Source organism: Stenotrophomonas maltophilia group sp. msm1 (assembly GCF_032025805.1).
GTDB classification, from domain to species: Bacteria; Pseudomonadota; Gammaproteobacteria; order Xanthomonadales; family Xanthomonadaceae; genus Stenotrophomonas; species Stenotrophomonas hibiscicola.
The window spans coordinates 57,672-173,014 of sequence record NZ_JAVSKH010000006.1 but is presented as its reverse complement, the minus strand read 5'-3'; the positions used below and the strand labels follow the sequence as shown (position 1 = coordinate 173,014).

Sequence of the window (115,343 nt, the reverse complement as noted above, 5' to 3'; positions counted from 1 at the left end):
ACCGATGTAGATCCAGCAGCCGCAGGCGGTGCTGCCGTCGTCGCGCAGGTCGCCGAATGCGGCCAGCTGCTCGCCGGCCTTGCGCACCAGCCTGGTCGGGTCCTTCGGATCGAACACGTCGGCCAGCGCCTTGCCGTTGTATTCCATCGCCAGTTCTTCGGGCGTGGGTACCTCAGGGTTGGCGTAGTTCCAGGCCAGGTCGCGCACCGGCTCCCACCACGCACCGCCGTCCTTCTCGTACATCGCCTTGATGCGATGGAACAGCTCGGACATGATCTCGATGTCGCTGCGCGCTTCACCCGGCGGATTGGCGCCCTTCCAGTGCCACTGCAGCCAGCGCGAGGAGTTCACCACCGCGCCGTTCTCCTCGGCGAAGGACGTGGTGGGCAGACGGAATACTTCGGTCTGGATCGTGCTCGGGTCGACGTCGTTCAACGCACCGTGGTTCTGCCAGAAGGCGATGGTCTCGGTTTCCAGCGGGTCCATGCTGACCATGAACTTCAGCTTGGAGAACGCACTGATCAGCTTGCCCTTGTTCGGCGCCGAGGCCAGGGGGTTGAAGCCCTGGCAGATGTAGCCATGGATCTTGCCCTCGTTCATCAGCTCGTACGCCTGCAGCATGTCGTACGGCTTGTCCAGCTTGGGCAGGTAATCAAAGCACCAGTTGTTGTCGGCGGTGGCGGCGTCGCCCCACCACGACTTCATCAGGCTGACGTGGAACTTCGGGTAGTTCTGCCAGAACGACATCTGGTTGGCGCGCAGCGGCTTCTGCGTGCGCTTGGCGATGTAGGCGTCGTAGTCCTGCTCGTCCTGCTTCGGCAATGTCAGGTAGCCGGGCAGCAGGTCGGACATCAGGCCGATGTCGGTCAGGCCCTGGATGTTGGAATGCCCGCGCAGCGCGTTCATGCCACCACCGGCCACGCCGATGTTGCCCAGCAGCAGCTGCACCATGGTGCCGGCACGCACGTTCTGTGCGCCGATCGAGTGCTGCGTCCAGCCCAGCGCGTACAGGATGGTCATCGCCTTGTCCTTGACGGCGGTGGACGCGATCATGTCCCAGATCTGGCGGATGCTGTCGGCCGGCGTGCCGCAGATGCGCTCGACTATCTCCACCGTGTAGCGCGCGTAGTGCTGCTTGAGCAGGTTGTAGACGCAACGCGGGTCCTTCAGCGTCGGGTCGCTGCGCACGAAGCCATCGTCACCGTAGGCGTAGTCCCAGCTGGAGCGGTCGTAGCTGCGCTTCTCTTCGTTGTAGCCCGAATACAGGCCGTCCTTGAAGGCGAACTCGTCCTTCACCAGGAACGACATGTCGGTGTAGTTCAGCACGTACTCGTGCTGGATGCGGTCCTCGGTCAACAGGTAGTTGATCAGGCCGCCCAGGAACACGATATCGGTACCGGTGCGGATCGGTGCGTACACGTCGGCCACCGCGGCCGAGCGGTTGAAGCGCGGATCGACCACGATCAGCCGGGCCTTGTTGTGCGCCTTGGCCTCGGTCACCCATTTGAACCCGCACGGGTGCGCCTCGGCGGCATTGCCACCCATGATCAGGATCAGGTCGGCATTCTTGATGTCGACCCAGTGATTCGTCATCGCACCACGGCCTAGCGTCGGGGCAAGACCTGCCACCGTCGGGCCGTGTCAGACACGTGCCTGGTTGTCGAATGCCAGCATGCCGAGGGAGCGGACGACCTTGTGGGTCAGCACCGCGGTTTCATTGCTGGTGGCCGAGGCCGCCAGCATGCCGGTGGTCAGCCAGCGGTTGACCGTCTGCCCGGCCTCGTTCTTCTGCACGAAGTTGGCGTCGCGGTCTTCCTTCATCAGCCGCGCGATACGGTCCAGCGCATCGTCCCAGCTCAGCCGCTTCCACTCGTTCGAGCCCGGCGCGCGGTACTCGGGGTAGAGCAGCCGCGACTTGCTGTGGATGATGTCGGCCAGGCCGGCCCCCTTCGGGCACAGCGTGCCGCGGTTCACCGGATGGTCCGGGTCGCCTTCGATATGGAAGATGCTGGGCTCGGCGTTCTTGGCACCATCGCCGAGGCTGTACATCAGGATGCCGCAGGCCACCGAACAGTAGGTACAGGTGTTGCGGGTCTCGGTCGCGCGGGTCAGCTTGTACTGCCTGACCTCCGCGAGCGCGATGCCGGGCGCGAAGCCCATCAATGCCAGGCTGGAGCCGACCAGGGTTGTCCCGGTCACTTTCAGGAACTGGCGGCGGCTCATCGATGGCATGCCGTTCTCCTGGGATGGCGGGGAGGCACGGGCCTCCGGGCTGTCGTTGGGTACGGCCCGGTTATAGCACAGGCACCCGCATACCCATGTGGCACAAGGCCCGGCGCCTGCCGGGCAGGCGCGCAAACGGGCGCCTCTGGTAAAGTTGCGTGCCCGCACCCCGGGGAAGCGTCTGCCGGGCCTGGTTCCAGGATGTTCCGCGCAGCCCCCGCCGTCCTGGCGCGATCCGCCGCGCCGGGCCTGGAACACCGAGGAAAAAAGTTTGCGAAATCAAACCGTTGGATCCCCCGCATGAGCGCCCCGTCGAAGCCGTCGGACACCGTTGCGCGCGGCACGCTGTACATCGTGGCCGCCCCGTCTGGCGCCGGCAAGAGCAGCATCGTCAATGCCACCCTGGCGCGTGACCCGCAGATCGCCCTGTCGATTTCCTTCACCTCGCGCGCAATGCGCCCCGGTGAAGTGAATGGCCAGCACTACCACTTCGTCAGTGCCGAGAAGTTCGAGCAGATGATCGCCGCCGGCGACTTCTTCGAGCACGCCTGGGTGCACGGCGACTGGAAGGGCACGGCCCGGCAGTCGGTGGAGCCGCAGCTGGCCGCCGGCCAGGACGTGCTGCTGGAGATCGACTGGCAGGGCGCGCAGCAGGTGCGCCAGCTGGTGCCGGGCACGGTCACCGTGTTCATCCTGCCGCCGTCCAAGCAGGCCCTGCAGGACCGCATGCGCAAGCGCGGCCAGGACAGCGAGGCGGTCATCGCCCAGCGCCTGGGCGCGGCCCGGGACGAGATGCTGCACTTCAACGAGTTCGACTACGTCATCGTCAACGAGGTGTTCGACACTGCCGTGGACGAGCTGTGCGCCATCTTCACCGCCAGCCGCCTGCGACGGGAGGCCCAGAAGGTCCGCCACGCCAGCCTGATCCAGGCGTTGCTGACCCCCGATCCGGGTGCAACTGACTGATTCCAAAAGAATCGGGTGGGGGTTGGCTTGATTTTGTCCAGCTCCTGCCAGTACACTCCGTCCCCTTTCCCTCATTCGACTGAGCGGCCGACCGGTCGCCGGGAGCCCGTATGGCCCGCATCACCGTAGAAGATTGCCTGGAAGTCGTTAACAACCGTTTCGAACTGGTCATGATGGCATCCAAGCGTGCCCGCCAGCTCGCCAACGGCGTGCAGGCCACGCTGGACAACAGCGAGACCGAAGACAAGCCGACCGTGCTGGCGCTGCGCGAAATCGCCGCCCGCAAGATCGACAACGCGCTGATCGACGAAGTCGAGAAGGCCGAGCGTGAGCGCGCCGAGCGCGAAGCGCTGGAGTGGGCTGCCGCCGAAGTAGTCGCCGACGAAGACATGTCCAAGAACGACGATTGATCGCATCGATCAACGTCGTTGCTGGATCGCCGAACAGCCCGCCCCGTGCGGGCTGTTTCGCATTCAGGATTTGCCGTAAACGTCGCGCTGGAATAGGCTTCGGGCATGAACCCAGGCCCCACTGCCAAGGTCGCCGCAGCCCCCGCTGCCGCCGTACCCGACTACGTCCTCCAGCTTGAACGCGCCGCCCATTACCTGCCGCCGGAACAGCTGCCGCTGCTGCGCCGCGCCTGGGAAGTCGGAGCCGCCGCGCACGCCGGGCAGACGCGCAAGTCGGGCGAGCCCTATATCACCCATCCGGTGGCCGTGGCCCAGGTGCTGGCCGAGCTTGGCCTGGACGTGGAAGCGTTGATCGCGGCGATCCTGCACGACACCATCGAAGACACACCGCTGACCCGTGAGGCGCTGGCCGCCGAGTTCGGCGAAGCCGTGGCCGAGCTGGTCGACGGCGTGACCAAGCTGGACAAGCTGAAGTTCCGCGACCGCCAGGAAGCGGCCGCCGAGAGCTTCCGCAAGATGCTGCTGGCGATGTCGCGCGACCTGCGCGTGATCATGATCAAGCTGGCCGACCGCCTGCACAACATGCGCACGCTGGGCGCGCAGAGCCGCGAAGCGCGCGGCCGCATCGCCCGCGAGACGCTGGAGATCTACGCGCCCATCGCCCAGCGCCTGGGCATGAGCCTGGTCAAGAGCGAACTGCAGAATCTTGGCTTCAAGGCGCTGTACCCGTGGCGCCACGCGATCCTGGAAAAGCACATCCGCAGCCAGCCGGTGGTACGCCGTGAAGCGCTGGCACAGGTGGAAGTGCAGCTGTCGCAGCGGCTGGCGAAGGAAGGTATCGAGCACCGCCTGGTCAGCCGCATCAAGACCCCGTGGAGCATCTACAACAAGATGCGCGACGAGAACAAAACCTTCGACCAGGTGATGGACGTGTTCGGCTTCCGCCTGGTGGTGCGCAGCGTACCCAGCTGCTACCACGCGCTGGGTTCGGTGCATGCCACCTTCAAGCCGCTGGATGGCCGCTTCCGCGATTTCATCGCCATTCCCAAGGCCAATGGTTACCAGTCGCTGCACACCGTGCTGTTCGGGCCGTATGGCTCGCCGATCGAAGTGCAGATCCGTACCGAGGAAATGGACCTGATCGCCGAACGCGGCGTGGCCGCGCACTGGACCTACAAGTTCGGCGGCGATTCACCCAACAGTGCGCAGAGCCGTGCGCACGCCTGGATCGTCGAACTGATCGATTCGCAGCGTGCTGCCGGTTCCTCGCTGGAGTTCCTCGACAACGTCAAGGTCGACCTGTTCCCGGACGAGGTCTACCTGTTCACCCCGAAGGGCAAGATCCTGGCCCTGCCGCGCAATTCCACCGCGCTCGATTTCGCCTACGCCGTGCATACCGACGTGGGCAACATGGCGGTGGCCTCGCGCGTGGACAAGAAACTGGTGCCGCTGCGCACCAAGCTGGTGTCGGGGCAGTCGGTGGAGATCATCACCGCGCGCTCGGCCACGCCCAAGCCGCAGTGGCTGGAATTCGTGGTCACCAGCAAGGCGCGCACCGCCATCCGCCACCAGCTCAAGCAGCTGGAACACGAAGATGCCGTGCAGCTCGGCCACCGCATGCTCGACCGTGCGCTGGAAGCGATGGATTCGTCGCTGGAACGGCTGCCGAAGGGGCGCCTGGATGCGTTCCTGGCCGAACACCGCTTCCCGCGCCTGGAAGCCCTGCTGGCCGAGGTCGCACTGGGCAACTGGATGCCGACCCAGGCCGCGCAGGCGCTGATGGCCTACGCCGAACTGCGTGGCGGCCCGCATTCGCGCCACCACTCGCAGGAAAAGATCCTGATCAACGGCAGCGAGCGCGGCGTGGTCACCTTCGCCGGCTGCTGCCAGCCGATTCCCGGCGACGAGATCATGGGCTACCACACCGCCGGCAAGGGCATCGTGGTTCACCGCATGGACTGCCCGAACCTGGCCGAGCTGCGCAAGTCGCCCGAGCGCTGGGTGCCGATCGGCTGGGACACCACCGTTTCCGGCGACTACGACACTTCGCTGGTGGTGGAAGTAGAGAACGGCACCGGTGTGCTGGCGCAGCTGGCTGCTGCCATCGCGCAGAGCCATTCCAACATCGAGCGCGTGGACTACCTGGACCGCGACTTCAACGCCGCCGTGCTGGCGTTCAACATCCAGGTACGCGACCGCAACCACCTGGCCGAAGTGATGCGCCGCCTGCGCCGTCTGTCGGTCGTGCAGTCGGTACGCCGCCAGTAGGTCCACGCCATGCGTGGATGACGTTCCGCGCACACGACGTACGGGGTCGGATCCGTTTCCCGCCAGGAAACGGATCCGACCCCAGCCGACATCGCCCCCACCCGGTACAATCACCGCTCTGTTTTCCCCCAAGCACCGGAGCGACCCATGTCCCGCCAGATCATCAACACCGAAAAGGCCCCCGCCGCCATCGGCCCGTACTCGCAGGCCGTGCGCGCCGGCAACACCGTGTACTTCTCCGGCCAGATCCCGCTCGACCCGGCCACCGGCAACATCGTCGGCGCCGGTGACGTCGAAGCACAGGCCCGCCGCGCCTTCGACAACCTCAAGGCCGTGGCCGAAGCCGCCGGCGGCTCGCTGGACAAGGTCGTGCGCCTGGGCCTGTACCTGACCGACCTGGGCGAGTTCGCCAAGGTCAACGCGGTCATGCAGGACTACTTCCAGGCCCCGTACCCGGCCCGTTCCACGATCGAAGTCTCCGGCCTGCCGAAGGGCGCCAACTTCGAGGTCGACGCGGTGATGGTCATCGACTGACCGCCACGTGGCACGCAAGGCGGCGGTCACCCCGGTCCTGTCACCGTCCGGCGAAGCATCCCTGGCGATGCTCGCGGGCGTCGGTCCGGCCGTGGCCGCCAAACTGCAGGCGCGTGGCCTGGCCACCCTGCAGGATCTCTGGCTTCATCTGCCACTGCGCTATGAAGACCGTACCCGGCTGACCCGCATTGAGGACCTGCGCAACGGCGTACCGGCGCAGGTGGAAGGGCGGGTGGTCGCGGTCGAGCGCGGCATGCGCTACCGGCCGATGCTGAAAGTGGCGGTGGAAGACGAAGGGCGGGGCACTTTGGTGCTGCGCTTCTTCCACTTCCGCCAGCAGCAGGTCGGCCAGTTCGCGGTCGGCAACCGGCTGCGCTGCTTCGGCACGCCCAAACCGGGCCAGCTCGGCCTGGAAATCGTCCATCCCAGCTACCAGGTGCTGGGCCGCAACGACGATCCCGAACTCGGCGACCGCCTCGACCCGGTGTATCCCACCGTCGAAGGCGTGGGCCCGATGACGATGCGCAAGCTGATCGGCCAGGCGCTGGACCGCCTGCCGCAGGAAAGCACGCTGGAACTGCTGCCCAGCGGCTGGCTCGATGGCCTCGGCCTGCCGTCGCTGCGCAGCGCGCTGCTGACCGTGCACCGGCCGCCGCCCGATGCCGACCTGGCCGCGCTGGCGGCCGGCACTCATCCAGCGCAGCGTCGCTTGGCAATGGAAGAGCTGCTGGCCCACCACCTCAGCCTGCGTCGCCAGCGTATCGCGCTGCAGGCGCACCATGCACCGCCGCTGGCCGGCCCCGGCAAGCTGGCCAAGGCGCTGCTGAAGCAATTGCCGTTCGCGCTGACCGGCGCGCAGGCGCGCGTGTTCAAGCAGATCCGCGAGGACCTGGCGCGCCCCAGCCCGATGCTGCGGCTGGTGCAGGGTGATGTCGGCTCCGGCAAGACCGTGGTCGCCGCGCTGGCGGCGATGCTGGCGGTGGAGCAGGGCAAGCAGGTTGCATTGGCTGCGCCCACCGAGCTGCTGGCCGAACAGCATCTCAACAACCTGCGCGGCTGGCTGGAACCGCTCGGTGTGCGCATCGCCTGGCTGGCCGGCAAGGTCACCGGCAAGGCGCGCGCCAAGGTGATGGAGCAGGTCGCCAGCGGCGAAGCGCAGGTGGTGGTCGGCACCCACGCACTGATGCAGGAGGCCGTGGTGTTCCAGGATCTGGCACTGGCCATCGTCGACGAGCAGCATCGCTTCGGCGTGCATCAGCGACTGGCGCTGCGTGACAAGGGCGCAGGCGGCAACAGCGTGCCGCACCAGCTGGTGATGACCGCAACACCGATTCCGCGCACGCTGGCGATGTCCGAATACGCCGACCTGGATGTCTCGGCCATCGACGAACTGCCGCCGGGCCGCACCCCGGTGCAGACCGTCGCATTGAACAACGATCGTCGCCCGGAGCTGATCGAGCGCATCGCCCTGGCCTGCCAGGAAGGGCGGCAGGTGTACTGGGTGTGCACGCTCATCGAGGAAAGCGAAGAGCTGGACGCTACACCCGCGCAGGCCACCTACGAATCGCTGCAGGCGCTGCTGCCCGGCGTACGCGTGGGGCTGGTGCATGGCCGCCTGAAAGCTGCGGAAAAGCTGGCCACGATGGTGGCGTTCAAGGCCGGGCAGATCGACCTGCTGGTGGCGACCACCGTCATCGAAGTGGGCGTGGACGTACCGAACGCCTCGTTGATGGTGATCGAGAACGCCGAACGCCTCGGCCTGGCCCAGCTGCACCAGCTGCGCGGCCGTGTTGGCCGCGGTTCGGCGGTGTCGCGCTGCGTGCTGCTGTACCAGGCACCGCTCTCGCAGATGGCACGCGAGCGCCTGCAGACCATGCGCGAAACCAACGATGGTTTCGTCATTGCCGAAAAGGATCTGGAACTGCGCGGCCCCGGCGAACTGCTCGGCACCCGCCAGACCGGCCTGGCCGGTTTCCGCATCGCCGACCTGGCCCGCGATGCCGGCCTGCTGCCCGGCGTGCACGACCTGGCCGAGCGCCTGCTGGCCCAGCAACCCGCGCTGGCCGACCGCGTGGTGCAGCGCTGGATCGGCACCGCCGTGCGTTACGCCTCGGCGTGAGTGGTGGGGTCAGAGCCCTTTGCACAGCAAAGGGCTCTGACCCCATTCCCGGGATGCTCATCCGCGCATGGCGTGGATCTACCTCGCGCTGCGCGCGGGAGTCGGGCAAGGCTCGACTCTACAGACAGCGCTTTCGATCAATTCCATGTTCATCCACGCATTGCATGGATGTGTCGACCAAGGTCGACACCCACCAACAGCTGCGGAAATCTGTCGAAGGCGGGGGGGGGCCGGGGGGGGGGGGGGGGGGGCGGGGGGGCGGGCGCCCCCCCCCCCCCCCGCGGCCGGGGGGGGGGGGGGGGGGGCGCCCCCCCCCCCCCCCCGACCCCCGCGGGGGGGGGGGGGGGGGGTTGGGGGGGGGGGGGGGGGGGGGGGGGGGCCCCCCCCCCCCCCGAACCCCAACCCCCGTACTTGCAACGGTCATCAACCCGGTCCACACTTCGTTGCCGATCTGAAGACGGCAACGATGACCCACAAGATCCCGCTGTTGATCGACACCGACCCCGGTGTGGACGACGCCCTGGCCCTGCTGATGGCCTTCGCCGACGAACGGCATGACGTGGTCGCCCTGACCATCGCCGCCGGCAATGTCGGCCTCGAGTACACCGTTCGCAACGCCCTCAAGCTCTGCGACATCGTCGGCCGCGCCGACGTGCCGGTGTTTGCCGGCAGCCCGGATCCGCTGCTGCATCCCTCCGTCGACGCTGCCCACGTGCATGGCCGTGACGGCTACGGCGACGTGGACCTGCCGCCGCCCAGCCGCCAGGCCGAAGCCGAGCACGCCGCACTGGCCATCCTGCGCCTGTCGCACGAGCACGCCGGCGAACTGATGCTGGTGATGCTGGGCCCGCTGACCAACCTGGCCCTGGCACTGAAGCTGGACCCGACCCTGCCCGAGCGCATCAAGCGCATCGTGGTGATGGGCGGCGCGGTCACCTGCCACGGCAACATCACCCCGGCGGCCGAATTCAACATTGCGTTCGACCCGGAAGCGGCGCACGTGGTGTTCACCTCGTTCAAGCACCTGCTGGTGTCGGACTGGGAGGCCACCGTCGCCCATGGCCTGCCGCTGCAGGACGCCGAGAAGTGGCTGCAGGCTGATTCCGATCGCGCCCGCTTCTACGAACTGATCTCGCGCAAGACCCGTGGCCTGTCCGAAGACAGCAAGGGCGGGCGCTGGTACACCGCCGATGCGGTGGCCATGGCCTGGGCGCTGAACCCCGAAGGGCAGCTGCGGGTCGAGTCGCGCCCGCTGAACGTGGAGCTGAACGGCACGTTCAGCCGCGGCGCCACCATCGTCGACTGGAACCGCCAGACCGGCCAGCCGGACAACTGCGATCTGCTGATGGCCTACGACCAGCAGCGTTTCGAGGCCCTGGTGCGCCAAGCCTTGGGTGCGGACTGACGTCCATTACCCGGCACCGGTTGCCCCGAGCGGCAACCGGTGCTTATAATGCCGCTCTTGACCACCAGCCCATTTACGGTGTGAGCCCATGAAGGCCGATATCCATCCGAACTACCGCGACGTCGTCTTCCATGACGTCACCTCCGATTTCAAGATCCTGACCCGCTCCACCATGGCGACGAAGGAAACCATCCAGTGGGAAGACGGCAACGAATACCCGCTGGTCAAGGTTGAAATTTCCTCGGCTTCGCACCCGTTCTACACGGGCAAGCACAAGGTCATCGACACCTCGGGCCGTATCGACAAGTTCCAGAAGCGCTACGCGCGCTGATCTGTCGATCCAGCTTCGAACCAACGGCCGCGCTCTGCGCGGCCGTTTGTTTTCCCCAACGCCAACCCAACGGGCGTTTGGATGGACGGAACACTGCGTTCGTGTGACAACGCTTTTGCCGATCCGGGCCGCTCAACGGCCGGCGTCTGGCTGCCTGTCGTATACGACTTCTGTCTAGCGCCGGGCAAATGCTGCTGTGCGATAATGACCTGATCCCCGGCACAGGCCGAGGACGTCATTCACGTGCCTGACCAATGCGCTTGGGCAGGCGCCTTCCCATGAAGGAGCGCACACAGTGTCCGATCTTGATCAGGTCACGCTCAACGCCGGCGACAAGTCGGTCGTTCTGCCCGTCATCAAACCCACCCTTGGCAACGACTGCGTCGACATCGCGAAGCTGACCAAGGAAACGGGGTATTTCACCTACGATTCCGGCTTCACCGCGACGGCCAGCTGCAAGTCCGCCATCACCTACATCGACGGCGACAAGGGCGTGCTGCTGTACCGCGGCTACCCGATCGAACAGCTGTCGGAAAAGTCGAGCTACGTCGAAGTGGCCTACCTGCTGATCAACGGCGAGCGCCCGAGCGCCGAGCAGCTGAAGGCCTTCACCGATGAGCTGACCGCCGAAGCCAACGTCGATGAGTCGATCAACACCTTGATCGGCAGCTTCGCCAAGGATGCCCACCCGATGGCCATCCTGGCCGCTGCGATCGCGCAGCTGTCGGCCATCTATCACGACTCGCTGGACCTGTCCGACGCCGAACAGCGCCGCCAGGCCGCCGTGCGCCTGATCGCCAAGGTGCCGACCCTGTCGGCGCTGATCTACCGCCACGGCAAGGGCCTGCCGGCCAACAAGCCGGACACCTCGCTGGACTACGTCAGCCGCTTCCTGAAGCAGACCTTCGAGTCCGCTGACGGCCAGTACGACCTGAACCCGGACGTGGTCAAGGCACTGGACCTGCTGTTCATCCTGCATGCCGACCACGAGCAGAACGCCTCGACCTCGACCGTGCGCCTGGTCGGCTCGACCGGTGCCAACCCGTACGCGTCGGTCGCTGCGGGCGTCACCGCGCTGTGGGGTCCGGCCCACGGCGGTGCCAACGAAGCCGTGCTGAAGATGCTCGAAGAGATCGGCAGCGCCGACAATGTCGAGTCCGCCGTGGTCAAGGCCAAGGACAAGACCTCCGGCTTCCGCCTGATGGGCTTCGGCCACCGCGTCTACAAGAACTTCGACCCGCGCGCCAAGGTCATCGGCGAGATGACCAGCAAGGTGCTCAAGCAGCTGGGCGTGCAGGATCCGCTGCTGGACGTGGCCGTGAAGCTGGAGCAGGCCGCGCTGCAGGACGAGTACTTCGTCGCCCGCAAGCTGTACCCGAACGTCGATTTCTACAGCGGCATCATCTACAAGGCGCTGCAGATCCCGACCGAGATGTTCACCGTCATGTTCGCCCTGGGCCGTACCTCCGGCTGGGTGTCGCATTGGCTGGAACAGCAGGTCGACCCGGAAATGAAGATCGGCCGTCCGCGCCAGGTCTACACCGGCAGCGACGTGCGCGACTACCAGGGCTGATCGCCCCGCGTGAGTTGTGAGAAGAACGCCCCGCATCCGCGGGGCGTTTTTTTTGGAGCGGACCTGGTAGGTGCGGACCGTTGGTCCGCACGATTTCGGCGCCCGCGAAAAATCATCCACGCACGGCGTGGATCTACCACCGCAACCGCCTTCGGTAGGTGCCAACCTTGGTTGGCACGCTTTCCCATCCACGCACGGCGTGGATCTACCACCGCAACCGCCTTCGGTAGGTGCCAACCTTGGTTGGCACGCTCTCCCATCCACGCATGGCGCGGATCTACCGCCGCACCCGCCTTCGGTAGGTGCCAACCTTGGTTGGCACGCGCTTCACCGCGCCAAGACCGCGTGATTCAAGGGTCTCGCCAGCTTCACAAGCGCTCGCGCAGCCTCAGGACGCCAGCTGCATCCGCAGCACCTGAAATGGAGCGTCCATCCCGATGAGTACCCGATTCGACCCACCCGAGCGCGGACCGCTCGGCCCTGACGTCGCCGCCGTCGTCACCGCCCCGATCGTCGCCCCTCCCAGCGAAAGCGCCGTTTCCTGGGGCGCGATCTTCGCTGGCGCCACCGCTGCCGCTGCACTCTCCCTCATCCTGCTGATCCTCGGTGTTGGCCTCGGCCTGTCGTCGGTGTCGCCATGGTCGTTCGAAGGCGTCAGCAAAGAGACCTTCGGTTGGTCCAGCATCGCTTGGCTCACCTTCACCGCACTCGCCGCCTCGGGCCTGGGTGGCTACCTCGCCGGCCGCCTGCGCACCAAGTGGACGCAGATCCGTGGCGATGAAACCTACTTCCGCGATACCGCGCACGGCTTCGTGTCGTGGGCGGTGGCCACGCTGCTGACTGCGGGCCTGCTGACCTCGGCCATCGGTGGCGTGCTGGGCGCCGGTGCAAAGGTGGCGGGCGCCACCGCAGGCGCTGCCGCATCCACGGCCGGTGTTGCCGCTGCGGGCGCCGGCAGCGCTGCCGCTGCGGCTCCGGAAGGCGACCTCAACTACTGGGTCGATTCGCTGTTCCGCAGCACCACCAGCGCAGGGCCGTCTGCTCCTGCAGCGCCGCCGCCGGGTGCACCGATGGATCCGAATGCCCCCCCGCCGCCGCCGGCACCGGGCGCCGGTCCACTCGACGCGCGCATCGCCCCGCCGCCGCGACCGCTGCCGGGCAACGGTCCGATCGGCGACCGCCGCGAAGTGCGCGCCGAAGTGAACCGCATCATCGTCAACAGCCTGCACGGGGAGGGCCTGGATCCGGCCGATACCCAGTACCTGTCTCAGCTGATCGCGCGCGAGACCGGGATGAGCCCGGCTGAAGCGCAGGCCCGCGTGACCGATGTGCAGACGCGCATGCGTGCCGCGCTGGAGAAGGCAAAGACCACCGCCAAGCAGGCGGCCGACGATGCTCGCAAGGCCGCGGCGTATGCCGCGCTGTGGCTGTTCATCACTCTGCTGATCGGCGCGTTCTTCGCCAGCCTCAGCGCCACCTGGGGCGGCCGCCGCCGCGACCTGTAACCCGCATACCGTGCAAGGAGACCTGCCATGAAAATGATTCTGCTCTGGCTGTTGGGCGTGCCGATTCCGCTGCTGATCCTGTACGCGATCTTCTTCTGATCGCTCGCCAACGCGATGTCTCATCAGGCCGCCGAAAGGCGGCCTGATGCCATCCAGCAGATCCACGCCATGCGGGGATGACCCGTTGTAGAGTCGAGCCGTACTCGACTCACGCGCGCAGCGCGTGTGTTTCGCGCAGTGTCGGAAGAGCAGTCGACTAACAGTCGACTCTACAAATCCAAGGCAATGAGGTTTATTGCATTCAAGCAGTGAGGGAGTTTGCATAACCCTCAAACATTGAGCGAATTCAAGAATTCTCCTTAACGTTCAACGTTTTAGGAATCCTTGAATGGCCTGCATGGCAATGGATTTCTAACATTCTCTCCGTCGCCCGCAACCACCTCTGCGGGCGGCGCCTCCCTCCCTTTCTCCTTAGGGGAGGGGGGCTTTCATATTCCCCCTGTCCGAGAGAGACACCCATGCACGCCATTCTCAAGAAGGCCGCGCTCGCTGCAGCGCTGGCCACTGCTTCGCTGTCCGCGCACGCGCTGGAAACCAAGATCACCGTCTACGCCGACGTCGACCCGACCCTGGCGCTGCTGCGCGACGATGGCACCCCGCTGCCGGACACCGTGCAGCTGACCCACGATCCGCTGCGTGGCCTGCTGCCGTCGACGCAGCAGGTGCGCATCCATTCCAATGACGAAACCGCGGACATCGAGGTGCGCCTCGGCCACGATCCGGTGCTGCTCAATGGCGCCACCCGCGTGCCGCTGGCCGTCAGCCTGAACACCGATGCGCTGACCACTGCGGTCACCGAGTTCAAGGCGGCTGACCTGTTCAACGGCGCCAGCTCGACGCCGGGTGCCTCCATCTCGATGCCGCTGACCATCGCTCAGGCGGGTGCCGGTGGCCCGCTTACGGTCAACGGCCGCTACGAAGGCATGGTCTACATCGTCATGAACCAGAAGCCCTGATCCACGGCTTCCCGCGCCGGCCCGCATTCCGGGCCGGCCGCTACTCCAGCGGTACTCCCCAATGACCCCACACGCCCCCGCCGTTACCCGGCTGGCGGTCGCGCTCGCCTTGGCGATGTCTGCTCCCCTGGTCGCAGCCCACGGCGTCCCCGCCGGCTTCGAGGATCTGGTCGAAGGCCAGACCGAACAACTCGACATCCAGCTGTTCGGCCGCTCGGCCGGGCTGTCGCCGGTTCGCGTGACCCTGGAGCACGTGCAGCTGGAAGACCCCGCGCACGTGCTGCAGGCGTTGGACCTGCCTGCCGAAGCACAGGCGGCGTTGCTGCGGGCGTTGTCGCAACCACTGCCGCGCAACAGCCACCTGGCCTGCCGCTTCGGTGGCGCCACGGCCGGCTGCGGTTACCTCGACCCACCTGAAGACCCCACCGCGGCGCGCGCGCTGTATGACGAAGGCGAGGGCGCCGTGCGCCTGTTCGTGGCGCGGCAGTGGATTCCGGGAGAGCCGGCAGCGGAGCGTTACCACAAGGTCACGGCCAATGCCGAGAACGCCTTCCTGCACCAGCAGACACTCAACGTCAGCGGCGGCCGCGACTATCAGGCGCTGTCCGCGCGCGGCGTGGGCACGCTGGGCCTGTTTGATCGCGGCCACCTGTCCGCCGACTGGTACTACACCCAGCAGCGCTACCGCAGCCGTGGCAGCAACGACGACTTCCAGTTCGACAACGTCTATTACCGCCATGACCTGGGCCAAGCGCATTACCTGCAGGCCGGGCGCATGGACCGCCGCAACCTGTCCAGCCCGCAGGGCGGCACCTTCAGTTTCAGCATGCTGCCGCTGGACCGTTTCCAGGGCGCACGCGTGGGCACCACCCAGGCCTATGTGGACACCGACGCGGCCGTGCAGGCCACGCCGCTGACCGTGCTGCTGGCGCGCGATGCACGCGTCGACGTGTTCGACGGCGAGCGGCTGCTGCAGACCTTCTACCTGCAGGCCGGCATCAACCAGATCGACACCCGCAATTTCCCCTTCGGCAACTACCTGGTGCGCATGCGCATCTACGAAGATGGTGTACTGGTGCGCACCGAGGAGGCACCGTTCGACAAGGGCGGCGACTGGACCAACAGCCAGTGGCAGTGGTTCGTGCAGGGCGGCCGCCGCAACGAGCGCCGCAGTGATCGCTTTGATGGTGAAAGTGTGGCGATGGCCGGCGTGCGCGTGCCGCTGGGCCGCGATGCCGCACTTACCGCGGGTGCCGCCAACCTCGGCGGCCACAGCTACGGCGAGCTGCGCCTGGACCTACGCCGCGTGCTGGCCACCCAGGAAATGCGCGCCACGCTCAGCGGCATGCGCGGCAGCGATGGCAGCAATGGCCAGCAGCACCAGCTGTCGTACCGGCGCAAGGCGTCGTGGAATCTCTACCAGCAGCGCATGCGCGGCAAGGCCTGCCAGTTCGAGGCCGATGCGCGCGACCAGCTGGGCTGCACCAACTCACTCAGCGGTTCGATGTCGCTGCCGCTGGGCGGTGGCAATGTCTACGTGGGCTATACCCGTCGCCAGACCTGGCGCACCGGCTGGCATCGGCCTGAATTCGAGCAGGACCCGTTGTTCGGGCTGGATCCCTTGCTGCCGCCCGGTCCGCTGGAACCGCGCCGCGAGCCCGTGCTCAGCCGGACCTGGCAGGCCAGCTTCAGCCGCAGCCACCGCTGGCAGGACTTCAGCGTGTCCACGCGCGTGGGGCTATGGCAGCAGCGCAGCACCGACAGCGTGCGCGGCAGCAACGAGCGTGACCGTGGCATCTACTTCAACCTCAGCCTGACCCGCCTGCAGCGCAGCCATGACAGCAGTGGTCAGCGCCGCTATGCGGTGGACGTGCGCCAGCCGCAGCATCAGCGCCCGGCCATCGACTACAGCGTGGGCCAGAGCCTGCGCCAGGACCGGGACACGCACTATCGGGAGCTGAACGCCGAACTGCGCGGCAACAACACTGACCGTTACAGCGCCTCGCTGAGCGGCCAGCTGCAGAACGGCATCGGCAACACCACCGCCAGCATCGCGCACTATCAGCAGCGCGGGCGTGGCGAGACCGGCTACAGCGGCAGCCACAGCTCCGGCTTCGCACTGGGCCGGCGTGGTTTCTACTGGAGCGGTGCCAACGGCGCCGAGGCCGGCCTGGCCGTGCAGGTGGACGGTTTCGACGATGCCGACCTGCATGGCGTGGCCGCGGAACTGCAGGTGGGTGGGCTGCGCCGACAGCGTCTGCAGATCGGCGAGCGTCGGCTGCTGCCGCTGCAGGCCTATCAGTCGCAGCGCGCCGAAGTGCAGGACGCCAGCACCCTGGACAGCATCGCCGCGATCCGCGTGACCGGCGTGGGCGGTGCACGGCCGATGTTCCTCACGCCCGGCAAGCTGATGCGCATGCCGGTGCCGATTGAAGTGACCTACACCTTCATCGGCAATGCCAAGGACCTTGCGGGGTCGCCATTGGGCGGTGCCCGCATCCTCAACGCGCCGGTGCCCGGCACCAGCGCCAACGGCAGCTTCGTTGCCGATTTCCCGCGTCGCGAAACAACGCTGTACCTGCTGCAGGACGACCGCCTGCTGCATTGCCCGCTGCAGGTGCGCGAGCGCCGCCAGGTGGTGCTGCTGGTCGGCGCCGTGCACTGCGAGCCGCTGGCCGTGGCCCAGCTGCCGCCCGAGATCCGCCAGCAGGCCCGCGTGACCCGCCTGCTGCAGGAACGCGCGTTGATTGCCGCCACGCCCCAGACCGCTGCTGCAGGAGGTACGCCATGAGCCGGCGTTGGATGTGTGTGTTGATGCTGGTCTGTACGCTGGTGCTGGTGATGCCACGGGCGTGGGCGCAGTGGCCGCCGGAGACGCATCCGACGGACCAGAGCCGGGACATCGTGATGAGCTGGGATCGCTCGGCGGTGCCGGGTGATGTGGAGCTGTGGGCGCCGCGGACGGTGCTGGGGTTCAGTCACGATCAATCGCTGAGGTATGGGCAGATTCATGCTCTGTGTGAGTCAGACTCGGATGCAGCATTGGGACGATGCCGAACCGATCCTTTGCTTGGCGAGGCAGAAGGAACATCGGAGGTTCTCGTAAGAGCTGTGGAGCAGCGAACTGGACTTTGGACAGAGATCAGCGCGGTAGGGCACCTAGAGAGGGTCAATTCTGATCGCAGCTGCTTGGGTGACTTCTGGCAGCCAATATTCAGACCGCTGTTCGCAGCGAGGCTGGATTTGTGCGGAACAGGTGAATCACTAGGTACAGGAGTTCGGCTGACTATGTTGGCGGAGGAACTCAAGAAGCTCGTGGCAGGCCACTGGAAGGCCACGATGCGCCTGAACATCAAGGCCGATCCTTCTGCAGCACCGGTCGCAACAGCCACCTTCAACTTCGATTTCACCGTCACCGACTACGACGCGATCTCGATCTACTTCCCCGGCTTCGACGGCATCGCGCCGCTGGTCAACATGGACCTGCGCTACGACCCCATCCGCAAGATGGTCGGCGGCTACAAGGAAGTGGACATGTGCCTGTACGACGGCGTGGGCTCGCAGAGCGAGTTCCTCGGCGTCACCGTGCGCGACAGCGGTCCACGGCCACCACCAGGGCGTGACTATGCGGTCTGGCACGGAGATGGCGGCAGTGACGACACCCAGCGCCTCGACTACCAGGTCAGCCTGAAATACGGCGGCAACCGTCTGGCGATGAAGAACGGCGATGAACAGCTGCTGCGCGGTATCGACAGCGCGCAGTTGCGGCTGGTGATGCTGCCGGGCATCAGCCAACCCGTGTACTGCGTGCCCACGCCGCTGGTGCTGGAAACGCCGCCTACGCCCATCGCCAGCAAGCGGCCCGGTCTCTACGACGGCGAGTTGACGGTAGAGCTGCGCGTGCCGACCGCCAAACCCTGATCCCACGGAGCCTCATCATGAAGAAGCTGCTGTTCTGTCTGTTGCCGTTGAGCGCGCTGCTGGCGCCGCCAGTACATGCCAACCTCTCGATCCATCCGATGCGCGCGGCCGTCGATGGCAAGCGCGGTACGCAGATCCGCGTCTACTCGCACTCCACCCAGCCGCAGTACGTGCAGGCACGCCTGTTGCGCATCTCGAATCCCGCCCAGGCTGGCGAGGAAGAGGTGGACATGGAGGCGGCCGATGCAGCGGTCGCCATCACCCCCGGGAAGTTCGCACTCAGTGGCGGAGGCAATCGCCTGATCCGGGTGATTCCGCTACGCAGCGTGGAGAAGGAAGTGGCCTACCGCGTCTACTTCGAGGGTGTCAGGGGACCGGACGGGACCCTGCTTGAGGGTGATGAGCAGGCGGCACAGGCCAACGTCGGCGTCAGCCTGGTATGGGGCGCGCTGGTGAACGTGTTGCCCGCCAACGGCAGCGTGGATCTGCAACTGCAGGGCGACACCCTGCGCAATGTGGGGACCCTGCGGGTCGGCATCACGGGGCTGGCCGAGTGCAGCGCCAGTGGTGCCTGTACGACCCACGACTTTGCCAAAAGCCTGTACCCGGACGCGGAGCTGAAGCTGCCGTTCCAGCCTCAGCCGGGCAATACCGTGCAGCTGCATTACCGCCTGTCCAAGGACGGCTACCGCGAGCACGTAACCACCCTGGCGCCAAGCGCCTGATCGTTCCTGGCCCCGCGCTGTTCGCGGGGCCTCATTTTCGATGTCCTGTTAAGGGAGAGAGCATGAACCGCATCTATCGTCGTATCTGGAGTGCCGCCAAGCAGTGCTGGGTGGTTGGCAGTGAGTTGAGCAGTCCGCGCGGGAAGTCCGCTGGAGGCAGGGCACTATTGCTGGTGGCGGCACTGGTGGGCCTCCCTGCCGCAGCGCACGAGCACTCGGAGGAAGCGGCTGAGGGCGAGCGTGAAGGGACCGACTCCAGTCAACTCCTGATGCCCTCTCCGTGGCGCTTTTCGTCATTTTCGAACCAGGTAAATGCGGGTTACACCCAGCTGGCTCTGGTAAATGACAGCCAGTATAGGGATGCCACGATCAGCGGTGATATGCAGATGATCCTGGGTTCACGGTCGAGCATCAGTGGCTGGGGATCGGTGGTCTACGGCACCGAGTCATCGCTGTCGGGGCTGGGAAGTGTGCTTGTAGGAAATTCATCGATCGCACGCGGCGACAGGAACGTCGTCGTTGGATACGGATCTGAGGCCAAGAGTGGATACGCGACAGTCGTAGGTGCCAGCTCGATCGCATCAGGAATTGGTGCAACCGCTCTGGGGCATGACGCCAGGGCATACTCGAGCAACTCCATTGCGGTGGGCAGTGGTGCCAGGACCGTGGAAAGTTCGGCGGGTGTTTCCCGCATTGCTATTGGCGGGAACGCCTTCGCTGGAACGGCGGGGTACTCCGGTGCCATCGCGTTGGGAGGGAACGCACGTGCCGAGTACAGTGGAGTTGCGCTGGGGCATCATGCCAAGGCGAGCGCCCATGACTCGGTAGCCATCGGAGCATATTCCGAGGCAACGGAAGGCAATTCGGTGTCTGTTGGCAGCTCATCGACGAAGCGGCGAGTGACCAATGTGGACGATGGGCGATTGAACGCCAGCAGCACGGATGCCGTTACCGGAAAGCAGCTCCATGCTACCAATAGCAATGTAGCGGCCGCGCGCTCGGTCGCGGACTCTGCCAAGACCAATGCTGACAGTGCGCTGGCAAAGGCCAATGTGCTCTCAGGCCTTATGAGCCAGACGTCTGCCTCGGGGAACGTTCGTGTAGGTGCAAGCAACAGCGGCACCGTACTGGACGTCCGCAACAGCGCCAGCTCCAATCGAAAGATCACGGGCGTGGCAGACGCCACGCTGAGCACGACAAGCACAGATGCGGTGTCAGGCAAGCAGCTCAATTCCACCAATAGCAATGTCACGGCTGCGCGCTCCGTCGCCGACTCCGCCAAGACCAATGCTGACAACGCACTGACAAAGGCCAACACGCTTTCGGGCCTCCTGAGCGAGACCTCTGCTTCGGGGAGCGTCCGGCTGGGTGCATCCAACAGCGGCACCGTACTGGACGTCCGCAACAGTACCAACGCCAACCGCAGGATCACAGGAGTGGCGGATGCCACGCTGAGCACGACCAGCACGGATGCTGTGTCAGGCAAGCAGTTGAATGCCACCAACACCAAGCTGGCAGATGCACAGCGCGTCGCAGACGCGGCAGCCGCGCGCCTGAACGCATCCGCCCCGGCTATCGGGCTGGCGGCAGAGGCGGAAGGGAGCGGAAGCACCGCCAGCGTAGCGATGGGGCGCTCGGCGAAGGCCTACAACACCAACAGCATCGCAGTTGGTGCAGATGCTCGGGCCGGTGTCGACGCCAACGGCGACAAGAGCGCTGCCACCGGTGCAGTTGCTCTCGGTGCTGCAACGCGCGGTGGCAATGGCGCGGTGGCGGCAGGCCTGCGTGCTTCGGCAGTGGGTGATCGCGCCGTGGCCGTAGGCAATGATGCGACGGCCGCGGCGACCCATGCCGCCGCGCTGGGTTACAAGGCAGATGCGAGCGGCAATCAGGCCGTCGCCGTTGGCCGGGAGGCCGCCGCATCCGGTTTGTACTCGACGGCGCTTGGCAATCTTGCAAAGGCGGGTGCCGAAAGTGCCATTGCGTTGGGCGACCGCGCCCTGGCATCGCACACGGGAAGTGTCGCTCTGGGCAACGGCTCGCAGACCACCGGCATCAATCAGGTCTCGGTCGGCAACTCCAGTATCAAGCGCAAGATCGTCAACCTGGCGGATGGCGCTGTCAGCAGCAGCAGTACCGAGGCCATTACGGGCAAGCAGTTGAATGAAACAAATGGCCGGGTAACGACTGCACAGAATGCCGCCAACGGCGCGCAGACCACCGCCAATGCCGCACAGGTTGATGCCACCAAGGCCTTGGCTGAAGCCACCGTTCTGGGTGGGCTGGTCGGGCAGGTTTCGGCCACGGAGGCTGTCCGCCTGGGTGAGAAGAACAGCGGCACCGTACTGGATGTGCGCAATAGCGCGAATGCGAACCGTAAGCTGACCGGCGTGGCCGATGGCGTGGTCAGCGCCAGCAGCTACGAAGCTGTGAATGGCAGGCAGCTCAATGCCACCAATGACAAGGTGACGACGGTGGAGGGGATGGCCAAGTCTGCGGGTGCAGACGCTGCCGTGGCAAAGACGGATGCAGCCAGGGCGTTGGTCGAAACCGCAGCACTGGGCGGGCTGGTGGCGCAGGAATCTGCGTCTGGGGATGTTCGTCTCGGTGAGGAAAATAATGGCACGACCCTGGATGTGCGTAACAGTACCAACGCTAACCGAAAGATCAGTGGTGTGGCAGATGGCACGTTAAGTGGGACAAGCGATGAGGCAGTATCTGGCCGACAGCTTCACGCTACCAATGGTCGATTGTCGACTCTCGAGACGGAGTTTCGGTTTGTCAGTTTCGGTACGGATGGACTTAGTGAAGCGGCAGAATCTGGCCGCTTTGGTGTGGCGATCGGTGACTCGGCGAAGGCTAGCCCCAGCAGTGAAGGTGGGACTGCGGTTGGAGCATTCGCCAACTCTCTTGGCAGGAACTCAGTGGCTGTTGGTCGTGGATCTGTCGTAACTGGGCGCTCGGAGAATGGATTCGCACTGGGCGCCGCAGCTCGAGTGGAAGAGGTGGGCGGCGTGGCCATCGGCGCAAGTAGCAAGGTTGCAGTGGGGGCAACGAACGCCGTCTCGGTTGGCGCGGCGTCTGAGGCGACAGAAGCGAGTACCGTGTCTTTCGGGAATTCAGTTAGCAAGCGCCGGTTGGTGAACATCGCCCGTGGCACCGCCGACCACAACGCCACCACTGTCTCACAGCTCAAGGATTCCCTCGCCACCCTCGGCGGCGGCGCAGGCATGGTTGCCAATGGCACCATCATCGCTCCGACCTACGCGGTGCAGGGCGGAACGCAGAGCACCGTCGAAGACGCGCTGATGGCGCTCGATGGCGCTGTGATCACCGCAGGCCGCCGGGCGGAGAAGGTGGAAGGCCAGCTCAGCTCGATCTTCCAGGATTCACCTTCCGCCCGTGCCGACGGCATGAACCAGATCGCGCTGAATGGCGTGAATGGCATGGTGCTGACCAACCTGGCTGACGGCCGAGTGGCGCCAGGAAGCCGTGATGCCGTAACCGGCAGTCAGTTGTACGCCGCAGAGCAGAAGATCTCGCAGAATCGGAACGATCTGGAGGCGATGCGCAAGGAGCGGGAGATGGGCGGGCAGGCCATGCGTGGATTGGATGCGAGCGGCCCGATTGATTTCGGCGGTGCGCGTTTGACTGGCGTGGCCGAGGCGAAGTTGTCGGCTGATAGCTCGGATGTTGTGCGTGGCAGTCAGCTCTATGAGACCAATGAAGAGCTGCAGAAGCTGGCTTCCGCGTCGCGGTTTGTTGCTGTCGGTGACCTAGGGCCTGGACAGGTGGCGAAGGCGGGACCAGTCGGGGTTGCGATTGGTGATTCCGCTGAGGCTTCTTTGCAAAGTGAAGGGGCAGTCGCCATTGGGAGCTTCGCGAAGGCCGCCGGAAAGAACTCAGTGGCACTGGGCAGAGCAGCTTACGTTGATGCTACGGCTGAGCATGGCTTTGCTTTCGGCGTCCATTCTTCTGTCCACGAAGCAAACGGTATTGCAATCGGCGTTGGCAGCACGGTGAAGCAGGGGGCCGGTTCAAGCGTAGCTATTGGTGTTCACTCGGTTGCAGATGAAGCTCGCACTGTCGCGTTCGGTAATGGTGAGATGAAGCGCCGCCTCGTAAACATCGCCAACGGCACCGCAGACCACAACGCCGCCACCGTCGGCCAGCTGCGTGGCGCGCTCTCCGCTCTCGGCGGTGAGGTCGATGCCAACGGCAACATCGTCGGCCCCAGCTTCAACGTGCAGGGCCAGTCCCAATCCACCCTCAACGGCGCATTGGAAGCGCTCGACGGCGCTGTCGTCAGCACCACCTCGCGCGTGAACCAGGTCGAATCACAGCTCCGCTCCGTGTTCCAGGAAACTCCCTCGGTGCGTGCAGACGGCACCCACCAGCTCACCCTGGCTGGTGCCAACGGCATGGTCGTCTCCAATGTGGCCAACGGCCTGATCGCGGCCGGCAGCCGCGATGCGGTCAATGGCGGCCAGCTGCATTCGATGCAGCAGCAGATCAACGGCCGCATGGATGGGCTGGAGCAGCGTATCGACGGTCAGCCGCAGGCCCGCGCCATGTCGACGGCGTCCACGCCTTCGCCGTCCACCGAAGAGACCGCGCCGGCGCCGGAAACCAGCGGCTCGCCGCAGATCGCCTCGACCGGTGAAGGTGACAAGCCGGCCCCGCAGCCGAAGCCGAAGCAGGACGACACGCCCAAGCCGCAGGTCGACACCGCCGACCTGGAAAAGATGCTGGCCCGGGCCAACGAGTACACCGATGGTGCGATCAGCACTTTCGAGCGTCGCCTGGACAAGATGGACAAGCGCTTCAACCGCATGGCGGCGATGAGCAGCGCGCAGAGCGCGATGGCGATGAACACCGCAGGTCTGGCTACCTACAACCGCCTGGGTGCGGGCGTGGGCTACAGCGAGGGTGAGTCGGCGATGGCCGTGGGCTACCAGCGCGTGCTCAACGAGAAGGGTTCGGCCACCTTCAGCCTCAATGGTGCGTTCACCAACAGCGGTGAACGCAGCATGGGCGTCGGCGTGGGCATCGGCTGGTAAGCCATGCGGCCCCGGCGTGGTGCGCGTAATGAACCCCGCCGCGCCGGGGTCCTTGCCGAGGAGATGGCAATGTACAGATGGGTACGCGGAATTATCAGCTATCGCACGTTCTATATCTGGCGGGCGCGCTTTCGCTACTACACCCGGAACCTGGACCTGTGGACGCTGATGAGCGGGCTGTGCATCGCCGGTCTTCTGCTGGTGCTGTGGTACCTGTGGCAGATGCTGGGCGTGCCGCCGCCGCGCGTACACCCGAAAGCCGCGGCGCTGCGCATCGAAGGTGTCTCCAGCGAGGCGATCCATCGCATCGTGCTGGTACGCCACGCGGGCAGCACGCCGGGGGCCCCGTTCACTACGCCGGAAGAGGTGCGGGCGAGCACGTTGCGCACGATGCGGGTGCGGCAGGTGATGGACAGCGAAGTGGTGTGGCGGCTGAAAGCCGACATGCTGGCGGACATCGCCGACTACATCACTGCCACGGGTGGGTGCGTCCCGTACGACTGCCGACGGATTCGCGCTCGATTTGAGGATGTGCGCAGGGCGGGTGTTGAGAATGCGCAGATCAACACAGCACTGTCGACGATCCTGGAGGTGTCGCTGGACCAGATGCCGTCGTTGGAGTCGGTCGAGCATGAGCGTGTGAAGAGTGGGTGGTCGGATGGGTTCAACGACATCTATGACCAGATCTGGTTGCTGCGGGGCCTGCAGGTCATGCATGCACAGATGATGCGGGAGTATCCGCAGCGAGCCGCCGCGCCGTGGTTGCCGCGGTTGCTCAGCGACCCGCTGCGCGATACCCGTTTCGTCTGGTAGCGGGAGCAGGATAGGCGTCATCTGCCAGCCTGAAGCACAGTGCGGACCAACGGTCCGCACCTACCGAACACGGGTGCAACGCTCCTGTAGAGTCGAGCCGCGCTCGACTGCTCTTCGGTCGGCACTCGAAATGCCTGAAGCACGGTGCGGACCAACGGCCCGCACCCGCCACTGGCAGGTACCGCTGCGCTCGCCGGCCATGGGCCGGCGCTACCGTCATCCGCCGATGTACGCGGTAATCTCCGCTTCGGCCAGCAGCTGCCGCAACTGCGCCACAGACGCGCGTCGCATCGGCTTCTCATCCACCGGTGACAGTGGGGCCTGGCGCAGGGCGTCATACGGCAGTACGGCCAGGTCAAAGGTCAGTTCCTCGGCACTGAACACCCACACCGGCACGTCCAGGCTCCGTTCGCGGTCCATGCGCAGCCGACGCGTCCGCGATTCTGCGGGAATGCCGTGTTCGTCCAGGAAGCGGTGCACGGCTTCCGGGTCGTCGCTGTGCAGGTGCAGCTGCACGGGGCTGTTGGCGTCGGCGGTGCCCTCCAGCACCGGGCCGGCCAGGCGCGGGGCGAAGCCGTGCAGGAACTCCAGCGCACGCATGGCAGCCTCGCGGCGGCGCTGCAGTTCGTTGCCGTGCTGGGGGCCAGAGAACAGCCGCTGGTATTCGCGCAGGGCGTCTTCGATCTCGGTGTTGCGGGGCAGGGAGGCATCGTCGTGGATGCCGAGCCGGCTGGCGGCCTTCAACTTGGCCTGGTGGTAGTCGCGGATGCCGCCTTCGGCCATCAGGCGGGCGGCTTCGTGGGCGAGGCGGTGGCGCCGCTCGCGGGTCTGGCTGGCAGCATGCTGACGGGCGCGATGCATGCGATGACTCCCTGTTGCGACCTGGCTACAGAGTAGCGCACGGATGTGACATCCGCGTGGGTATTTCACGGAGGCGAGCAAGCGGGTGCCGTTGATCCTGTAGAGCCGAGCCCATGCTCGGCTGCTCTACCGCGGACGCCCGGAGCCGAGCATGGCTCGGCTCTACAAAGGTGACACCAACCCAAGGTTGGCATCTACCGGAGCAAAAGGGTGCCGTTGATCCTGTAGAGCCGAGCCCATGCTCGGCTGCTCTACCGCCGGCGCATGGAGCCGAGCATGGGCTTGTATGTTCCTCCCGGCTCCTACGCGGTATGTAGGAGCCAGGGTGGAGGGACCGTCAACATGATATCTGCGGATAGCAGCCGACAGACGAGCCGAGCGATCCCCATCCCGCACCTTAACGTCGATAAAGGATCTAGCGGCCTTTGAGGACCGCCGATGTAGGCAAGCCAACGTGGTGCGGTACCACCCCAGCCCCTCAACAATAGCTGGGAGTTGCGCAGATGTCAGATCATTTGGCCGTCGGCATCGATGCCGACTCAAAGAGCCTTGTGGTGGCACGCCATGGCACCAAGGGCAGCACTCGAATCCCCAATTCAGCGTCAGCCATCGGTAAGTGGCTGTCCACTCTGCCGGTCGGGTCTCGCATTGGAGTGGAAGCAACCAATCGCTACCACGAGCTTGTGGTTCAAGCTGCCCAGAAGGCCGGCCACGTCGTCTTTGTGCTCAATCCGCGCGACATCAAACATTACGCCAAGGGCGTGGCCTGCCGCGGCAAAACCGACTCAGGTGACGCGCAGGTCATTGCGCGTTACATCGCCAAGGAGGCCGACAATCTGCATGAGCATGTCGCCCGATCGCCTGCGCAGGAGCAGCTGCATGTGCTGCTCCAGCAACGTGACAGCCTGGTCCGGAGCAAGGCGAAGTTGAATCTCTCGCTAGGCGCGGGGGCGTCGGAGTCGGCCATCTTTGGGCGCATCTTCGATGGTCTGAAAGAGGCCATTGCCCTGCTCGACCAACAGATTCAGCAACTGTGCCGCAGTGGCGAACAGCGCGACCTGTATCGGCGGATCATGACCATTCCGGGGGTTGGGCCGACGGTAGCGGCCTTCGTCACCCATCACATCACACGATGGCCCTTGACCAGCTCGGACGCCTGGATCGCCTGTACCGGCCTGGATCCGCGCCCCAACGAATCCGGCGCCCGGATCGGTAGGCGGCGCCTGTCCAAGCGCGGCAACGCCAGCCTGCGCCAGATCCTCTACATGGCGGCCATGGGACTGACCCGCTCCAAAAATGGCAAAGCCCTTTACAACGCCATCCGCGAACGCGGCCACAGCAGTACTGCCAGTTTCAACATCCTGGCCAGAAAGCTGGCCAGGATCGCTTGGGGCGTCTTCAAGAGCGGCCGGGACTTTGACCCGGCCATGCTGAAAGTGGGTCAAGCCTGCTTCCAGCAGGCTTGACCACGAACATAGGATCTCGGCTCTACAAAGGGCAGTGCCAACCAACGGTTGGCACCCACCGAATCCTTCCTCAAAAGATATCGAACGCGGCGGCGTCGGCCTGCGGCGTATTGAGGTTCAGGTCGTAGTCGGTCAGGCGGTCCATGTCTTCCACCTTCACCCATTCGGTCGCGCCGTTGAGGGTGGCCTGGACCATGCCGCTGGGCGGCTCGTTCTGCGCAATCGGGGTGTCCTTCAGCGCGGTGCGCATGTAGTCGATCCAGATCGGCAGGGCGGCCTTGCCACCGTATTCGCGGTAGCCCAGCGAGCGGAAGTCGTCGCGGCCCACCCATACGGTGGTCACGTACGGGCCACCGAAGCCGGAGAACCAGGCGTCGCGGTGGTCGTTGGTGGAGCCGGTCTTGCCGCCCACGTCCTCGCGGCCGAGCACCTTGGCCTGCACGCCGGTACCGCGCTGGACGACGTCGCGCATCATCGATACCAGCTGGTAGGCGGTGCGGGCGTCGATCGCACGCGGAGCGGTGCGGGCATCGGGGTTGGCCGGCGCGGCCGGGGTTTCGGTCTTGGCTTCGGCCTTGGCCGCAGCGGCCGGGTCCACCTTCGGGGCCGGGGCGCCGAAGTTGAAGCCGTCCACCACCTGGTTCACCGGCTGGTCGCTGCTGCCGGCGCAGTCGCGGCAGGCCAGCGCCGGGTTTTCCTTGAACACCAGGTTGCCGTCGCGGTCATTGACCTGGTCGATCAGCCAGGTGTCCACGCGCGAGCCGCCGTTGGCGAACACAGCGTAGCCACGGGCCACCGACAGCGGGGTCAGCGAGGCGGTACCCAGCGACATCGACAGGTTCGGCGGCAGTTCGGATTCGGCGAAACCAAATTCGCTGATGTACTTGCGCGCGTAGTCCACGCCCATGCCATCGAGCAGACGCACCGAGACCAGGTTGCGTGACTGCACCAGCGCTTCGCGCAGGCGCATCGGGCCGCGGAAGCCGCCGCCGTCGTTCTGCGGGGCCCAGGTCTTGCCGCGGCGGTCGCGGAACACGACCGGGGCGTCGAGCACGATCGAGGCCGGGTTGTAGCCCTTGTCGAAGGCCGCGGCGTAGATGAAGGGCTTGAAGCTCGAACCCGGCTGGCGGCGGGCCTGGGTGGCACGGTTGAACTTGTTGCCGGAGAAGCTGAAACCGCCCACCAGCGCCTTCAGTGCGCCGCTGTGGGCATCCAGCGAGACCAGCGCGGACTGGCCGCGCGGGAGCTGATCCAGCAGCCACTCACCTTCCTTGGCACCGGCACGCACGCGCACGATGTCACCGCGCTGCACCAGCTTGCCCGGGGTCTTGTTGGTCCACTTGGCGGCACCGGCCGGCAGCACGATCTCGCTGCGGTTGGCCAGCACCACGGTGGCGCTGCCATCGGCACCGGTGCTGGCAACGATGGCCGGCAGCAGGCCGGCCTGGCCGTACAGGCCACGCAGGTGCTCGGCCAGGGCGGCGGCGTCTTCACCGGCACCCACCTGCACCTGCTTCTCCACGCCGTGCCAGCCGTGGCGGTGGTCGTAGAGCAGCAGGCCATCACGGACGGCCAGGTTGGCGGCGGTCTGCAGGGTGGAGTCGATGGTGGTGGTGACGTGGTAGCCCTTGTTGACCACATCGCCGCCGAAGCGGGCGATCATCTCCTGGCGCACCAGCTCGGCCACGTAGGGCGCGTCGACCTGCACCGGCGGCTCATGCGCGGTGGCGTGCATCGGCACGGCCTTGGCCGCGTCGGCCTCGGCCTGGCTGACGAACTTCAGGTCGGCCATGCGCTGCAGCACATAGTTGTCACGACGCTGGCGGGCGCGCTCCGGATTGGAGATCGGATTGCCCGAGGACGGGAACTTGGGGATGCCGGCCAGCGAGGCCATCTCGTCCAGGTCCAGCTCGTTCAGCTTCTTGCCGTAGTAGAACTCGGCGGCGGCGGCCACGCCGTAGGCGCGGTTGCCGAAGAAACTCTTGTTCAGGTACAGCTCGAAGATCTCGTCCTTGCTCAGCTCGGACTCGATCTTCCGTGCCAGCAGGATCTCGGCCAGCTTGCGGGTGTAGCTGTACTCGGAACTGAGGAAGAACTGGCGGGCCACCTGCTGGGTGATGGTGGAACCACCGGGCACGCGCTTGTCGTTGGTGGTGGCCAGCAGCCACACCGCACGGCCGATGCCCTTGTAGTCCACGCCGCCATGCTCGTAGAAGCGGGCGTCCTCGGTGGCCAGGAAGGCCTGCTTCAGCTTCTCCGGCACGTCCTTCATGGTGATCGGGGTACGCCGGGTCTCGCCGAACACCGCCATCAGCTTGCCGTCGGCGGCATAGACGTACATCGGCTCCTGCATTTCCACGTCGCGCAGGGTCTGAACGTCGGGAAGCTTGGAGGACACGGCGTAGTACAGACCGCCCACGGCGGCCGCGCCGATCAGCGCCAGGACCAGGACAATCAGGAAGATCCAGCGCAGCCAGCGGCGGAGTCGAGTCATCGGGTTCAGATTCCGATTGCGAATTTCGTGGTCGCAGAGTATAGATTACGCAAGGTGGCGGCTGGGGTCGGCACCGGGGAGCGCAAGGGGAACAGTCAGGGGCTGCATCGTGAATCCGTGAGGAACTTCACAGCAGGGCCGTTGCCATTTGCTAAGAATACGTTATTAATGCTCGGGCGCAGGTCTTGCGTCCAAGTGCCCGTCGGCAGGGGAGAAACCGTGGGGCTCATCCCAAAAAGTCAGTCGCCGCTCGTAGGCGTCGACATCAGTTCGACTGCGGTAAAGCTTTTGCAGCTGTCCCGCAGTGGCAACCGTTTTCGCGTGGAACATTACGCTGTGGAACCTCTTCCGCCGAATGCGGTGGTGGAAAAGAACATCGTGGAAGTGGAGGCCGTGGGTGAGGCCATCCGCCGCGCGATGAACCGCTCGGGGAGCAAGGCCAAGCTGGCCGCTGCCGCCGTTGCCGGTTCGGCGGTGATCACCAAGGTGATCCCGATGCCGGCCGAGCTCGACGAGAACGACATGGAAGCCCAGATCGAGCTGGAAGCGGTCAACTACATTCCGTACCCGATCGAGGAAGTGAACCTGGACTTCGAGGTGATCGGGGCGATCCCGAACAACCCGGAGATGGTCCAGGTGCTGCTGGCCGCGTCGCGTTCGGAGAACGTGGAACTGCGCCAGTCGGCCCTGGAACTGGGTGGCCTGCAGGCCAAGGTGATGGACGTGGAGGCCTTCGCGGTCGAGAACGCCTACGCCCTGGTCGCCAGCGAGCTGCCGGTGTCCATCGAGGGCGTGGTCGCGCTGGTCGATATCGGCGCCACCATGACCACCCTCAACGTTCTGCGCGGCGGCCGCAGCCTGTACAGCCGCGAACAGGTGTTCGGTGGCAAGCAGCTGACCGACGAGATCATGCGCCGTTACGGCCTGAGCTACGAGGAAGCCGGCCTGGCCAAGCGCCAGGGTGGGCTGCCGGAAAGCTACGAGATGGAAGTGCTGGAGCCGTTCAAGGAAGCCACGGTCCAGCAGATCAGCCGCCTGCTGCAGTTCTTCTATGCAGGCAGCGAGTTCAACCGCGTTGACCACATCGTGCTGGCCGGCGGCTGCGCCGTGCTCGGCGGCCTGCCGGAAATGGTCGAGGAACAGCTGGGCGTGCCGACCGTGGTCGCCAACCCGCTGGCGCAGATGACCCTGGGGCCGAAGGTGAACGCACATGCGCTGGCCCAGGATGCCCCCGCGCTGATGATCGCCACCGGTCTGGCGCTGAGGAGCTTCGACTGATGGCACGCATCAATCTATTGCCCTGGCGCGCCGAGCGGCGCAAGCAACGCCAGCGCGAGTTCTACGCAATGCTGGGCATGGCCGCGATCGGTGGCCTGCTGCTGTCGCTGGTGATCTGGTTCTATTACGACCGCCAGGTGAGCGGCCAGATGGACCGCAACGCCTATCTGGAAGCCGAGATCGAAAAGGTCAAGGAACAGAACAAGGAGATCGACCGCCTCGACGCGCAGAAGGAACGCCTGCTGGCCCGCAAGAAGGTCATTGAAGAACTGCAGGCCAAGCGCTCGCAGATGGTGCACCTGTTCGATGCGCTGGTGCGCACGATTCCCGATGGCCTGGTGCTGACCGCGCTGAAGCAGGAAGGCGACGTGCTGACCCTGGAAGGGCGCACCCAGTCCAACGCCCGTGTTTCGGCGTACATGCGCAATCTGGAAACGTCCGGCTGGATGACCAACCCGGAACTGTCGATCATCGAAGCGCGTGACCCCGAGAAGGACAAGGACGGCAAGACCGGCCCGGTTGCGGACATCAAGGCGCTGCCCTATGTGTTCGTGGTCAAGGTGAAGCTGCCGGCACAGAGTGAGGAAGTGGCCGGTACGCCAGGCCTCAACGCCGATGGTTCGGTGGCAACGCCGGCTCCGCCCGCCGTGGCACCGCTTGCCGCCGGCCCGGATGCAGCGGCGCCTGCTGCACCGGCCGCAGGCCAGCCCGCTGCTGCTCCGGCTGCCCCCGCCCCCGCCGCCGCTCCGGTCAACGCACCTGCTGCCACCCCGGCCGCGCCGAACCAGCCGGCAGCCCCGGCTGCCAAGCCTGCGCCGAAGCCCGAGGGCAGCCGCCTGGCGCAGCCGCCGCAGGCCTTCAACGCCCCGCTGCAGGGGGATCGCGCATGAGCCAGAAAATCGATCTGAAGAACCTGGATTTCAACGACATCGGCAACTGGCCGCAGAAGGCCAAGATCGTCTTCTGCTCGCTGTTGGCGCTGGTGATCATGTTCGTTGCGTGGATGCTGCTGATCAGTGGCAAGCGCGAGGAACTGGCCGGCCTGGAATCGAAGGAAGTCGACCTGCGTGCCGAGTTCACCAAGCAGCAGGAACGCGCGGTGAACCTGGCGCCGCTGAAGCAGCAGCTGGCACAGATGGAACAGGTGCTGCAGCAGATGCTGCGGCAGCTGCCCAGCAAGACCGAAATGCCTGACCTGATCATCGACATCTCGCAGACGGCGTTGTCCAGCGGCCTGACCAACGAGCTGTTCGAGCCGGAGCAGGAGCAGGTCAAGGAGTTCTACGCCGAAAAGCCGATCAAGCTGCGCATGGTGGGCAGTTACCACCAGTTCGGTGCTTTCGTCAGTGGCGTGGCGTCGCTGCCGCGCGTGGTCATCCTGACCATGCACGACATCAACCTCAAGCCCAAGGACAAGGCCACCGGCAACGCCCGCAGCGGTGCGCTGGAACTGTCCGGCACGGTCAAGACCTATCGCTATCTGGATGAGACGGAAGTGCAGGCGCAGCAGGCTGTCGCCGATGCCGAAGCGAAAAAGAAGAACGGCAAGGGGGGCAAGAAGTGATGCGCACGTACATCGCACGCAGTGCAGTGGCGTTGGCGGTCCTGTTGCTGGCCGCCTGTGGCCGCGGCGTGACCAGCACGCCGGGTGATGCGCCGAATCTTGAAAAGTGGGTGGAAGGCGAGCGTGCACGACCGGCGCAGCCGCTGGAGCCGCTGCCGGTGATGCAGCAGTTCGAAACCTTCGAATACTCCGCACAGGGTCTGCGCGACCCGTTCACCGATGCCTGGACCAATCCGCAGCAGGGGAATGGCGGATTGCGTCCGGATCCGAACCGGCGCAAGGAGCCGCTGGAAGGCTTCCCGCTGGATGCACTGGACATGGTCGGTACCATCGGCACCGGCGCCGCTACCGTGGCGCTGGTGATGGGGCCGGACAAGGTGACCTACCGGGTACGCCCGGGTGGGTACCTGGGGCAGAGCGACGGGCGGGTCACGGCGGTCTTCGAAGACCACGTGGAGCTGATCGAACTGGTGCCGGATGGCGCGGGCGGCTGGCTGGAACGGCCGGCAACGCTCTCGCTTGAAGATCAATGATCGTTTACTGGGGATAGCACGATGACCTTTCACCAAGCCAAGGGGCTGCGTCCCATCCGGCGCTCTACCTTGAACCGTGTCAGCGCGTTGGGAGTCGCGCTGATGCTGGCCTGCGCTCCGGCGCTGGCCGCCGCACCGGCCGAGAAGCCGGTGGGCGCCACCGTGGCTCCGGCGGCAGCGCCGGCCGGCCTGTCGGTGGCCAAGATCGATTTCAAGCGCGGCGATGATGGCGCCGGGCGCCTGATCGTCCAGTTCGACGGCCAGGGCGCGGTGCCGGATCTGCGTACGCAGGGCAACAGCGTGGTGGTCGATGTCGGTAACGCTCGGCTGCCGGCCAACCTGCAGAAGCCGATGAACGTCACCGACTTTGCCACACCGGTGCAGCGCATCGACGCCAAGCCGTCCGGTGCCGGTACGCAGCTGGTGCTCAGTACCGGTGGCGCGGTGGAGTCGCTGGCCTACCAGAGCGGGAACGAGTACGTGGTGGAGATCAGCCCGCGGCAGGCGCCCGCCGCGGTGGGCGCGGTCACCGCCGGCAGCGTCACCCAGGCCGCCAAGGCGGTGGGGCAGCGTGGCTTCACCGGCAAGCCGGTGACCTTCAACTTCCAGGACGTGCCGGTGCGCACCGTGCTGCAGTTGATCGCCGAGGAATCCAATCTCAACGTGGTGGCCTCCGATTCGGTACAGGGCAATGTGACCTTGCGCCTGGTCAACGTGCCGTGGGACCAGGCGCTGGACATCGTGCTGCGCGCCAAGGGCCTGGACAAGCGTCGCGATGGCAGCGTCATCTGGGTCGCTCCGCAGGCTGAGCTGGCCAAGTTCGAGCAGGAGAAGGAAGACGCGCGCATCGCCATCGAGAACCGCGAAGACCTGGTCACCGATTACGTCCAGATCAACTACCACAGCGCCACGCAGATCTTCAAAGCGCTGACCGAGGCCAAGGGCATCGGCGGCGGTGGTGGTGGCGGCAATGGCGGTGGCGGCGGTTCGTCGCAGGAAGACAGTGGTTTCCTGTCCTCGCGCGGCCGTATCGTGGCCGACGAGCGCACCAACACGCTGATGATCAGCGACATCCCGAAGAAGATCGCGCGCATGCGTGAGCTGATCGGTGTGATCGACCGTCCGGTTGACCAGGTGCTGATCGAAAGCCGTATCGTCATCGCTACCGATACCTTCGCCCGCGAGCTGGGTGCGAAGTTCGGCATCAGCGGCAGCCGCGACAACGTGTACTTCAGCGGCAGCCTGGATGCCAATGCCGAAACCCGCAAGTCGCAGGTCGATACGGCGCAGGCCAACGCCAAGGCGATTCGCGAGTGGCAGGCCGGCGGCAGCGTCGGCCCGGCGCCGATTCCCAGCGGCCCGACCATCAAGCGCGGCCTGAACTGGAACCTGCCGGTGGCCGCAGCCAACAACCCTGGCTCGCTGGCGCTGTCGATCCTCAACGCAGGCTACCTGCTGGACGTGGAGCTGTCGGCCATGCAAGAAGAGTCGCGAGGTGAGGTGATCTCCAACCCGCGCGTGGTTACCACCAACCAGCGCGAGGCGATGATCAAGCAGGGCAAGGAAATCGGCTACGTCACCATCAGCGGCACCGGTGCTGCCGGTGGCGCCGGCTCCACCCCGAACGTGCAGTTCAAGGAAGTGGTGCTGGAACTGCGGGTGACCCCGACCATCACCAACGACAACCGCGTGTTCCTCAACATGCAGGTGAAGAAGGATGAAGTCGACCGCCTGATCGAACTGCAGGGCTACGGCACGGTGCCGTCGATCAACCGCCGCGAGGTCAACACTGCGGTACTGGTCGAGGATGGGCAGACCGTGGTCATCGGTGGCGTGTACGAGTTCACCGACCGCAGCAGCATCAGCAAGGTGCCGTTCCTGGGCGACGTGCCGTTCCTGGGCAACCTGTTCAAGAAGCGCGGCCGCAACAAGGACAAGGCCGAGCTGCTGGTGTTCGTCACGCCGAAGGTGCTGCGCGTGGCCAAGCAGAACTGAGCCCGCGCCACCCGCGCAACGCAGAAGGGCCGCCACGCGCGGCCCTTCTGCGTTTCCACCCGTAGATCCACGCCATGCGTGGATGCGCCGTTCAGCCGTTCTTGATGCCAATCGCAGGGCACCCTGCGATGATGTCGGGAACCCGTGCCGTCCCGCGCCGGTCAAAGGCCCCCATGAACCTGCCACCGCCGATGCCCGAAACCGTCTCGCCGCCGCCCGCGCCGGCCGCCTCCCGCCTGCATGGCGCCTTCACCCAGCTGCGCGATGCCCTGTCGGCCGAGATCGTCGGCCAGGCGGCACTGGTCGAACGCCTGCTGATCGCGCTGCTGGCCGATGGCCACCTGTTGGTGGAAGGCGCTCCGGGCCTGGCCAAGACCACGGCGATCCGTGCGCTGGCCTCGCGCCTGGAGGCGGATTTCGCCCGCGTGCAGTTCACCCCGGACCTGTTGCCGGCCGACCTGACCGGCACCGAGATCTGGCGCCCGCAGGAGGGCCGCTTCGAATTCGTACCCGGCCCGATCTTCCACCCGATCCTGCTGGCCGATGAAATCAACCGCGCGCCGGCCAAGGTGCAGTCGGCGCTGCTGGAAGCGATGGGTGAGCGCCAGGTCACCGTTGGCCGCCACACCTACGCGCTGCCGCCGCTGTTCCTGGTGATGGCCACGCAGAACCCGATCGAGCAGGAAGGCACCTTCCCGCTGCCCGAAGCACAGCTGGACCGGTTCCTGATGCATGTACGCATCGGCTACCCGGACCAGGCCGCCGAATCGGAGATCCTTCGGCTGGCCCGCGACCGCGCCCGTGGCGCGCTGGGCGAAGCCGCACCGGCGGCGGAAAAGCTGCCGATGCAGGATGTGTTCGATGCCCGCCGCGAAGTGCTGGACCTGCACATGGCGCCGGCGCTGGAACGCTACCTGATCGAGCTGGTGCTGGCCTCGCGTGATCCGTCGCGCTATGACGCTGGCCTGGGCCGCCGCATTGCCTGGGGCGCCAGCCCGCGCGGTTCCATCGCGCTGGAACGCTGCGCACGTGCGCGCGCCTGGTTGGCCGGCCGCGACTTCGTCACGCCCGATGACGTGCGAGCGGTTGCCGCCGACGTGCTGCGCCATCGCGTACTGCCCAGCTACGAAGCCACCGCCGAAGGCTGGGACGGCGAACGCCTGGTGCAGGAACTGCTGGCACGCGTGCCGGCACCCTGAGCCTGCGCATGGCCGATCCATCCCTGCACCACGCCTCTTCCGTCAGCGACGGTGACGGGCTGCGCCCGCAGCTGGCCGAACTGGTAGCGCTGCGCCGCCTTGCACAGCGACCGCCGCCGCCACGCCGTGGCCGCGCCGGCAACGCGGGGCAGGCGCCGTCGCCGCTGCGTGGGCGTGGCATGGAGTATGCCGAGTCACGCGAGTACGTGGCCGGTGATGATGCGCGCCATATCGACTGGCGGGTGACCGCACGCACCGGTCGTGCCCACACCAAACTGTTCCAGGCCGAACGCGAGCGGGTCAGCCTGATCGTGGCCGATACCTCGCCGGCCCTGTACTTCGGCACCCGCGTGCGCTTCAAATCGGTGCAGGCCGCACGTGCCGGTGCTGTCGCCGCGTGGTCGGCACAGCGTCGTGGTGATCGCATCGGCGCCCTGCGTGGCAGCGACCGTGAACCACCGATCGCACCGGCAGGTGGCCCGCGCGGCGTGCTGCGCGTGCTGGATGCGCTCACCCGGTGGTATGCGCAGCCACCGGCCGATGACCTTGGCCTGGAGCGCGCGCTGGACCATGCCGGTCGCGTCCTGCGCCCGGGTGCACGCGTGCTGGTGCTGGCCGACCCGCAGCAGGCCATCCGTATTCCGCCTGCGCGCTGGAGTGCGCTGGCCCAGCACCATGACCTCAGCCTGGTGCTGCTGGTCGATCCATTGGAACTGCAGCCTCCATCGGCCGCGCTGCAGTTCCAGACCCTGCAGCAGCGCATCGGCCTGGACCTGCGGCGCAGCGAGGTGCAGGCGCATTGGCAGGCACACTTCGTCGAACCGCTGCAGGAACTGCGGCGTCAGCTCGGCGCACGCCGTGTCGATGTGCAGGTGCTGACCACCGATGCGCCCAGCGATGCCTGGTTGGCACCATCGCCCACCGAGGTGCCGGCATGAGTGCCAACCTGCCGCTGCGCGACGTCCAAGTGCCACCGCCTCCGTCGTGGTGGCCACCGGCACCGGGCTATCTGATGATCGGCGGTGGGGTGCTGCTGTTGCTGGCGGCGATGGCCTTCGTGTGGTGGCAGCGCCGCCGACGCTGCCAACGCTGGTTGCAGCTGTTCGATCAGGAGCTGGCAACCACCGGCGATGCTGCTGCAGAACTGGCGGCGATTGCAGGACTGCTGCGTCGCGCCGCGCGCCAGGCACAGCCCGGCAGTGAATCCCTGCGCGATGATGCCTGGTGGCAGCGCGTGGATCCGGAAGGCACGCTGCCCGCGGCGCGTCGCAGCCTGCTGGCCGAAGGGGCCTATCGCCCACGCGTGGACGCCAACGATGTGGCGGCGCTGCGCAGCTGGGCGCGCGAGCGCTATCTGGCCATGCTGCTGGAGCGGCGCCGATGAACCTGCTGGCAAGTTACTGGCCGTGGCCGGAGCTGCAGCTGGCGTGGCCGCTGGCCCTGCTGGCGCTGCCGTTGCCGTTGCTGATGCGCTGGTGGAAGCGTCGTGCCGATCCCGGCGCTGCGCTGCGCGTGCCCTATGCAGCGACGGAACTGGAAGCGCTGGCCGGTGGCGGCCGCGTTGATGTGTCGTGGCTGCGCACGCTGCTGTTGTGGCTGGGCTGGTGCGCGCTGTGCGTCGCACTGGCACGCCCGCAACAGCTGGGCGAAGCAATCACCCCGCCGCAGCAGGGCCGGCAGATGATGCTGGCGATGGACGTGTCCGGCAGCATGGGCGAGGGCGACATGGTGCTGGGTGGACAGGCGGTGGATCGCCTGACCGCAGCCAAGGCCGTGTTGGCCGATTTCCTGGATCGTCGTGCCGGTGATCGCATCGGCCTGCTGATCTTCGGCGACCGCGCCTACACGCTTACGCCGCTGACGGCCGATCTGGCCAGCGTGCGCGACCAGCTGCGCGACAGCGTGGTTGGCCTGGCGGGTCGCGAGACGGCGATCGGTGATGCCATCGGCCTGGCGGTGAAGCGCCTGCGCAGCCAACCCGAAGGCCAGCGCGTATTGATCCTGCTGACCGACGGCGTCAGCAACGCCGGCGTGCTGGAACCGCTGCGCGCGGCGGAGGTGGCCCGCGCCGAGGGCGTGCGCATCCACACCGTCGCATTTGGTGGCGATGGCAGCATGCGCCTGTTCGGCATTCCCATTTCCGCCGATCAGGACCCGGTCGACGAGGCCACGTTGAAGAAGATTGCCAGCATGACCGGTGGCCAGTTCTTCCGCGCGCGTGACACCGCGCAGCTGGCCGGGATCTACGCTGAACTGGACCGGCTGGAGCCGATCGCCGCGAAGGGGCCGAGCCTGCGCCCGCGCGAAGAACGTTATGCCTGGCCATTGGGGGTGGCGTTGCTGCTGGGCGTGCTGGCGTGGCTGTGGCCGGAGCGTCGCCGATGATCGCGCTTGCTTCGAATCTTCCCGATTGGAATGCGCTGCACTTCCTGCGCCCGGAATGGCTGTGGGCCTTGCTGGCTTTGCCGGTCATTCTTGCACTGGCGCTGTACCGGCAGCGGCGCAGCGATGTGTGGCGAACAGCGGTGGATGCCCACCTGTTGCCGCATCTGCTGGCCGCGGGCACGCGCCGCCGCGTACGCCTGCCCTGGGCCGTCCTGCTGGGCTGGACGCTGGCCTCGCTGGCCATGGCCGGGCCAAGCTGGCGCCAGCAGGCACAGCCGATGTTCCAGGCCAGCGCGCCGCTGCTGGTGGTGCTGGATCTATCCAGCCGGATCAATGCCACCGACCTGCCGCCGTCGCGCCTGCTGCAGGCGCGGGCGAAAGTGGGTGAGCTGCTGCGTGCCCGCCAGGGCGGACAGGTGGGCCTGGTGGTCTACGCCGAGGACGCCTACACCGTGGCGCCGCTGACCGACGACGGCAGCAATGTGGCGCTGTATCTGGACGCGTTGTCGCCGGATGTGATGCCACGTGACGGCCAGCGTGCCGACCGCGGCATCGACTGGGCAACGCGGTTGATGCGCCAGATCGGGGCGCTGCGGGGGCAGATCCTGCTGGTCAGCGATCACGCCGATGATGAAGCGGCACTGGCCGCAGCGCAGGCGCGCAGCTTGGGCCTGCAGGTGTCGGTACTGGGCCTGGGCACCCCCGCCGGGGCGGCGTACCGGGATGGCAGTGGGCAGATCCGCCAGGCTGCGCTGGATGAAGGCAGCCTGCGTGCCGTGGCCACCGCGGGCGGTGGCCGCTATGCCCGCATCGCCGCCGATGCCAGTGATCTGCGCGCACTGGGCGTACTGGATGCACGCGAAGGCGCTGCAGCGCAGCGGCCGGGCGAGGGCAAGCAATGGCGTGATGAAGGGTTCTGGCTGCTGCCACCGGTGATGCTGCTGGCGTTGCTGGCCTTCCGCCGCCGCGCGCTGCTGGCGGCAGTGCTGGCGGTGGGCCTGCTGCCATGGATGAGCGACGTGCAGGCGCAGGCGCCTGCCGCGCCCGCCGCACCGCCAGCGCAGGGCACGCTGTGGAAGCGCGCCGACCAGGTGCAGCACCAGCGCTTGGCCGAAGGTGCGCAGGCGTACCGCAATGGCGATTTCGCCGGTGCCCGCAAGCAGTTCGAGGGCATCGACAGCGATGCGGGCTGGTACAACCTGGCCAATGCACTGGCCCGCCAGGGCCACTACGACGAAGCCATTGCCGCCTACGACCGCGCGCTGGCACTGCATCCCGGCATGGCCGATGCGGTCGCCAACCGTGCCGTGGTCGATGCCGCGCGCAAGCGCAAGCAGTCCGGTGGCAAAGGCCAGGATCAGCAGAAACCACCGCAGAACGGGCAGCAGAAGCCACCGCAGAACGGCCAGGGGCAGCAGAATCCGCAGGGCCAGAAGCCGCAGCAGGGCCAGCAGGATCCTGGCCAAGGCCAGCCGCAGTCGGGCCAGCAGGGGCAGCCCAAGCCCGGTGACGACAAGAACCCGTCGAGCCCGCAGCCCGGCGAGCGCGGGCGCGATGGACAGCAGGCGCCACCACAGGTGGAGGATGCCAAGGCACAGGCCCGGGCCGATGAGCAGCAGCGCCAGCGCATGCAGCAGGCAATGCAGCAGGCACGTGAGGGCAAGGGCGAGCAGGATGGCAAGCCCGTGCCAGGCAGCGACGGCACCACCCCGCGCCAACGCGAGGAGCAACAGGCGGTGGAGGCGTGGATGCGGCGCGTACCGGATGATCCGGGCGCATTGCTGCGGGCCAAGTTCCAGCTGGAAAACCAACGCAGGAAGAGGGAAGGGCGATGACGCGGGCGATCAACATGCACAGGCACTGGCCCCGACAGGTACTGGCGGCGTTGCTGCTGTGGCTGCCGCTGCTGGCCTGGGCGCAGCCGCGCGCGTGGCTGGACCGCGACCGCATCGCGTTGGGTGACACGGTCATGCTCAATGTCGAGAGCGACCAGGGCGCGCCGGACTTCACGCCGTTGCGTACCGACTTCGATCTCAGCGGGCAGACCAGCAGCCGTCAGGTGGAGTGGCGCAATGGCAGCATGCAGCAGCGCACTCTGTATGGCGTGGCACTCACGCCGCGGCGTAGCGGCGCGCTGGTGGTGCCGGGCCTGCAGGTGGGCAGCGTACGTACCGCGCCGCTGACCCTTCAAGTGGATGCCGCTGCCGTGGCCGGCCCCGACAGCAACGCGGTGGCCTTCATCGAAACCGTTGTCGATGACGAGACGCCGTACGTGCAGCAGAGCGTGGGCGTGGTGGTGCGGCTGTATTTCGCCTCGCAGCTGGCGTCCGGCGAACTGGTGCTGGATACCCCGGCAGGCGCGTCGTTGCAGCGGGTGGGCGATGACCGCACCGATGTGCGGCAGGTCAATGGCCGTCGCTACAACGTGGTCGAGCGGCGCTTCCTGCTTGTTCCCGAGCGCAGCGGTGCACTCCGGCTGGCCGGTGCGCGCTTCAGTGGGCGCAGTGCCGGTGGCTTCTTCGACGATTTCTTCGGCGGCGGCGACGGGCGCATGAATGCCACCGGCGCCGACCGCACGTTGCAGGTACAGGCACAGCCGGCGCAGGCGCCGCAGCCATGGTTGCCGCTGCAGGGCCTGCAGCTGCGCTACACCAGTGCACCGGCCCGCGCCCATGCCGGTGAGGCGGCCAACGTGGTGGTCGAGGCGATTGCCGAAGGTGCCACCCGCGCGCAGTTCACCGACCTGCCGGTGCCCGATGTCGGCAACGCCGCACAGGTGTTCGCCGAACCCGCACAGTACGAAGAGAGCTTCAACGGCAGCACGCCGCGCCTGAAGATCACCCGCCGCTATTCGATCGTGCCGCGCCAGCCGGGTTCGCTGGTGGTGCCGGGGCCGCGCCTGCCGTGGTGGGATGTTCGTGCGGGCAAGCCACAGGAAGCGAAGCTGCCGGACCTGACACTCGCCGTCGCAGCCGGTAATGGCGGTGGCAGTGCTTCACCTGCGCCGCTGCCGCCGATCGACACCGATGCTGCGCTGCCGGGGGGCGATGGCCAGGACAGCCGTATCGCGGCCACCGATCCGCGCGCCAGCGGCCTGGCCGAGCGTCCGTGGCCATGGATGGGCGCCGCTATCGGCCTGGCGCTGCTGTGGCTGCTGACGCTGTTGTGGGGCTGGCAGCGTGGCCGTCGCCCGCGCGTGGCGGCGCCTGTGGCGAGCAAGGGCGCCGTGCCGGCTGTGGCGGCGGGGCGTGCCGGCGTGGCCGAACTGCGCCGCGCCTTGGATGGCGAAGGGTTCGACCAGGTGGAAGCACACCTGTGTGCGATGGCCGGCGTTGACCGCATCGAGCAGGTCATCGCGCGGCTCGATGACCCGGCCCAGCGGCAGGTGCTGCAGGATCTGCAGCAGGCCCGTTGGGGCGGGCAGGGTGATCTGGCGCCCTTGCGTACGCGCCTGCGCGAGGTCTTCCGTGACGGACCGCACTGGTCGAGCGTTGTCGACACCGCCAACACTGGGCTGCCGCCGCTGTACCCGCCGCGGCGAACCTGAACCGGCGCCGCTTGCGCGCTTTGTTAGAGTGCATTCATTTTTCGAGGAAACCCGCGCATGACAGCAGCTGCTGCCGACAAGAAGAAGTTGCCCCTGCATTGGAAGATGGGCATCGGCTTTGCGATCGGCCTGGTCCTGGGATTGATCGTGCACGCCCTGGGCGGCAGCGTCGAAGGTCTGCAGGCCGGTGCCAAGTGGGTAATGGACTACGTCACCACCCCGGCGTCGGGCCTGTTCCTCAACCTGATCTTCATGCTGATCGTGCCGCTGATCTTCTCGGCGCTGATCATGGGCGTGTCGGAGATGGGCGACATCCGCGCCCTTGGCCGCATCGGCTGGAAGACCCTGGCCTATACCGTGCTGTTGTCCGGCATTGCCGTGGGCATCGGCCTGGTGCTGGTCAACCTGCTCAAGCCAGGCGCCGGCGTCGATCCGCAGGTCGCCGCCATGATGCTTTCGGAGAACGCCGAGCGCAGCAAGGAAATCGTTGCGGGCATCCATGGCACGCCGAAGGGCATGGACATGCTGTTGTCGATCGTGCCGAGCAACGTGCTGCAGGCCGCGTCCGACAACGGCGCGATCCTGTCGCTGATGTTCTTCGCGCTGATGTTCGGCATCGGCATGGTGTTGACCGACAACGAGAAGGTCGCACCGCTGCGCCGCGCCATCGAAGGCGTGTTCGAAATCTCGATGACCCTGATCAACCTGGTCATCCGCCTGGCCCCGTATGCGGTGGCTTGCTTCATGTTCAACCTGGCCGCGCTGTTCGGCTTCGAACTGATCATCCGCCTGGGCGCCTACGTGGGCGTGGTGGTGCTGGCGCTGGGCCTGCACATGATCGTGACCTACGGCACCGCCGTGTGGCTGTCCGGCCGCTCGCCGCTGTCGTTCTTCCGCGATACCCAGGAAGCGACGGTGATGGCGTTCTCCACCGCCTCCAGCAACGCCACCCTGCCGACCGCGCTGCGCGTGGCCGACCAGATGGGCCTGCCGCAGCGCGTGTCGCGCTTCGTGCTGACCGTGGGCGCCACCGCCAACCAGAACGGCACTGCGCTGTTCGAGGGCGTGACGGTGATCTTCCTGGCCCAGTTCTTTGGCGTGGACCTGAGCATCGGCCAGCAGATCATGGTGATGGCGGTCTGTATCCTCGGTGGCATCGGCACGGCCGGCGTGCCCTCGGGCTCGCTGCCGGTGGTGGCGATGATCTGCGCGATGGTGGGCGTGAACCCGCTGGGCATCGGCCTGATCCTGGGCGTGAACCACTTCCTGGACATGTGCCGTACCGCCCTGAACGTGACCGGCGACCTGGCCCTGACCACCCTGGTGGCCAAGGGCGAGTCCCACGACGGCCCGGCGCTGACGCCCCACCAGGACTGAGTCCAAGGCCACTGCTGGCGACCTGATCGGGGTCGGATTCCTTTCCGCAGGGAAAGGTATCCGACCCCTCTTCACATGCGGAATCCAGCGGAGATCACGACGCTGCCGGCCAGCGGCCGGCACGACCGGACAAGGTGAACCGACCCCCCGCCCGGCGACTATGGGACAATAGGCCGCCCGCACGTCCGCGGCCGCCTCCCGATTCCGACAGAACCATGACGCAGCCTACCCGTCGCCAGTTGGCCAACGCCATCCGCTTCCTTGCCGCCGATGCGGTTGAAACCGCAAAGTCCGGCCACCCCGGCATGCCCATGGGCATGGCCGACATCGCCGAAGTCCTCTGGAACGACTACCTCCGCCATAACCCGAGCAACCCGCACTGGTTCAACCGCGACCGTTTCGTGCTGTCCAACGGCCATGGTTCGATGCTGCAGTACGCGCTGCTGCACCTGAGCGGTTACGACCTGCCGATCGAGCAGCTCAAGCTGTTCCGCCAGCTGGGCAGCCACACCGCCGGCCACCCTGAGCGCCATGAGACCCCGGGCGTGGAAACCACCACCGGCCCGCTGGGCCAGGGTTTCGCCAACGCCGTGGGCTTCGCCCTGGCCGAGAAGCTGCTGGCACAGCGCTTCAACCGCCCGGAGCTGGAAGTGGTCGACCACCGCACCTGGGTGTTCATGGGCGATGGCTGCCTGATGGAAGGCGTATCGCATGAAGCGGCGTCGCTGGCCGGTACCTGGGGCCTGCACAAGCTGGTGTGCTTCTGGGACAACAACCACATCTCCATCGACGGCAACGTCGAGGGCTGGTTCACCGACAACACCCCGGAGCGTTTCGAAGCCTATGGCTGGAACGTGGTCCGTGACGTCGATGGCCACGACCCGGAAAGCATCAAGGCCGGCATCGAGGCCGCGCTGTCGCAGAGCGACAAGCCGACCCTGATCTGCTGCCGCACCACCATTGGTTTTGGTTCGCCGAACAAGGCGGGCAAGGAATCCAGCCACGGCGCACCGCTGGGCAAGGACGAACTGGAAGCCACCCGCAAGCAGCTGGGCTGGGAGTACGGTCCGTTCGAGATCCCGCAGGCGATCTACGACGGCTGGCGCGCCAATGGCGCCGGTACCCTGCGCCAGGCCGAGTGGGAACAGCTGTTCGACAAGTACGCCAGCCAGTACCCGGGCGAGGCCGCCGAACTGACCCGTCGTTCGCACGGCGAACTGCCGGCCGACTTCGTTGCCAAGGCCGATGCCTACATCGCCCAGGTGGCGGCTGAAGGCCCGACGATCGCCTCGCGCAAGGCCTCGCAGCTGGCCATTGAAGCCTATGCCCCGCTGCTGCCGGAAATCGTCGGCGGCTCGGCCGACCTGGCGCACTCCAACCTGACCCTGTGGAAGGGCAGCAAGTCCGTTGCCAGCGACGACGCCAACGCCAACTACGTGTACTACGGCGTGCGCGAGTTCGGCATGACCGCCATTGCCAACGGCCTGGCCCTGCACGGTGGCTTCATTCCGTTCGACGCCACCTTCCTGGTGTTCAGCGACTACGCCCGCAACGGCGTGCGCATGAGCGCGCTGATCCCGGCCCACGCCATCCACGTCTATACCCACGATTCGATCGGCCTGGGCGAAGACGGCCCGACCCACCAGCCGGTGGAGCACCTGGCTTCGCTGCGCTACATCCCGAACAACGACGTGTGGCGTCCGTGCGATGCGGTCGAGTCGGCGGTGAGCTGGAAGGCCGCGATCACCCGCCAGGACGGCCCGAGCTGCCTGGTGTTCAGCCGCCAGAACCTGCCGCACCAGCCGCGCAGCGCCGAGCAGATTGCCCAGATCGAGCGCGGCGGTTATGTGCTGGCCGATGCTGCCGGTACCCCGGACGTGATCCTGATCGCCACGGGCTCGGAAGTCTCGCTGGCCACCGAAGCCAAGGCCCAGCTGGACGCGGCCGGTATCAAGACCCGCGTGGTCTCGATGCCGTCCACCGACGTGTTCCTGCGCCAGGATGCGGCCTACCGTGAATCGGTGCTGCCAAATGCCGTGCGCAAGCGCGTGGCCGTGGAAGCCGGCGTCACCGGTTTCTGGCGCCAGTTCGTCGGCCTGGACGGTGCTGTGGTCGGTATCGACACCTTCGGTGCCTCGGCGCCGGCCGATCAGCTGTACAAGCACTTCGGCATCACCACCGCCCACGTGGTGGAAGCGGCCAAGTCGCTGTAAGCAGCATCGCAGCGTGATGCAGGAAAGGCCGGCGCACGCCGGCCTTTTCTTTGCCGCAGGAAAAAGGGGACGGAGGGGATTAAGTCGCTTGTGCACAAACGACTTAATCCCCTCCGTCCCCTTTTCCTCTGCTCGGCCCGTTCCGCCCTGCGGTGCTGCTGTCGCGTTGGCCTCTTCATCTGATCTGCGTTCTCTGCGAAAAGGAGGGCCGGCCGGCCGAGGCACCCTCAGAAGTAGTCATGGACAAGACGCACGGCGCAGAAACCACGGTGGATTTGCGGGGTGTAAGGTGATGCCTTGCACTGGCGTCGCATGATTGTCAGCTTCAGGCATAAAGGCCTGAAGGCGCTCTATGAGCGGGCGACATTTCCGGAGTCCGTGCCGATCATGTGGCTCGATTGCGGCGTTTGCTTCTGCAGCTGGATCAGGCCCGTCTGCCTGGGGACATGGGGCTGCCCGGAAATCGCCTGCACCCCCTGCGCGGGAGCTATAGCGGCTACTGGGCGGTAAGTGTCTCGGCGAGTTGGCGATTGGTGTTCCGCTTTCGTGGGCTCGACGTCGAACTGGTCGATTACCTTGATTACCACTAGGAGTCTGCTCGATGCCGTTGCATGATCCGCCGCATCCCGGGGAATCGCTGCGCGAAGATATCCTGCCGGCGATCAGTATGTCGATCAGTGCGCTGGCACAGCATCTCGGCTATTCGCGCGGCCAGCTGTCGACGATCATCAACGGGCACGCCGGCATTTCCGCAGAACTCGCATTCCGCCTTGAGCTTGCAGGTCTGGGCAATGCTCGCATGTGGCTCGCGATGCAGGCGGCATACGATCTGTGGCAGGTCGAGCATCGAGCGCATCCACCGATTGCCCGCCTGTATCTTGAGGATGCAGTGAGGATAGAGCGGTAGATCCACGCCATGCGTGGATGAGAAAAAGGGGACGGAGGGGATTAAGTCGCGTGTGCACATACGACTTGATCCCCTCCGTCCCCTTTTTTCAGGCAGTGCGCGCCAGTGCCAGGCGCAGCAGTCGCGCATCCAGACGCTCTGCGAAATCCTTCGGCGCCTGAAGGCCCATGCGCTGCAGGTACACCGTATCGCCGTCGCCTGCCGGTTGCCGCAGCGCTGCCCAGACGGTACGCAGCTTGTCGGCGCGGGTCTGCGTATTGGCCTTCAGCCAGGCCAGCGCCTTCACCAGCACCTGCTCGATCTCGTTGAAATCGCTGCCCAGCGGATAGTCGGGCAGGCTGCCATCGGCGCGGAACGGGGCCAACGCCGCTGCCAGCGCCTGCGGCGTATTGCGCTGCTGGCGCGCCGGGTCCGGTTGCGCGGCCGCCAGCAGCTTGCGCGAGGCCTGCGCCTGCTGCAGCAGCTCATTCTGGAACGGCGCCTCGGTGATCGCGGTCATTGCGTGCACGCAGTCCTCGTCGGTCAGCCCGCGCAGGTCGGCGATGCCGTATTCGTTGAGGTAGATGTCGCGCAGGTGGCGGGGGATGGTGGTGTGCCCGTAGTTCCAGCGCACGTTGGATGCGCGCTGGCCCTTGTCATCGCGCGCGGCGCGGAACATCAGCACGCTGCGCGCTTCCGGCAGCGCATGTGCCATCGCCACGAAATTGTATTGGCCGCCCACACCGGATACCACGCGTCCATCGTCCAGCGCGTCCGACACCGCCGCGCCCAGCGCGGTGGCCATCATGCAGGAGTTGAAGAAGCGCGCATGGCGGCGCTGCAGGCGTTCCAGCGTTTCGTTGCCGCCGTACAGCTGGTTGATCTCGCTGATGCGGCGCATGCCGATCGCGCGGCATTCGTCTTCCGGCAACGTGCGCAGCCATTCGTAGAATTCCGGCGAGCCCAGGTAGAACGCGCCGTGCAGGTACTCACCCTCGGCGGCCAGGGTGGCGTGGTCGATCGACAACGTGCTGCCGTTCTCGATGCGCTGCATCAGCGCCAGGTCGTCGTGCACCTTGCGCTTGATCACCCCGGTCTGCACCAGCCGCCGGAAGCCTTCGTTGAGCATCTCGCTGCAGCCGTACAGGCCCACCTCGAACGGATCCAGTCCGCCGATTTCCTGCACCAGCGGGTGGCTGGCCAGCTGCGGGTCCAGCGCGTGCAGTACGCGGCGGTAGCGGGCGTTGTCGGTGTGGCGCAGCACCAGCGCATGGCTGAGCGCGTCGGCCAGCGTGCCGATGCCGATCTGCAGGGTACCGCCGTCGCGCACCAGCGTGCTGGCATACAGGCCGATGGCATAGTCGGCGTCGCCGACCGGCTGCCTCGGCAACCCGAACAGCGCGGGGTACGGCGGCGGCGGGGTGATCACCAGATCGAAGAACGACACATCGACCGTGGCCGAGCCGCCCAGGTAGGGTAGCTGGGGATCGATCTCGGCGATCAGCAGTGGACGCGGCAGGCCACGGGCGGTCATCGCATCCAGCGTGTCCTGGGTGATGTCGTTGTTGCACGACAGCGAAAGCCGGCGATCATCCGGCCGCATTGCCACCTTCTGCACGATCACCTGCGGCGCGCGCTGCGCCACCGCATCGGCGGCGTGGGTGTAGTTCAGGCTGGTATAGCTGGACTGCGCCTGCCGTGAACCGAGCAGGGCGCCGGACTGCATGTAGAACTCTTCCACCTGCACATGTGCCGGCAACGCGTCGCGCGCGATCGCATCGGCATAGGCCAGTCGCGGGAAATCGTCGCCGAAATGGCGCTGCGCGAACGGCGCCAGGAAGCGCGCTTCCAGACCGTTGCCGCGCGCCTTCGGCGGGTTCAGCGACAGCGCGGTATACAGCTGCAGCGGCCGCGAAGGGTCGTGCTCGACGCGTGCGTAGAGGGCATTGAGCAGCCGGTGTGGCTTGCCCAGTGCCAGCGGTGCCCCGATCCGCAGCGGCCCGTCCACGCGCGCAAACAACCAGTCGACAGCGGCGTCCAGGTCGGTGAGGTGTTCGGTCATGCGGGGCGGTCCTGCGTGTGGGGGAGTGCGGGCATTACAGCATGTCGGGCTTGAACCGCCGTCGACGCGACACTTCGGTGCCGGCCACCATGAACTGCCCGTCGCCGCGGTAGTGCACCGTGCGCGGCAGTTTCGGCCGGGGCGCAACATGGGCGCGCACGATTTCCCAGACAAACAGATTGCTCGACGCCACCTGGCTGTCGTCGTACAACCGGCATTCGAAGCACGAATGGCATTGGCCGACCAGCGGCGCGCCGACCTCGCGTGCGGGCAGCGCGTCGAGCCCGAACCGGGCGAACTTGTCGACCTCGCGGCCGCTGCAGTTGCCGATGTCGACCACGGTATCGAGCAGCTCCACGCCGGGTACGTTGATCACGCACTCGCCACTACTGACGGCCAGTGCATGGCTGTGGTTTTCATTCCAGAGGTAGGTGGCGACCAGCGACGGCGAAAAGCCCATCACCATGTGCCAGCCCATCGTCATCAGGTTGCGCTGGCCCTGCCACGCGGTACTGACCAGCACGATCGGGCCGGGTTCGAGGAAGCGGCGCGCCTGCTCGACCGGGAAATCCTTCTTGGGCAGCGCTTTCATCCGGGGCCTGGGGCGGGCGGAATCGATGCTGGCGCAGCCGGGATGAAACCGGAGTCGAGGGGCTTGACAGGCAGGACGATTACGCGCGTAATCGAAGAATCGATTACGGATGTAAACCATGATCCCTATCAGCGAAGCCGAAGCCGTTGTGATGGAGGTGCTGTGGCAGAAGGCACCGCGTAGCGCCGACGAAGTGGTCGCCGCGCTGGCCCACCGCGACTGGGCCGAACCGACCATCAAGACCCTGCTCAACCGCCTGCTGACCAAGGGCGCGATCGCCGCCGAGCGCGATGGCCGGCGCTACCTGTATCGGCCCCTGCTGCAACGCCAGGCATGGGTGGAAGCGCAGAGCCAGGACTTCATCGGGCGTGTCTTTGAAGGGCGCGTGGCACCGCTGGTCGCGCACTTCAGCGAACGCGGCCAGTTGAGCGCGCAGGACATCGCCGAACTGAAGAAGCTGATCCAGGAGCTGGACCATGAATGAGCTGCTCGACGGGTTGTTGCAGTCCAGCCTGTGGCTGGCGGTGGGCGTGCTGTTGCTGGCGGCGCTGCGACCGTTGCTGGTGCGGATGGGCGGCGCAGGGCTGGCCTACCGTAGCTGGTGGCTGCTGCCGATGCTGCTGGTGGCACTGATGCTGCCGTTGCCGCAGGTTGCGTTGTTGCAGCAGGTACCCACGCTGCCGCTGAAAGTGATGCCCGGTGCGCTTGATAGCGTGGCCGGGCATTCGCTTTCATGGGCCGGGCTGTTGTTCGCGCTGTGGGCGCTGGGCGCGGGCATCTGCCTGCTGCGCGACCTGCGCGCACAACGCCGTTTCGAACGGCGGATGGGTCCACTGACGCCGCGCACCGATGGCAGCTGGCAGGCCAGCGGCGATCCCGGCCTGCCCGCGCTGGTGGGCCTGTGGCGGCCGCGCATCGTGGTCGGCCCGGCATTCGACCAGCAGTTCAGTGCACAGGAGCAGGGCCTGATCCTGCAACATGAGCGCAACCACCGTCGCAACGGCGATCACTGGGCCAACGGCGCTCTGCTGCTGGCGCGCGTGGTGTTCTGGTTCCACCCGCTGCTGCCATGGGCCGCACGCCGCTTCCTGCGCGATCAGGAACTGGCCTGCGATGCCCGCACCATCGGTCCGCAGCCTGCGCTGCGAGGCCTCTATGCCAGCACGCTGCTGAAGGCGCAGCTGGTCCACCCGGTTGCGCCTGCGGTCTGCCATTGGCGCGGCCAACCCGTGTTGAAGGAGCGTATCGCCATGTTGAAGCAGTCCAAGCGGAAGGCATTGCCGTGGGTGTCCGGGCAGGTGCTGGTGGTCGGGTTGTGTGTGGGCATGGGCGCGGTGGCATGGGCCAGCCAGGGCGGTGCGGCCGGTGGCACCCGGATCGGTGTCGAGCCGTTCGAACATGCGCAGGACGATGCGGCCAAGGCGGGGTTGGACCGGCCGATCCAGGTGGACAAGATGCCGCCGCCGTCCTATCCGAAGTCCGCCGTCGAGCAACGCCAGGTAGGCGTGGTCAATCTGCGCATCGAAGTGGATGCACAGGGCCATCCGACCGATGTGCGGGTACTCAGTGCGACCAATCCGGGGGTGTTCGACGCCGTCTCCGTCGCTGCCGCGCGCAGCTGGACCTATCGTCCCGCGGTGAAGAACGGCAAGCCGGTGGCCGGTGCCGTACGCATTCCGATCACCTACGCCATGGATGACACCGAGGACGCGAAGTGAAGTCCGCGCCGCTGTTGATGATGGCGGCGCTGCTGGTGGGGTGTGCAACCCAGGATCGCCTGACCACCGTCGATACCCGCAGCGAGAATGTCGGTCACCAGCGCCTGCAGCCGCAGGCGGGCGGCGGCAGTGGGCAGCTGCAGGTGTATTCGCTGGGTGCGACCGAGGGCTACCGGATGCCGCAACTGTACGCGGCACCGGACCCGGAGGTAGGCGATCGCGACCCGCGCGCGGAACTGGCGCCGACCACCATCTGCCTGCAGGTGGTGGTTGATGCCAACGGCGACGTCGAGCGCAGCCTGCCATTGACCGATCGCCCGGAGTGCGCGGCAGGTGCTGCGGGCGAGAATGCGCCCCTGCTGCAGGCAGCGCAGGAAGCCGTGGCGATGTGGAAGTACTCGTCCGCAGCGGTCTGCCACTTCGCGGCCGGCAAGGTGCCTGCCAATCGCGGTGACTGCCGCGGCGCCGAGCGTGTCGAACCGGTGGCCGTCACCCTGCAATACGCCTTTACCTTCGAGATCGTGAAGGGCCAGCACGTGGTGCGCACGCAGGGAAAATGATCGCTCGCGATGACCGGGGTAGCGCCGGGCCATGCCCGGCGGGCGCAGCGGCGTGGATCAGGCCCCGCCCTGGATGTTGGCCTTCACTGCGGGCTGCATCAGCTTCGGTTCTTCCAGCGTCGCATCGCGGGCCTGGCGCACGCTGACGAACTCCGCCTCGGCCACGCCGTCGTGCACGTGGATATTGTGCGCGCGCTGTTCGCCGATGGTGGTTTCGTTGGCGAACCCGCGGCCACCCGGGCCGTAGTCGTGGCAGACGAATACGCGCGTCGCATCGGGCAGGGCCAGCAGACGCTGGATCGAGCGGTACAACTGCGCGGCATCGCCGCCCGGGAAATCGCAGCGGGCGGTGCCGCCATCGGGCATGAACAGCGAGTCGCCGGTGAACAGCGCATCGCCGATCAGATAGGCGATGCTGTCGCTGGTGTGGCCGGGCACGGCGATGACCTGACAGCGCAGTTCGCCCAGAGCGAAGGTCTCGCCATCGCTGAACAGGCGATCGAAGATCTCATCGGCGGCCGGAAGCTGCAGGCCGTAGCGCGGCGCAAAAGTGGCCTGCACCGCACGGATGCCTTCGCCGATGCCCAGCGTGGCCTGCGGAAAGCGGTGCTTGAGCCGGCGCCCTGCCGACACATGATCGGCGTGGGCATGCGTCTCCAGCAGCCAGCGCAGCTGCAGGCCTTGTTGTTCGATGGCATTCAGCACGTCGCGCAGCGGTGCTTCGCTGCTGGCGTCGGTATCCGGGTCGTAGTCCAGTACCGGGTCGATCAGCGCTGCCTCGCCACTTGCCGGGTCGCTGACCAGATAGCTGAAGGTGTTGCTGTCACGGTGGAAGAACGACTGAACCTGGACCGACATTGGAACGCTCCTCAGCGCGTGCCGAGCACGCGGTTCAGCAACTGCGCCAGGTTCTCACCGGCCAGTCGCAGCTGCGCTTCGGCCAGCGGCCGGTAGCGCTCGGTGTATTCGTCACCGATTTTACGCGTGGCCGGATAAACGCCGGCTTGCATGGAAATGCGGCAGCTGGCCTCGGCCCACGTCTGCGGGTCGCGCTGCGGGTTGGACTGGCGCGCCAGCTTCGGCGCGCGCTGGCTCTGCAGCACCGGCAGATAGCCGGCATCGTCCAGCTTGCGGGTGTTCAGCATGCCGCTGTCCCACAGCGAATGCAGGTTGGTACCACGGTTGCCGAACTGCAGCTGGAAATCGTTGCCGCCCTTGTCGTGGGCGTAGCCGGCGTGCATCGGCTGGTGGATGTCGCCGACCAGATGCACGACGAACTTCAGCGCCTGCAGGCGCTCGCCGTCGGTCAGGCTGCGATCGCCGAGGATGGCGCTCTGTGCCTTCAGGGCCTCGACGATGCAGTTGCCGTTTTTGCAGTGCTTCGGTGCTTCGTAGTGGCAGTTGTCTTCGGCGATGTTGACGTAGTGCCAGCCGGCCGAGCGGCGGCCCAGGCCCGGGTCCTTGGCGCGCAGCTGGTCAGCCCACGGCGCGATGCTGGCCAGCGTGGCGTCCGGTTCGGTGGCCAGCAGGCGGTCCACTTCGGCGCGGGCGGCGGGGTTGAGGCGGGCGTCGGCGACTTCGGCAACCAGGCGGTGGCCTTGCGCGCCCCAGGCATGGGCCGGGGCGGAAGCGGACAGCAGGGCCGGTGCCAGGGCGGCGGCGAGGAACAGGGAGTGCAGGGCTTTCATGCGCACATTCTAGCGGGGTAGGTGGATTGAAGAGCGGCGCGTTCCTTTCTGCTGGGGGCTGGCTGCAGGGGCAGCCCCCATCCAACATGGCCGCGGAGGCGGATACGAACGTCAAAGGCAACATCAAAAACAAATGCAGGATCAAAATCCGCCTTCTGCAATTGCAGGCAACCATTACGCCTCGGATGTGCAGGCTCTGCCCTTGCCTTTGCTTGAGCTGGCACGCACGCGGTGATGGGAAGGGGCGAGGCGGGGAACGGGGCCGGGACCGTTGGCGCCATGGATGGCGCCATCGAGCCCCCAAGGATGGGTTTACGGCGTGTCCCGGCCCCGTTCCCCGCCTCGCCCCAGCTCCGGAACTGCTTCAGTCCCAGGAACAAAAAAAGCCCCGGCAATCACCGGGGCAACATGCTGCGAGGGTTTCGCGTGCAGCGGGGGAGCGGGGGCGAAGCCCCCGCGCCCAACACACCGCTTTAGAACTTGAAGACGTACGACGCGCCGTAGACCAGCGGATCGATGTTGACTGTGCCGATCTTCTCGCCGTTCAACTTCACCTTGCTGTCGATGTCGATCCAGCGCATGTCCACGCGCAACGCGCCCTTCTCGCCGATCGCGAAGTCCACGCCCGCATGCGCGGCCAGGCCCCACGAATCCTGCAGCTTCAGCTTGCTGCCGGCCAATGCGCCGGTGGTGTCTTCGCTGAAGAAGGTCGTGTAGTTCACGCCGGCGCCGACGAACGGCGAGACCTTGCCCTTGCTGTTGAAGTGGTACTGCAGGGTCACCACCGGCGGCAGCTGCTTGGTGCTGCCCACGCGGCCCAGGCCGTTGATGTTGATGTCGTGCTTGAACGGCAGCGCCGCCAGCACTTCGATGCCCAGATTGTCGGCGATGAAGTATTCACCGGTGATGGTCGGCTTCACGTCGTTGTCGACGTCGACCTTCAGGGTGCCGCCGGCGAGCCAGCCGTTGTTCGACTTCGGCGCCACCTGGTGCACGCCGGCCGAGATCGTCCAGTCGCCCTTGGACTGGGCCATGGCCGGAGCGGCGGCGAGGGACAGGGCGGCGGCCAGGCCGGCCAGGATCAGGGGGGAGGTCTTGCGCATGGGGGGATCTCGTTGCTGGGTGGATGGCGACAGTCTCGGCCTCACGCCGTGCTAACGCTTTGATCCGGATCAAATCCTGTCCGTGGGCCCGCCGGCGGCCCCCGACTGGCCCACGGTGGCCAGCGGCGGTTTGCTAGACTTGTGGGCCCTATCCATCCCGCCGCACCTGTCGCGGCCGCAGGAGCTTGAGAAATGGCAATCAAGGTTGGTATCAACGGTTTCGGTCGCATCGGGCGTAACGTCCTGCGCTCGGCGGTGCTGAACTTCGGCGACGACATCGAAATCGTGGCCATCAACGATCTGCTGGAGCCGGACTACCTGGCGTACATGCTCAAGTACGACTCCGTGCACGGCCGCTTCCAGGCCGACGTGGCGGTGCAGGGCAACGACCTGCTGGTCAACGGCAAGAAGATCCGCCTGACCCAGGAACGCGACCCGGCCAATCTGAAGTGGAACGAGGTGGACGTGGACGTGGTGATCGAGTCCACCGGCCTGTTCCTGACCAAGGAAACCGCGCAGAAGCACATCGATGCGGGCGCGAAGAAGGTCATCATGTCGGCCCCGTCGAAGGACGACACGCCGATGTTCGTCTACGGCGTGAACGACAAGACCTACGCCGGCCAGGCGATCATCTCCAACGCGTCGTGCACCACCAACTGCCTGGCTCCGCTGGCCAAGGTCATCAATGACAAGTGGGGCATCAAGCGCGGCCTGATGACCACCGTGCACGCGGCCACCGCCACCCAGAAGACCGTCGATGGCCCGTCCAACAAGGACTGGCGCGGCGGCCGGGGCATCCTGGAGAACATCATTCCGTCGTCCACCGGTGCGGCCAAGGCCGTCGGCGTGGTCATCCCGGAACTGAACAAGAAGCTGACCGGCATGAGCTTCCGCGTCCCGACCTCCGACGTGTCGGTGGTCGACCTGACCGTCGAGCTGGAAAAGGAAGCCACCTACGCCGAGATCTGCGCTGAAGTGAAGGCACAGAGCGAAGGCGCGCTGAAGGGCATCCTGGGCTACACGGAAGACAAGGTCGTGGCCACCGATTTCCGCGGCGAGACCTGCACCTCGGTGTTCGACGCCGAGGCCGGCATCGCCCTGGACGGCACCTTCGTCAAGCTGGTCACCTGGTACGACAACGAGTGGGGCTACTCGAACAAGTGCCTGGAAATGGCCAAGGTCGTCGCCGCCAAGTAAGGCCGGCGAAGATCGCACGCGGACCCCGGCCTGGCCGGGGTTCGTCGTTTATGGGCCCAGCCCTGTCGTAGCATGGGCCGGTCGACCGCTGCCGCTGGGGCGCGGGATTGCAATGGAAGCATGCAATGGAAGCACTCATAGCCCTGGTGGTACTGGTTCTGCTGGCCATCCCGCTGCTGCTGGTGGTGGCGCTGGTGATGATTGCCGGCCTGCGCCGCCGTGTGGCCGCGCTGGAGGCCGCCATGGCTGCCGCGCCGGCCGCCCGGCCGGTTGCAGCCGAGCCTGCGCCGGAACGGTCTGCGCCCCTGCCTGTGGCCGGCGCCGATCCGCCGTTCCTGCGGCCGGTGGCGGCTGCCGCACCTCCTCCGCCCCAGCCAACGCCACCGCCGGTGCGCGAAGCGGTGTCTGCGGCAGTGGAGGCGCCGCGCCCGGTCGCACCACCGCCGGTGCCACCCGCGCCGGTGCAGCCGCCGTTGCCCCCCGAACCGGCACTGCCCAACTTCATCGAGCGCGGCATTGGCGCGGTCAAGCGTTGGTTCACCGAGGGCAACGTGCCGGTCAAGATCGGCATGCTGGTACTGCTGGCCGGTGTTGCCGCGCTGTTGAAGTACGTCAGCGACCAAGGCTGGCTGGTGTTGCCGATCGAGCTGCGCCTGGCCGGCGTCACGGTGGGTGCGCTGGGCCTGTTGGCGTTCGGCTGGCATCAGCGCGAGCGCCGGCGCCTGTTCGCACTGGCACTGCAGGGCGGTGCCATCGGCGTGTTGCTGCTGACCATCTTCGCCGCCTTCAAACGGTTCGAGCTGCTCAACCCCGGGTTTGCCTTCGCCAGTTCGATCGCGCTGGTGGCCGGCCTGTGCGTGCTGGCGGTGGTGCAGAATTCGCGCACGTTGGCGGTGCTGGGCATCCTCGCCGGCTTCATGGCACCGCTGTGGCTGTCCACCGGCAGTGGCAACCACGTGGGGCTGTTCAGCTACTACGCGGTGCTCAACGCTGGCATCTTCGCCATCGCCTGGTTCCGTCCGTGGCGTGCGCTGAACCTGCTTGGCTTCGCTTTTACCTTCGGCATCGGTACGTTCTGGGGCGTGTTGCAGTACGCGCCGGACAAGTTCAGCAGCACCGAGCCGTTCCTGCTGCTGTTCTTCGCCTTCTACCTGTTGATCCCGCTGCTGTACGCGCGCCGGCAGCCCGCCGGGCGACGTGACCTGGTCGACGGCAGCCTGGTGTTCGGCACACCCCTGGTTGCCTTCTCGATGCAGGCGGGCATGCTGCACGAGCAGCCGATGACGCTGGCGCTGTGCGCGCTGGGCCTGGCGGCGATCTACGCGGTACTGGCGCGGGCACTGATCGCGCGCGCGTCTTACACCGTGCTGGCGCAGTCGCATGCGGTGCTGGCGGTGGGCTTCGCCACGCTGGCGGTGCCGCTGGCATTGTCTGCGCGTGCCACCGGCGCGGTGTTCGCGCTGGAAGGTGCGGGCCTGGCCTGGCTGGGCCTGCGCCAGAAGCGCTGGTTGCCGCAGGTGTCCGGTGCGCTGCTGCAGATCGGCGCCGCGTTCGCCTTTGTGGCAGGCGCCGACCACTGGCTCGACGACGCCCGCTTCCTGCTCAACCCGACCGCCATCGGTGCGTTGCTGCTGGCCCTGGCCGGGTTCGCCTCGGCGTGGAGCTACCAGCGCAGGGTGCGCCACGAGATCGCACTGGTTTACTACCTGTGGGGCCTGCTGTGGTGGCTGGGCGGCCTGGTGCACGAGATCTTCCGCTTCTTCCCGCACCGCACGCAGGCCGATGGGTTGCTGGTGCTGGTCGCGGCCACGGCCTGGCTGGCGGCTGAAGTGCAGCGCCGCCAGCCGGCACGCGCGCTGGGCGTCACCGCGCTGGCGATGCTGGCCCTGGGCTTCCCGCTGGCGCTGATGCAGAGCGATGCGCACCAGCAGCCGTTCGCCGGCTATGGCGCGCTGGCCTGGGCGGTGTTCGCGGCGCTGGGCGTCCGTACGTTGCTGTGCCTGCGCCAGGGCGGCAACACCGTGGCACGCATCGCGCAGTTCCTGTGGTGGCTGCTGTGGCCGTCGCTGCTTTCGTTGCTGGCCCTGTGGGGCGGTGGCGAGGCCGGGCTGGCACAGGGCTGGACGCTGCTGTTGTTCACGCTGCCGTGGCTGCTGATGGCGGCGCTGTCGTTGTGGCGCTGGGACGCACTGCGGTGGCCCCTGGGGGCTGCCTTCGACAGCGTGCGCCTACCGTTGCAGTGCGTGCTGTTCGGCCTGCTGTCCGCAGGCTGGCTGTTCGGCCAGTTGCTGCCGGGTGACGCAGCGCCGCTGCCGTGGCTGCCGGTGTTGAACCCGGCCGAGCTGGGGCAGTGGTTGAGCCTGGCGCTGCTGGCGCGGTGGCTGTACAGCGGACAGGCGCCGCAGGCACTGGTAAAGATCCGGCTGCCGCTGTTGGCATTGGCCATCTTCGTCGCGCTGACCAGCCTGGTGCTGCATGGCGTGCATCAGTGGGGCGGCCTGTCATGGAGTTCGTCGATGTTGCGTTCCAGCCTGGCGCAGACCAGCCTGACCGTGCTGTGGAGCGTGCTCGGCGTGATCGCCTGGGTCTGGGGTTCGCGCCGTGGCCAGCGCGTGTTGTGGATGGTGGGAGCGGTGCTGATGGGCGTGGTGTTGGCCAAGCTGGTGCTTGTCGATCGCCAGCACCTGGGCAACCTGCTGGGCATCGCATCGTTCATCGCCTACGGCCTGCTGTGCACGGTCGTGGGTTATCTGGCACCGGCACCGCCCAGCGCGGCGCCGACCGTGGAGGAAAAACAATGAAGACGTGGAGCAGGGCGCTGCTGCCGGCGATGTTCGGCATGCTGGCCGCCGTCACCGCACAGGCTGCCGATTACCGTACCCAGTACGCCGAACAGTGGCCGCTGACGTTGTCCAGCGCACAATCGGGTGCCTACCGTGTCGTGCTGGAACCGGCGATCTACCGTCGCTCCGGTAGCGCAGACCTGGGTGACGTGCAGGTGTTCAATGCCGCCGGCCAATCGTTGCCGTCGGCATTGCTCGCGCCGGACCAGCCGCTGGCACAACCGCCGGTGCAGCGGGAACTGCCGTGGTTCGCGTTGCCGCCGCTGGCCGAAGCACAGCGTAACGACCTGCAGTTGCTGACCGAGCGCGATACCGATGGCCGTGTCCGTCGCGTGGAAGCACGTGTGACTGGCGGTGCAAGGGCCAACGGGCAGGGCGGCTGGCTGATCGACGCCAGTGTGCTGGGCCAGCAGCCGCTGGCGGCGCTGGTACTGGATTGGGCCGACAGCGGCCAGCCGTTGCAGGCTCAGGTGCAGCTGGACGTCAGCGACGACCTGCAGCATTGGCGTGCACTTGGCCGCGACATCCCGCTGGTGGACCTGCAGCGCGCCGGCAAGCGCCTGCTGCAGCGCCGCCTGCAGGTGGATGGGGAAGCGCGCTATCTGCGCGTGCTGGCGCAGGGCGATGCCCGTCTGCCAACGTTGCGCAGCGTACTGGCCGAGCTGCCGCCGGCACCGGCCACACTGCCATGGGAGTGGTTGTCGCTGGCACCGACCTCGAAGGGCAAGGGCGAGTACACCTTCGAGATGGATGGCCGCTTCCCGGCGGCGCGTGCCGACGTGGCCAGCACTGACAACAGCCTGGTGCAGTGGACATTGTTCAGTCGCGATGACGAGAGTGCAGAGTGGCAGCGGCGCAGTGCGCCGTGGATTGCCTATCAGCTGCAGCAGGGCGCGCAGGGCCAGCGCCAGCAATCAGCGGCCCAGCCGCTGGGCGGCGTGCACCGCGATCGTTACTGGAAGCTGGTGGCGAACCCCGCCGAAACGGCAACCGCACCCACCCTGCGCCTGGGTTATCAACCCGAAGTGCTGGTGTTCCTGAGCCAGGGAGCAGCGCCATATGCACTGGCAGTGGGCAGCGCGACCGCGCGCCGAATGGAAGCGCCGATCGGCGTGCTGATTGAAGAGCTGCGCCAGCGTAATGATCCGTCGTGGCAGCCGACGCTGGCGCGCCTGGAAGGCAGTCCGGAACCGCTGGCCGGCGATGCGGCGCTGAAGCCGCAGCACGATTGGAAGGCGTGGTTGCTGTGGGCGCTGCTGGGGCTGGGTGTGTTGGTTGTTGGCGGCCTGGCGGTCAGCCTGCTTCGGCAGAAGCCGGCGCCTTCGGCGTAGGTTCCGGCGAACGGCGCAGCCCCTCGTGGGTGGGCGGTTGGTCGCGTAAAGCAAAAGCCGTGCTTGGCCGGGCGGGGTGGGTTCGCGGGAGACGCCGCAAGTACGTCCTTGTAGGCTTGGCAGCGGCTTGCTCGTGTGCGCTGTCCTGCGCACCCGGCAAGACCGGGGTTGGGCGTCCTGCCCAACCCGCCCGAGGCATGCCTCGGGCCCATGCGGCTGACACTCCCGCGAACCCACCCCGCCCGGCCTCTGACAATTTCCGTGTGCGTCCACCCACGGAAAGAAAAAAAGAAGAGCAAAAGCTGCTTGGCAGGGCGCTCTTTGTAGAGCCGAGCCCACGCTCGGCTGCTGTTCGCGATAGACCCAGCCGAGCACGGGCTCGGCTCTACATTTTTCTCCGACATCAGAAACCGCTCTTGCCTTTGCCATCCGCTCCGTCACATGAACCTGTCGAGGCCGGGGCGGTGTGGGTTGGCAGGGGTGTCAGCCGCATGGATGCGGCTGCCAAGCCTCCATGGACGGATTCACGGCGCCCCCTGCCAGCCCACACCGCCCCGGCCCACCCCCAGCATCATGAAGCGTCAGCGCTCTGGCAGTTGCTGTTGCTGTTGCCGTTGCCGTTGCCGTGCGCCTCTGCCTGCCGCAGGCATCGACCCTCCCACCACCCGCACCCGATACAATGGCCGTCTGCCGTATCCCGGCATCCCGTCCCTGAGCCAAAGAGTTGCCCATGTCCATCGTCCGCATGACCGACCTCGACCTCTCCGGCAAGCGCGTGCTGATCCGCCAGGATCTGAACGTGCCGATCGAGAATGGCCGCATCACTTCCGAACAGCGCATCACCGCTTCGCTGCCGACGCTCAAGCGTGCGCTGGAGCAGGGCGCGGCGGTGATGGTCACCTCGCACCTGGGGCGCCCGAAGGAAGGCGTGTGGAGCGAAGCCGATTCTCTGGCGCCGGTGGCCCAGCGCCTGTCCGAACTGCTCGGCCGCGAGGTTCCGCTGGTGCGTGACTGGGTCGACGGCGTCGAGGTGCAGCCGGGCCAGCTGGTGCTGCTGGAAAATTGCCGCATGAATGTCGGCGAGGGCAAGGACGATGAAGCCCTGTCGAAGAAGTACGCGGCGCTATGCGATGTGTTCGTGATGGATGCCTTCGGCACCGCGCACCGTGCGCAGGCCTCCACCCATGGTGTCATCCGCTTCGCACCGGTCGCGGCCGGTGGCCCGCTGCTGATGGCCGAGCTGGACGCGCTGGCGCAGGCGCTGGATGCACCGGCCAAGCCGTTGCTTGCCATCGTCGCCGGCAGCAAGGTCAGCACCAAGCTGGAACTGCTGGCCAACCTGGTCGGCAAGGTCGATCAGCTGATCGTGGGTGGCGGCATCGCCAATACTTTCATTGCTGCCGCTGGCCATAACGTCGGCAAGTCGCTGTATGAACCGGACCTGCTGGACACGGCGAAGAAGATCGTGGCCGATGCGAAGGCGCGTGGCGCCGACATTCCGGTGCCGGTGGACGTGGTCACCGCCAAGCAGTTCCTGCCCGACGCTGCCGCGGAAGTGAAGGCGGTCGATGCCGTTGCCGAAGACGACCTGATCCTGGACATCGGCCCGCAGACCGCCGCGCAGTACGCGCAGCTGATCGAGAAGGCCGGCACCGTGGTCTGGAACGGCCCGGTCGGCGTGTTCGAGTTCGAAGCCTTCAGCAAGGGCACCGAAGCGCTGGCCCGCGCCATCGCCAGCTCGAGGGCATTCTCCATCGCCGGTGGCGGCGACACCCTGGCCGCGGTCGACAAGTTCGACATCGCCCAGCAGGTCAGCTACATCTCCACCGGCGGCGGTGCGTTCCTGGAGTTCCTGGAAGGCAAGACCCTGCCGGCGGTGGCCGCACTCGACGCGCGCGGCGCATGAGTGGCGAGCGCGGCAAGGATGTGCTGTTCTTCGACCTGGACGGCACGCTGATCGATTCGCAGGTGGGCATCACCGCCTGCATCGCCTATGCGCTGCAGAAGATGGAGTACCCGGTGCCGCCGCAGGACACCCTGCGGGGCTGGATCGGTCCGTCGCTGCGTACCACCTTCATGCCGCTGTTCGGTGAACCGGCGCGGGTGGAACAGGCAGTGGGCTACTACCGGGAGCGCTTCGATGTCGAAGGCTGGCGCGAGCACACGGTGTACCCGCAGGTGGAGGACACCCTGCGCACGTTGCATGGTCGCGGCCACCGCCTGGCGGTGGTCACGGCCAAGAACGAGCCGCATGCGCGCCGCATCCTTGCCCACCTGCCGTTCGGCGGGCTGTTCGAGGAGATCGTCGGTTCGACCCTGGACGGCTCGCGCAGCCACAAGCCGGAACTGGTCGGCGAGGCGTTGCGTCGGCTGCAGGTGCAGCCTGCGCAGTGCTGGATGATCGGCGACCGCCGCATGGACATCGAAGGCGCGCGCCACCACGGCCTGCGCAGTGTGGGCGTGCTGTGGGGCTTTGGCGGTGAGGCCGAACTGACCGAAGCCGGCGCGGGCCAGCTGGCCCGTGAGCCGGCGCAGCTGACGACGCTGTTGGCCTAGGCTCCTGTAGAGCCAAGCCCATGCTCGGCTGCTTCGGCCTATGCCCAGCCGAGCATGGGCTCGGCTCTACAGAACTGCCTGCGCCGGCGTATGTCCGGGTGATGTCCGTTCCATGACCCGCGAAGACAAGCGGCACAAGGCTGTAACCGTATACATGCGACGTGAAGGATGTGCTAATTTCCGTCCTTTACCGGGAGAGGCCCATTCACCATGTTCGAGCGTCAGCGTCGCACCAAGATCCTTGCCACCCTCGGTCCGGCCACTGATCCGCCGGGCGTGCTGGAGGATCTGTTCCGCGCCGGCGTCAACGTGGTACGCCTGAACTTCAGCCATGGCGACCCCTCCGGCCAGGCCAAGCGTGCCGCCGAAGTGCGTGCCGCCGCTGCCCGCGTGGGCGTGGAAGTGGGCATCCTGGCCGACCTGCCGGGCCCGAAGATCCGCATCGAGCGCTTCGCCGAAGGCAAGGTGCAGCTCAAGGCGGGTGACCGCTTCGACCTGATCGCCAGCACCAACGCCGGCCCCGGCGATGCGGCCCAGGTAGGCGTCAGCTACCTCGGCCTGCCGCAGGACGTCGGCCCGGGCGATGTCCTGCTGCTCGATGATGGCCTGATGCAGCTGCAGGTGGTGGAGGTGCAGGGCGAGCGCATCATCAGCACCGTGCTCAACGACGGCGCGCTGTCTGATCGCAAGGGACTGAACAAGCAGGGCGGTGGCCTCTCGCTGGGCGCACTGACCGAGCGCGACAAGGAACTGATCGGCATCGTCGCCAAGATCGGTGTCGACTTCATCGCCGTGTCGTTCTGCCGCAACGCGCAGGACATGAACGACGCGCGCGAGATCGCCCGCTCGCACGGCTGCGATGCCGCGCTGGTGTCGAAGATCGAGCGCACCGAGGCGATCGAGAACCTGGAAGAGATCGTCGAGGCCAGTGACGTTGTGATGGTCGCCCGTGGCGACCTCGGCGTGGAAATCGGCGATGCCGAGCTGCCCGGCCTGCAGAAGAAGATCATCAAGGCCTCGCTTGCGCAGAACAAGGTGGTGATCACCGCCACGCAGATGCTGCAGTCGATGGTTGAAAGCCCGATCCCGACCCGCGCCGAAGTGCTGGACGTGGCCAACTCGGTCATCGATGGCACCGACGCGGTGATGCTGTCTGCCGAGACCGCTGCCGGTGCCTGGCCGGTCAAGGCGGTGGAAGCGATGGCGCGTATCTGCCTGGGTGCCGAGCGCCAGTTCCAGACCGAGACCGACTTCAACGCCTCGCCGCGTAATCTGGAACGTGCCGACCAGGCGATTGCCATGGCCACCATGTTCCTGTCGCAGCACGTGGGCGTGCGTGCGATCGTGGCGATGACCGAATCCGGTGGCACCGCCCGCTACCTGTCGCGGTTCCGCGCCAAGGCGCCGGTGTTCGCAGTCACCCGCCACGACGGCGCGCGCCGCCAGATGGCCCTGATGCGCGATGTGTTCCCGATCAACTTCGACAGCCGCGGGCTGACCCCGCGCGAAGCCGCGCGCGGCAGCATCCGCCTGCTGGTGGAAGCCGAACTGCTGCAGGCCGGTGACCGCGTCGTGTTCACCAGTGGCGAGCACATGGAAACCCACGGTGCCACCAATACCCTGCGCCTGCTGGAAGTGGGAGAGGACGGCCGCGCCATCGGCCTGGGCGACCTCTGAGGCCCGCCGGGGTCGGATCCCCGCAAGGGCTCTGACCCCGTGCCGCAGGACATCGCTTGTCCTGCGCCGACATTGGAATCGTTTCCATTCTGGCCTGCACGCCGGCGCGACGGGCGGCGGGGCTATACTTGTGTTTTTCCCGCACCCGCCACAGGAAGTACATGAGCATCGAACAGCTGGCTGAAACCGCCCAGGCCATGGTTGCCCCGGGCAAGGGCATCATCGCGATCGACGAATCCACCGCTACCATCGCCAAGCGTTTCGCTGGCGTCGGTATCGAGAACACCGAGGAGAACCGTCGTGCCTACCGCGAACTGCTGCTGACCACGCCGAAGCTCAACGAGCACATCTCCGGCGCCATCCTGTTTGACGAAACCATCCGCCAGTCGACCAAGGACGGCGTGCCGTTCGCCAAGTACATGGCCGACCACGGCATGATTCCGGGCATCAAGGTGGACAAGGGCGCGCACCCGCTGGCCGGCTGCCCGGGCGAGCTGGTGACCGAAGGCCTGGATGGCCTGCGCGAGCGCCTGCAGGAGTACTACAAGCTGGGCGCGCGGTTTGCCAAGTGGCGTGCTGTGATCAACATCGGCGAGAGCATCCCGTCGGGCACCTGCATCGAGTCCAACGCCCATGCGCTGGCCCGCTACGCAGCGCTGTGCCAGGAATGCGGCCTGGTGCCGATGGTCGAGCCGGAAGTGATCATGGACGGCGACCACGACATCGAGACCTGCTACGAAGTCACCGAAGCGACCCTGCGTTCGCTGTTCGACGCCCTGTACCAGCAGAACGTGCTGCTGGAAGGCACCATCCTGAAGGCTTCGATGGTCATCTCGGGCAAGGACTGTGAAGAGCAGGCCGATGTCGAGGAAGTGGCCGAGTCGACCGTGATGTGCCTGAAGAGCACCGTGCCGGCCATCCTGCCGGGCGTGGTGTTCCTGTCCGGTGGCCAGAGCGACGAGCAGTCCACCGAGCACCTGAACGCGATGAACCAGCTGGGCAACCTGCCGTGGCCGCTGAGCTTCTCCTACGGCCGTGCCATGCAGCAGTCCGCGCTGAAGCTGTGGGCCAAGGACATGAAGGGCAACTACGCTGCTGCCCAGAAGACCGTGTACGAGCGCGCCAGGGACAATGGCCTGGCCGCGCTGGGCAAGTGGAACGGTTGATCCGTCCCATCGCCGGATGAACAAGGCAGCGCCGGCATCACGCCGGCGTTTGCTTTTGCGGGTATCTTTTCCGCCCCCATGCGCCCGGCCGGTGCGTGGGAACCACATGGAAGGCCAAGGAGAAACAACATGCGTTTGGCAGCAATCACACTGGCCGTAGCCACGGTCCTGGTCGCCGGCGGGTGCAACCGCATCGGTGGCGGCGGTGCCGAGGCAGGCAAGGCCGCGTCGCTCGATTTCGACAAGCCGGTCTCCGGCGAGATCACCTCGCGCAGCGGCATCAACTTCAATGACGGCAGCCATCACCAGCTCTACCAGATCAGGCTGGAAGACAGGGATCTGGTCGGCCTGAAGCTCACTGGTGCCCTCAGCGGCTCGATTGCGGTGTTCAACAACGGCAGCCTGGTATCCACCAGCAACACAGGCTATGAGCGCGAGGGGGACGTCTCGCTGGCTTTCCGTGCCAACGGCAGTGGTACCTACCAGGTGGCAGTCAACGCCGATGGCCCGACCGCGTTCGGCCCTTATCGCCTTCGCGCCGAGAAGCTGAAGCCGTACGACGGCAAGCCGCTGGCGGGCAGTGGCGAGATCGTCGATATGCTGGCCAGCAACTCGCAGGACTACACGTTGCAGGTGGACAAGGCGGGCCTGTACGAGATCCGGCTGGTCTCGGACGCCTTCGACCCGGTGCTGAAGCTGTCCGGGCAGGGCGTGGATGCCGAGAATGACGACGGCGGGGACAGCACCAACTCGCGCCTGACCCTGTCGCTGAAGCCGGGCAAGTACACGCTGACCGCGCGTGGCCTCGGCGACGGCGTCAGTGGCATGTTCACCTTGTCGGCCAATCGGATCGAGCTGCCGGGCAACCTGGTCGATCGCGATGGCACCGCACTGCCGAAGTCCGGCAGCGTGTACACGATGCTCGATAACGATGGCGTCCGCCGCTTCCTGCTGACGCTGGACCGTCCGACCAATGTGCGGCTGGATGCAATCTCCGGCCAGGTCGATACCGTGCTGCGCGTGGTTGGCGGCGATGTCGAACTGACCGACGATGACGGTGGCAACGATACCAACGCACGCCTGGAAGAAGCGTTGCCTGCCGGTCATTACACCGTCGAGGTGTCCAGCCTCAGCAACGGCGCGGGCATGGTGGAAGTGCGTGTGCAGGTGGACGGCGCCAGCGCCGATGGGGCTGCTGCTTCGGCGGCAAGTGCCGCTGCCGACGCGGCCGCTGCTGCGGCCGATGATGCCGCCGCGGTGGAAGCTGCCAGCCGTTGAGCGTGTTCCACACTCCGTGGGAGTGTGGACAACGGCGCAACAGGAAAGGCCGGGCAATGCCCGGCCTTTTCCTTGACGCTGACCGCCGGATTCAGTGCGCGGCGGCGAAGCCCGCATCACCCAGCGGCGACAGCATCGAGCCGCGCGGTTCGCCGTCTGCGCCTTGCCCGGCGGCGCTCAACGCTTGCTGGTACGCCTTGGCCGTCGCGGTATTGAACGCCACCAGCACGATGCGCATCGGCTGCGCATGGCTGCGCTGCCAGGCCAGTGTCTCGGTCACGGCGATCTGCGCCGCCTGGTACAGCGGATAGCCATACACACCGCAGCTGATCGCCGGGAAGGCGATCGACTGCACCTCCAGCGACTCGGCCAGCTGCAGCGATTTCCAGTAGCAGTTGGCGAGCAATGCCGGCTCGTCGCGCTGGCCGTCGTGCCAGACCGGGCCCACCGTGTGCAGTACATGCCGTGCCGGCAAGGCGTAAGCGCCGGTGGCACGCACTTCGCCGGTCGGGCAACGCACGCCGGGGCGCAGCTCGGGCAACCGCTCGCACTCGGCCCGCAATGCGGGGCCGGCCGCACGATGGATCGCGCCGTCCACACCACCGCCGCCGAGCAATGTTTCGTTGGCCGCGTTGACGATCGCATCCACCGCCAGGGTCGTGATGTCACCCTGCCAAACTTCGATCTTCATGCGTCCGTCTCCTGCCTGTGAGGTGTTCCGCGCAGCCTCTGCGCCGGCTGTACCCCACGGTAGGGGACAGGGCATCGATACTGCGTCATGACCGTCTCACGCGCTGCGATCCGACGGCCTTCACGCACGATGGCGGTCGCTGCCTTCACGCAGGCTGAAGCGGTCACGGATTCGCGGCAGGCGGTGGCGCCAGGCAATGCCCGGCGGCTTGCGTCATGGCAGGCCAGCCAGCCAGTCGTCGTCGGAACCCTCGTTCACATCGGCGAACAGCGGCGTGGAGAAATAGCGTTCACCGGTGTCCGGCAGCATCGCCAGGATCACCGAGCCCGGCTCAGCGCGGGCTGCCACGTCCAGCGCGCTGGCCACGGTGGCGCCGGCGGAGATGCCGACGAAGATCCCTTCCTCCGCCGCCAGTCGGCGCGCGGTGGCGATGGCGCGGTCATCCTCCACCGACACCAGTTCATCCACCACATCGCGGTTGAGCACGTCCGGCACGAAATCCGGGGTCCAGCCTTGGATCTTGTGCGGTTTCCAATCATCGCCCTTGAGCAGGGCGGCGCCGGCGGGTTCGGTAGCAATGACGCGGGTCTGCGGGCGCGCGACCTTCAACACTTCGCCCACGCCGGTGAGCGTGCCGCCGGTGCCCCAGCCACTGACGAAGTAATCCAGCCGCTTGCCGGCGAAGTCGCGCAGGATCTCGGCGGCCGTGGTGTTGCGGTGATAAGCCGGATTGGCCGGGTTGGCGAACTGGCTGGCCAGGAACCAGCCATGCTGCTCGGCCAGTTCGCGCGCCTTGCGCACCATGCCGCTGCCACGCTCGGCGGCCGGGGTCAGGATTACCTTCGCGCCATAGGCGCGCATCAGTTTGCGACGCTCCACCGAAAAGGTCTCGACCATCGTGGCCACGAATTTGTAGCCGCGCGCGGCAGCGACCATCGCCAGCGCCACGCCGGTGTTGCCCGAGGTGGCCTCCACGATCGTGTCGCCTGGCTTGAGCAGGCCACGCGCTTCGGCGTCGAGGATGATTGCCAGCGCCAGGCGGTCCTTGACCGAGCCGCCCGGATTGAATGACTCGACCTTGGCGTAGACGCTGACCTGTGGCGGTGCCAGGCGCTGCAGCCTGACGATGGGGGTGTTGCCGACGGTATCGAGGATGGACTCGTACAGGGCCATGGAAGCGCTCCGGAAACGGGGCCGCGCCGGGCTTCGGCGGGCAAAGGGGGAGGGCTGGCTGTTCAGGCCAGCGGCTGCCGGCTGACCGTAGCGCCGGCATATGACGCCCGGAAATGACCAGATACCTTTCTTAAACAACCTTTGGTTATAAGCTGGTGACGGCAATTGACCCTAGAGTGGACCTCCGCCCCACGCCGCCTGCCTCCCATGACGCTGACCCAGCTGCGCTACCTGGTTGCCATTGCCGATGCCGAGCTGAACATCACGCTCGCTGCCTCGCGCGTGCACGCCACCCAGCCCGGCCTGTCCAAGCAGCTCAAGCAGCTGGAAGACGAGCTCGGCTTTCTGTTGTTCGTGCGCAAGGGCCGCAGCCTGGAGTCGGTCACCCCGGCCGGCACCGAGGTCATCGCCCGCGCCCGCGCGGTGCTGGCTGAGGCCAACAACATCCGCACCTACGCGGCAAACCAGCGTCGCGAGAGCCAGGGTCAGCTGATCCTGACCACCACGCACACCCAGGCGCGCTTCGTGCTGCCGCCGGCGGTGGCGGCGATCAAGCAGGCCTACCCGCAGGTCAGCGTGCACCTGCAGCAGGCCGGTGAAGCCGACGCGCTGGACCGCTTGAACCAGGGTGATGCCGATATTGCGATCATCAGCACCGCAGGCGGTGAGCCCACCGATGGCATCGCAGTGCCGCTGTTCCGGTGGCGGCGCCTGGTGGTGGTACCCAAGGGGCACCCGCTGGACCGCGCCGGCCGCGCACCGGACCTGGCCGCGCTGGCCCGCCAGCCGTTGATCAGCTACGAATCCTCGACCCGACCGAACTCATCCCTGCAACGCGCCTTCGCCGCCAATGGGCTGGTGCCCGATCTGGCACTGACCGCGCTGGATGCGGACCTGATCAAGACCTACGTACGCACCGGGCTGGGCGTGGGCCTGCTGGCCGAGATGGCGGTCAGTTCCAGCGACGAAGACCTGCGCTCGTGGCCGGCGCCGGACCCGATCGCCGAGTGCATTGCCTGGGCGGTGTTGCCGCGCGACCGGGTGCTGCGCGATTACGCGCTGGAGCTGGTGCACGTGCTGGCACCGCAGATTGATCCGCGTGACCTGCGGCGGGTGCTGGATGGCAACCAGGCGGCGGCGTGGCCGGTGCCACCGACGTGGGAGTCACTGACCCAGACCATCACGGTGTGAGGGGTTGGTCGAGCAGGGCTTGCAGCCCTGCACCCGCCGAATCAATGGCAACAGCCGAAGCAACAGCAACAGCTGGCTTCCGTGGGGGGCGGGGCGGTGTGGGCAGGCAGGACACGCCGTAAACCCATCCCTGGGGGCTCGATGGCGCCATCCATGGCGCCAACGGTCCTGCCTGCCCACACCGCCCCACCTCTGACAGATTTAGATGGCTGTTGGTAGGTGTCGACCTTGGTCGACACGGTAGATCCACGCCATGCGTGGATGAATCTCCATCGAAATCGAATATTTCGAATTGAAATCGAAAAGCATCCACGCATGGCGTGGATCTACTGCAGATCGCGGAGATCTGTCGAAGGCGGGATGGGTCCGGTTGCGGGAGTGTCCGCGGCATGGATGCCGCGGCCAAGCCCCCATGGTGAAGTGACCCCCGAGACTTGGACAGGGGTCAGGCGGCCGATTGGGCCTGTTGGGCCTGCTCCCGGTACTGTACCGGGCTCAGGCCCTTCAATTTCAATTTGATTCGCTCTTGGTTGTAGTACTGGATGTATTCCACCAGCCCCGCCTCCAGACTCTCGATGCTGTCAAAGCTGTTCAGGTAAAAGAACTCCGACTTCAGCGTCCCAAAGAAGCTCTCCATCGCTGCATTGTCCAGGCAGTTGCCACGCCGGGACATGCTTTGTTTCAAAGAGTGCTTCTCCAGTATGTGCCGGTAGTTTTCATGCTGGTACTGCCAGCCCTGGTCGGAGTGGATCATCGGTCGCTCATCCGGCGAAAGCTTCTTGATGGCCTCCTCCAGCATCTGACCTACCAGATCGAACACGGGCTGGCGCTTGATCTGATAAGCCACGATTTCGCCGTTGTAGAGGTCCATGATCGGCGACAGATACAGCTTCATGCCTGGGTGAACTTGAACTCGGTCACGTCGGTCACCCACTTCTGGTTGGGGCGCTCGGCGTGGAATTGGCGATTGAGGTCATTGCCAACCACAACATTGGCGGCCCCCTTGAAGGACCGGTAGCGCTTCCCCCGTACCCGTGATTTCAGGCCCATTTCCCCCATCAGGCGCTGTACCCGCTTGTGATTGGTCCGATGACCCTGATTGGCCAATTCCAGCGTCACCGTGCGATAGCCATAGCGCCCTTGGCTTTGATCGTAGATTGCACGGATGCGCTCGCACAGGGCTGCCTCGTCCTGATCCGGATGGGCCAGGACATGGTTCTGGTAATAGAACGTACTGCGTGACAGCTCCGCCGCTTCGAGCAGAAGCGACAGCGTATGAACCTGCCTCAATCCTTGGATGGCTTGCGCTTTGCGTCTTGCGCCGCCTGCTCTTCCCGGATCAAGGCATCGAGTTTTTTTAGGTAGTCGGTCTCCGCACGCAGATAGGCGACTTCCTTGAGCAGCTCATCGCGGCTCATTTCCTCAGGTGGCTTGGACGAACGGGTCTTTTTCATCGGCTTTCGGGGCAGCGGCGGAGGCGGTGCCAACGCTTGGGCACCGCCTTGAGCATACAGGCGCCGCCATCGCCCCACCGCGCCGGCATCACCGATCTGGAAGTAGGTGGTGGCCTCCCGCCCGGACATGCCGTCCTGGCTCATTTTTTCCAGGACAGCCAACTTGAACGGGAGGTCATAGAACCGGGCCTGGCGATGAAATCCGCGCCAACCATGCAGCCGATAGGTCGCCACCCAGCGCCTGACCGTGGAGGCCTCCAGGCTGTGGCGACGAGCAACGGCTTTGACTGATGTGGAGGTCTTGCAGGCCTCTTTGGCAACCTGCAGTTTGAAACGAGCGTCATATCTGTTCATGTATCCCTCGGGGTTGGATCTGGCGTCCAACTCCCGGGGGTCACTTCATGGATGGGTTTACGGCGTCTCCCGCAACCGGACCCACCCCGCCTACCCTCAGGAAACCGCTTTTGCTGTTGCTTCGGCTCTTGCCGTGGTCCGCAGCAGCTGCAGGGCTGCAAGCCCTGCCGATAAACTCCCTCCTGCGACGGTTCGTCGCACAGGGCAACCTTGGACCCGCCTCTACACTAGCGCGGTGACCCGCCTGTCCCGCCCGCAGCGCCTTCTGCTCCAGCTCGCCGTCCTGGCGACGCTGCTGATGGTGCTTGCGCCGCTGGTCAGCCGCGCGCTGCAGGCGCCGCCGATGGACCACACCGCAATGGCGGGCATGGACCACGCCGCCATGGGCCATGGCATGCACGACATGACCATGGCCGGGCACGACCCGCATGGCGCTTCGCAGGCAGCACCCAACCGCCCAGCCGACCCCCACGCCATGCATGGCGAAGCCTGCGAATACTGCGTGCTGGCCATGCGCCTGCTGCCGTGGCTGGCGGTGCTGGTGCTGCAGTTGCCGCTGCTGTGGCGGCCGCGCCTGGTGTTCCCGTGGTCGCAACAGGTGCTGCCGGCACTGCGCTGGCCGGCGCATGCCGCACGTGGACCACCACGCTCCTCCATCGTCCGCTGATGTCCCTATCGAATCTGCCGCACGACGCCTGACCGGGCGCCGTGCGCGCGTGCGTACCTTGGAGCTGTTCCGATGAAAATGACTTCCCGCCCCGCGGGCGCCTGCGCGCGCCTGCCGGTTGCCCTTGGCCTGGCCGTGGCCGCGTCACTGGCCCACGCTGCGCCTGCCGAAGAAGCGCGCACCCTCGACACGATGGTGGTCACTGCCGCCGCGCCTTCGTCGCCACTGCACTGGGTGACCGATCCGCGCCTGCCGCGGCAGCCGGTCCCCGCCAGTGATGGCGCCGATTACCTGAAGACCGTGCCTGGCTTCTCCGCCATCCGCAACGGCGGCACCAACGGTGACCCGGTGCTGCGCGGCATGTTCGGTTCGCGCCTGAACATCCTCAGCAACGATGGCAACCTGATCGGTGCCTGCCCGTCGCGCATGGACAATCCGCTTTCCTATATCGCGCCGGAGAGCTTCGACCGGCTGACCATCATCAAGGGCCCGCAGAGCGTGCGCTGGGGCGCAGGTGCCTCGGCCGGCACCATCCGTTTCGAGCGCGATACGCCGCGCTTCGAGGAACCCGGTCTGCGTGCCGATGCCAGTGGACTGGTCGGCTCGCGCAACCGCAACGACCAGGTGCTGGACCTGACGCTGGGCAATCCGGCCGGTTACGTGCGTGCCAGCGGCAATCGCTCGGAAGCGGACGACTACAAGGATGGTCATGGTGACGTGGTGCCGTCGAAGTGGCGCAAGTGGAACGGCGACGTGGCCATCGGCTGGACGCCGGACGCCGATACGCTGCTGGAAATCTCCGCCGGTGCCGGCGATGCCATCGCGCGTTACGCCGGGCGTGGCATGGACGGCGCCGCGTTCGAGCGCACCAGCTACGCGGCACGCTTCGAGAAGCGCAACCTGCCGGGCGCGTGGGAAACGTTGCAGGCCAACGTGTACTACAACGAAGCCGACCATGTGATGGACAACTACACGCTGCGCACGCCGAATCCCAACAGCATGATGCCCATGCCGATGGCTTCGAATGTGGACCGCCGAACCCAGGGCGGCCGGGCCAGTTCCGAGTGGCGCTGGCAGGAGGTGCAGCTGGTGGCCGGTGTGGACGGTGAGGACAGCCGCCACCGTGGCCGCAACGGCATGGGCCGCGGTACTTACCGCCAGGCCGCGTGGCAGACCGATGCGAACTTCCACCGCTATGGCGTGTTCACCGAGTTGACCCTGGGTGCCGGCACGGACCAGCGCTGGATCAGTGGCCTGCGCATCGACCGTGCCAGCGCCCGCGATGAGCGGCAATCGATCGGCGGCATGATGGGCAACCGGCCCAATCCCAGCGCCGGGCAGACGCGCAAGGAATGGCTCGGCAGCGGGTTCCTGCGCTACGAGCAGGACCTTGCCGACGGCCTGACCTGGTACGCCGGCCTCGGCCACAGTGAACGCATGCCCGACTACTGGGAACTGTTCTCGCCCGATCATGGCCCGTCGGGCGCAGTGAACGCGTTCACCGGCGTGCAGCCCGAGCGCACCACCCAGCTCGACGTGGGCCTGCAGTTCAAGGGACCGCGCGTACAGGCGTGGGTTTCGGCGTACGCCGGGCAGATCCAGGACTACATCCTGTTCACCTACCATGGCAGCGGCATGATGGGCATGAGCCAGGCCAACAACGTCGATGCGCGCATCGCCGGTGCCGAAGCCGGGCTGGAAGTGAGCCTGGCTGCGCAGTGGAAGCTGGGTGGCACGCTGGCCTATGCCTGGGGCGAGAACCGCGACCAGCAGCGTCCGCTGCCGCAGATGCCGCCGTTGGAAGCGCGCCTGAGCGCGAACTGGGAAGGCCAGCGCTGGAGTGCCGGTGCGCTGCTGCGCGCGGTGACCCATCAGCATCGTGTCGCAGATGGACAGGGCAACGTGGTCGCGCAGGACCTGGGGCCGAGTGCCGGCTTCGCTACCTTCGCGCTCAATGCCGCTTACCGCTTCAGTTCGCAGCTGCAGCTCAGTGCGGGCGTCGACAATCTGTTCGACCGTGCCTACGGCGAGCACCTGAACCTGGCCGGCAGCGCCGACTTCGGCTTCCCGGCCGACCCGGTGCGCATCAACGAGCCCGGGCGCAGCCTGTGGATGAAGGTGAACTACCGGTACTGATCGGCCGGGTAAAAAAAACGGGGCCGGATCCCCGCCAGGATCCGTCCCCGCCCGACGCCCTCTGTCGGGCAGCTTCGACTCTACGATGACAACGCCTGCGGCGCACGGCGGGATACACCTCGACACATGCCGACACCGCTGCTGCGAGCCTTGCACGGAACAGGTTCACGGCGCTATCGCGCCGCCGGTGCCACGCCAGTAAACGCTTGGCACATATCGCTTCCACGGGTGCTTGCCTACACTCGGCGGCCGTGGATCTATCAGGACCGTTCATGTTGGCTCGCATTGCTTCGACCCTGGCCCTTGGCCTCAGCCTGGCCCTTCTGGCCGGGTGCGGGGGCAAACAGGAGGCCGCCGCCCGTCGGCAGGGCGAAGCGGTGCCGGTGACCGCGCAGGTCGTGCAGTCCTCGCAGTGGAATGACACGCTGCAGGCGCTGGGCACGGCCAAGGCGCGCGAGTCCATCAGCGTGACGGCCAAGGTCAGCGAAATCGTCGAGAAGGTGCACTTTGAAAGTGGCCAGCAGGTGGCCGCCGGTGCGCCGATCGTGACCCTGCGCGGGCAGGCCCAGGAGGCCGCGCTGGTGCAGGCGCAGGCCACCTTCCACGAAGCCGACCAGCTGTACAGGCGCCAGCGCGAGCTGGCCTCCCAGCGGCTGGTGTCCAGCGCCACCCTGGATACGCAGAAGTCGATCCGCGATGCGGCCGAGGCGCGCGTGATGCAGATGCAGGCCGACATCGGTGACCGCCGCGTGCGCGCGCCGTTCGCTGGCGTGCTCGGCATCCGCCAGGTCAGCCCCGGCTCGCTGGTGACCCCGACCACGGTCATCGCCACGCTCGATGACATCGAGCACATGCACGTCGATTTCCAGGTGCCGGAAGTAGAACTGGCTGCGCTGGGCGTCGGTGACAAGGTCAGCGCCACCAGCGTGGCGTGGCCGGGCCGCACCTTCGAGGGTGAGGTCAGCACCATCGATGCGCGCATCGATCCGGTCACCCGTGCGGTGACCGTGCGCGCCGACTTCGCCAACGGCGATCATGCGCTGCGCCCGGGCATGCTGCTGGACGTGCGGCTGTTCCGCCCCGAGCGCCCGGCGCTGGTGGTCCCGGAAATCGCCGTGGTGCAGGTCGGCCGCGATACCTTCGTGTACCGCGTCAAGGCCGACGACAGCGTCGAGCGCGTGGACGTGGTCACCGGTGCGCGCCGCGCCGGCGTGGTCGAGATCAAGCAGGGGCTGGAAGCGGGCCAGCGCATCGTGGTTGATGGCACCGGCAAGCTGCGCCCGGGCCTGAAGGTCGCGGCCAGGGATGCGGCACCGGCCAGCGGCGCGAAACCGGATGCCGCGCCGGCACCGGCCGCGGCCGAGGGGCACGGCGGATGAAACTGTCCGACATCTCCATCCAGCGGCCGGTGTTCGCCGTGGTGATGAGCCTGCTGCTGCTGGTGCTGGGCGTGATGTCCTTCACCCGCCTGACCCTGCGCGAGCTGCCTGCCATCGACCCGCCCATTGTTTCGGTGTCGGTGGATTACACCGGTGCCTCGGCGGCGGTCATCGAAAGCCGCATCACCCAGGTGCTGGAAGATGCGCTGGCCGGCATCGAAGGCATCGATACGATCAACGCGCGCAGCACCAACGGCCGCTCGCAGGTCAGCATCGAGTTCACCTCCAACCGCGATATCGAAGCGGCGGCCAACGACGTGCGCGATGCGGTCAGCCGCGTCGCCGACCGCATGCCGGAAGAAGCGCGGCCGCCGGAAATCGCCAAGGTCGAAAGCGATGCCGACCCGATCATCTGGTTCAACATGGTCTCTTCGACCATGGACACGCTGGAACTGAGCGATTACGCCGACCGCTATGTGGTCGACCGCTTCTCCAGCCTCGACGGCGTGGCCCAGGTCCGCATCGGCGGCCGCCAGCGCTATGCGATGCGCATCTGGCTGGACCGCGACCAGCTGGCCGCACGTGGGCTGACCACCGGCGACGTGGAAACCGCACTGCGCAACGAGAACGTGGAACTGCCGGCCGGCCGCATCGAGTCGACCGACCGTGATTTCACCCTGCGCGTGGAGCGCAACTACATCAAGCCCGAGGATTTCGCGACCATCCCGCTGGGCAAGGGCCGCGACGGCTACGTGGTGCGCATGGGCGACGTGGCGAAGATCGAACTGGCCTCGGCCGAGCGCCGCGCCTACTACCGCAGTAACGGCGAGCCGGGCATCGGCCTGGGTATCGTCAAGACCTCCACCGCCAACTCGCTGGACGTGGCGCGCACCGCGCGCGCTGAAGCCGAGCGGGTTGCACTGACCCTGCCCAAGGGCACGCAGATCTTTGTTGCGTTCGACAACACCACCTTCATCGAAGCCGCCGTTGACCGCGTCTACGCCACGCTGGTGGAGGCAATGATCCTGGTGCTGGCGGTGATCTGGCTGTTCCTCGGCAGCTTCCGTGCCGCACTGATTCCGGCGGTGACCGTGCCGGTCTGCCTGGTGGCCGCGTTCATCGCACTGTACGCGTTCGACTTCTCGATCAACCTGCTGACCCTGTTGGCACTGGTGCTGTGCATCGGCCTGGTGGTGGACGATGCGATCGTGGTGGTGGAAAACGTGCAGCGCCGCATCGACCTGGGCGAGCCCCCACTGGTGGCCTCCAAGCGCGGTACCACGCAGGTTGCCTTCGCGGTGATCGCCACCACCGCCGTGCTGGTGGCGGTGTTCCTGCCGGTCGGTTTCCTGGAAGGCAATACCGGGCGCCTGTTCCGCGAGCTGGCGGTGGCGCTGGCGGCAGCGGTGGCGCTGTCCGCATTCGTAGCGCTGACGCTGACGCCGATGATGGCGTCCAAGCTGCTCAAGCCGCACACAGGGCAGGCACCACGTGGCCTGCATGGCTTCATCAACCGCAATCTGGAGCGCCTGGCCTCGGGCTATGGCCGCGTGCTCGACCACCATGTCGACCGCACCTGGATCTACCTGCTGGTGATGGTGGCCGCACTGGCTGCCAGCTGGGGCCTGCTCAAGCTGCTGCCGTCGGAACTGGCGCCGGCCGAAGACCGCGGTTCGTTCCAGATCATGATCGACGGCCCGGAAGGCGCCGGCTACGACTACACCGTGCAGCAGGTGCAGCAGGTAGAAGCGCTGCTGGCGCCGCATGTCGGCCCGGACAAGCCGATCGTGCGCGCCAACCCGCGCGTGCCGGGCGGCTGGGGTGCCAGCGAGGAGATGCACACCGGCCGCGTCAGCATCTTCCTGCAGCCGTGGCGCCAGCGCAGCGAGGGGACGCCTGAAGTGGCCGACGCGCTGCAGAAAGAACTGGACACCATCCGCGGCGTGCGCGTGCGCACGCAGGTGGGCGGTGGCCTGGTGCGCAGTGGCGGGCAGCCGTTCCAGATCGTGCTGGGCGGCCCCGAATATGCCGAGATCGCGCAGTGGCGCGACCGCATCCTGCTGCGCATGGCCGACAATCCCGGCCTGGTCGGCCCCGACTCGGACTACAAGGAAACCCGGCCGCAGATGCGGGTGAACATCGACCGCCAGCGCGCGGCCGACCTCGGCGTGCCGGTCACCGCGATCGGATCGGCGCTGGAAACCATGATGGGTTCGCGCCGCGTCACCACCTTCGTCGACAACGGCGAGGAGTACGACGTGCTGGTGCAGGCCGGGCGCGATGGCCGTGCCAGCCCGGCCGACCTGGCCGCGATCCGCGTGCGTGCCACCTCCGGCGAGCTGGTGCCGCTGTCCAACCTGGTCACGCTGAGCGAAGTGGCCGAGGCCGGAACCCTGAACCGCTTCAACCGACTGCGCTCGATCACCATCAGTGCCGGCCTGGCGCCAGGCTATCCGTTGGGCGAGGCCATTGCCTGGGCACAGAACGTGGCCCGGGAAGAGCTGCCGCAGTACGCACAGGTGAACTGGAAGGGTGAGTCGCGTGAGTACCAGAGTGCCGGCGGTGCGGTGCTGCTGACCTTCGCGATGGCCCTGCTGGTGGTGTACCTGGTGCTGGCCGCGCAGTTCGAAAGCTTCATCCACCCGCTCACCATCATGCTGACCGTGCCGCTGGGTGTGCTCGGTGCGCTGGTCGGCCTGTGGGTGAGTGGCGGCACGGTGAACCTGTTCAGCCAGATCGGCATCGTGATGCTGGTTGGCCTGGCCGCGAAGAACGGCATCCTCATCGTCGAATTCGCCAACCAGCTGCGCGATGACGGGCGCACGGTGCGCGAGGCGATCATCGAATCGGCGATGGTGCGCCTGCGCCCGATCCTGATGACCTCGATCGCCACCGTGGTCGGCGCGATCCCGCTGGTGGTCGCCGGTGGCCCCGGCTCGGCCAGCCGTGGCACGATCGGCATCGTGATCATCTTCGGCGTAACCCTTTCGACCTTCCTGTCGCTGTTCGTGGTGCCGGCGTTCTACGCACGGCTGGCCCCGTACACCCGCTCGCCGGAAGCGGTGAAGCGCGAGCTGGAGAAGCAGGAAGCGGAATCACCGTCGGTGGGTGGCCATGCCTGACCCGACCACCGTGCTGCGAGGTGAAGGCTTCCAATTGCGCCCCTGGCGCCCGGATGATCTGGAATCGCTGCTGCACCACGCCAACGACGCCGAGGTGTCGCGGGGCCTGCGTGATCGCTTTCCGTACCCGTACACGCGCGGGGATGGCGAGGCCTTCCTCGCCGGCCGCGTGCTGGCTCCCGGCACCCTGAACCTGGCCATCGAGATAGACGGCCAGGCCTGCGGCAGCGTCGGTGCCCAGCAGGGCGTGGCCGAGCGTGGGCATACCGCCGAACTGGGTTACTGGCTGGGCCGGGCCTACTGGGGCCAGGGCCTGATGACCCGGGTGGTCGGTGTGTTTGCGCCTTGGGTGATGGACGAGCTGCGCCTGTTCAGGCTGCAGGCCACGGTGGTCGACTTCAATCTCGGCTCGGCCCGGGTGCTGGAGAAGAACGGCTTCCAGGAAGAGGGCGTGGAGCGCTGCGCGGTCTACAAGCGCGGCGCGCTGCACGACCTGCGCCGCTTCGCCCGGGTACGCACGCAGCTGCCCTGAACGCGCGGGCTGGCCGCTGTAGCGCCGAGCCCATGCTCGGCTGATTCCGGGGCCCAAGCCGGGCATGGACTCGGCGCTACACGACAGCGCTACCGCAGCGGCCTTCGATCAGGGAGAATCGACCGGTCCCCTCCAGCCGACGGGACGTCCTTACAACCCGCCGACTGGAGAGAGCGCGCGTGGAAGCAACCGTACACTTCATCAACAGCATCATCTGGAGCAAGGCACTGATCTTCGTGTGCCTGGGCGCCGGCCTGTTCTTCAGCCTGCGCACGCGCTTCATGCATATCCGTGGCTTCTTCGAAATGTGCCGCCTCACCGTCAGGGGTGAGAAATCCGACGCCGGCGTGTCCTCGTTCCAGGCCCTGGCCATGTCGATGGCCGGCCGCATGGGCATCGGCAATATCGCCGGCGTGGCCACCGCCATCGCCTTCGGCGGCCCCGGGGCGATCTTCTGGATGTGGGTGATGGGCTTCCTCGGCGCGTCCACCTCGTACGTGGAATGCACCCTGGCGCAGATCTACAAGACCAAGGACGCAGAAGGCCGCTACCGCGGTGGCCCGGCGTACTACATCGAGAAGGCGATGGGCCTGAAGTGGTATGCGCTGGCCTTCGCCATCGCCACGATCATCGCCGCAGGTTTCCTGATGCCGGGCGTGCAGGCCAATGCCATCGCCGACAGCATCATCAACGCCTGCCGTGGCACCGCGCTGTGCGGGCCGCTCGACGGCCAGGCCTTCGGCATGGAATCGGTGCAGGCGCTGAAGCTGGGCATCGGCATCGTGGTCGCGCTGCTGCTGGGCGTGGTGATCTTCGGTGGCGTCAAACGCATCGCCAACTTCGCCGAAGTGGTAGTGCCGTTCATGGCTGCCGGTTTCATCCTGATGGCCATCATCATCATGGTCATCAACTACGACCGCGTGCCGGAAATGTTCGGCATCATCTTCCAGAGTGCCTTCGGCACGCATGCCGCATTCGGCGCCATGATGGGCCTGGCCGTGGAGTGGGGCATCAAGCGCGGCATCTACGCCAACGAAGCCGGCCAGGGTTCGGGCCCGCATGCAGCGGCCGCCTCGGAAGTCTCGCACCCGGCCAAGCAGGGCTACGTGCAGGCCTTCGCCATCTACTTCGACACCATGATGGTGTGCACCGCCACCGCGTTCCTGATCCTGGCCAGCGGCACCTACAACGTGTACTCGCCGGCAGGTGCCAGCGCACCGCCGATCTTCCAGGGCCTGGCCGGTATTCCCGAAGGCGCCGGTTACGCCCAGGCCGGCGTGGAAGCGGTGCTGCCGGGCTGGGGTTCGGCATTCGTGTCCATCGCCATCTTCTTCTTCGCCTTCACTACCATCATGGCGTACTACTACATGGCCGAGACCAACCTCAGCTATGTAAACCACAACAGGAAGCGCCCGCTGACGGTGCTGGTGCTGCGCCTGGGCATCATCGGCATGGTGGTGTTCGGCGCGTTCCACAATGCCACCCTGGCCTGGGCGCTTGGCGACATCGGCGTGGGCCTGATGGCCTGGCTGAACATCATTGCCATCCTCATCATCCAGAAGCCGGCGATGCTGGCCCTGCGTGACTACGAACGACAGAAGAAGCTGGGCCTGGATCCGGTGTTCGACCCTGATGCCCTGGGCATTAAGAACGCCGATTTCTGGCGCCAGCGCAAGCAGGAGAGTGTGTAAGTGAACAACCCTTGGAACAACCGCCGCCCGTCCGCCCGTCCGCCGCGCGCAACGCCGTTGCCGCGCCCGGAGGTGCCGGCCACGGGCGGTGGTGGGCGCGGTGGCAGCGATGAGCTGCGTCTGTACGGCCTGAATGCCGTGCTGGCCGCGTTCGAAGCGCGGCCACAGGCGCTGCGCAAGCTGTACCTGCTGGAGGCGCGCATTCCGCGCCTGCAGCCGCTGCTGAAGTGGTGCGTGGCCAACCGCGTGGGGTATCGCGTGGTTGAAGACGGCGATCTGAACAAGCTTGCCGGCACCACCCACCACGAAGGCGTGGTGGCCGATGTGCTGCGCGCACCGGCGCTGCCGCTGGCGCACTGGCTGGAGCAGGTCGGCGACGGCCCGGCGCTGGCGCTGTGGCTTGATGGCGTGGGCAACCCGCACAACCTCGGTGCGATCCTGCGCTCGGCCGCACACTTCGGCGCCAAGGCGCTGCTGCTGCCGGCCAGCAGCACGCTGGCGCTGTCCGGTGCCGCCGCGCGCGTGGCCGAGGGCGGTGCAGAAGCGGTGCCGCTGGTGCAACTGCCGGAGACCGCTCAGGCAATGGCACAACTGCGCGCAGCCGCTTTTGGCCTGGCCGCAACCCTGGTCGAGGGCGGTGATGACGTGTTCCGCGCGTCCCTGCCAGACCGGCTGGTGTACGTGATGGGCGCCGAAGGCGAGGGCATGGACCGTGGCCTGGCGAGCCAGTGCGATCTGCAGGTCTCGATCCCCGGCAGCGGCGCGGTGGAAAGCCTGAATGTTGCTTCCGCCACGGCCGTGCTGCTGGCGCAGTGGGCGAGCAGCCGCGGCTGAGTGACGCCCGGTGGGTGCGAACCCTGGTTCGCACCGCTCTTCCCGCCGCAAGCGCCGGGCATGGCCCGGCGCTACCGCATCATTCGTTCGGCGGCGTGGTCGCCTTGGCCTCGCTGCCGAAGCTGCCGTCGGCTTCCGCCGCCAGGAACGCGAACACCGTATATGCGGCCACGTTCTGTGCCAGTGCCTTCGGGTCGATCTTGTCCAGCGTGTCGTCGGCGGTGTGGTGCAGGTGGAAGTAGTCCGAGCCATCCTGCGCCAGCCACGCCCACGCACCGCCCTTGGCGGCCAGCGGGCCGACGTCCGGGCCCGGGCCACCCTTGTCGGCCTGGTACTCGATGCCCAGCGGCTTCATTACTTCGGCAATCTGCTTCGTCGCTTCACGTGAGCCGTCCGGATTCGGCGAACCGGTATTGAAGGCGTAGATGCGGCCTGCGCCGAAGTCGCTCTCGGCGGCCAGCTGGTGCAGGGCTACGTCCTTCGCGTGCGCTTCGGCATAGGCCTTGCCGCCATACAGGCCCTGTTCCTCGTTGGCGAAGGCGATCACGCGGATGGTGCGCTTCGGCGCCTGCTTCAGCTGGCCGATCAGGTGGCCTGCGGCCATGGTGATGCCCACGCCCGCGCCGTCATCCACCGCGCCGGTGCCCAGGTCCCACGAATCCAGGTGACCACCGATCACCACCACTTCCTTCGGCAGGCTGCGGCCGGTGATCTCGCCGATCACGTTGTAGGAGGTGGCGGTGCCGTCCCAACCGCAATCCAGTGCCAACTTTACGGTGGTGCTGCCACGCGCCAGCAGGCGGGCCAGCTGGTCGGCATCGGGCACCGACAGCGCGGCCGACGGCACTGGGGTCAGGCCCTCATCGAAACGGGTGATGCCGGTGTGGGGCACGCGGTGCGAGTCGGTACCGGCCGAGCGCATCAGGAAACCGACCGCGCCCTTGCGGATGGCTTCGGACGGGCCCTTGCTGCGGATCGCACCGCCGCGGCCGTAATCGCGGCCATCGCGGAACGGCAGCATCTGGTAATCGACGAAGGCGATCTTGCCCTTCAGCGAACCGGCCGGTGCGGCCTGCAGCGCGGCCAGGTCGGCAAAGCGCACCACTTCGGCTTCAACGGTGCCGCCCGGGCTGCCGCCCAGCGCAGTGATCTGCAGCGGCTGCGGATTTTTGCCGGTCACCGCGGCGTGTTCACTGCGGCGCTCCCACTTCGGGAAGGTCACCGGTTCCTTCCACACCTTGTCGAAGCCCAGTGCCTTGAACTTGGCTTCGGCCCAGGCCACGGCGCGGGCGTCAGCCTCGCTGCCGGCAATGCGCGGGCCGATCTCGGTGGTGAGCGATTCGACCACCTTCCAGCCGGTGTCATCGGCCAAGGCCTGGTCGCGCAGCTGTGCGGCGGTGGCCAGCGACGCCGGGGGCAGGGTAGTGGTGTGCGGCGCCGCGAAGGCCGGGGCGGCCAGCAGGGCGAGGGAGGATGCGATGGCAAGGACGCGGCGACGCATGGACAACTCCGGGAAGGGACCTAAGCCTTGGAGCTTAACAGTCGTTCAGCCCGGCGCATGGGTGGGAGGTCATGGCAGGCGCGGATGCTGTTTTCCGCCAGATGCAGCAAAGCGAAAGCCCCGCCGGGGCGGGGCTTTCGTGCAGTCGCGGTCGTGCCGGCCGCTGGCCGGCTCCCGCATGTCCCGATGTTGCCGGCCAGCGGCCGGCACTACCGTTCTGCGGCCTTATTTCTTCAGGCTGTCGCGGATCTCGCGCAGCAGCACCACTTCCTCGGCCGGTGCGGCCGGTGCAGCTTCCTTCTTGCGAGACAGGCGGTTGATCGCCTTGACCACGATGAAGATCGCGAAGGCCACGATCACGAACTGGATCAGGGTGTTGATGAAATCACCGTAGCCGATCACCACTGCCGGAATCTCCTTGCCGTCCGGGCCGATCCGGGCCGGCGACAGCGTCCACGCCAGCTGCGAGAAGTCCACCTTGCCGATCAGCAGGCCAAGCGGCGGCATGATGATCTTCTCGACCAGCGCCGTTACGATCTTGCCGAAGGCCGCGCCGATCACCACGCCGACGGCGAGGTCGATGACGTTGCCGCGCATGGCGAATTCCTTGAACTCGGTGAGCATTCCCATTGTTGTTTTTCTCCGGTGGGGGAAGTGGACAGCGCGCAGGGTAGCGCAGGTGATGTCAGCCGGCGATCACACCGTGGCGCTCGGCCACGTTTTCCAGGCGGGCACTGAAGCGGTCGCCGGGCTTCAGTGCGGCCACACCGGACGGGGTGCCCATGAACACCAGGTCGCCGGCACGCAGCTGCCACAGCTTGGACAGCTCGTGCAGGATCTCCGGCACGTTCCAGATCATCTGGTCCAGCAGCGCCTGCTGGCGCACCTCGCCGTTGACCTCCAGCGACAGGTTCAGCGCAGCCAGGTCGCCGACTTCTTCGGCGTGGACGATTTCGCTGATCGGCGCGGAGGCATCGAACCCCTTCGCGGCATCCCAAGGATGGCCCTTGTCCTTGGCGGCGGCCTGCAGGTCGCGGCGGGTCAGGTCCAGGCCCACGGCGTAGCCGTAGACCAGTGCATCGGCATCGGCCACGGCCAGCTCACCGGCAGGCGCATCGCGGCCGATCGCCACCACCAGTTCCACTTCGTGGTGCAGGTTGGCAGTCGCCGGCGGGTAGGGGATGGCATCGTCGTGGCCGACCACGATCGCATCGGCCGGCTTGCTGAAGAACATCGGGCGGCCGCGGTCATCGGCCGCCGACACCGCTGCGCCCATTTCGCGGGCGTGGTCGGCGAAGTTGCGGCCGACGCAGTAGATGCGGTGCACGGGGAAACTGCCGCCACCGGCTACCGGCACACGCGGCAGGGCTACGGCAGGGATCACATCGGAGACATCGGACATGCGGACATCCAGGAAGGGCGTGCCCGCAGTCTAGAACGCATGGCGCCCGCCGTCAGCGGGCGCGGAAGGCCTGGATCAGCGCGAGGCCGGCAACACCGGCTTGCGCACCACGCGGTACTCACCCTCGACCACCGTCGGGTCCACCGGACGCGCGGCGCCCGGCTTGCGCGAGGCCAGCAGCTTCCATGCCAGGCCAACCAGGATCATCGCGGCACCGACGAACACACCGATGAACACCATCGCGGCCAGGATCGCCAGGCCGAGCAGGCCCACGGCAACGCGCACCAACGGATGGCGCGGCTTGCGCGGCGCGAACAGGGTGCGGAACTGGTTGAAGGCGGATGCGCGATTGAACATGGCGGCTCGATAGGCTGGGATCAGCGAAACCAGAGTATCGGGAGGCGCCACTGTCATTGAGTGAAAAACTCGTTAAGTATAGCCTGTGCTTATTACGGATCAATGACTTGTGTTCATGTCGCAGCCAGTCACCTGAGCAGGCATGCGACAATTCCGGTTTACCGTCCGAGCTTTCGCCATGACTATCGCTGCTGCCCTGATCGCCCTTGATGCCATTGCCGATGGCGCGTTTGCCGAGGTCGAAGCGGTGATCGATGGCGATGCCGAATCGCTGGTGCTGTACCGCGACGGCGCGCAGGTGCGCGCATTCCTGAACATCTGCCCGCACGCCGGCCGTCGCTTGGACTGGGCCCCGGGCCAGTTCCTGAAGAGCCGCGAGGGCCACCTGGTGTGCGCCGCGCATGGCGCCTCGTTCACGCTGGACAGCGGCGACTGCATTGCCGGCCCGTGCAAGGGCGACCGCCTGCGTGCGGTGCCGGTGGACGTGCGCGACGGGCAGGTTTACCTGGCTTGAGGCAACCGGTGTGCGAACCAAGGTTCGCACCCACAGGCTCAATGGGTATCCACATCAATGGGTATCCAGAGATTCATCCACGCATGGCGTGGATCTACGGTGTCGACCAAGTCGACAGCTACCAGAGCGAGATCGGTGCCGACCAACGGTCGGCACCCACCACCAGCCGCGTGAAACTGTCGAAGGCGGGGTGGGTCCGGTTGCGGGGGTGTCCGCGGCATGGATGCCGCGGCCAAGCCCCCACGGACGGGTTTACGGCGTCCCCCGCAACCGGACCCACCCCGCCATCCCACGGAATGCCAGCCTTTGACGTTGACGTTGACGTTGACGTTGATTCTGCGGGTGCAGGGCGCAGCCCTGCCAACAAACCCAACCCTCAGAACATCAGGTTGATCATCAACACCACCACGCAGGTGTAGATCAGCGACAACGGTCCGCCGACCCGCCACATCTCGCGCGGGGTGTAATTGGCCGGGCCGGTGATCATCGAAATCACCGGGTTGGAGGCCGTCATCAGGTTGTTGGACGCCGACAGCGCCACGATCAGCGCGAACGCGGTCGGGTTGCCGCCCGCCGCCAGTGCCAGGTTCACCGCGATCGGTACCATCACGATGGTCGCGCCCACATGGCTGATCACCAGCGAGAACGCCGTGGTCAGCAGTGCCAGCGCCACCTCCAGCACCCACACCGGGATGCCGGTGGGCAGCTTGTCGATGGTGTGGCCGGCCACCCATGCCGCCGCACCACTGGAGTCCATCGCCCATCCGAGCGGGATCAGCCCGGCCATCATGAACACCGTTTTCCAGTTGATCGAGGCATACGCCTCGTCCATGCGCAGCACGCCGGTCAGCAGCATGCCGGCCACGCCGGTCATCAGCGTCAGCGCGACCGGCAGCTTGCTGGTCAGCGCGATCAGGATGGTCAACGCGAAGATCGCCATCGCAATCTTGAACTTGTGCGGGCGCTGCTCGCCGGTCGGATAGTCGGTCACCACCACGAAGTCGCGGCTCTTGGCCGCCTGTGCCAGGTCGGTCCAGATGCTGTGGAAGACCAGCATGTCGCCTGCACGCAACTGCACGTCGCGCACGTCCTCGCGGATCACCTGCTTGTCGCGGTTGATCGCCAGCAGGCTGATGCCACGCTCCTTGCGCAGGCGCAGGTCGGCCGCGCTCTTGCCGATCACGTTCGAGGTCGGCGGTACCACCGCCTCGGAAATACCGGCGCGGCTCGGGTTGAACAGGTCACCCAGGTGCTTCAGGCGCGAAGACATGCGCAGGAACTGGTTCTGCGCGAAATCGTTGATCTGCTGGCGCGGGCCCATCGCACCGAGCACGCTGCCTACCCAGATGCGCATCTCCGCCGGCGGCGCCAGGCGGGTGTCATTACCGGTTTTCAGGGCCAGCAGCAGCGGGGCGTCGTGCAGGTTCTCGGCCTCGCCCAGGGTCATGCCCACCAGCGGACTTTCCGCGCTGACCACCAGCTCGAACACATCGCCTTCGATGCCATAGGTCTTGGCGAAGTAGCTCTCGGTGCGTGCTGGGGTGACCCCGTCGTTGACCAGGGTTTCTTCCTCGATCAGCTTGCGGTCGCCATAGTAGCGGAAGTACAGCAGCGAGGCGATCAGCAGTGCCACGCCAATCGGCAGCGGCGCGAACATGCGCAGCGGCTCGATGGTGGCCAGGCCGGAAGGCAGGTTGTTGTTGGCCGAGGCCAGCAGATCGTTCAGCAGGATCAGCGGCGAATTGCCGACCATGGTCAGCGCACCGCCCATCACGATCGCCGCCGAGATCGGCAGCAGCAGGCGCTGCATCGTCAGCCCGGTGCGCGCTGCCAGTCGCGAGGCGACCGGCAGATACAAGGCCATCACCGACGGGTTCTGCATGAAGGACGAGTTCAGGCCGGCGATGGCGGTGGTCATCATCAGCAGCCGCTGTTCGACGCCGTGGCCGCGCCGCAGCAGCCATGCGGCCAGCCGGTTCAGCGCCCCGGTGCGGTCCAGGCCCGCACCGAGGATGGTGGTGGCGATGATGCTCATCACCGCGTTACCGGAGAAACCGCCGAAGATCTCCTCCGGCGCGATCAGGCCGGTGACACCGAGTACCACCAGCACCACCAGCGCGACCACGTCGGCGCGGATGCGCTCGAACAGGAACATCGCCATCGTGAAGCCGACCAGCCCGAGCACGAGCTTCATGTCGTTGGTCAGCGTCAGCGCGGTATCCATGTGGGGCGCGGCGTCCTCAGGCGATCATCAGGTGCGGTCGTACAGCAGGTCCCAGACGCCGTGGCCGAGTTTCCGGCCGCGGGTCTCGAAGTGGGTCTGCGGGCGCCAGTCCGGACGCGGCACGCTGCCACGCGGGCCGGCGCGGTTGACCAGGCCGGCAGTCGCGTCAAGCACGTCCCACATCTGCTCGGCGTAGTCTTCCCAGTCGGTGGCGCAGTGCAGGCGGCCACCCGGGCGCAGCTTGCGCACCAGCAGCTCGGCAAATGCCGGCTGCAGCAGGCGGCGCTTGTTGTGGCGCTTCTTGTGCCACGGGTCCGGGAAGTAGATGCGCACTTCATCGAGCGCGCCATCGGCGATCTCGTTCTGCAGCACTTCCACCGCGTCATGGTGGTACAGGCGCACGTGGTCGGCATTGTCCTCAGCCAGCGCGTTCAGCAACCGGCCCACGCCGGGGGCGTGCACTTCGATGCCGATGTAGTCGCGCGACGGATCGTGCTGGGCGGCGAAGCGCAGCGCGGCACCGTTGCCGAAGCCGATTTCCAGCACCTTGTGTGCCGGGCGGCCGAAGGTGGCATCCAGGTCACGCGGCTGGCCGGTGTAGTCGAGGCCGAAGCGCGGCCAGCGTTCGTCGAACGCGCGCTGCTGGGCGGGGGTGAAACGTCCCTGGCGCAACACGAAGCTGCGCACCTCGCGGCGGCCCTCGCTTACGGTGAAGGGCTTGGGTGGGGCCTTGGAGCCGGCGCTGTCAAAAGGATTGGTCATCAGCCGATCAGCCCGTCCACCGGAGAGGATGCGCTGGCGTAGCGCTTGCGCGGGATGCGCCCGGCCAGGAAAGCCTCGCGGCCGGCCTCGACTGCCTTGCGCATGGCAGTGGCCATCAGCACCGGGTTGCGCGCACCGGCAATGGCGGTGTTCATCAACACGCCGTCGCAGCCCAGTTCCATCGCGATCGCCGCATCCGACGCGGTGCCCACGCCGGCATCAACAATGATCGGCACCTTGGCGTCTTCGATGATCTGCAGCAGGTTGTACTTGTTCTGGATGCCCAGGCCCGAACCGATCGGCGCGGCCAGCGGCATCACTGCGGCGCAGCCGATCTCTTCCAGGCGCTTGGCCAGGATCGGGTCGTCGGAGGTGTAGACCATCACCTCGAAGCCGTCCTTGACCAGCTGCTCGGCGGCCTTGAGGGTCTGCACCACGTCCGGGTACAGGGTCTTCTGGTCGCCCAGCACTTCCAGCTTGGTCAGGTTGAGGCCGTCCAGCAGCTCACGGGCCAGGCGGCAGGTACGCACCGCGTCTTCGGCGGTGTAGCAGCCAGCGGTGTTGGGCAGGATGGTGAAGCGCTCCGGTGGCAGCACGTCCAGCAGGTTCGGCTCGCCCGGGTTCTGCCCGATGTTGGTGCGGCGGATGGCCACGGTGACGATCTGGGCGCCAGCAGCCTCGGTGGCCAGGCGGGTTTCTTCCAGGTCCTTGAACTTGCCGGTGCCGGTGAGCAGCCGCGAGCCATAGGTCTTGCCGGCGATCACCAGCGAATCGGGGGAGACATGAACGTTCATGGCGCGATTATCGCCTATCCGCCTGAAGATGGGATCACGCAATGGCGTGCCGGCCGTAGATCGGCATGGGTAGTGCCGGCCGCTGGCCGGCAAACCCGGACAGGCCTCAGCCCCCACCCAGCGCGTGCACGATCTCGACAATGTCGCCTTCAGCCAGGACATGCTCGCGATGGCGGCTGCGGCTGACGATCTCGCCGTTGACCTCCACTGCCACCCGGCGCTGCAGCAGCTGCTCGGCCTCGAGCAGGTCGTGAAGGGTCGCCGAGGCGGGCAGGGTGCGGGATTCGCCGTTGAGCTGGATGTTCATGCCTGCATTGTCGCTTATAGCCCTTCGTGATCGGAACGTTTGCAATTTGATCGGGGCGCCAGCTCCAGCACAGCAGGCTTCGGCGTGCTCAGGCGACAATCCATGCGGCGGCGCAGCGTGAGCAAACGGCGGCCCGGTGAAACCATTGACCGTGCGCCGGCGTACGTGTGCCGGATTCCAACCTATTTACCCCACAGGAGTTCCTAGATGCAGCTCAGCAAACACCCGATCCGCTCCCTGATGGCGGCTGCGATCGCACTCGCCGCGCTGCCGGCCATGGCAGGCGAAAGTCCGTATTCCAAGGCCGTGTTCTTCGGCGACAGCCTCACCGACGCCGGCTATTTCCGGCCGCTGCTCGATCCGGGCGTGCAGCCGGTCACCGGCCAGTTCACCACCAACCCGGGTTGGGTGTGGGCACAGCAGGTCGCCAACTACTACGGCCTCAACGGGGGTGCCAATGGCAACGGCCAGAGTGGCGACAACTACGCCGTGGGCGGTGCCCGGGTATCGGTGGACGAGGCCGGTGGCCTGGGCGTGATTCCGTCGCTGAAGTCGCAAGCAACCCGCTACCTTGCCGCGAACGGTGGCAAGGCTGACGGCAACGCCCTGTACACCGTATGGGGAGGCGCCAATGATCTGTTTGCGGCCACCCGTGCGGCGGCAGGTGGCGCGTCGCAGGCCCAGGTGCAGGGCATCATCGGCGCAGCGGTCACCGACCAGATCGCGCTGGTAGGTGCGCTGAAACAGGCTGGTGCCCAGTACGTGCTCGTACCGAACCTGCCGGATGTGGGCATCACCCCGCAGTTCCGCGGCCCCAATGCCGCCGCCGCCACCGCACTGTCGGCCGGCTACAACAAGGCGCTGTACGGTGGCCTGAAGCAGGCAGGCATCGAGTTCATTCCGCTCGATACCTTCAGCATCCTGCGCGAAGTGACTGCCAATCCGGGCATGTACGGCTTCACCAACGTCACCAGCACTGCCTGCAGGATCGATCCGAACAACTCCACCGCCAGCATCATCGGCTGCAACCCGACCAGTTACGTCAGCCCGGATGCAGCCAACACCTACCTGTTCGCCGACGGCGTGCATCCGACCACCGCCGGCCATCAGCTGCTGGGCCAGTATGCTGTCTCGGTGCTGGAAGGCCCGCGTCTGCAGCAGGTGCTGAGCCACTCGGCCCAGACCATCGGCCGTTCGCGTGCCGACCAGGTCAGCATGCACCTGGGTGGTCGCCCGGCCGATGGCCTGTCCTGGTGGGGCGGCGTGCGCGGTGACCTGCAGCGTTATGACCATGCCGACCTGTACGACGGCCTGGCGCCCGCCGGCCTGTTCGGTATCGACTGGGCACGCGACGGCATGGTGTTCGGCGGCTTCGCCGGCTTCGGCCGCCTCAACGCAGACTTCGGCAACAGCCGTGGCGACTTCACCCAGAAGGACACCACTGCCGGTCTGTTCGCCGGCTGGTATGGTGACCGCATCTGGATCAATGGCCAGGTCAGCTACACCTGGCTGTCCTATGACGTGAACCGCAAGGTCCAGCTGGGCCCGGCCACTCGTGAGCACGGCGGTTCGCCGGACGGCAGCAACCTGACCGCCGCGCTGAACGCCGGCTACGAGTTCGGCACCGAAGGCGGTTTCCGCCACGGCCCGATTGCTTCGGTGATCTGGCAGAAGGTGAAGATCGATGGCTACACCGAAAGCGCTGCGGCCGGCACCCTGGCCACCGCACTGGGCTACGACCGCCAGAACGTCGATTCGACCGTCGGCCGCATCGGCTGGCAGGCCCGCTTCGATGGCGGCACTGTCAAGCCGTACGCGCAGGTGACCTACGACCACGAGTTCGAAGACACCAAGCAGGCCAGCGCATGGCTGCAGACCCTGCCGGAACTGGGCAGCTATCGCGTGCCGGGCCTGAACTTCGACAAGAACTACGCCACCGTGGTGCTGGGTGCCCGTACCGAGCTGTTCGGCCTGCAGAGCAACTTCGGCCTGAGCGCTTCGGCCGGGCAGAAGCGTGCCCAGGACGCGACGCTGTTCGCCAACTTCAGCGGCAGCTTCTAAGCAGAAACCAGGCGGGGCCGGATCCCTTTCGGGAACGAAGGGGATCCGGCCCCGCTCTGATGCGGGGGCACCATTGCGCAACACCGGCCCCAGCGCATAGACTTTCCACCGCAACGCGGGCGTAGCTCAATGGTAGAGCTGTAGCTTCCCAAGCTACTGACGTGGGTTCGATTCCCATCGCCCGCTCCAATCAACACCGAGATCCGCGCTAAGTGTCTGGAGGCGCGAGGGTTTTTGGATTGGATAACGGCCTCTCAAACGACCTTCCTGGGTATCGTTTGAGGTATCGCCAAACATGCCAAAGCCATTGCTTTTGGCCAGACCAAGCGGGGTCTATGCCCGTTTTCTCGTCCCGAAAGACTTGCGAGCATTGGTTGGCTCGCGCTTCCTCGTTCGTCCGTTGCACGCTCCCTTCGGAGACGTGGCCAGGCTGGTCGCTGCCCGCATGGGCATGGCACTCTCTCAGGCATTCCAAGCATTGAGACAGGGGCAGGCGGTGGACATCGACGAGGTGTTACGCAGGGTGCGGCGGAATGGTGTTCAGCAGCTGATCTTGAAAGGGATCACGTTCCCCAACGGCGCGGGCGTGACTGAGGTGGAGATCAAAACGCCGGAAGACATGGCGTTCTGGCGCGAGACCCTCGAAAAGATGGCCAGCGCCGATCCAGTAGAAAGCATCGGCCTGCTTCCTGAGCATTTTCTGCTCAAGCAGCAGGAGGCGCATGCGAAGAGGGAGGCGACAGGTCGTTCGGTTGGACTGTCACTGTCTAAGGCCATCGAAAACCACCTGACGGATTTGACCAACGCGAAGTTGCAGCCAAAGACGGTTCTGGAGAGCCGTCACACGTTGCGATTGTTTGCTGGCGTGGTAGGGGAAGATCTGCCTGTGTCCGAGCTTTCGCAAGGTCACGTGCGCGAGTTCTTCAGCGCAATTCGATGGTGGCCTTCGAATGCATCCAAGCGGCCTGCTTACCGAGGAATGCCGGTGCTGGAGGTGATGGCCCTGGCAAAGGCCAACGATGAGCCCGAGCCGGCCGCCTGGACCATCAAAAAGCACCGCCAGCGTCTGTCGGTGTTCTTTATCTCCTTGGTCGAGGCCAAGCGAGTGGAGGTCAATCCATTGGCAGGCGTTCGAGCGGTGGCGACCCCGGACGAAGAAGACAGGGGATCTCCCTTCACCGACAGCGAGTTGGGCGCCATTTTTGGAAGCGCGTTTGTTCCCTGAGCGTCGAAGTATCCGCATCGGTGGTTTGGTCCGATGCTCGGGCTCTACAGCGGTGCACGGGTCAACGAAGTAGCTCAGTTGCAAGTGGATGACATCGCAACGGTCGATGGCGTTCCCGGATTCTACGTCCGGGTGGTGGCCAGGGGCCAACGGATCAAGGGCAAGCACTCGCGCCGTTTTATTCCCTTGGCGCAACCCGTGCTGGAGGCCGGGTTCCTGGACTACGTGGAGGAGGCTAAGGCCGCAGGCCATGTGCAGTTGTTCCCCAATCTACCGAACAGCACCGGCCTGGGATTTGGCAGGCAGCTGTCACGCCAGTTTTCCACCTACATCAAGCGGCAAGGCGTCGAGGAAAAGGGGCAGGGCTTTCACGGTTTTCGCCACACCTTGGCCGATCGCCTCGACGCCGCGGGTGCGTCGCCAGCGGCCATCGGCGCGGTCACCGGCCATGCTGCGGGGCAAACGGTTTTGGAGAAGCACTACATTCACCGCTCCACCCTGCCGGACCGCGTGGCGACGTTGGGCAGGTTCTCGCCTCCGGTTGTGTTGCCCCGCTATCAACCGGGGCAGTTTGACTTGGCGTTGCGCTCGGCCGAGCAGAAGCTGCGGGAAGTTGGTCGGCGTGGAGGAAAGAAAAAGGCCCCCAGGTGAGCGGGGGCCTTCCTGAAGCTGCACTGGAACTTCTACTCACTTACTGGCGTTGGCGGTGAGCAGAGCGGTTACCGCTCTACAAGCCAATGCTTACTCCAGCGGGCGAGGAGAGCGTTCCACGCCGCCTGAGAACGTCTCTAGCAGCCCTGCCGCTCGCTTGTCTGCTGACAACAGTTCAGCGGTGCCAAGTTTTGGACGATCCAGCAGTTCCGAGGCCCTTGAGTCACCCAGCAGGTAGGCAACCTTGAGATACGCGGCGCTGTCCACCAAGGAGCCATGGCTGGGGTCGTCGTAGTAGATCTTGGAAAGTCCGTAGTAGGCGAACAGGTTGCCTGATTTGGCTTGCTCATAGAGAAGCACGGAGCCTTCCGTGAACTTCCCGGCCTCCAGGGCAATTCTCTCCGCGTAGACAACGGCGGCCGGTCTGTTGCCAGACGCTGCCATCTCTTGGAGGGATTGCAGGCTGGCGGCATGCAACTTGGCGTTTTCCTGTTCGGAGGGATAGCCATGCTGAATCAACCACTGGGCCTCGGCCGGAGAGCGAGCGCTCAGCGGGCCGGCGCTCGCACAGGACGGATCCACCGCAGGGCACAGCCTCTGCTGAACTTCAGCAGAGCGCTCGGCTGCGTTTGCGCCGGCGTTGGAGGATTGCGTGGGGCGTGGGGTCTCGCTTTTGGGTGTATGTTCGTCCCGCTGGGCTTTCTGTTCGGTCGTTTGAACGTCCGCTGCGGGGGGGGACTTATCCGCGCAAGCGGAAAGTGCGCAGGCAAGCATGGCCACGATTGCGAAGTTTTTCATGCGCTCACCTGTCAAGGAATTGAACATTGCTGTTGGTCCAGTTGCGTCCACCATGTTGAGCACTGGGCATCTTCAGAAACAAATTTCCATTTCTCTTTCAGGGATTTCTCCAGCTCAACCGCACCTGCCCCTTGCGGGGTGATGTATTCCTCCACGGGCACGCCGTAGCGACGTGCCCATTCTACGAAGGTCTCGACGAGGCCTGGTGCCCCCACCTCATCGTCTATCGCCTTAAGGATGCCGAGACAGTATGACTCAGGAATGGTGATGTTTATGCCCGCCCTGGTCGCGCTTGATGCTTGAAGCTGCTGTTCGCATGCATGCATAACCGCGTAGCGAAACTCCCCGGTGGCGCTGTTGAAGTCCTTTGTCAGGTTGGCGTAATTCTGGGTTTGGCGTTCCAGGGCGTCCTTCATGGAAGCCTGAGCGTTCGGATCAGGCGGCACGGTTCGACCAAACCCGTGCGTTCGGCCTTCGCTGAAGGAAATCGCCATCAGGACAGTAGACTTTGCCCCCCAAGAAGCGCCAGGCAAGCGATCTTTCGCGTAGCTGGCCCCCGACGGGAACGGGATGCGTGCAGGGCAGGAGGCGGGCTTCCTGGCAATGTGTTCTGCGCAAACCCGCTGTTTCCAAGTGTCTGCCGAGGGGGGGGAGGAACTGCCCCCCCCACCACCTCCCTCGCCTGGATCGTAGCCCCCAATTCCGGGAACCGAAGGAGGATCCATGGGGGGGGTGTAGGGGGGGACGTAGGGAGGCGGTATCGCATCAACGGGGGGAAGGTTGGTCGTTCCTCGATCGTTGGTGGTGTCGGCCATGCCTGATTGGGCTGCGAGCAAGGACCCGCCCACGATCAGTGAGATGCGAAGGATGTCGCGGATCTGGCGTTTGAGGTTCTGCGATCTAGAGATGTCTTCGGGAGTTAATGTCGGTTTGTTCTTCATGAATCACCATCAGTCCTTGGGGGCTTCAAAGCGGGCGATGCGAGCTTCTTGCACGTTCCAATGCATGTTTGAATGGCTTCTTCGAGGTCTCTTTTGGAGGGGAGGGGGGATGCGGCGTAGGTCGAGGCAATTCGCCGGGCCAGCGGTGGGGAACAGTTCTCGCTGACGGCGCGCACGGCGTCTTCGGTCACGGCTCCTGTGAACAGCAGGGCGTCAGTTGCCCTGACGTCCAATTCTTTTCGTGCTTCTTGCCACGCGGAGACTAGGGCGCGCGCCGCTGCCAACCACCGCTCCATCCTTGCGGGCTCGGGCGTGTGCTGCCCGGTGAGGGAGGCATCGTTCCACGAAGCAACGGTTGCCAACTTGTCAAACATCAGCAGCCAGCAAATGTAGAGCGGGAACAAACAGCGTTTGCGAGCGGCGAGCTTGATCAGCAAGGAACGTGTGATCCGTCCGTTTCCATCGGCCAAAGGGTGGATCGTCAGCAGCTGATGCGCCAGCGCCTCGTCGAGGTGCTCGCTGCAGTTGGATTGGTGCTGGGAGAGGGTGGCCAGGAGATTGGCGAGTAGCGGATTGACGACCGCGACCGGTGGCAGCACGAGCACCGCCTCCTTGGGGCCTCGTCCTGCCACCCAGGCACGATCTGATCGAAGCGAAGGTGCCTGTAGACCTGCTGCGGACACCAGTGAGGCGATCAAGGCGTCGGTTGTGCGCAGATCCGCTGGGCTCAGGGGCGCGATTGCCTTGTGGGCTTTTTCGCCGGCGCTGACGGGCAGCAGGAAGTCCCCGTTGTAAGCTTGGGAGTGAACCCGATTCAGTCGTGACGAAAGCAGCAGGAGCGGGTGAAGGTCCGGCTCCAGGAGCTTGGGCTCGTAAGCCTGCCGCAGCTCAAATGCTTCGGAGCGCAGTGGTTGGGGTTGCGAAACCACGACGCCGTGGGTGCCCCAGATCTGTGCTTCGCCCGCTGATCGGATCAGGGGAGAAGGAATGTAGTGCAGTGTCACGGCGCGTTCCAGGCGAGTGAAGTCCAGCGCCTGAGCGTGCACTGCCGTTCGTTACAGTTGTCACCGTCTTGGATGGTTGTGAGTGGTGTGCTTCCCCACGAAAGCGATCGCAGCGCACGCTCAGCCGAGCTGCATGGTTCAAGGGGCGGGCGGGTGAAAGCGGAACTTGGGAAAAAAATTTCGCCCGATCTGCTTTTCGAAAACGGGAAAAGCGTGCACAAGCTTTTCCTTAAACCCCAATAGCTTTGCCAAAGCCCCCCCCTGCTTTGCCCTTCGGCTGTCGGGTCCCCTCCGTGTCCCCTCCAGCCGAAGGGCAAAGTCTCCCCATACCCCGCTGACTAAAGCGGTGGGGTGACTTGGCCCGTGCGTCGGTCCCGTGGCGGCGACCCCCAGCACTTCAGGGCGCGGTGATTCCCTAATCTGCACCGCTTCGACAGGTTCACGCGATCAGTCGCGCCGGGTCCGGGTCCTGTCACCCCCATGCGAGGGCGTCTCTCCGGTGTTGCTTTACTTTTCCCGTGCCCAGGCGCGTTTTTCCTGGGGCTTCTCCTAGCAACGAACCATTGGTAACGGGACCGCGAATGGGAGACGCTGCTGGGGCCAGATTGAGTACTCCCCAGTTACCATCGACATCTGCGTTACCTGGCTGGCGCGAGTTGCCAGGCCATACCGCGCCCTGTGTCCCCTCGCTTTAAAACCGGTGCACGCTGGTGATGGTCAGTCCAAGCCCGCACTGGGCTCCCAGGATTGCGTTGTGCACCGCCGGTCACTCCACCGGCACCGTGATACGGCTACCAACGGCCTTTGGGCTGACAGACGGGGAGGAGAGGAAGAGAGGGAGGCTTGCGGTCCATCCGAGGCTTGCTAGAGTGGCCTTGAGGGGCCAGTGCCTGGGCATGTCGTAGCTGTCACTACCTTGCTCGCCTCCGAGTCGGTCAAACTCGAGGGCCGTGAACTCAAAGTAAAACGCCCTCGGCTTTTGTCAAGCCGGGGGCGTTTTTTTAGCTGGCGGTTCCGTTCTTCCCCATCAAGATACCTGCAAGCATCAGTAGCGATGCAGTGATTGCGTCCATTGGAAGCATCACTCCCTGCCAAATTTCCAAACATGCGGGTGCTAGGAACACCATGCCCTTAACCTGTAGGGCAATCGACAACGCCTTCCTTCTGTTGCTCTCCACTCTTAACCTCCGTTTGCGCGGATGCGCACTCATAGGCTAAAGGCCTCCAGATGCAGGGAAGTGCTGTAACCGAGGCTATTTTTAGTGGGGTTAGGCCGCATTTTGGATTTGTTGCCTCCTATGACCCTTTAGGAATGGAAGTTGGGCGGATGGGTAAGTTTGTGTCGTTGCTCCACAGGAGGCTGTCGAACAAGAGGGCGTCCCGAAGCGCAAGAATGGGGCGAGGTTGGTCGGCTTCAAACGCGCGGATCTGATCTATGACAGCGTCATATGCGTCCAAGGAAAGCCATTCTTTATGCCCTCCGCTTCCATAGGCTACGTAGTTCGGAGGTGGAACTTTATACGCGGAAAATTCCGAAAGCACTGCTTGTTCAGCTGCAAGGGCTATCGCCCTTTCCCCGCTGAAACTTATTCCTACGCTGCGACCGAGGTCCAGTTCCTCCAGTTTTCCCCTGGAAAAAGCATAGGCACGCTGAGTCCAGTATCCAGATTGTCCAACCTTGAGCTTGGCCTCGGCTGGCACGACAAGGACATAAACTCTGTGGAAAGGGATGTTGATTCGTGCGTATATGTACGTCGGCACGCGAATTTGGAATCGCTTCAGCAGCGTTGAAACAAATATTGGCTTGAACTTGCTCTTTTCGGCGCTTTTCCTGACCTTGGCCTCTCCAACTTGGGCGACTAAGTATTGAAGCCGCTTTGCGTCCATATCACCATCCACATGGACTCCATAGTTGTCTTCGGGAAGATCAGGGAAGACGGGGGGCGCGGGTGCAATAGACATGCCTTGCCTCAGTGGCCGGGGTTTGGCCGGATTCTAGCGTTGAGCGGTGAGTTAGCGGACGGAGGTAGAGTGGATGAGGCTATAGGCGATGCCGCCCAACATGGGCAGCACCACGTGCGCAGGCACCAGTGCGAGCCCGGCCAGTGCCATCCACCCGCGCACCTGCTCGGGATTGGGCAGCAGTTCGGCGAAGCCGCTGATCAGGAACACTAGCATGTGGACAGCGATGACCCCGGCCCAGGTCCAGAGGAAGCCCCGCCAGAAGCCCCCACGGGGGAGGCCCTGTTCTGCGTAGTGGGGGAACGGCTGGCGGTTGATCCACGCCCGTCGACGGTTGGCCCGCTGGGTGATCCAGAAGAGGAAGGCCAGCACCAGCCAGGTGCCAATGCCTCCCAAGACCGCCAGCCACCCAAATGAGCTTCCGTTCTGGAGCATCTCCAAGCCGCCACCGACGAAGACGAGACCGGCCCCTCCGAGAAGAACAGACGCGCAGCCCACGTTCGCGTAAGAGCTCATAGTCAGGGCCTGTGGGCGGTCCAAGTGCCATGGGACTTGCTGAAACGAACGGGCTCCACGATCGGGCGCACCAGTTCGGCGCCTGACACATTGAGGACCACCTCTCCTCCAAGGTCACAAACGACCCCCTCAGAGGGGGCGGCGTTTCGGCAGTTTGAAAGCGTGAAGTCCCGATAGCCGATCACGGTCATGGATCCACTGGAAACCTGAGTGAAGGTGGCCCCGATGGCAGTTTGGGCTTCTTCGACGGACGGCTGGTTGCTGCTGCATCCAGAAAGGCTCAACGCGGCAACAAGCGATGCGAGCACGGTGCGAACGGGCTTCATGATCAATTCCTTAGCAGTCCACCGGATGGCGGCATCTGCCATTTTGGCAGATGCGTGCCTTATCATGCCAGTCCGTGCAGACTAAGGAGCTGATCCATTGCCCGTCCCCCATGCCCGCTCCGTTGCCCGCAATCTCTGTCTTCGGCCTTCGCCTCCGTGCAGCGCGTCAGGCTGCCGGGTTGTCGCAGGTCGAACTGGGGGCGTTGATCGGCATGAATGAGAAATCGGCTTCTTCACGCCTGTCCCGCTACGAACGTGGGGAGCGAGAGCCCGACGGCGGAACCTTGGAGGCCCTAAGCAAGGCGCTTGGCGTGCCGCCGGCCTACTTCCACGCGAGCTCGGATGTGTTGGCGGAAGTCATTTTGTTGGTGGCCAGACTGCCCGTTGAGCAGCAAAAAGAGGTGTTGGGCCTCATCAAGGGATACACCGGCGACAGCATCGCACCCTGACAGGACGCGCATTTGCGTTCTTAGCGCGGTCCCGGCCGTCGAAGGTGCGGGGGCTTCCACCGCGGAGGCAGAATGCCGGTGTCCGCCCCAGGCTGCTTGCTTGGTGACTGCTCTGTTGCGGGCGACGGCGCCACAGGCGGCCACTGGTCCGGGAACCGGAAGTCCTCCGTGGGATGTGCTTTCTGGAAGGCTTGGAGGAGGCGCTGGCGCTGGTGCTCTGCTTCTTGGGTTGCCTTTTCCTGAGCGGTGATCGCCAAGTGCTCGGCTTGCTTGGCGTAGACCGCCTGCTCTTCGGTCAGTTTCACCGCGTCTTGCAGGTCCCGCAGGGTCCTGGGCGTCCAGCCCAAGCGCTGGGCGAGCCTGTCTTTGCCCTTCAATCCCGCTTCGCCTTGATCGCGGTAGTAGCGGGCGTCGTGTCTGGCCCGTCGGGCCTGTTTGAGGTCGGCCGCCGCTTGGGTTCGTACGACGAGGGTCAACTGGGCTTCTCCCTCGGCAGAGAGGTAGTCCCGGGCCAGCGAGCGGGGCAGGGGATCGGCATGGTTCTGAGCCCAAGCCAGGGCACGCCGGATCAGATCGGCCACGTCTTTTTCCACCTGAGCCAGCCACAGGTTGGCCAGGTGGGCCGCTTGTTCGCTTTCCCTCGTTCCGTTACCGGTGACCCGGGTGTGGACCTGCGGAGGCAGTTTGGCCGCTGCCTCTTTCCCCCGGTGACCGATCACCCGAGTGGTCCTTTTGGGCACTGAGGATCCGGGTTGGAGGGAAGCGCGACGGACCTCACGTGCCGGAACGCCCGTCTTGGCTTTGGGTGGGGTGGGAACGAGAAGGGCGTCGGTCGCAGCCTGCAACCGCTGAGCCCCTGCCTTGCGGCGTTCTACCAGTGCGCGGGCATGCAGGGCTTGTTCGTCCACGGTTGCCAATCGGCCTTCGGCAGCGGCCTTGGCTTTGATTTCCTCGAAGCGACGGGAGTGCTGGTTGAATCGCCGCTCCCCCGCCGTCTTCAAGCGATCGTTGCGTTTTGCTCGAGGGAGGCGCTCGCCCCTTCGGCGGGCTTGGGTGACCGCCTTGCCTTCGTGCCTGGAGGGCTGGCGGTCCAGCTTGGCGGCGGCGCAGAAATCGCCCGCTTCGATGGCGCTGCCTTGCTGGTCGCGCAGGCTGCGGTGGTCCACGCGTGCCGATTGGCTGGCAGCGCTCAGGGCATCGTTGATGCGCTCACCGATCAAGGCCCGTAGTGCTTTCAGCTCCTGAGCACCTGCCTTGAACTCATCCAGGACCTTGGCCGCGCTGTCGCCAAACCCGGTTGAGCCCACTTGGCGAGGGGTCATGAGAATGTGCGCGTGGTAGTTCCGCTCATCGCCTCCCTTGTCCGGGGCGTGGAGACCGATCTGCACAGCCACGCTGTAACGTTCCACCAACAGTTGGCCGACGTCCCGAGCCAGCGCCCGGCGTTGTTCGGGCGTAAGTTCGTGGGGCAGGGCCATCAGCACCTCGCGCGCGACACGCGCGTTCTTCCGCGTCTCGTGTTCTTCAACCTTGGACCAGAGTTGGTGCGGATCCAGTGCCCACGCCGGCGCCTTAGTGGGGGCCAGCATGTCCACGGAAAGCACGCCGGTTTTGCGGCTGTAGCTGTGGCGTGCACCGCTGGGATCGTCCAGGTCGAGACCAGCCCGGTAAGCGGCGGCAGCGGTCGCGCTGTCGCCCTTCCCTCGGCTGAGACTTTTCACTTGAACGCTGTAGATCGCCACTGCCCAAAGCTCCGATGCACCGCAGCCCCCTATGGGGGCGAGGATTGGGGAGAAGGCGACGCGCAAGGCGTGGCGTTCGGGTGTCGGGGCGAAGCCCTGACCGCACGGTTTTGCGAAGCAAAACCATAAGTGCGCTATTGCTGGGTTGTTGGGGGCGAAATCGCCCCCTGCCAACTGCATAGAACCGGGCCGCTCGCTGCCGCTCGCCGGGCCCCCTTCTCAGGGTTACATGCACGTCAGAACTGTCAACTCTTTTAGCCAAGAGCAAAAGCGATGCTCGCTAACCGCTCGCATCCACGATGGGGCAGGCCCCCCTTGCGCTTCGCGCCATTTCTGGTTGCATGGATCAACGTAGCAAGAGCAAACGAGCTGTGGGGAACGTTGAGAAGCAAAAACTGAAGTTGGAGCGGATGATCGGAGCGCTGGCCAAGGAGCAAGCCAAGCTGCTGCTCGTCGAACGCGAAGAGCAACGCAAGCGCCGACGTGCAGAACTGAAGCAACGCGAAGCGGATCGCCGTGCTGATGCTCACCGGAAGATCGAACTGGGTGGTCTGGTTATCGCTGCCGGGGTGGACAGTTGGGATCCGGCAGAAGTTGTCGGAGGATTGTTGGTTGTAAGCGAGCAGCTGTTGCTACAACCGACCCGACGCAACGCTCTGCGCGAAAAAGGCATCGCCCATTTGGAGGCGAGGGCTGCCACTCGAAGGGCAGGGCAATCATGACTTGAACGCCATTGCACGAGGCCGTGGTCATGGGCGATGTTGCCGCGCTCAACGCTGCACTGGCCGCGACCATCTTTCCTGATCCGCGCGATCGCCACGGTCAGACACCGCTCCACTTCGCCGCCCATCTGGGAAACGTTGAGGCAGTGTCCGCGCTGTTGCTGGCCGGTGCTTCCCCGAATGCACGTGATCGCCATGCCCAGACCCCGCTTCACTTGGCAGCACGCTCAGATCATGTTGGGTCTTCCGGACCCGCCGCGGCGGCTCTGGCGGCGCTGGCCGATGGGCGCCCCTGGACGTCCGTTCACGCCACTAGGTTCCTGGAGGCGTGGGAACGGCGTGACCCTGCCGCCACGTGTGCGGCGCTCCTTGCCGCAGGCGCTGAGCCAAACGCCCCGAATTGCCGACACGAGACGCCGTTCGGTCTGGCTTACCCGCGAGCTTTGAAGGCTTTCCTCTCGGCGTGAATTGAGACGCGTTTGCGACATCCGCGGCTGCGGAGTGAATTGGCGTGTTTCTTTGTGAATTAACTATATCTGGTGTTGATTTTGGAATTTTTACCCAAGATCATGGGTCTGGGCGGTCGTCGCCCAAAACCATTGTCGAGGTCGAAATGGGCAAGAATCAGCACGTGGTGAAGCGGCCGGATGGCTGGGCGGTGCGTGGCGAAGGCAACTCGCGCGATACCTCTCACCACCGGACCCAGGAAGAGGCAAGGCAGCATGCGCGTGAGATCGCCATCAACCAGCGCAGCGAAGTGGTGATCCACGACCGTCAGGGCTTATCCGGGACAAGGACAGTTACGGGAACGACCCAAATCCTCCCAAGGGTTGATCAACAAGGCCGCCGTTTGGCGGCCTTGTCTTTTGCTGGAGCTTGGTTTGCCGACGGGGCAATGCGCACCCGAGCCATCCCCAGCAGTGGGAGCAAGTGGGACGCATTGCCCCGCTGCTTGCTGGCCCTTCTGCAAGCCTGTTAGGCTTCCAGGTATCGTTTGAGGTATCGTTTTTTTAGTCGAATGTTCCGGGGATTTTCTTATGGGACAGTCGGTTAGGTGGGTTTGGGTTCGATTCCCATCGCCCGCTCCATGTCTCCAGGGTATTCACCCCCGGCAGACGCGGCGTACTCGATGCACCACACCCAGCTCGAGCGTGTGGCAGCAGCGCCGCAATCTCTTCCTCAGTGTTGGGCTGTGGTCCCTTCGAACCATAGCTCGAGTGGCTTATGCGCCCGCTTGCGGCCGGGCGAAGTCCACCAGGTCGGAAGGATAGTGCGGGCAGGTGCGCAGCGCGGCATCGTCGCCGCCATACAGCACCACCAGCGCTGCTACCTCCAGCGCCCAGTAACCCCATGCATGCGGTCCGGTCAGCCGTCGGGTCCGCTTCTGAGCCTGGGGCGACAGTAGAAAGAAGTCACGGTAGTGCACCTGCAGGTAGCCGGTCAGCAGGGATGGAACGAACGCTTCACCGTCGCGCAACGGCGCGAACAGCTCGGCGAACGGGCGCGGATGGAATATCGCATCGCTGGCTTCGGCAAGGCCCAGTGCCGGTGCGCTGAGGTAGTCCAGCACGCGGTCGGTGTCGAAGCAGAGCACCTTCTCCACCAACGCTGGAAGACGGTCCTGCGCACCCAGCAGCACGCCCAGTGACAACAGCTGCAGGGCGTACTCGTAGTGCTGCGTTGTGCGCGGTTGCAACGGCGCGGCCAGCGCGATGTCGTGGCCCTGCTGTTGCAGGCTGTTCCGGGCAATGGCCAGCAAACGTGCATGCTCGAGCCAGAGTTCTGCAACGTCGGCATGCATCTGCTGCAATGCCGTGGGGGCGAATCCACGGTCGATGCCTTTCAGCAGCAGGTTGCTGCCGGTCTGGGCAACCGCTTCCAAGCCGTACGCATGTTCCAGCGCCGCATGCCCCTGCAGCGGTTCCTCCGCAGGGTCACCGCCATTGCGCGCATGACGCGCAAGCAGGGCCATGCCCGCGTTCCAGTCTGCCTGCCAGTCCGGCAGGCGAAGCATGCGGCGCGGTACTCCCGGATCCTTGGCCAGTGCTCTCCATCGCGGTAGTACGTCCAGCAGCAGATTCCGGCGGTTCACGGCAGTCATCGGTTCCATCATCAGGGAAAGTCTAGCGGCAATGCCGGTTCGACCCCCATTGCCTGGCACCGCGTTGAAGGTTTGAATGGTGCGCAATCGCAGTCACCATGCCCGCATGACCGTTGATCGAATCGCCCTCCGCCGTTTCACCCAGTGGCTGCCGTTCCTGGTCCTGGTCGCCATCTGCGTGGCCTGGTGGTCGCCGCTGGGCGTGGTTGTCGCCCTGGCCGCGTGCCTTGCAGTGGGTGGTGTGCTGCAGCGCCTTGATCTGGTCGGCGATACCGTAGGCGGCGCACTGCTGCGCTCGCGGGCGACGCTGCCCTTTGCTACCCGGCCGCCCACGCATGATGTCCTGTTGGATTGGGGCGAACTGGGCATGGGGGGGCCGGCCTACAGCACCCAGATGCTGCGCGATGGCGCCATTGTCGAGGGCGTATCCACTGGAGGCAGCCACGACGCCAGTGGCGAGTGGCAGACGCTGGCGGGAAGCGGGCTGCGTGTGGCCAGTGGCTATGTTGATCGCAGCGAAGCGGTGATCGTCTACGACGAAGCGGACAAGCGGGTGATGCACCTGCAGGCGATTGTTCCCAGCCTGTTCTGGCAGGAACTGCACGAGCGCCGGCAGCTTGGCGGGGATGCCGAAGCCGCAATGTGGTTGCGGGATATCCCCTGTCGATCGACCACGCTGCGGCCCTGCCGGGGTCTATGGCTGGAACCGGAGCATCCCGCGCTGGCCGCCGGGTTGCCGCAGGCATTGCGGCATGTCCTGCCGGATGCCCGGGTGCTGCAGGCCATACCGCTGCTGCCCGACGATCTGCGCCTGACCGCGCATCCGACGCTGTTCGCGCGCATCTGCCCGTACGCGCTCTGTCTTGATGGCGAGCCCAGTGACCGTCACGCCTGCGATCTGGAAACGGTGATCACCAGCCCGTCCGGACGGTGCGTGGCGGTGGCGGGCAGCGTGCTTGATGGGGATCTGCGTCCCATCGAGGGCGTATGGCTCGTCCACTGGCAGGGGTGTTGGCAGGCCATTGGCCGCCGTGCGACGGGCGGCAGCGGCAAGGCCCGCAGTGGTGCCTGGATCGATGTGATCGAGGCCGGCGATGACGGTTCGCTTCGCTGCGAAGCCTATGAGGAACACTGGACGTTCGACGCGATCACACGCATCCCCACGCCACACACGGCGCTCGCCCTGCCTGTGGAATGGCGGGAAACCGCGCTGGCCGTGCGTGTCCGCGATGGGCACTTCTCGCTGCGCCTGCCCCCGCGCTGATCAGCGGCGGCAGGCATCCCTTGGATGAGCCATGAGGATGTCCCCGGCGACGGTGCGGTCATCGCCGGAGACGGTGCGGCGACTATCGGCTGTCAGTCTGAGTAGAAGCCGTTGCCAAGGGTGCCGGGCAGGCTGGGTTCCGGCCACGGCATCAGTGATGTGCAGGCGTCATACAGCGTGCAGAAGTCCTGCCGCAGTTGCGCAGGCACCCAGCTGCCGTAGGACACGTCGGTCGAGTCGCCCTGGCAGGCGTAGGAAACATCGATCCAGCGGGTGTTGGCGTGTGAGGCAACGCCTTGGTGCTGTGTCTTGCCCGTGCAGTAGCGCAGGCCCTGGCCGATCAGGGTGTTGTTGGCATCGAAGTAGAGCCGGGAGACTGCGTGGGTCGGCGCAGCCCCTACGTCTGCGGCGCCTCCCACCAGGCCAAACAGCAACAACAGCGGAATTCCCATTCGCATCTGTGGTTCTCCTTGGATTGTGCAAGCCGGCCGTTTATGTCCATCAGCCGGCAACGGCATATTCGCACAGCCCCGGCAGGCATGCAGATGCGGTGGCCTGCGGGGCATCATCCACCCGCCACACGCCCGCGCTATGCTGCGCGCCTGCCGCCCGATCCTGCCGCGATGAAGCTCGCCATCCTGTCCCGCAACAGTTCCCTGTATTCCACCCGCCGGCTGGTCGAGGCGGCACGCACGCGTGGCCATACCGTTCGCATCCTCGACCCGCTGCGCTGCTACATGCGCATCGCCGCCGATGGTTTTTCGATGCACTACAAGGGCCGGCCGATGACCGGCGTGGACATGGTCATCCCGCGCATCGGTGCCTCGATCACCCGCTATGGCACCGCCGTGCTGCGGCAGTTCGAGCTGATGGGCGCACGCACCCCAAACCCCTCCGACGCGATCCTGCGTTCGCGCGACAAACTGCGTGCGCACCAGCTGCTGGCCGCCAAGGGCATCGACATGCCTGTCACCGTGTTCGGTGACAACCCGGATGACACCGTCGACCTGTTGTCCATGCTCGGCCCGCCGCCCCACGTGGTGAAGCTCAACGAGGGCACCCAGGGGCGGGGCGTGATCCTCACCGAAAAGGCCAGCGCATCGCGCGGTATCGTCGAGGCCCTGCGCGGGCTGTATGCCAATTTCCTGATGCAGGAGTTCATCGGTGAGGCCAAGGGCGCCGACCTGCGCTGCTTCGTGGTGGGCGACCAGGTGGTGGCCTCGATGCAACGCCAGGCGCCGGAAGGCGACTTCCGCTCCAACCTGCATGCCGGTGGCACTGCGCTGGCGGCCAAGGCCAGCCGCGCCGAACAGCAGGTGGCGGTGCGTTCGGCCAAGGCGCTGGGCCTGTCGGTGTGCGGGGTGGACCTGATCCGCTCCGCGCGCGGCCCGCTGGTGCTGGAGGTCAACTCCACGCCGGGGCTGGAGGGGATCGAAGCCGCCTGCGGGGTAGATGTGGCCACGCGCATCATCGAGCACGTCGAGAAGCTGAAAAAGCCATGACAAATCAATATTTTGAGATTCTCATGGGCAAATGAGGCCGGCTTTAACATGCCTTTAATCGGCGCCGGCGTAGCCTTCAGCGAACCGCAGCTCTGCCTCTCAGCAGGATCGGTATCGGGATACGACTTCAGACCCAGGCGGGCCACCGCCTGGGTCTTTTTTATACCTGCCGGAAGTCCCTTGTGGAGGCCGCGTGACGGCCGTAGAGTGGCCATCGTTCCTGGATGGATCCGGAGGCTGGCGATGTACCGCATCACGATGATCGCGTTGTTGCTGGGGTTGTCTGGCACTGTCTCCGCCAAGCCGGAGAAGACCGCCATACAGATGGACGGGCAGGCACCGGTGGCCGAGCAGGTCCGGCGGGTTGAAAGGGCCCTTGATGACGGCGAGTACAGCGAGATTTCCGCTGACGACCGCGCCCAGGTGCAGCAGGCCCTGGCGCGCATCACCCAGCGCATGGGGGACCACAGCACGCTTCAGGAGCTCCCGCCGCAGGTCCAGGCAGAGGTCTTCAACGACCAGGAGCGGATCAACACCGTTCTTGTCCGCGCCCACGAAGACAGCCGCCAGATCTGCCAGCACACCCGCACCACGGGCAGCAACATGCCCAAGAGCCGCTGCTTGACGGTGGCCGAGCGCCGCCGGATCGAGGAAAAGGGCAAGGCCCTGCTCAACGACCAGCGCACCTTCAACAATCTCACGCCTCCCAGTAACCGCTAGCCGGGCCGATTGCCGCCCGAGCGACCGGCACTTGCTCGCGTGAAGGCGGTGCGAATACAGTCAACCCTCAACTCAAACAAGGATTCGTTTGTCATGAAGTCCCTCCTGATGTCGGCGGTCCTGGTCTCGGGCCTGACCCTGGCCACCGCCGCCTCCGCATCCAACCAGGCCGGTGAGGTCTTTATTCCGGGCAAGCCGCTGCAGCAGCAGATCGAGCGCATCGAAATCGAACTCAACGATGGCGAGACCTACAGCGAGCTGAAACAGGCCGACCGCAGCCGCGTGCGCGAGGCGCTGGTGCGCATGCGTACGGCCGTCGAGCAGCATCCCGACCGCGATTCCATGCCTGAACAGGTACGAACCGATGTCTTCAACGATCAGCAGATCGTGAACACGGTTTTGACACAGGCCCGTGAAGATAGTCGTCTAATATGCCAACGTGAAAAGGCCACGGGTTCGAACCGGTCCACGACGCAGTGCACGACCGTAGCCGAGCGCGCGCGACGGAAGGACAAGGCACAGCGTGATATGGGCCAGGCCCAGCGCGTCGGCAAATTCGTCAATTAGAGGTGACAGTGAGAATCCTGGTAATCGAAGACAACAGCGACATTGCGGCCAACCTGGGCGACTACCTGGAGGACCGGGGCCACACCGTGGACTTCGCGGCTGACGGGGTTACCGGTCTGCATCTGGCCGTGGTGCACGAGTTCGACGCGATCGTGCTGGATCTCAACCTGCCAGGCATGGACGGCATCGAGGTCTGCCGCAAGCTGCGCAACGAAGCGCGCAAGCAGACCCCGGTACTGATGCTCACCGCCCGCGACTCGCTGGACAACAAGCTGGCCGGCTTCGATTCCGGCGCGGACGACTACCTGATCAAGCCGTTCGCGCTGCAGGAAGTGGAAGTGCGTCTGAACGCCCTGTCGCGACGCGGCAAGGGCGTGCAGACCCGCGTGCTGGAAACCGGCGATCTGGAATACAACCTGGATACGCTGGAAGTGCGCCGCCAGGGCAAGCTGCTGCAGCTCAACCCGACTGCACTGAAGATCCTGCAGGCGCTGATGGAAGCGGCCCCGGCCGTGGTGACCCGCCAGGAACTGGAAACCCGCGTGTGGGGCGAAGAACTGCCCGATTCGGATTCCCTGCGCGTGCACATCCACGGCCTGCGTGCGGTGGTCGACAAGCCGTTTGAAGTGCCGCTGATCCAGACCCGCCATGGCATCGGATACCGCATCGCCACCCCGGAAGCCTGATTCGGTGGCAAGCAAGGGGGAGCGCCGGCGCACGCCGTATCGGCGGCGCCTGCGCAGCCGCATCATCGTTTCGTTCGTGTTGTTGGGCTTCTGCCTGACAACGCTGTTCGCGTTCGCCACCAACTGGGCCCGCCTGCGCGTGGAAAACCAGCTGGTGGAAGAGCTGATGAACCGAAACATCGACGAGTATGCGCGCCGCTATTACGAGCACCCCGGGCATAACCCGGATGCACCGGTGCTGCAGATCAGGGCTTATGCCTATTCGAAGGACAAGTTCGACCGGGTGCGCGAAGAACGCGCGCAGTGGGCGGGCTTCTCCGATGGCATCCACAGCGTCAGCGGTGATGAGCACGGCGAGCCGTACTCCTACAAGCTGGCCGTGCGCAAGACGCCGGACGCCTGGTTCTTCCTCGCCTATGACATGACCGACAGCGTGCGCGGCGGCAAGCAGCTCAACCGCGCGCTGGTGCTTTCGGTGCTGGTGTTCAGCCTGCTGTCACTGGTGCTGGGCTGGTGGTCGGCCTCGAAGGTGATGAAGCCGGTATCGGACCTGGCCGCACGGTTGCGCGCCTACCGTGGTGGTACCAGTGACCCTGAGCCGCTGGCGCCGCGTTTCCCCGATGACGAAGTGGGGCAGCTGGCACAGGCACTGGACGACTATTCCTCGCGGCTGACCGAAGTTGTGCAGCGCGACCGTGAGTTCAATGCCGACGTCAGCCATGAGCTGCGCACGCCGCTGGCGGTGATCCGGGGTGCCACCGAGCTGCTGCTGACCCGGCCCGGCCTGGACGAAAAGGTGCTGCAGCGCCTGCAGCGCATCCAGCGTGCCGAACAGCAGTGCAGCGATCTGATCGGCGCGTTGTTGCTGCTGTCGCGCAATGAGCGTGGGCAGGGCACCAGCAACGTCGCCCGCGTGGCCGAGCAGCTGCTGGACGCGCATCGTGCGCAGCTGGGTGGCAAGCCGCTGGAACTGCTGCTGGAAGGTGAGCGCAACCTGGTGATCGATGCGCCCGAGGCGGCGCTGTCGGTGGCACTGGGCAACCTGATCGGCAATGCGGTGAAGTACTCGCAGGACGGCGAGGTGCGCGTGTTCGTCGGCGCCAATTCGGTCTCGGTGACCGACAGTGGCCCGGGCCTGAGCGAGGAAGATGCCGCCAAGCTGTTCCAGCGTGGCTACCGCGGCACGCATGCTGGCCATTCGCAGGGCGGCGGCATCGGCTTGTCGATCGTCAGCCGCCTGTGCGATCTGTACGGCTGGCAGGTGAGCGTGCGCCCCGGTGGCGAGCGTGGCGTGATCGCCACCCTGACGTTCTCGCCGAAGCCGTTGTAAGGGCCCCTGCTTTGGTGGGTGCCGACCTTGGTCGGCACGGACCCTGCCGACCTTGCATCGCGCTCTGTGTCGCTTGTGCCACTGAATTACCCTCGCGCGATGATCAGGCCTCAGGCCCAACGCGACACCACCGTGATCGCTGCCGCGCCGCGCGCGTGTTCCAGTGCACGCATTGGCAAGCCCGCGCCGCACTTGAGAATTTCCTTACAGATCGCCGCGTGCGGCGATGGCCTGATGACCTGGCCGGGGCAGGTGCCTTGGCCGGGATTGGCGTCCTGAAATCAACTGTTGGATGGAAAGCTTCCGATGCCTCGCGCGGCATCGCGGACAATGCACTGTGCCCGCTTCATGGCGGGCGGTGCGTGGGGATTCCCGGGAATCCGCCGGAGTTTCCATCCATCTGGGAGTTGTCCGGTACGCCAACCCGCACCGTCCGCCACCTTGCATCTGCAGGTGGCCTGCCGACTGCGAGGAGCTCCACCATGTCCACCCGCCCGCTGTTCCCCCAGCTGCACGCCCTGATCGGCGATGCGGCCCACCTGCTGCCTGCCGACGTCGCCGAGCGTGTCGAAGTGCTGCTGGATGACCCCAAGGACCTGCTGCCCGCCCTGCTGGCGCGCATGGATGGCCGCGACGCCGCCGACGGCCAGCGGCTGGACGTGCAGGGGGCCAGCCCGGCGCAGGCCGCCACGATGGCCGGCCTCAGCCGCACGCTTGCCGGTCTGAACACCCTGATCCAGCTACTGCACGCCGCCGAAATCGCGCGGGAGCAGGGCGGTGCCCGCCAGCAGCTCAATCCCGATGTCGTCGACGGCCTGCTGCTCGGCGCCCGCGAACTGGCCCGCTACGCCCGCCTGCAGCTGGAGTAGATCCACGCCACGCGTGGATGCAGAGCGTTTTGTAGAGCCGAGCCGATGCTCGGCTTGATGGTCGCAGCCGAGCATCGGCTCGGCTCTACAGCAGATCCCCAGATCCATGCCATGCGTGGATGCACTTCGGTAGCGCGGGCCGCTGGCCGGCAACCCGGCCTCACCCCCCGGCCAACTTCAGATACCGCGCGTGCAGCTGTTCCACCTGCACCTGCAGGTCCTCCGGCTGCCCATCATTGACCACCACGTCATCGGCCAGCGCCAACCGCTGCGCGCGGCTGGCCTGGGCAGCAATCATCCGGTCGGCCAGCGCCGCGTCGATACCATCGCGCTGCATCAGCCGGGCATGCTGCACGGCCTCCGGCGCGTCCACCAGCAGCACCCGGTCCAGCCATGGGTAGGCCTTCCGCCCACCCACCTCGGTCAGCAGCGGAATGGCGGCAACCGCATAGGGGCTCTCAGCCTGCTCGCACTGCTGCTGCATCAGCAGGCGGATAGCCGGGTGGGTGATCGCTTCCAGCGCCGTCCGCTCGGCCGGATCGGCGAACACGTGAGCGCGCAGGCGGGCCCGGTCCAGGCTGCCATCGGCCAGCAGCATGTCGGCGCCGAAGCGCTCGGCGATGCGGGCCAGCGCCGGGCTGCCGGCGGCCACTACGGCCCGTGCGGCCAGATCGGCATCGGCCACCACAATGCCCAGCGCCTCGAAGCGCCGGGTCACTTCGGTCTTGCCGGAGGCGATGCCCCCGGTCAGGCCAACCACATAGCGGCTCATGGGGACTCCCCTCAGCGCAGCCCGCTCATCATCAGGTACTGATCCACCAGCGGTGCGCCCCACATGAAGTACAGCCAGCCGGCGATGGCCAGATACGGCCCGAAGGGAATGGGCGTGGCGCGGTCACGGCCCCGGCTGTACAGCCAGATCGAGCCGATGATGGCGCCCAGCACCGACGACAGCAGGATGATCGGCAGAATGCCCTTCAGCCCGCACCAGGCGCCGAGCGCGGCCAGCAGCTTGAAATCACCGTGGCCCATGCCTTCCTTGCCGGTCAGCTGCTTGAACAGCCACCAGACCATCCACAGCGACAGGTAGCCCACCGCCGCGCCGACCAATGCAGGCTTTGCCGGCATGTACAGGTTGTCGATGTTGCCTATCAGGCCCAGCCACATCAGTGGCAGGGTCAACTGATCGGGCAGCAGCTGGGTGCGCAGGTCGATGCCGGACAGGGCGATCAGGAAGCAGGTCAGCACGATGGCGCCGAAGCCCTGCCAGCCGAAGCCGAACTGCCAGACGCAAGCCAGCACCAGCACCGAGGTCAGCGCCTCCACCAGCGGGTACTGCAGCGAGATCGGTGCCTTGCAGTGGCGGCACTTGCCGCCCTGGATGATCCAGCTGAACAGCGGGATGTTCTCGTACCAGCTCAGCTTGTGCTTGCAGTGCGGGCAGTGCGACGGCTCCACCACGATCCCCGGTGGGGGTGGCTCATAGAAGTCCGGTTCCTCCAGGACTTCGCGCGCATCGCGCTTCCACTGCCACTCCAGCCGCTTGGGCAGGCGCAGGATGACCACGTTCAGGAAACTGCCCAGCAGCAGTCCCAGGGCGGCCGCGGCGGGGTAGCCGAGGCCGGGGTGCTGGTCGAGAAATGCCATTGATACCTTTAGCCGACGACGGCGCCGAGTTTGAAGATGGGCAGGTACATTGCGATGACCAAGCCACCGACAATGGTACCAATGAACACCATGATCATCGGTTCCAGCAGGCTGCTCAAGGCATCCACGGCATTGTTGACCTCCTGCTCGTAGTATTCAGCCACCTTGAACAGCATGGCGTCCAGCGCGCCCGCCTCTTCGCCGATGCCGGTCATCTGGATGACCATGTGCGGGAACAGGTTCAGCTGCTTCATGGCCATGTTGACCGGATAGCCCACCGAGACGTCGTCGCGCATCCGCAGGACGGCTTCGCCATAGACCTTGTTGCCGGTGGCGCCAGCCACGATGCCCAGTGCCTCCACCAGCGGCACGCCGGCCTTGAAGGTCACCGCCGTGGTCCGTGCAAATCGGGCGATCGAGCTGTTATGCATGATCTGGCCGATCACCGGCACCTTCAGCACCAGCCGGTCGACCGTATGCTGCATCTTCTCCGAGCGCCGGTAGGTCATGGCGATGGCAACCACTGATCCGATCATGACGATGGCTATCAGCCACCACCACGACACCATGAATCGGGACAGGTTGACCACCATCTGGGTGAAGGCCGGCAGGTCGGCACCGAAGCTCTTGAAGACTTCCTCGAACTGCGGCACCACCCAGACCAGCAGAATGGTGCTGACCAGGAAGGCCACCACCAGCACCATGGCCGGGTAGAACAGGGCCTTCTTGATCTTGCCCTTCAGTGCTTCGATGTTCTCCTTGTAGGAGGCGATCGTGTCCAGCACCGTTTCCAGCACACCGGCGCTTTCACCGGCGCGCACCAGGTTGCGGTAGAGTTCGTCGAACTGCACCGGATGCCGACTGATCGCTTCATGTAGCGAAGAGCCGCCCTCGATGTCGGCGCGGATCCCGTCCACCATCTTCTTCATGCGCGGATTCTTGTGCCCGCTGCCGATGATTTCCAGCGCCGACACGATCGGCACGCCGGATTTCATCATCGTGGCCATCTGTCGGCTGAAGAACGCAATGTCCTTAGCGCCCACGGGCTTACCGGCCGCGCCGAACAGTGGCTTCGGCTTCGGCTTGACTTGGCCGGGATTGATCCCCTGCTTGCGTAGTTCGGCGCGCAGCAGATTGGCGTTCTTCGCCAACTGCTCACCCTTCATTTTGATACCCCGCTTGTCGGTCCCCTCCCAGACAAACGGCTGCAGCTCCATGGTGCTACGCGCCATGGGCTCTTTCTTGATCGCACTGCGACTGACAGACATGTTGGCTCCCCAAGGCCCGCCATCCCCAGGCGGGCATCCTGACCGGCGATGGTAGCCGGTTCAGGGCCATCCGGGGAGCCTGCGGACGTGACGCCGCGCAGGGTTTTCGACCTGGCGAGACGAAAGGTGACGTACCGCGTCACATTGCCGCGTCCATCGCAGATTCGCTTCTGGGGGGTTCCCATCCGCGAAATTGCTGCCATCATTGGCGCGGGGAAATCGGGGAGACGCTGCCATGGGAGATTGGCACGTAACCTGCGTTGATCCACCCGCGGGGACGGGCAGCCTGCTCATCCGGTCATCTGGCCGGCCGGCAGCCACCCCCGACATCAACCACCACTTATCTTGGGGATGTACCACCATGAAGAACCAGAAGGGCTTCACCCTGATCGAACTGATGATCGTCGTCGCGATCATCGCCATCCTGGCTGCCATTGCGCTGCCGGCATACTCGAACTACACCAAGAAGGCCAAGGTCTCGGAAGTGATCCTGGCTGCTTCTTCGCTGCGTACCGACGTGTCGGAATACGTGGCCAGCAACAACAAGTTGCCGGGCACCGACTGGAAGCCGGAAACTCAAGCTACTCAGTATGTCGCTTCTGTGAAGTGGGATGGCGCGAAGATCATTGCCGAAGCTAAGGGCATCGATACTGCAAAGATCGACGGCAAGTTCATCTACCTGATTCCGGATGGTTCCAAGGTTGCCGATGGCGTGGTTCCTGCTTGGAACTGCACTGGTACGATCGACGCGCAGTATCGTCCGGGTAGCTGCCAGGGAACCGCTCCGGCTACTAGCTCCTCCAGCGGCAGCTAATCGCGGCTGAACGATACTGTTGTGCCAACGGGGGCCATTGGCCCCCGTTTCTGTTTAGCGGAGGCAATGGTGATTAGTCGTCCTCATTCCGCTGTCTCACAGAAGGTGGGCTTCTGTGGGGCAGTAGGGGCGGTTTTGAGCTTTGCAGGGGCATATGCCGCTGGCGGCGACACTCTCGTGCAGTGGCTGTCGCTCATGTTAGGTGCTGCTCTACCAATGTGGTGGCTTGAGTTTCGTGGCGTCGCTGCTTCGGTTGCAACGCTGGATCGAAAACAAGTCCTGCTCGGAGTAGCTACGATTGCAGCATTGCAGTCGGTGATTCTGACATTGCAAATGGAATTGGGTGGTAGGACAGGAGGTGCTGTCGCGCAAGTCCTGCCGGTGTTACTGTGCGGAGGCAGTGTTCTGCTTATGCTGGCTATACTTCGACCTGAACTACTAGGCGAAACAGTGCCAGCAACTGGAAGGGCTGCATTTTCATTGTTGCGTGGACGTAGTATGGCAAACGATGAGCGTTTGGCAGTCCTCGGTTGGGGGGTGAAGTGCTTCTTTCTGCCTCTAATGCTCGCTTGGTCATGGAACTGGATCGCAGGGCTCGAGTATCAGTCGCCTAGTATTGGCCTAATTTACTTTTATTCGATTGGTATCAGCCTCC

General features: G+C 65.8%; 93 protein-coding genes, 1 tRNA gene and 3 pseudogenes (2 of these 97 cut by a window edge). 66 read left to right on the top strand and 31 right to left on the bottom strand.

Going from position 1 to position 115,343, the window contains the following annotated elements; genetic code table 11:
• Positions 1 to 2,232, bottom strand: partial view of a formate dehydrogenase-N subunit alpha gene (gene fdnG / locus ROV95_RS21035; RefSeq protein WP_312546271.1) — the 5' portion only. 837 nt of this gene lie to the left of the window's left edge; 2,232 of the gene's 3,069 nt are visible here — the first part of the coding sequence; it begins with the start codon at positions 2,230 to 2,232; the stop codon falls past the left edge of the window.
• A 291-nt stretch (positions 2,233 to 2,523) separates the two neighbouring features.
• Here fdnG and gmk point away from each other — a divergent pair, with 291 nt between their 5' ends.
• From gmk to ROV95_RS20960, 15 genes are all read left to right on the top strand, one after another.
• Complete coding sequence (gene gmk, locus ROV95_RS21030) at positions 2,524 to 3,189, top strand: guanylate kinase (protein WP_019661981.1); 666 nt, start codon at positions 2,524 to 2,526, stop codon at positions 3,187 to 3,189.
• Between the two features lie 110 nt (positions 3,190 to 3,299).
• Positions 3,300 to 3,599, top strand: coding sequence for a DNA-directed RNA polymerase subunit omega (gene rpoZ, locus ROV95_RS21025; protein WP_005410877.1), 300 nt, complete (start codon positions 3,300 to 3,302; stop codon positions 3,597 to 3,599).
• Positions 3,600 to 3,704: 105 nt separating this feature from the next.
• Complete coding sequence (locus ROV95_RS21020; RefSeq protein WP_019661980.1) at positions 3,705 to 5,867, top strand: bifunctional (p)ppGpp synthetase/guanosine-3',5'-bis(diphosphate) 3'-pyrophosphohydrolase; 2,163 nt, start codon at positions 3,705 to 3,707, stop codon at positions 5,865 to 5,867.
• 147 nt (positions 5,868 to 6,014) lie between these two features.
• Positions 6,015 to 6,401 carry a RidA family protein gene (locus ROV95_RS21015; protein WP_312546269.1) on the top strand — a complete coding sequence of 129 codons (387 nt, stop codon included), beginning with the start codon at positions 6,015 to 6,017 and terminating at the stop codon, positions 6,399 to 6,401.
• Between the two features lie 7 nt (positions 6,402 to 6,408).
• Positions 6,409 to 8,520, top strand: coding sequence for an ATP-dependent DNA helicase RecG (recG, locus tag ROV95_RS21010; RefSeq protein WP_312546268.1), 2,112 nt, complete (start codon positions 6,409 to 6,411; stop codon positions 8,518 to 8,520).
• Between the two features lie 466 nt (positions 8,521 to 8,986).
• Positions 8,987 to 9,925, top strand: coding sequence for a nucleoside hydrolase (locus ROV95_RS21005; RefSeq protein WP_021203710.1), 939 nt, complete (start codon positions 8,987 to 8,989; stop codon positions 9,923 to 9,925).
• An 88-nt stretch (positions 9,926 to 10,013) separates the two neighbouring features.
• Entirely contained in the window at positions 10,014 to 10,256 is a 243-nt protein-coding gene (locus tag ROV95_RS21000) for a type B 50S ribosomal protein L31 (protein ID WP_005410871.1), read from the top strand.
• Positions 10,257 to 10,551: 295 nt separating this feature from the next.
• Positions 10,552 to 11,829 carry a citrate synthase gene (locus ROV95_RS20995; protein ID WP_059035290.1) on the top strand — a complete coding sequence of 426 codons (1,278 nt, stop codon included), beginning with the start codon at positions 10,552 to 10,554 and terminating at the stop codon, positions 11,827 to 11,829.
• Between the two features lie 437 nt (positions 11,830 to 12,266).
• Positions 12,267 to 13,334: a hypothetical protein gene (locus ROV95_RS20990; RefSeq protein WP_312546264.1), complete on the top strand. Its 1,068-nt coding sequence runs from the start codon at positions 12,267 to 12,269 to the stop codon at positions 13,332 to 13,334.
• Positions 13,335 to 13,852: 518 nt separating this feature from the next.
• Positions 13,853 to 14,350: a CS1 type fimbrial major subunit gene (locus ROV95_RS20985; protein ID WP_312546262.1), complete on the top strand. Its 498-nt coding sequence runs from the start codon at positions 13,853 to 13,855 to the stop codon at positions 14,348 to 14,350.
• Between the two features lie 61 nt (positions 14,351 to 14,411).
• On the top strand, positions 14,412 to 17,141 hold the full coding sequence (locus ROV95_RS20980) for a TcfC E-set like domain-containing protein (protein WP_312546260.1): 2,730 nt from the start codon (positions 14,412 to 14,414) through the stop codon (positions 17,139 to 17,141).
• Entirely contained in the window at positions 17,138 to 18,271 is a 1,134-nt protein-coding gene (locus tag ROV95_RS20975) for a CfaE/CblD family pilus tip adhesin (protein ID WP_312546258.1), read from the top strand. Before ROV95_RS20980 ends, ROV95_RS20975 begins: the two co-directional genes overlap by 4 nt.
• A 17-nt stretch (positions 18,272 to 18,288) precedes the next feature.
• On the top strand, positions 18,289 to 18,996 hold the full coding sequence (locus tag ROV95_RS20970; protein ID WP_134966942.1) for a pilus assembly protein: 708 nt from the start codon (positions 18,289 to 18,291) through the stop codon (positions 18,994 to 18,996).
• Positions 18,997 to 19,058: 62 nt separating this feature from the next.
• On the top strand, positions 19,059 to 24,056 hold the full coding sequence (locus ROV95_RS20965; RefSeq protein ID WP_312546254.1) for an ESPR-type extended signal peptide-containing protein: 4,998 nt from the start codon (positions 19,059 to 19,061) through the stop codon (positions 24,054 to 24,056).
• A 69-nt stretch (positions 24,057 to 24,125) separates the two neighbouring features.
• Positions 24,126 to 24,869, top strand: coding sequence for a hypothetical protein (locus ROV95_RS20960; RefSeq protein WP_312546328.1), 744 nt, complete (start codon positions 24,126 to 24,128; stop codon positions 24,867 to 24,869).
• 216 nt (positions 24,870 to 25,085) lie between these two features.
• On the opposite strand, the gene ROV95_RS20955 is transcribed toward ROV95_RS20960, so the two are convergent.
• Positions 25,086 to 25,730, bottom strand: a complete 645-nt coding sequence (locus ROV95_RS20955) for a hypothetical protein (protein WP_043034094.1) — start codon at positions 25,728 to 25,730, stop codon at positions 25,086 to 25,088.
• A 503-nt stretch (positions 25,731 to 26,233) separates the two neighbouring features.
• Between ROV95_RS20955 and ROV95_RS20950 the strand changes: the two genes are divergently transcribed.
• The gene (locus ROV95_RS20950) at positions 26,234 to 27,196 is read left to right on the top strand and encodes an IS110 family transposase (protein ID WP_049459279.1); all 963 of its coding nucleotides are present in this window, start codon (positions 26,234 to 26,236) and stop codon (positions 27,194 to 27,196) included.
• 70 nt (positions 27,197 to 27,266) lie between these two features.
• On the opposite strand, the gene ROV95_RS20945 is transcribed toward ROV95_RS20950, so the two are convergent.
• Positions 27,267 to 29,690: a penicillin-binding protein 1A gene (locus ROV95_RS20945; RefSeq protein WP_312546253.1), complete on the bottom strand. Its 2,424-nt coding sequence runs from the start codon at positions 29,688 to 29,690 to the stop codon at positions 27,267 to 27,269.
• 219 nt (positions 29,691 to 29,909) lie between these two features.
• Between ROV95_RS20945 and ROV95_RS20940 the strand changes: the two genes are divergently transcribed.
• The 15 genes from ROV95_RS20940 (at position 29,910) to ROV95_RS20870 (ending at position 46,688) form a co-directional block, all read left to right on the top strand.
• Entirely contained in the window at positions 29,910 to 30,968 is a 1,059-nt protein-coding gene (locus tag ROV95_RS20940) for a pilus assembly protein PilM (protein WP_010484061.1), read from the top strand.
• Positions 30,968 to 31,858, top strand: a complete 891-nt coding sequence (locus tag ROV95_RS20935) for a PilN domain-containing protein (RefSeq protein ID WP_180877605.1) — start codon at positions 30,968 to 30,970, stop codon at positions 31,856 to 31,858. Before ROV95_RS20940 ends, ROV95_RS20935 begins: the two co-directional genes overlap by 1 nt.
• Positions 31,855 to 32,532 (top strand): type 4a pilus biogenesis protein PilO, encoded by a 678-nt coding sequence (pilO, locus tag ROV95_RS20930; RefSeq protein ID WP_312546252.1) that lies wholly within the window; start codon positions 31,855 to 31,857, stop codon positions 32,530 to 32,532. Before ROV95_RS20935 ends, pilO begins: the two co-directional genes overlap by 4 nt.
• Positions 32,532 to 33,065: a pilus assembly protein PilP gene (locus tag ROV95_RS20925; protein ID WP_019659994.1), complete on the top strand. Its 534-nt coding sequence runs from the start codon at positions 32,532 to 32,534 to the stop codon at positions 33,063 to 33,065. The genes pilO and ROV95_RS20925 overlap by 1 nt, the downstream gene beginning before the upstream one ends.
• 21 nt (positions 33,066 to 33,086) lie before the next feature.
• On the top strand, positions 33,087 to 35,060 hold the full coding sequence (locus ROV95_RS20920) for a type IV pilus secretin PilQ family protein (RefSeq protein WP_111098865.1): 1,974 nt from the start codon (positions 33,087 to 33,089) through the stop codon (positions 35,058 to 35,060).
• 173 nt (positions 35,061 to 35,233) lie between these two features.
• The gene (locus ROV95_RS20915) at positions 35,234 to 36,259 is read left to right on the top strand and encodes a MoxR family ATPase (protein ID WP_021203694.1); all 1,026 of its coding nucleotides are present in this window, start codon (positions 35,234 to 35,236) and stop codon (positions 36,257 to 36,259) included.
• Positions 36,260 to 36,267: 8 nt separating this feature from the next.
• On the top strand, positions 36,268 to 37,197 hold the full coding sequence (locus tag ROV95_RS20910) for a DUF58 domain-containing protein (protein WP_312546250.1): 930 nt from the start codon (positions 36,268 to 36,270) through the stop codon (positions 37,195 to 37,197).
• On the top strand, positions 37,194 to 37,643 hold the full coding sequence (locus ROV95_RS20905) for a DUF4381 family protein (RefSeq protein ID WP_233653793.1): 450 nt from the start codon (positions 37,194 to 37,196) through the stop codon (positions 37,641 to 37,643). Before ROV95_RS20910 ends, ROV95_RS20905 begins: the two co-directional genes overlap by 4 nt.
• Positions 37,640 to 38,644: a VWA domain-containing protein gene (locus ROV95_RS20900; RefSeq protein ID WP_111103976.1), complete on the top strand. Its 1,005-nt coding sequence runs from the start codon at positions 37,640 to 37,642 to the stop codon at positions 38,642 to 38,644. The genes ROV95_RS20905 and ROV95_RS20900 overlap by 4 nt, the downstream gene beginning before the upstream one ends.
• Positions 38,641 to 40,479 carry a VWA domain-containing protein gene (locus ROV95_RS20895; protein WP_312546249.1) on the top strand — a complete coding sequence of 613 codons (1,839 nt, stop codon included), beginning with the start codon at positions 38,641 to 38,643 and terminating at the stop codon, positions 40,477 to 40,479. Before ROV95_RS20900 ends, ROV95_RS20895 begins: the two co-directional genes overlap by 4 nt.
• Entirely contained in the window at positions 40,476 to 42,191 is a 1,716-nt protein-coding gene (locus ROV95_RS20890) for a BatD family protein (RefSeq protein WP_312546247.1), read from the top strand. The genes ROV95_RS20895 and ROV95_RS20890 overlap by 4 nt, the downstream gene beginning before the upstream one ends.
• A 57-nt stretch (positions 42,192 to 42,248) precedes the next feature.
• Complete coding sequence (locus ROV95_RS20885) at positions 42,249 to 43,568, top strand: dicarboxylate/amino acid:cation symporter (RefSeq protein ID WP_312546246.1); 1,320 nt, start codon at positions 42,249 to 42,251, stop codon at positions 43,566 to 43,568.
• Between the two features lie 215 nt (positions 43,569 to 43,783).
• On the top strand, positions 43,784 to 45,781 hold the full coding sequence (tkt, locus tag ROV95_RS20880) for a transketolase (RefSeq protein ID WP_058980496.1): 1,998 nt from the start codon (positions 43,784 to 43,786) through the stop codon (positions 45,779 to 45,781).
• A gap of 389 nt (positions 45,782 to 46,170) precedes the next feature.
• Positions 46,171 to 46,371, top strand: a complete 201-nt coding sequence (locus ROV95_RS20875) for a type II toxin-antitoxin system RelE/ParE family toxin (RefSeq protein ID WP_312546244.1) — start codon at positions 46,171 to 46,173, stop codon at positions 46,369 to 46,371.
• A gap of 11 nt (positions 46,372 to 46,382) precedes the next feature.
• The gene (locus tag ROV95_RS20870; RefSeq protein ID WP_014038309.1) at positions 46,383 to 46,688 is read left to right on the top strand and encodes a HigA family addiction module antitoxin; all 306 of its coding nucleotides are present in this window, start codon (positions 46,383 to 46,385) and stop codon (positions 46,686 to 46,688) included.
• 88 nt (positions 46,689 to 46,776) lie between these two features.
• Here ROV95_RS20870 and ROV95_RS20865 read toward each other — a convergent pair whose 3' ends face one another.
• Together ROV95_RS20865 and ROV95_RS20860 are read right to left on the bottom strand one after the other, a co-directional pair.
• On the bottom strand, positions 46,777 to 48,729 hold the full coding sequence (locus ROV95_RS20865) for an acetyl-CoA hydrolase/transferase C-terminal domain-containing protein (RefSeq protein WP_312546243.1): 1,953 nt from the start codon (positions 48,727 to 48,729) through the stop codon (positions 46,777 to 46,779).
• Positions 48,730 to 48,763: 34 nt separating this feature from the next.
• Complete coding sequence (locus tag ROV95_RS20860; RefSeq protein WP_312546241.1) at positions 48,764 to 49,321, bottom strand: flavin reductase family protein; 558 nt, start codon at positions 49,319 to 49,321, stop codon at positions 48,764 to 48,766.
• A 118-nt stretch (positions 49,322 to 49,439) separates the two neighbouring features.
• On the opposite strand from ROV95_RS20860, the gene ROV95_RS20855 reads away from it, so the two are divergent.
• The 3 genes from ROV95_RS20855 to ROV95_RS20845 are packed head-to-tail and all read left to right on the top strand — an operon-like array spanning position 49,440 to position 51,599.
• On the top strand, positions 49,440 to 49,805 hold the full coding sequence (locus ROV95_RS20855) for a BlaI/MecI/CopY family transcriptional regulator (RefSeq protein WP_251102994.1): 366 nt from the start codon (positions 49,440 to 49,442) through the stop codon (positions 49,803 to 49,805).
• On the top strand, positions 49,798 to 51,039 hold the full coding sequence (locus ROV95_RS20850; RefSeq protein WP_312546239.1) for a TonB family protein: 1,242 nt from the start codon (positions 49,798 to 49,800) through the stop codon (positions 51,037 to 51,039). Before ROV95_RS20855 ends, ROV95_RS20850 begins: the two co-directional genes overlap by 8 nt.
• Positions 51,036 to 51,599, top strand: a complete 564-nt coding sequence (locus tag ROV95_RS20845; RefSeq protein WP_010484079.1) for a hypothetical protein — start codon at positions 51,036 to 51,038, stop codon at positions 51,597 to 51,599. The genes ROV95_RS20850 and ROV95_RS20845 overlap by 4 nt, the downstream gene beginning before the upstream one ends.
• A 57-nt stretch (positions 51,600 to 51,656) precedes the next feature.
• Here the strand turns inward: ROV95_RS20845 and ROV95_RS20840 are convergent, their stop codons facing one another.
• From ROV95_RS20840 to ROV95_RS20830, 3 genes are all read right to left on the bottom strand, one after another.
• Positions 51,657 to 52,457: an MBL fold metallo-hydrolase gene (locus tag ROV95_RS20840; RefSeq protein ID WP_019660009.1), complete on the bottom strand. Its 801-nt coding sequence runs from the start codon at positions 52,455 to 52,457 to the stop codon at positions 51,657 to 51,659.
• Positions 52,458 to 52,468: 11 nt separating this feature from the next.
• Positions 52,469 to 53,287, bottom strand: a complete 819-nt coding sequence (locus ROV95_RS20835) for a S1/P1 nuclease (protein WP_312546236.1) — start codon at positions 53,285 to 53,287, stop codon at positions 52,469 to 52,471.
• A gap of 473 nt (positions 53,288 to 53,760) precedes the next feature.
• The gene (locus ROV95_RS20830) at positions 53,761 to 54,390 is read right to left on the bottom strand and encodes an OmpW family outer membrane protein (protein WP_312546234.1); all 630 of its coding nucleotides are present in this window, start codon (positions 54,388 to 54,390) and stop codon (positions 53,761 to 53,763) included.
• A gap of 192 nt (positions 54,391 to 54,582) precedes the next feature.
• Here ROV95_RS20830 and gap point away from each other — a divergent pair, with 192 nt between their 5' ends.
• The 8 genes from gap (at position 54,583) to ROV95_RS20790 (ending at position 66,438) form a co-directional block, all read left to right on the top strand.
• Entirely contained in the window at positions 54,583 to 55,587 is a 1,005-nt protein-coding gene (gene gap / locus ROV95_RS20825) for a type I glyceraldehyde-3-phosphate dehydrogenase (protein ID WP_312546232.1), read from the top strand.
• A 125-nt stretch (positions 55,588 to 55,712) separates the two neighbouring features.
• The gene (locus tag ROV95_RS20820) at positions 55,713 to 58,388 is read left to right on the top strand and encodes a DUF2339 domain-containing protein (RefSeq protein WP_312546230.1); all 2,676 of its coding nucleotides are present in this window, start codon (positions 55,713 to 55,715) and stop codon (positions 58,386 to 58,388) included.
• Entirely contained in the window at positions 58,385 to 59,761 is a 1,377-nt protein-coding gene (locus ROV95_RS20815; RefSeq protein WP_155030036.1) for a DUF3999 domain-containing protein, read from the top strand. Before ROV95_RS20820 ends, ROV95_RS20815 begins: the two co-directional genes overlap by 4 nt.
• Positions 59,762 to 60,491: 730 nt before the next feature.
• Positions 60,492 to 61,667, top strand: coding sequence for a phosphoglycerate kinase (locus ROV95_RS20810; RefSeq protein WP_312546227.1), 1,176 nt, complete (start codon positions 60,492 to 60,494; stop codon positions 61,665 to 61,667).
• Positions 61,664 to 62,317: an HAD hydrolase-like protein gene (locus ROV95_RS20805; RefSeq protein ID WP_019660016.1), complete on the top strand. Its 654-nt coding sequence runs from the start codon at positions 61,664 to 61,666 to the stop codon at positions 62,315 to 62,317. The genes ROV95_RS20810 and ROV95_RS20805 overlap by 4 nt, the downstream gene beginning before the upstream one ends.
• A 210-nt stretch (positions 62,318 to 62,527) precedes the next feature.
• A complete protein-coding gene (gene pyk, locus ROV95_RS20800) occupies positions 62,528 to 63,994 on the top strand; it encodes a pyruvate kinase (protein ID WP_312546225.1) in 1,467 nt (488 codons plus the stop codon).
• A 161-nt stretch (positions 63,995 to 64,155) separates the two neighbouring features.
• Complete coding sequence (locus ROV95_RS20795) at positions 64,156 to 65,160, top strand: class I fructose-bisphosphate aldolase (RefSeq protein WP_312546223.1); 1,005 nt, start codon at positions 64,156 to 64,158, stop codon at positions 65,158 to 65,160.
• Positions 65,161 to 65,289: 129 nt separating this feature from the next.
• Complete coding sequence (locus ROV95_RS20790; protein WP_312546221.1) at positions 65,290 to 66,438, top strand: ABC transporter substrate-binding protein; 1,149 nt, start codon at positions 65,290 to 65,292, stop codon at positions 66,436 to 66,438.
• A 91-nt stretch (positions 66,439 to 66,529) separates the two neighbouring features.
• Here ROV95_RS20790 and ROV95_RS20785 read toward each other — a convergent pair whose 3' ends face one another.
• Positions 66,530 to 67,129, bottom strand: a complete 600-nt coding sequence (locus ROV95_RS20785; RefSeq protein WP_312546219.1) for an O-acetyl-ADP-ribose deacetylase — start codon at positions 67,127 to 67,129, stop codon at positions 66,530 to 66,532.
• Between the two features lie 213 nt (positions 67,130 to 67,342).
• Positions 67,343 to 68,302, bottom strand: a complete 960-nt coding sequence (cysK, locus tag ROV95_RS20780; protein WP_019660021.1) for a cysteine synthase A — start codon at positions 68,300 to 68,302, stop codon at positions 67,343 to 67,345.
• Positions 68,303 to 68,509: 207 nt separating this feature from the next.
• Between cysK and ROV95_RS20775 the strand changes: the two genes are divergently transcribed.
• Positions 68,510 to 69,493 carry a LysR family transcriptional regulator gene (locus ROV95_RS20775; RefSeq protein WP_312546217.1) on the top strand — a complete coding sequence of 328 codons (984 nt, stop codon included), beginning with the start codon at positions 68,510 to 68,512 and terminating at the stop codon, positions 69,491 to 69,493.
• A 445-nt stretch (positions 69,494 to 69,938) separates the two neighbouring features.
• On the opposite strand, the pseudogene ROV95_RS20770 reads toward ROV95_RS20775, so the two are convergent.
• A pseudogene (locus tag ROV95_RS20770) lies at positions 69,939 to 71,301 on the bottom strand (IS3 family transposase).
• Positions 71,302 to 71,536: 235 nt separating this feature from the next.
• Between ROV95_RS20770 and ROV95_RS20765 the strand changes: the two are divergent.
• The 7 genes from ROV95_RS20765 (at position 71,537) to ROV95_RS20735 (ending at position 81,662) form a co-directional block, all read left to right on the top strand.
• Positions 71,537 to 71,968, top strand: coding sequence for a DUF2946 domain-containing protein (locus tag ROV95_RS20765; protein ID WP_312546216.1), 432 nt, complete (start codon positions 71,537 to 71,539; stop codon positions 71,966 to 71,968).
• Positions 71,969 to 72,040: 72 nt separating this feature from the next.
• Positions 72,041 to 74,104, top strand: coding sequence for a TonB-dependent copper receptor (locus ROV95_RS20760; protein ID WP_312546214.1), 2,064 nt, complete (start codon positions 72,041 to 72,043; stop codon positions 74,102 to 74,104).
• Positions 74,105 to 74,376: 272 nt separating this feature from the next.
• Complete coding sequence (locus tag ROV95_RS20755; protein ID WP_312546212.1) at positions 74,377 to 75,483, top strand: efflux RND transporter periplasmic adaptor subunit; 1,107 nt, start codon at positions 74,377 to 74,379, stop codon at positions 75,481 to 75,483.
• Positions 75,480 to 78,605 (top strand): efflux RND transporter permease subunit, encoded by a 3,126-nt coding sequence (locus ROV95_RS20750; RefSeq protein WP_111098279.1) that lies wholly within the window; start codon positions 75,480 to 75,482, stop codon positions 78,603 to 78,605. The genes ROV95_RS20755 and ROV95_RS20750 overlap by 4 nt, the downstream gene beginning before the upstream one ends.
• On the top strand, positions 78,598 to 79,137 hold the full coding sequence (locus ROV95_RS20745) for a GNAT family protein (protein ID WP_134731277.1): 540 nt from the start codon (positions 78,598 to 78,600) through the stop codon (positions 79,135 to 79,137). The genes ROV95_RS20750 and ROV95_RS20745 overlap by 8 nt, the downstream gene beginning before the upstream one ends.
• A gap of 179 nt (positions 79,138 to 79,316) precedes the next feature.
• Positions 79,317 to 80,828, top strand: a complete 1,512-nt coding sequence (locus ROV95_RS20740) for an alanine/glycine:cation symporter family protein (RefSeq protein WP_312546210.1) — start codon at positions 79,317 to 79,319, stop codon at positions 80,826 to 80,828.
• Positions 80,829 to 81,662, top strand: coding sequence for a TrmH family RNA methyltransferase (locus tag ROV95_RS20735; protein WP_312546208.1), 834 nt, complete (start codon positions 80,829 to 80,831; stop codon positions 81,660 to 81,662). It begins immediately after the preceding gene.
• A 79-nt stretch (positions 81,663 to 81,741) separates the two neighbouring features.
• On the opposite strand, the gene ROV95_RS20730 is transcribed toward ROV95_RS20735, so the two are convergent.
• The 4 genes from ROV95_RS20730 to ROV95_RS20715 form a co-directional block, all read right to left on the bottom strand.
• Positions 81,742 to 83,163: a M28 family peptidase gene (locus ROV95_RS20730; RefSeq protein WP_312546206.1), complete on the bottom strand. Its 1,422-nt coding sequence runs from the start codon at positions 83,161 to 83,163 to the stop codon at positions 81,742 to 81,744.
• A gap of 225 nt (positions 83,164 to 83,388) precedes the next feature.
• Positions 83,389 to 83,793: a large-conductance mechanosensitive channel protein MscL gene (gene mscL, locus ROV95_RS20725; protein WP_019660191.1), complete on the bottom strand. Its 405-nt coding sequence runs from the start codon at positions 83,791 to 83,793 to the stop codon at positions 83,389 to 83,391.
• A 55-nt stretch (positions 83,794 to 83,848) separates the two neighbouring features.
• Complete coding sequence (locus tag ROV95_RS20720; RefSeq protein ID WP_312546205.1) at positions 83,849 to 84,565, bottom strand: fumarylacetoacetate hydrolase family protein; 717 nt, start codon at positions 84,563 to 84,565, stop codon at positions 83,849 to 83,851.
• 75 nt (positions 84,566 to 84,640) lie between these two features.
• Positions 84,641 to 84,922 (bottom strand): hypothetical protein, encoded by a 282-nt coding sequence (locus ROV95_RS20715; protein WP_019660189.1) that lies wholly within the window; start codon positions 84,920 to 84,922, stop codon positions 84,641 to 84,643.
• A gap of 178 nt (positions 84,923 to 85,100) precedes the next feature.
• On the opposite strand from ROV95_RS20715, the gene ROV95_RS20710 reads away from it, so the two are divergent.
• Entirely contained in the window at positions 85,101 to 85,436 is a 336-nt protein-coding gene (locus tag ROV95_RS20710) for a Rieske (2Fe-2S) protein (RefSeq protein WP_019660188.1), read from the top strand.
• 376 nt (positions 85,437 to 85,812) lie between these two features.
• Here ROV95_RS20710 and ROV95_RS20705 read toward each other — a convergent pair whose 3' ends face one another.
• From ROV95_RS20705 to thiS, 4 genes are all read right to left on the bottom strand, one after another.
• On the bottom strand, positions 85,813 to 87,660 hold the full coding sequence (locus ROV95_RS20705) for an SLC13 family permease (protein ID WP_019660187.1): 1,848 nt from the start codon (positions 87,658 to 87,660) through the stop codon (positions 85,813 to 85,815).
• A 27-nt stretch (positions 87,661 to 87,687) separates the two neighbouring features.
• Complete coding sequence (trmB, locus tag ROV95_RS20700; RefSeq protein WP_312546202.1) at positions 87,688 to 88,422, bottom strand: tRNA (guanosine(46)-N7)-methyltransferase TrmB; 735 nt, start codon at positions 88,420 to 88,422, stop codon at positions 87,688 to 87,690.
• The gene (locus ROV95_RS20695) at positions 88,422 to 89,216 is read right to left on the bottom strand and encodes a thiazole synthase (RefSeq protein WP_312546201.1); all 795 of its coding nucleotides are present in this window, start codon (positions 89,214 to 89,216) and stop codon (positions 88,422 to 88,424) included. Before ROV95_RS20695 ends, trmB begins: the two co-directional genes overlap by 1 nt.
• 106 nt (positions 89,217 to 89,322) lie before the next feature.
• Positions 89,323 to 89,523 (bottom strand): sulfur carrier protein ThiS, encoded by a 201-nt coding sequence (gene thiS / locus ROV95_RS20690; protein ID WP_312546199.1) that lies wholly within the window; start codon positions 89,521 to 89,523, stop codon positions 89,323 to 89,325.
• A gap of 240 nt (positions 89,524 to 89,763) precedes the next feature.
• On the opposite strand from thiS, the gene ROV95_RS20685 reads away from it, so the two are divergent.
• The 3 genes and pseudogenes from ROV95_RS20685 to ROV95_RS20675 all read left to right on the top strand — a co-directional run bounded on the left by ROV95_RS20685 (position 89,764) and on the right by ROV95_RS20675 (position 93,460).
• Complete coding sequence (locus ROV95_RS20685) at positions 89,764 to 91,584, top strand: autotransporter domain-containing esterase (protein ID WP_026347045.1); 1,821 nt, start codon at positions 89,764 to 89,766, stop codon at positions 91,582 to 91,584.
• 115 nt (positions 91,585 to 91,699) lie between these two features.
• Positions 91,700 to 91,773 (top strand) — tRNA-Gly (locus ROV95_RS20680).
• Between the two features lie 106 nt (positions 91,774 to 91,879).
• A pseudogene (locus ROV95_RS20675) lies at positions 91,880 to 93,460 on the top strand (site-specific integrase).
• Positions 93,461 to 93,550: 90 nt separating this feature from the next.
• On the opposite strand, the gene ROV95_RS20670 reads toward ROV95_RS20675, so the two are convergent.
• From ROV95_RS20670 to ROV95_RS20645, 6 genes are all read right to left on the bottom strand, one after another.
• Positions 93,551 to 94,285: a hypothetical protein gene (locus tag ROV95_RS20670; RefSeq protein WP_312546197.1), complete on the bottom strand. Its 735-nt coding sequence runs from the start codon at positions 94,283 to 94,285 to the stop codon at positions 93,551 to 93,553.
• Positions 94,270 to 94,674, bottom strand: a complete 405-nt coding sequence (locus ROV95_RS20665) for a hypothetical protein (RefSeq protein ID WP_099476069.1) — start codon at positions 94,672 to 94,674, stop codon at positions 94,270 to 94,272. Before ROV95_RS20665 ends, ROV95_RS20670 begins: the two co-directional genes overlap by 16 nt.
• Before the next feature lie 521 nt (positions 94,675 to 95,195).
• Complete coding sequence (locus tag ROV95_RS20660; RefSeq protein WP_312546193.1) at positions 95,196 to 96,203, bottom strand: Fic family protein; 1,008 nt, start codon at positions 96,201 to 96,203, stop codon at positions 95,196 to 95,198.
• A gap of 1,296 nt (positions 96,204 to 97,499) precedes the next feature.
• Entirely contained in the window at positions 97,500 to 98,165 is a 666-nt protein-coding gene (locus tag ROV95_RS20655; RefSeq protein ID WP_312546191.1) for a hypothetical protein, read from the bottom strand.
• Positions 98,166 to 98,216: 51 nt separating this feature from the next.
• Positions 98,217 to 98,681, bottom strand: a complete 465-nt coding sequence (locus ROV95_RS20650) for a hypothetical protein (protein WP_312546189.1) — start codon at positions 98,679 to 98,681, stop codon at positions 98,217 to 98,219.
• Positions 98,682 to 98,683: 2 nt separating this feature from the next.
• Positions 98,684 to 99,007 carry a hypothetical protein gene (locus tag ROV95_RS20645; protein WP_224328466.1) on the bottom strand — a complete coding sequence of 108 codons (324 nt, stop codon included), beginning with the start codon at positions 99,005 to 99,007 and terminating at the stop codon, positions 98,684 to 98,686.
• Positions 99,008 to 99,117: 110 nt separating this feature from the next.
• On the opposite strand from ROV95_RS20645, the gene ROV95_RS20640 reads away from it, so the two are divergent.
• Positions 99,118 to 99,456 carry a helix-turn-helix transcriptional regulator gene (locus tag ROV95_RS20640; protein WP_312546188.1) on the top strand — a complete coding sequence of 113 codons (339 nt, stop codon included), beginning with the start codon at positions 99,118 to 99,120 and terminating at the stop codon, positions 99,454 to 99,456.
• A 20-nt stretch (positions 99,457 to 99,476) separates the two neighbouring features.
• On the opposite strand, the gene ROV95_RS20635 is transcribed toward ROV95_RS20640, so the two are convergent.
• Positions 99,477 to 101,198, bottom strand: coding sequence for a MobA/MobL family protein (locus tag ROV95_RS20635; protein ID WP_312546187.1), 1,722 nt, complete (start codon positions 101,196 to 101,198; stop codon positions 99,477 to 99,479).
• Between the two features lie 341 nt (positions 101,199 to 101,539).
• Here ROV95_RS20635 and ROV95_RS20630 point away from each other — a divergent pair, with 341 nt between their 5' ends.
• Both ROV95_RS20630 and ROV95_RS20625 read left to right on the top strand, forming a co-directional pair.
• A complete protein-coding gene (locus tag ROV95_RS20630) occupies positions 101,540 to 101,920 on the top strand; it encodes a conjugal transfer protein TraD (RefSeq protein WP_262214300.1) in 381 nt (126 codons plus the stop codon).
• Positions 101,921 to 102,533: 613 nt separating this feature from the next.
• A pseudogene (locus ROV95_RS20625) lies at positions 102,534 to 102,754 on the top strand (DUF2188 domain-containing protein).
• 388 nt (positions 102,755 to 103,142) lie between these two features.
• Here ROV95_RS20625 and ROV95_RS20620 read toward each other — a convergent pair.
• Positions 103,143 to 104,021, bottom strand: a complete 879-nt coding sequence (locus ROV95_RS20620) for a PoNe immunity protein domain-containing protein (protein WP_312546183.1) — start codon at positions 104,019 to 104,021, stop codon at positions 103,143 to 103,145.
• Positions 104,022 to 104,127: 106 nt separating this feature from the next.
• Here ROV95_RS20620 and ROV95_RS20615 point away from each other — a divergent pair, with 106 nt between their 5' ends.
• Entirely contained in the window at positions 104,128 to 105,285 is a 1,158-nt protein-coding gene (locus ROV95_RS20615) for a hypothetical protein (protein WP_229301565.1), read from the top strand.
• Between the two features lie 92 nt (positions 105,286 to 105,377).
• Here ROV95_RS20615 and ROV95_RS20610 read toward each other — a convergent pair whose 3' ends face one another.
• Entirely contained in the window at positions 105,378 to 105,743 is a 366-nt protein-coding gene (locus ROV95_RS20610) for a hypothetical protein (RefSeq protein ID WP_233653814.1), read from the bottom strand.
• A 165-nt stretch (positions 105,744 to 105,908) separates the two neighbouring features.
• On the opposite strand from ROV95_RS20610, the gene rimK reads away from it, so the two are divergent.
• The 6 genes from rimK (at position 105,909) to ROV95_RS20580 (ending at position 110,959) form a co-directional block, all read left to right on the top strand.
• Positions 105,909 to 106,787, top strand: coding sequence for a 30S ribosomal protein S6--L-glutamate ligase (gene rimK / locus ROV95_RS20605; RefSeq protein ID WP_312546179.1), 879 nt, complete (start codon positions 105,909 to 105,911; stop codon positions 106,785 to 106,787).
• Positions 106,788 to 107,030: 243 nt separating this feature from the next.
• Entirely contained in the window at positions 107,031 to 107,507 is a 477-nt protein-coding gene (locus ROV95_RS20600) for a hypothetical protein (RefSeq protein ID WP_019660178.1), read from the top strand.
• A 93-nt stretch (positions 107,508 to 107,600) separates the two neighbouring features.
• Complete coding sequence (locus tag ROV95_RS20595; protein WP_019660177.1) at positions 107,601 to 108,074, top strand: hypothetical protein; 474 nt, start codon at positions 107,601 to 107,603, stop codon at positions 108,072 to 108,074.
• Between the two features lie 8 nt (positions 108,075 to 108,082).
• Complete coding sequence (locus ROV95_RS20590) at positions 108,083 to 108,760, top strand: response regulator transcription factor (protein WP_005410804.1); 678 nt, start codon at positions 108,083 to 108,085, stop codon at positions 108,758 to 108,760.
• On the top strand, positions 108,723 to 110,090 hold the full coding sequence (locus tag ROV95_RS20585) for a HAMP domain-containing sensor histidine kinase (protein ID WP_312546176.1): 1,368 nt from the start codon (positions 108,723 to 108,725) through the stop codon (positions 110,088 to 110,090). The genes ROV95_RS20590 and ROV95_RS20585 overlap by 38 nt, the downstream gene beginning before the upstream one ends.
• Before the next feature lie 482 nt (positions 110,091 to 110,572).
• Positions 110,573 to 110,959 (top strand): hypothetical protein, encoded by a 387-nt coding sequence (locus tag ROV95_RS20580; protein ID WP_019660175.1) that lies wholly within the window; start codon positions 110,573 to 110,575, stop codon positions 110,957 to 110,959.
• A 160-nt stretch (positions 110,960 to 111,119) separates the two neighbouring features.
• Here the strand turns inward: ROV95_RS20580 and coaE are convergent, their stop codons facing one another.
• Genes coaE through ROV95_RS20565 form a run of 3 tightly spaced genes read right to left on the bottom strand, consistent with a single transcriptional unit; the run spans position 111,120 to position 113,874 of the window.
• Positions 111,120 to 111,731, bottom strand: coding sequence for a dephospho-CoA kinase (gene coaE, locus ROV95_RS20575; RefSeq protein ID WP_111098286.1), 612 nt, complete (start codon positions 111,729 to 111,731; stop codon positions 111,120 to 111,122).
• Positions 111,732 to 111,742: 11 nt separating this feature from the next.
• Positions 111,743 to 112,606 carry an A24 family peptidase gene (locus ROV95_RS20570; protein ID WP_021204211.1) on the bottom strand — a complete coding sequence of 288 codons (864 nt, stop codon included), beginning with the start codon at positions 112,604 to 112,606 and terminating at the stop codon, positions 111,743 to 111,745.
• Between the two features lie 8 nt (positions 112,607 to 112,614).
• Positions 112,615 to 113,874: a type II secretion system F family protein gene (locus ROV95_RS20565; RefSeq protein WP_227845095.1), complete on the bottom strand. Its 1,260-nt coding sequence runs from the start codon at positions 113,872 to 113,874 to the stop codon at positions 112,615 to 112,617.
• Between the two features lie 361 nt (positions 113,875 to 114,235).
• Here ROV95_RS20565 and ROV95_RS20560 point away from each other — a divergent pair, with 361 nt between their 5' ends.
• The gene (locus ROV95_RS20560) at positions 114,236 to 114,688 is read left to right on the top strand and encodes a pilin (RefSeq protein WP_053443426.1); all 453 of its coding nucleotides are present in this window, start codon (positions 114,236 to 114,238) and stop codon (positions 114,686 to 114,688) included.
• A gap of 177 nt (positions 114,689 to 114,865) precedes the next feature.
• Positions 114,866 to 115,343, top strand: partial view of an isoprenylcysteine carboxylmethyltransferase family protein gene (locus ROV95_RS20555; RefSeq protein WP_312546171.1) — the beginning only. 584 nt of this gene lie beyond the right edge of the window; the window shows 478 of its 1,062 coding nt (coding positions 1-478); it begins with the start codon at positions 114,866 to 114,868; its stop codon lies beyond the right edge, outside the window.

Excerpts from the sequence above, each read along its gene's own strand:
- ROV95_RS20745 (WP_134731277.1), top strand. The coding sequence starts at position 78,598 with ATGCCTGACCCGACCACCGTGCTGCGAGGTGAAGGCTTCCAATTGCGC.
- ROV95_RS20665 (WP_099476069.1), bottom strand. The coding sequence starts at position 94,674 with ATGAAGGACGCCCTGGAACGCCAAACCCAGAATTACGCCAACCTGACA.
- ROV95_RS20895 (WP_312546249.1), top strand. The coding sequence starts at position 38,641 with ATGATCGCGCTTGCTTCGAATCTTCCCGATTGGAATGCGCTGCACTTC.
- ROV95_RS20710 (WP_019660188.1), top strand. The coding sequence starts at position 85,101 with ATGACTATCGCTGCTGCCCTGATCGCCCTTGATGCCATTGCCGATGGC.
- ROV95_RS20560 (WP_053443426.1), top strand. The coding sequence starts at position 114,236 with ATGAAGAACCAGAAGGGCTTCACCCTGATCGAACTGATGATCGTCGTC.
- ROV95_RS20730 (WP_312546206.1), bottom strand. The coding sequence starts at position 83,163 with ATGCGTCGCCGCGTCCTTGCCATCGCATCCTCCCTCGCCCTGCTGGCC.
- ROV95_RS20950 (WP_049459279.1), top strand. The coding sequence starts at position 26,234 with ATGTCAGATCATTTGGCCGTCGGCATCGATGCCGACTCAAAGAGCCTT.
- ROV95_RS20655 (WP_312546191.1), bottom strand. The coding sequence starts at position 98,165 with ATGTCTATTGCACCCGCGCCCCCCGTCTTCCCTGATCTTCCCGAAGAC.
- mscL (WP_019660191.1), bottom strand. The coding sequence starts at position 83,793 with ATGGGAATGCTCACCGAGTTCAAGGAATTCGCCATGCGCGGCAACGTC.
- ROV95_RS20910 (WP_312546250.1), top strand. The coding sequence starts at position 36,268 with ATGGCCGATCCATCCCTGCACCACGCCTCTTCCGTCAGCGACGGTGAC.
- ROV95_RS20935 (WP_180877605.1), top strand. The coding sequence starts at position 30,968 with ATGGCACGCATCAATCTATTGCCCTGGCGCGCCGAGCGGCGCAAGCAA.
- thiS (WP_312546199.1), bottom strand. The coding sequence starts at position 89,523 with ATGAACATCCAGCTCAACGGCGAATCCCGCACCCTGCCCGCCTCGGCG.
- ROV95_RS20965 (WP_312546254.1), top strand. The coding sequence starts at position 19,059 with ATGAACCGCATCTATCGTCGTATCTGGAGTGCCGCCAAGCAGTGCTGG.
- rimK (WP_312546179.1), top strand. The coding sequence starts at position 105,909 with ATGAAGCTCGCCATCCTGTCCCGCAACAGTTCCCTGTATTCCACCCGC.
- gmk (WP_019661981.1), top strand. The coding sequence starts at position 2,524 with ATGAGCGCCCCGTCGAAGCCGTCGGACACCGTTGCGCGCGGCACGCTG.
- ROV95_RS20970 (WP_134966942.1), top strand. The coding sequence starts at position 18,289 with ATGAAGAAGCTGCTGTTCTGTCTGTTGCCGTTGAGCGCGCTGCTGGCG.
- ROV95_RS20960 (WP_312546328.1), top strand. The coding sequence starts at position 24,126 with ATGTACAGATGGGTACGCGGAATTATCAGCTATCGCACGTTCTATATC.
- ROV95_RS20640 (WP_312546188.1), top strand. The coding sequence starts at position 99,118 with ATGCCCGCTCCGTTGCCCGCAATCTCTGTCTTCGGCCTTCGCCTCCGT.
- ROV95_RS21005 (WP_021203710.1), top strand. The coding sequence starts at position 8,987 with ATGACCCACAAGATCCCGCTGTTGATCGACACCGACCCCGGTGTGGAC.
- coaE (WP_111098286.1), bottom strand. The coding sequence starts at position 111,731 with ATGAGCCGCTATGTGGTTGGCCTGACCGGGGGCATCGCCTCCGGCAAG.
- ROV95_RS20890 (WP_312546247.1), top strand. The coding sequence starts at position 40,476 with ATGACGCGGGCGATCAACATGCACAGGCACTGGCCCCGACAGGTACTG.
- ROV95_RS20905 (WP_233653793.1), top strand. The coding sequence starts at position 37,194 with ATGAGTGCCAACCTGCCGCTGCGCGACGTCCAAGTGCCACCGCCTCCG.
- ROV95_RS20775 (WP_312546217.1), top strand. The coding sequence starts at position 68,510 with ATGACGCTGACCCAGCTGCGCTACCTGGTTGCCATTGCCGATGCCGAG.
- ROV95_RS20900 (WP_111103976.1), top strand. The coding sequence starts at position 37,640 with ATGAACCTGCTGGCAAGTTACTGGCCGTGGCCGGAGCTGCAGCTGGCG.
- ROV95_RS20920 (WP_111098865.1), top strand. The coding sequence starts at position 33,087 with ATGACCTTTCACCAAGCCAAGGGGCTGCGTCCCATCCGGCGCTCTACC.
- ROV95_RS20595 (WP_019660177.1), top strand. The coding sequence starts at position 107,601 with ATGAAGTCCCTCCTGATGTCGGCGGTCCTGGTCTCGGGCCTGACCCTG.
- ROV95_RS20645 (WP_224328466.1), bottom strand. The coding sequence starts at position 99,007 with ATGAAGCCCGTTCGCACCGTGCTCGCATCGCTTGTTGCCGCGTTGAGC.
- ROV95_RS20985 (WP_312546262.1), top strand. The coding sequence starts at position 13,853 with ATGCACGCCATTCTCAAGAAGGCCGCGCTCGCTGCAGCGCTGGCCACT.
- ROV95_RS20755 (WP_312546212.1), top strand. The coding sequence starts at position 74,377 with ATGTTGGCTCGCATTGCTTCGACCCTGGCCCTTGGCCTCAGCCTGGCC.
- ROV95_RS20705 (WP_019660187.1), bottom strand. The coding sequence starts at position 87,660 with ATGGATACCGCGCTGACGCTGACCAACGACATGAAGCTCGTGCTCGGG.
- tkt (WP_058980496.1), top strand. The coding sequence starts at position 43,784 with ATGACGCAGCCTACCCGTCGCCAGTTGGCCAACGCCATCCGCTTCCTT.
- ROV95_RS20695 (WP_312546201.1), bottom strand. The coding sequence starts at position 89,216 with ATGAACGTTCATGTCTCCCCCGATTCGCTGGTGATCGCCGGCAAGACC.
- ROV95_RS20915 (WP_021203694.1), top strand. The coding sequence starts at position 35,234 with ATGAACCTGCCACCGCCGATGCCCGAAACCGTCTCGCCGCCGCCCGCG.
- ROV95_RS20580 (WP_019660175.1), top strand. The coding sequence starts at position 110,573 with ATGTCCACCCGCCCGCTGTTCCCCCAGCTGCACGCCCTGATCGGCGAT.
- ROV95_RS20990 (WP_312546264.1), top strand. The coding sequence starts at position 12,267 with ATGAGTACCCGATTCGACCCACCCGAGCGCGGACCGCTCGGCCCTGAC.
- ROV95_RS20975 (WP_312546258.1), top strand. The coding sequence starts at position 17,138 with ATGAGCCGGCGTTGGATGTGTGTGTTGATGCTGGTCTGTACGCTGGTG.
- ROV95_RS20585 (WP_312546176.1), top strand. The coding sequence starts at position 108,723 with ATGGCATCGGATACCGCATCGCCACCCCGGAAGCCTGATTCGGTGGCA.
- ROV95_RS20720 (WP_312546205.1), bottom strand. The coding sequence starts at position 84,565 with ATGTCCGATGTCTCCGATGTGATCCCTGCCGTAGCCCTGCCGCGTGTG.
- pilO (WP_312546252.1), top strand. The coding sequence starts at position 31,855 with ATGAGCCAGAAAATCGATCTGAAGAACCTGGATTTCAACGACATCGGC.
- ROV95_RS20810 (WP_312546227.1), top strand. The coding sequence starts at position 60,492 with ATGTCCATCGTCCGCATGACCGACCTCGACCTCTCCGGCAAGCGCGTG.
- ROV95_RS20885 (WP_312546246.1), top strand. The coding sequence starts at position 42,249 with ATGACAGCAGCTGCTGCCGACAAGAAGAAGTTGCCCCTGCATTGGAAG.
- ROV95_RS21015 (WP_312546269.1), top strand. The coding sequence starts at position 6,015 with ATGTCCCGCCAGATCATCAACACCGAAAAGGCCCCCGCCGCCATCGGC.
- ROV95_RS20860 (WP_312546241.1), bottom strand. The coding sequence starts at position 49,321 with ATGAAAGCGCTGCCCAAGAAGGATTTCCCGGTCGAGCAGGCGCGCCGC.
- ROV95_RS20620 (WP_312546183.1), bottom strand. The coding sequence starts at position 104,021 with ATGACTGCCGTGAACCGCCGGAATCTGCTGCTGGACGTACTACCGCGA.
- ROV95_RS20815 (WP_155030036.1), top strand. The coding sequence starts at position 58,385 with ATGAAGACGTGGAGCAGGGCGCTGCTGCCGGCGATGTTCGGCATGCTG.
- cysK (WP_019660021.1), bottom strand. The coding sequence starts at position 68,302 with ATGGCCCTGTACGAGTCCATCCTCGATACCGTCGGCAACACCCCCATC.
- ROV95_RS20870 (WP_014038309.1), top strand. The coding sequence starts at position 46,383 with ATGCCGTTGCATGATCCGCCGCATCCCGGGGAATCGCTGCGCGAAGAT.
- trmB (WP_312546202.1), bottom strand. The coding sequence starts at position 88,422 with ATGACCAATCCTTTTGACAGCGCCGGCTCCAAGGCCCCACCCAAGCCC.
- ROV95_RS20600 (WP_019660178.1), top strand. The coding sequence starts at position 107,031 with ATGTACCGCATCACGATGATCGCGTTGTTGCTGGGGTTGTCTGGCACT.
- gap (WP_312546232.1), top strand. The coding sequence starts at position 54,583 with ATGGCAATCAAGGTTGGTATCAACGGTTTCGGTCGCATCGGGCGTAAC.
- ROV95_RS20945 (WP_312546253.1), bottom strand. The coding sequence starts at position 29,690 with ATGACTCGACTCCGCCGCTGGCTGCGCTGGATCTTCCTGATTGTCCTG.
- ROV95_RS20685 (WP_026347045.1), top strand. The coding sequence starts at position 89,764 with ATGGCGGCTGCGATCGCACTCGCCGCGCTGCCGGCCATGGCAGGCGAA.
- ROV95_RS20980 (WP_312546260.1), top strand. The coding sequence starts at position 14,412 with ATGACCCCACACGCCCCCGCCGTTACCCGGCTGGCGGTCGCGCTCGCC.
- ROV95_RS20805 (WP_019660016.1), top strand. The coding sequence starts at position 61,664 with ATGAGTGGCGAGCGCGGCAAGGATGTGCTGTTCTTCGACCTGGACGGC.
- ROV95_RS20630 (WP_262214300.1), top strand. The coding sequence starts at position 101,540 with ATGGATCAACGTAGCAAGAGCAAACGAGCTGTGGGGAACGTTGAGAAG.
- ROV95_RS20650 (WP_312546189.1), bottom strand. The coding sequence starts at position 98,681 with ATGAGCTCTTACGCGAACGTGGGCTGCGCGTCTGTTCTTCTCGGAGGG.
- ROV95_RS20820 (WP_312546230.1), top strand. The coding sequence starts at position 55,713 with ATGGAAGCACTCATAGCCCTGGTGGTACTGGTTCTGCTGGCCATCCCG.
- ROV95_RS21000 (WP_005410871.1), top strand. The coding sequence starts at position 10,014 with ATGAAGGCCGATATCCATCCGAACTACCGCGACGTCGTCTTCCATGAC.
- pyk (WP_312546225.1), top strand. The coding sequence starts at position 62,528 with ATGTTCGAGCGTCAGCGTCGCACCAAGATCCTTGCCACCCTCGGTCCG.
- ROV95_RS20855 (WP_251102994.1), top strand. The coding sequence starts at position 49,440 with ATGATCCCTATCAGCGAAGCCGAAGCCGTTGTGATGGAGGTGCTGTGG.
- ROV95_RS20615 (WP_229301565.1), top strand. The coding sequence starts at position 104,128 with ATGACCGTTGATCGAATCGCCCTCCGCCGTTTCACCCAGTGGCTGCCG.
- ROV95_RS20570 (WP_021204211.1), bottom strand. The coding sequence starts at position 112,606 with ATGGCATTTCTCGACCAGCACCCCGGCCTCGGCTACCCCGCCGCGGCC.
- ROV95_RS20840 (WP_019660009.1), bottom strand. The coding sequence starts at position 52,457 with ATGTCGGTCCAGGTTCAGTCGTTCTTCCACCGTGACAGCAACACCTTC.
- rpoZ (WP_005410877.1), top strand. The coding sequence starts at position 3,300 with ATGGCCCGCATCACCGTAGAAGATTGCCTGGAAGTCGTTAACAACCGT.
- ROV95_RS20565 (WP_227845095.1), bottom strand. The coding sequence starts at position 113,874 with ATGTCTGTCAGTCGCAGTGCGATCAAGAAAGAGCCCATGGCGCGTAGC.
- ROV95_RS20790 (WP_312546221.1), top strand. The coding sequence starts at position 65,290 with ATGCGTTTGGCAGCAATCACACTGGCCGTAGCCACGGTCCTGGTCGCC.
- ROV95_RS20610 (WP_233653814.1), bottom strand. The coding sequence starts at position 105,743 with ATGCGAATGGGAATTCCGCTGTTGTTGCTGTTTGGCCTGGTGGGAGGC.
- ROV95_RS20865 (WP_312546243.1), bottom strand. The coding sequence starts at position 48,729 with ATGACCGAACACCTCACCGACCTGGACGCCGCTGTCGACTGGTTGTTT.
- ROV95_RS20925 (WP_019659994.1), top strand. The coding sequence starts at position 32,532 with ATGCGCACGTACATCGCACGCAGTGCAGTGGCGTTGGCGGTCCTGTTG.
- ROV95_RS21020 (WP_019661980.1), top strand. The coding sequence starts at position 3,705 with ATGAACCCAGGCCCCACTGCCAAGGTCGCCGCAGCCCCCGCTGCCGCC.
- ROV95_RS20760 (WP_312546214.1), top strand. The coding sequence starts at position 72,041 with ATGAAAATGACTTCCCGCCCCGCGGGCGCCTGCGCGCGCCTGCCGGTT.
- ROV95_RS20830 (WP_312546234.1), bottom strand. The coding sequence starts at position 54,390 with ATGCGCAAGACCTCCCCCCTGATCCTGGCCGGCCTGGCCGCCGCCCTG.
- ROV95_RS20955 (WP_043034094.1), bottom strand. The coding sequence starts at position 25,730 with ATGCATCGCGCCCGTCAGCATGCTGCCAGCCAGACCCGCGAGCGGCGC.
- ROV95_RS20715 (WP_019660189.1), bottom strand. The coding sequence starts at position 84,922 with ATGTTCAATCGCGCATCCGCCTTCAACCAGTTCCGCACCCTGTTCGCG.
- ROV95_RS20750 (WP_111098279.1), top strand. The coding sequence starts at position 75,480 with ATGAAACTGTCCGACATCTCCATCCAGCGGCCGGTGTTCGCCGTGGTG.
- ROV95_RS20850 (WP_312546239.1), top strand. The coding sequence starts at position 49,798 with ATGAATGAGCTGCTCGACGGGTTGTTGCAGTCCAGCCTGTGGCTGGCG.
- ROV95_RS20795 (WP_312546223.1), top strand. The coding sequence starts at position 64,156 with ATGAGCATCGAACAGCTGGCTGAAACCGCCCAGGCCATGGTTGCCCCG.
- ROV95_RS20835 (WP_312546236.1), bottom strand. The coding sequence starts at position 53,287 with ATGAAAGCCCTGCACTCCCTGTTCCTCGCCGCCGCCCTGGCACCGGCC.
- ROV95_RS20785 (WP_312546219.1), bottom strand. The coding sequence starts at position 67,129 with ATGAAGATCGAAGTTTGGCAGGGTGACATCACGACCCTGGCGGTGGAT.
- ROV95_RS20670 (WP_312546197.1), bottom strand. The coding sequence starts at position 94,285 with ATGTTCAATTCCTTGACAGGTGAGCGCATGAAAAACTTCGCAATCGTG.